Origin of the sequence: Enterobacter sp. R-1.6.2, from assembly GCF_035064085.1 — a bacterium.
Classification (GTDB): domain Bacteria; phylum Pseudomonadota; class Gammaproteobacteria; order Enterobacterales; family Enterobacteriaceae; genus Enterobacter; species Enterobacter asburiae_B.
In genome coordinates this window covers 1-103,954 of the sequence record NZ_JASEYI010000018.1, presented here as the reverse complement: position 1 = coordinate 103,954, position 103,954 = coordinate 1, and the positions used below count along the sequence as shown (strand labels likewise).

The 103,954-nt window shown below is 46.8% G+C and carries 129 protein-coding genes; 114 read left to right on the top strand and 15 right to left on the bottom strand.

Translation table 11 applies throughout. The features are described from left to right. The first annotated feature begins 106 nt into the window (after nucleotides 1-106). The 18 genes from QMN93_RS18650 to QMN93_RS18565 all read left to right on the top strand — a co-directional run bounded on the left by QMN93_RS18650 (nucleotide 107) and on the right by QMN93_RS18565 (nucleotide 17,625). The gene (locus QMN93_RS18650; protein WP_323630726.1) at nucleotides 107-913 is read left to right on the top strand and encodes a hypothetical protein; all 807 of its coding nucleotides are present in this window, start codon (nucleotides 107-109) and stop codon (nucleotides 911-913) included. Beyond that, on the top strand, nucleotides 906-2,882 hold the full coding sequence (traD, locus tag QMN93_RS18645; protein WP_007372220.1) for a conjugative transfer system coupling protein TraD: 1,977 nt from the start codon (nucleotides 906-908) through the stop codon (nucleotides 2,880-2,882). Before QMN93_RS18650 ends, traD begins: the two co-directional genes overlap by 8 nt. A gap of 2 nt (nucleotides 2,883-2,884) precedes the next feature. Continuing rightward, nucleotides 2,885-3,271, top strand: a complete 387-nt coding sequence (locus QMN93_RS18640) for a hypothetical protein (protein WP_009654243.1) — start codon at nucleotides 2,885-2,887, stop codon at nucleotides 3,269-3,271. Next, a complete protein-coding gene (locus QMN93_RS18635; protein WP_007372221.1) occupies nucleotides 3,256-3,906 on the top strand; it encodes a DUF4400 domain-containing protein in 651 nt (216 codons plus the stop codon). The genes QMN93_RS18640 and QMN93_RS18635 overlap by 16 nt, the downstream gene beginning before the upstream one ends. Before the next feature lie 84 nt (nucleotides 3,907-3,990). Further along, the gene (locus QMN93_RS18630) at nucleotides 3,991-4,284 is read left to right on the top strand and encodes a hypothetical protein (protein ID WP_007372222.1); all 294 of its coding nucleotides are present in this window, start codon (nucleotides 3,991-3,993) and stop codon (nucleotides 4,282-4,284) included. Next, nucleotides 4,281-5,099 carry a thioredoxin domain-containing protein gene (locus tag QMN93_RS18625; protein WP_007372223.1) on the top strand — a complete coding sequence of 273 codons (819 nt, stop codon included), beginning with the start codon at nucleotides 4,281-4,283 and terminating at the stop codon, nucleotides 5,097-5,099. Before QMN93_RS18630 ends, QMN93_RS18625 begins: the two co-directional genes overlap by 4 nt. A gap of 49 nt (nucleotides 5,100-5,148) precedes the next feature. Further along, complete coding sequence (gene traL, locus QMN93_RS18620; RefSeq protein WP_007372224.1) at nucleotides 5,149-5,433, top strand: type IV conjugative transfer system protein TraL; 285 nt, start codon at nucleotides 5,149-5,151, stop codon at nucleotides 5,431-5,433. Next, nucleotides 5,430-6,056: a TraE/TraK family type IV conjugative transfer system protein gene (locus QMN93_RS18615; RefSeq protein WP_007372225.1), complete on the top strand. Its 627-nt coding sequence runs from the start codon at nucleotides 5,430-5,432 to the stop codon at nucleotides 6,054-6,056. The genes traL and QMN93_RS18615 overlap by 4 nt, the downstream gene beginning before the upstream one ends. A 240-nt stretch (nucleotides 6,057-6,296) precedes the next feature. After that, nucleotides 6,297-7,334, top strand: coding sequence for a type-F conjugative transfer system secretin TraK (locus tag QMN93_RS18610; RefSeq protein ID WP_007372226.1), 1,038 nt, complete (start codon nucleotides 6,297-6,299; stop codon nucleotides 7,332-7,334). A gap of 4 nt (nucleotides 7,335-7,338) precedes the next feature. Then, the gene (locus tag QMN93_RS18605) at nucleotides 7,339-8,736 is read left to right on the top strand and encodes a TraB/VirB10 family protein (RefSeq protein ID WP_007372227.1); all 1,398 of its coding nucleotides are present in this window, start codon (nucleotides 7,339-7,341) and stop codon (nucleotides 8,734-8,736) included. Then, entirely contained in the window at nucleotides 8,733-9,299 is a 567-nt protein-coding gene (gene traV / locus QMN93_RS18600) for a type IV conjugative transfer system lipoprotein TraV (protein ID WP_016241587.1), read from the top strand. Before QMN93_RS18605 ends, traV begins: the two co-directional genes overlap by 4 nt. Before the next feature lie 93 nt (nucleotides 9,300-9,392). After that, the gene (locus QMN93_RS18595) at nucleotides 9,393-10,991 is read left to right on the top strand and encodes a YadA-like family protein (RefSeq protein ID WP_007372228.1); all 1,599 of its coding nucleotides are present in this window, start codon (nucleotides 9,393-9,395) and stop codon (nucleotides 10,989-10,991) included. A gap of 180 nt (nucleotides 10,992-11,171) precedes the next feature. Continuing rightward, on the top strand, nucleotides 11,172-11,936 hold the full coding sequence (locus QMN93_RS18590; protein WP_007372229.1) for a DsbC family protein: 765 nt from the start codon (nucleotides 11,172-11,174) through the stop codon (nucleotides 11,934-11,936). 27 nt (nucleotides 11,937-11,963) lie between these two features. Further along, entirely contained in the window at nucleotides 11,964-14,450 is a 2,487-nt protein-coding gene (traC, locus tag QMN93_RS18585) for a type IV secretion system protein TraC (protein WP_007372230.1), read from the top strand. Beyond that, nucleotides 14,447-14,719, top strand: coding sequence for a hypothetical protein (locus tag QMN93_RS18580; protein WP_007372231.1), 273 nt, complete (start codon nucleotides 14,447-14,449; stop codon nucleotides 14,717-14,719). Before traC ends, QMN93_RS18580 begins: the two co-directional genes overlap by 4 nt. Nucleotides 14,720-14,729: 10 nt before the next feature. Then, nucleotides 14,730-15,254 (top strand): signal peptidase I, encoded by a 525-nt coding sequence (lepB, locus tag QMN93_RS18575; RefSeq protein WP_007372232.1) that lies wholly within the window; start codon nucleotides 14,730-14,732, stop codon nucleotides 15,252-15,254. After that, a complete protein-coding gene (locus tag QMN93_RS18570; RefSeq protein ID WP_016241583.1) occupies nucleotides 15,248-16,561 on the top strand; it encodes a TrbC family F-type conjugative pilus assembly protein in 1,314 nt (437 codons plus the stop codon). Before lepB ends, QMN93_RS18570 begins: the two co-directional genes overlap by 7 nt. Beyond that, a complete protein-coding gene (locus tag QMN93_RS18565; protein ID WP_007372234.1) occupies nucleotides 16,558-17,625 on the top strand; it encodes a TraU family protein in 1,068 nt (355 codons plus the stop codon). The genes QMN93_RS18570 and QMN93_RS18565 overlap by 4 nt, the downstream gene beginning before the upstream one ends. A 48-nt stretch (nucleotides 17,626-17,673) precedes the next feature. On the opposite strand, the gene QMN93_RS18560 is transcribed toward QMN93_RS18565, so the two are convergent. Continuing rightward, nucleotides 17,674-18,420: an AcaB family transcriptional regulator gene (locus tag QMN93_RS18560; RefSeq protein WP_009653890.1), complete on the bottom strand. Its 747-nt coding sequence runs from the start codon at nucleotides 18,418-18,420 to the stop codon at nucleotides 17,674-17,676. Between the two features lie 437 nt (nucleotides 18,421-18,857). Between QMN93_RS18560 and QMN93_RS18555 the strand changes: the two genes are divergently transcribed. From QMN93_RS18555 to traN, 20 genes are all read left to right on the top strand, one after another. After that, on the top strand, nucleotides 18,858-19,469 hold the full coding sequence (locus QMN93_RS18555; RefSeq protein ID WP_009653893.1) for a hypothetical protein: 612 nt from the start codon (nucleotides 18,858-18,860) through the stop codon (nucleotides 19,467-19,469). Nucleotides 19,470-19,531: 62 nt separating this feature from the next. Continuing rightward, nucleotides 19,532-20,032: a hypothetical protein gene (locus QMN93_RS18550; RefSeq protein WP_016241582.1), complete on the top strand. Its 501-nt coding sequence runs from the start codon at nucleotides 19,532-19,534 to the stop codon at nucleotides 20,030-20,032. 366 nt (nucleotides 20,033-20,398) lie between these two features. Beyond that, nucleotides 20,399-21,163 carry a single-stranded DNA-binding protein gene (locus QMN93_RS18545; protein ID WP_016241581.1) on the top strand — a complete coding sequence of 255 codons (765 nt, stop codon included), beginning with the start codon at nucleotides 20,399-20,401 and terminating at the stop codon, nucleotides 21,161-21,163. 75 nt (nucleotides 21,164-21,238) lie between these two features. After that, a complete protein-coding gene (locus tag QMN93_RS18540; RefSeq protein WP_007372238.1) occupies nucleotides 21,239-22,795 on the top strand; it encodes a recombinase RecT in 1,557 nt (518 codons plus the stop codon). A 57-nt stretch (nucleotides 22,796-22,852) separates the two neighbouring features. Next, complete coding sequence (locus QMN93_RS18535) at nucleotides 22,853-23,962, top strand: lambda-exonuclease family protein (protein ID WP_007372239.1); 1,110 nt, start codon at nucleotides 22,853-22,855, stop codon at nucleotides 23,960-23,962. Nucleotides 23,963-24,333: 371 nt separating this feature from the next. Further along, nucleotides 24,334-24,711, top strand: coding sequence for a hypothetical protein (locus tag QMN93_RS18530; RefSeq protein ID WP_007372240.1), 378 nt, complete (start codon nucleotides 24,334-24,336; stop codon nucleotides 24,709-24,711). Between the two features lie 59 nt (nucleotides 24,712-24,770). Then, the gene (locus QMN93_RS18525) at nucleotides 24,771-25,850 is read left to right on the top strand and encodes an AAA family ATPase (RefSeq protein ID WP_007372241.1); all 1,080 of its coding nucleotides are present in this window, start codon (nucleotides 24,771-24,773) and stop codon (nucleotides 25,848-25,850) included. Between the two features lie 59 nt (nucleotides 25,851-25,909). Further along, entirely contained in the window at nucleotides 25,910-27,265 is a 1,356-nt protein-coding gene (locus tag QMN93_RS18520; RefSeq protein WP_009653892.1) for a DUF3150 domain-containing protein, read from the top strand. Between the two features lie 64 nt (nucleotides 27,266-27,329). Further along, nucleotides 27,330-29,243 (top strand): VWA domain-containing protein, encoded by a 1,914-nt coding sequence (locus QMN93_RS18515; RefSeq protein ID WP_007372243.1) that lies wholly within the window; start codon nucleotides 27,330-27,332, stop codon nucleotides 29,241-29,243. 63 nt (nucleotides 29,244-29,306) lie between these two features. After that, nucleotides 29,307-29,807: a hypothetical protein gene (locus tag QMN93_RS18510; RefSeq protein WP_016241579.1), complete on the top strand. Its 501-nt coding sequence runs from the start codon at nucleotides 29,307-29,309 to the stop codon at nucleotides 29,805-29,807. Nucleotides 29,808-29,862: 55 nt separating this feature from the next. Next, the gene (locus tag QMN93_RS18505) at nucleotides 29,863-30,171 is read left to right on the top strand and encodes a hypothetical protein (RefSeq protein WP_016241578.1); all 309 of its coding nucleotides are present in this window, start codon (nucleotides 29,863-29,865) and stop codon (nucleotides 30,169-30,171) included. Between the two features lie 10 nt (nucleotides 30,172-30,181). Beyond that, entirely contained in the window at nucleotides 30,182-30,409 is a 228-nt protein-coding gene (locus tag QMN93_RS18500; protein WP_016241577.1) for a hypothetical protein, read from the top strand. Between the two features lie 282 nt (nucleotides 30,410-30,691). Next, a complete protein-coding gene (locus QMN93_RS18495) occupies nucleotides 30,692-30,952 on the top strand; it encodes a hypothetical protein (protein WP_016241576.1) in 261 nt (86 codons plus the stop codon). 24 nt (nucleotides 30,953-30,976) lie between these two features. After that, entirely contained in the window at nucleotides 30,977-31,366 is a 390-nt protein-coding gene (locus QMN93_RS18490; protein ID WP_016241575.1) for a hypothetical protein, read from the top strand. Between the two features lie 21 nt (nucleotides 31,367-31,387). Then, nucleotides 31,388-31,909, top strand: coding sequence for a hypothetical protein (locus tag QMN93_RS18485; RefSeq protein ID WP_007372245.1), 522 nt, complete (start codon nucleotides 31,388-31,390; stop codon nucleotides 31,907-31,909). Nucleotides 31,910-32,125: 216 nt separating this feature from the next. After that, a complete protein-coding gene (locus tag QMN93_RS18480) occupies nucleotides 32,126-32,464 on the top strand; it encodes a hypothetical protein (protein WP_024196083.1) in 339 nt (112 codons plus the stop codon). Next, nucleotides 32,442-33,542 carry a conjugal transfer protein TraF gene (traF, locus tag QMN93_RS18475; RefSeq protein WP_007372246.1) on the top strand — a complete coding sequence of 367 codons (1,101 nt, stop codon included), beginning with the start codon at nucleotides 32,442-32,444 and terminating at the stop codon, nucleotides 33,540-33,542. The genes QMN93_RS18480 and traF overlap by 23 nt, the downstream gene beginning before the upstream one ends. Next, the gene (locus QMN93_RS18470) at nucleotides 33,539-34,981 is read left to right on the top strand and encodes a conjugal transfer protein TraH (RefSeq protein ID WP_009653894.1); all 1,443 of its coding nucleotides are present in this window, start codon (nucleotides 33,539-33,541) and stop codon (nucleotides 34,979-34,981) included. The genes traF and QMN93_RS18470 overlap by 4 nt, the downstream gene beginning before the upstream one ends. A gap of 14 nt (nucleotides 34,982-34,995) precedes the next feature. Further along, the gene (locus tag QMN93_RS18465; RefSeq protein ID WP_007372249.1) at nucleotides 34,996-38,514 is read left to right on the top strand and encodes a conjugal transfer protein TraG N-terminal domain-containing protein; all 3,519 of its coding nucleotides are present in this window, start codon (nucleotides 34,996-34,998) and stop codon (nucleotides 38,512-38,514) included. Between the two features lie 435 nt (nucleotides 38,515-38,949). Then, nucleotides 38,950-41,607: a conjugal transfer mating pair stabilization protein TraN gene (gene traN, locus QMN93_RS18460; RefSeq protein WP_007372250.1), complete on the top strand. Its 2,658-nt coding sequence runs from the start codon at nucleotides 38,950-38,952 to the stop codon at nucleotides 41,605-41,607. A gap of 44 nt (nucleotides 41,608-41,651) precedes the next feature. Here traN and QMN93_RS18455 read toward each other — a convergent pair whose 3' ends face one another. The 7 genes from QMN93_RS18455 to QMN93_RS18425 form a co-directional block, all read right to left on the bottom strand. Continuing rightward, nucleotides 41,652-42,422, bottom strand: coding sequence for a hypothetical protein (locus tag QMN93_RS18455; RefSeq protein ID WP_007372251.1), 771 nt, complete (start codon nucleotides 42,420-42,422; stop codon nucleotides 41,652-41,654). Between the two features lie 127 nt (nucleotides 42,423-42,549). Further along, complete coding sequence (locus QMN93_RS18450; RefSeq protein ID WP_007372252.1) at nucleotides 42,550-43,080, bottom strand: FlhC family transcriptional regulator; 531 nt, start codon at nucleotides 43,078-43,080, stop codon at nucleotides 42,550-42,552. 2 nt (nucleotides 43,081-43,082) lie between these two features. Further along, nucleotides 43,083-43,613 carry a hypothetical protein gene (locus QMN93_RS18445; protein ID WP_016241572.1) on the bottom strand — a complete coding sequence of 177 codons (531 nt, stop codon included), beginning with the start codon at nucleotides 43,611-43,613 and terminating at the stop codon, nucleotides 43,083-43,085. After that, nucleotides 43,606-44,166, bottom strand: coding sequence for a transglycosylase SLT domain-containing protein (locus tag QMN93_RS18440; protein ID WP_016241571.1), 561 nt, complete (start codon nucleotides 44,164-44,166; stop codon nucleotides 43,606-43,608). Before QMN93_RS18440 ends, QMN93_RS18445 begins: the two co-directional genes overlap by 8 nt. A gap of 29 nt (nucleotides 44,167-44,195) precedes the next feature. Further along, a complete protein-coding gene (locus QMN93_RS18435) occupies nucleotides 44,196-44,726 on the bottom strand; it encodes a hypothetical protein (protein ID WP_016241570.1) in 531 nt (176 codons plus the stop codon). 14 nt (nucleotides 44,727-44,740) lie between these two features. Then, nucleotides 44,741-45,763, bottom strand: coding sequence for a ParM/StbA family protein (locus tag QMN93_RS18430; protein WP_007372253.1), 1,023 nt, complete (start codon nucleotides 45,761-45,763; stop codon nucleotides 44,741-44,743). An 846-nt stretch (nucleotides 45,764-46,609) separates the two neighbouring features. Next, nucleotides 46,610-46,873, bottom strand: a complete 264-nt coding sequence (locus tag QMN93_RS18425) for a hypothetical protein (RefSeq protein WP_128297794.1) — start codon at nucleotides 46,871-46,873, stop codon at nucleotides 46,610-46,612. 73 nt (nucleotides 46,874-46,946) lie between these two features. On the opposite strand from QMN93_RS18425, the gene mobI reads away from it, so the two are divergent. The 40 genes from mobI (at nucleotide 46,947) to QMN93_RS18225 (ending at nucleotide 70,877) form a co-directional block, all read left to right on the top strand. Continuing rightward, nucleotides 46,947-47,378: a conjugative transfer protein MobI(A/C) gene (mobI, locus tag QMN93_RS18420; RefSeq protein ID WP_016241569.1), complete on the top strand. Its 432-nt coding sequence runs from the start codon at nucleotides 46,947-46,949 to the stop codon at nucleotides 47,376-47,378. An 876-nt stretch (nucleotides 47,379-48,254) separates the two neighbouring features. Continuing rightward, a complete protein-coding gene (locus tag QMN93_RS18415) occupies nucleotides 48,255-48,944 on the top strand; it encodes a hypothetical protein (RefSeq protein WP_009652897.1) in 690 nt (229 codons plus the stop codon). A gap of 594 nt (nucleotides 48,945-49,538) precedes the next feature. Next, nucleotides 49,539-50,102 (top strand): hypothetical protein, encoded by a 564-nt coding sequence (locus QMN93_RS18410; protein WP_007372259.1) that lies wholly within the window; start codon nucleotides 49,539-49,541, stop codon nucleotides 50,100-50,102. Between the two features lie 12 nt (nucleotides 50,103-50,114). Continuing rightward, nucleotides 50,115-50,531 (top strand): hypothetical protein, encoded by a 417-nt coding sequence (locus tag QMN93_RS18405; RefSeq protein ID WP_016241566.1) that lies wholly within the window; start codon nucleotides 50,115-50,117, stop codon nucleotides 50,529-50,531. 121 nt (nucleotides 50,532-50,652) lie between these two features. Continuing rightward, the gene (locus tag QMN93_RS18400) at nucleotides 50,653-50,904 is read left to right on the top strand and encodes a hypothetical protein (protein WP_007372261.1); all 252 of its coding nucleotides are present in this window, start codon (nucleotides 50,653-50,655) and stop codon (nucleotides 50,902-50,904) included. 15 nt (nucleotides 50,905-50,919) lie between these two features. Further along, a complete protein-coding gene (locus QMN93_RS18395; RefSeq protein WP_016241565.1) occupies nucleotides 50,920-51,192 on the top strand; it encodes a hypothetical protein in 273 nt (90 codons plus the stop codon). A 13-nt stretch (nucleotides 51,193-51,205) separates the two neighbouring features. Then, nucleotides 51,206-51,589 (top strand): hypothetical protein, encoded by a 384-nt coding sequence (locus QMN93_RS18390; protein WP_007372262.1) that lies wholly within the window; start codon nucleotides 51,206-51,208, stop codon nucleotides 51,587-51,589. Between the two features lie 62 nt (nucleotides 51,590-51,651). Next, complete coding sequence (locus QMN93_RS18385; RefSeq protein ID WP_007372263.1) at nucleotides 51,652-52,356, top strand: hypothetical protein; 705 nt, start codon at nucleotides 51,652-51,654, stop codon at nucleotides 52,354-52,356. A gap of 168 nt (nucleotides 52,357-52,524) precedes the next feature. Further along, entirely contained in the window at nucleotides 52,525-53,697 is a 1,173-nt protein-coding gene (locus tag QMN93_RS18380; protein ID WP_007372264.1) for a hypothetical protein, read from the top strand. 792 nt (nucleotides 53,698-54,489) lie between these two features. Continuing rightward, nucleotides 54,490-54,825 (top strand): hypothetical protein, encoded by a 336-nt coding sequence (locus QMN93_RS18375; RefSeq protein ID WP_007372266.1) that lies wholly within the window; start codon nucleotides 54,490-54,492, stop codon nucleotides 54,823-54,825. A gap of 147 nt (nucleotides 54,826-54,972) precedes the next feature. Next, the gene (locus tag QMN93_RS18370; RefSeq protein ID WP_007372267.1) at nucleotides 54,973-55,566 is read left to right on the top strand and encodes a hypothetical protein; all 594 of its coding nucleotides are present in this window, start codon (nucleotides 54,973-54,975) and stop codon (nucleotides 55,564-55,566) included. 92 nt (nucleotides 55,567-55,658) lie between these two features. Continuing rightward, a complete protein-coding gene (locus tag QMN93_RS18365) occupies nucleotides 55,659-55,925 on the top strand; it encodes a hypothetical protein (protein WP_007372268.1) in 267 nt (88 codons plus the stop codon). 108 nt (nucleotides 55,926-56,033) lie between these two features. Beyond that, on the top strand, nucleotides 56,034-56,492 hold the full coding sequence (locus QMN93_RS18360) for a hypothetical protein (RefSeq protein WP_007372269.1): 459 nt from the start codon (nucleotides 56,034-56,036) through the stop codon (nucleotides 56,490-56,492). Nucleotides 56,493-56,527: 35 nt separating this feature from the next. Beyond that, nucleotides 56,528-57,004 (top strand): hypothetical protein, encoded by a 477-nt coding sequence (locus QMN93_RS18355; RefSeq protein ID WP_007372270.1) that lies wholly within the window; start codon nucleotides 56,528-56,530, stop codon nucleotides 57,002-57,004. A gap of 74 nt (nucleotides 57,005-57,078) precedes the next feature. Then, nucleotides 57,079-57,354 carry a hypothetical protein gene (locus QMN93_RS18350; protein WP_007372271.1) on the top strand — a complete coding sequence of 92 codons (276 nt, stop codon included), beginning with the start codon at nucleotides 57,079-57,081 and terminating at the stop codon, nucleotides 57,352-57,354. A 114-nt stretch (nucleotides 57,355-57,468) separates the two neighbouring features. Then, nucleotides 57,469-57,741: a hypothetical protein gene (locus QMN93_RS18345; protein ID WP_007372272.1), complete on the top strand. Its 273-nt coding sequence runs from the start codon at nucleotides 57,469-57,471 to the stop codon at nucleotides 57,739-57,741. A 154-nt stretch (nucleotides 57,742-57,895) separates the two neighbouring features. Continuing rightward, entirely contained in the window at nucleotides 57,896-58,201 is a 306-nt protein-coding gene (locus QMN93_RS18340) for a hypothetical protein (RefSeq protein WP_016241563.1), read from the top strand. Between the two features lie 12 nt (nucleotides 58,202-58,213). Continuing rightward, nucleotides 58,214-58,507: a hypothetical protein gene (locus tag QMN93_RS18335; RefSeq protein WP_007372274.1), complete on the top strand. Its 294-nt coding sequence runs from the start codon at nucleotides 58,214-58,216 to the stop codon at nucleotides 58,505-58,507. 94 nt (nucleotides 58,508-58,601) lie between these two features. Beyond that, nucleotides 58,602-60,674, top strand: coding sequence for an ATP-dependent DNA helicase DinG (dinG, locus tag QMN93_RS18330; RefSeq protein ID WP_016241562.1), 2,073 nt, complete (start codon nucleotides 58,602-58,604; stop codon nucleotides 60,672-60,674). Between the two features lie 20 nt (nucleotides 60,675-60,694). Next, on the top strand, nucleotides 60,695-61,015 hold the full coding sequence (locus QMN93_RS18325) for a hypothetical protein (protein ID WP_016241561.1): 321 nt from the start codon (nucleotides 60,695-60,697) through the stop codon (nucleotides 61,013-61,015). Nucleotides 61,016-61,102: 87 nt separating this feature from the next. Next, nucleotides 61,103-61,525 (top strand): hypothetical protein, encoded by a 423-nt coding sequence (locus QMN93_RS18320; protein ID WP_323619851.1) that lies wholly within the window; start codon nucleotides 61,103-61,105, stop codon nucleotides 61,523-61,525. A gap of 81 nt (nucleotides 61,526-61,606) precedes the next feature. Continuing rightward, on the top strand, nucleotides 61,607-61,771 hold the full coding sequence (locus tag QMN93_RS18315) for a hypothetical protein (RefSeq protein WP_007372277.1): 165 nt from the start codon (nucleotides 61,607-61,609) through the stop codon (nucleotides 61,769-61,771). A gap of 26 nt (nucleotides 61,772-61,797) precedes the next feature. Then, nucleotides 61,798-62,193, top strand: a complete 396-nt coding sequence (locus QMN93_RS18310) for a hypothetical protein (RefSeq protein WP_024196081.1) — start codon at nucleotides 61,798-61,800, stop codon at nucleotides 62,191-62,193. A gap of 181 nt (nucleotides 62,194-62,374) precedes the next feature. After that, nucleotides 62,375-62,566 (top strand): hypothetical protein, encoded by a 192-nt coding sequence (locus QMN93_RS18305; protein ID WP_016241560.1) that lies wholly within the window; start codon nucleotides 62,375-62,377, stop codon nucleotides 62,564-62,566. A 130-nt stretch (nucleotides 62,567-62,696) separates the two neighbouring features. After that, the gene (locus QMN93_RS18300) at nucleotides 62,697-63,392 is read left to right on the top strand and encodes a hypothetical protein (protein WP_007372278.1); all 696 of its coding nucleotides are present in this window, start codon (nucleotides 62,697-62,699) and stop codon (nucleotides 63,390-63,392) included. Further along, nucleotides 63,355-63,612, top strand: a complete 258-nt coding sequence (locus tag QMN93_RS18295; protein ID WP_306083951.1) for a Lar family restriction alleviation protein — start codon at nucleotides 63,355-63,357, stop codon at nucleotides 63,610-63,612. The genes QMN93_RS18300 and QMN93_RS18295 overlap by 38 nt, the downstream gene beginning before the upstream one ends. Nucleotides 63,613-63,664: 52 nt before the next feature. Beyond that, on the top strand, nucleotides 63,665-64,123 hold the full coding sequence (locus tag QMN93_RS18290; protein WP_008786599.1) for a hypothetical protein: 459 nt from the start codon (nucleotides 63,665-63,667) through the stop codon (nucleotides 64,121-64,123). Between the two features lie 54 nt (nucleotides 64,124-64,177). After that, entirely contained in the window at nucleotides 64,178-64,411 is a 234-nt protein-coding gene (locus QMN93_RS18285; protein WP_008786598.1) for a hypothetical protein, read from the top strand. Nucleotides 64,412-64,426: 15 nt separating this feature from the next. After that, on the top strand, nucleotides 64,427-65,059 hold the full coding sequence (locus tag QMN93_RS18280) for a hypothetical protein (RefSeq protein ID WP_007372282.1): 633 nt from the start codon (nucleotides 64,427-64,429) through the stop codon (nucleotides 65,057-65,059). 457 nt (nucleotides 65,060-65,516) lie between these two features. Next, nucleotides 65,517-66,191, top strand: coding sequence for a hypothetical protein (locus QMN93_RS18275; RefSeq protein ID WP_008786597.1), 675 nt, complete (start codon nucleotides 65,517-65,519; stop codon nucleotides 66,189-66,191). Beyond that, on the top strand, nucleotides 66,188-66,652 hold the full coding sequence (locus tag QMN93_RS18270; RefSeq protein WP_008786596.1) for a hypothetical protein: 465 nt from the start codon (nucleotides 66,188-66,190) through the stop codon (nucleotides 66,650-66,652). The genes QMN93_RS18275 and QMN93_RS18270 overlap by 4 nt, the downstream gene beginning before the upstream one ends. Nucleotides 66,653-66,790: 138 nt before the next feature. Next, nucleotides 66,791-67,030: a type II toxin-antitoxin system CcdA family antitoxin gene (locus QMN93_RS18265; RefSeq protein WP_007372285.1), complete on the top strand. Its 240-nt coding sequence runs from the start codon at nucleotides 66,791-66,793 to the stop codon at nucleotides 67,028-67,030. 2 nt (nucleotides 67,031-67,032) lie between these two features. Continuing rightward, nucleotides 67,033-67,341 (top strand): CcdB family protein, encoded by a 309-nt coding sequence (locus QMN93_RS18260; protein WP_007372286.1) that lies wholly within the window; start codon nucleotides 67,033-67,035, stop codon nucleotides 67,339-67,341. A gap of 20 nt (nucleotides 67,342-67,361) precedes the next feature. Then, nucleotides 67,362-67,520 (top strand): hypothetical protein, encoded by a 159-nt coding sequence (locus QMN93_RS18255; RefSeq protein WP_016241558.1) that lies wholly within the window; start codon nucleotides 67,362-67,364, stop codon nucleotides 67,518-67,520. Nucleotides 67,521-67,674: 154 nt separating this feature from the next. Then, nucleotides 67,675-68,229 carry a hypothetical protein gene (locus tag QMN93_RS18250; RefSeq protein ID WP_007372288.1) on the top strand — a complete coding sequence of 185 codons (555 nt, stop codon included), beginning with the start codon at nucleotides 67,675-67,677 and terminating at the stop codon, nucleotides 68,227-68,229. Nucleotides 68,230-68,298: 69 nt separating this feature from the next. Further along, nucleotides 68,299-68,916: a hypothetical protein gene (locus QMN93_RS18245; protein ID WP_007372289.1), complete on the top strand. Its 618-nt coding sequence runs from the start codon at nucleotides 68,299-68,301 to the stop codon at nucleotides 68,914-68,916. 82 nt (nucleotides 68,917-68,998) lie between these two features. Next, nucleotides 68,999-69,469: an HAD domain-containing protein gene (locus QMN93_RS18240; RefSeq protein WP_007372290.1), complete on the top strand. Its 471-nt coding sequence runs from the start codon at nucleotides 68,999-69,001 to the stop codon at nucleotides 69,467-69,469. A gap of 346 nt (nucleotides 69,470-69,815) precedes the next feature. Continuing rightward, entirely contained in the window at nucleotides 69,816-70,058 is a 243-nt protein-coding gene (locus tag QMN93_RS18235; protein WP_007372291.1) for a hypothetical protein, read from the top strand. Between the two features lie 10 nt (nucleotides 70,059-70,068). Continuing rightward, the gene (locus QMN93_RS18230; RefSeq protein WP_007372292.1) at nucleotides 70,069-70,467 is read left to right on the top strand and encodes a hypothetical protein; all 399 of its coding nucleotides are present in this window, start codon (nucleotides 70,069-70,071) and stop codon (nucleotides 70,465-70,467) included. 83 nt (nucleotides 70,468-70,550) lie between these two features. After that, the gene (locus QMN93_RS18225; RefSeq protein ID WP_007372293.1) at nucleotides 70,551-70,877 is read left to right on the top strand and encodes a hypothetical protein; all 327 of its coding nucleotides are present in this window, start codon (nucleotides 70,551-70,553) and stop codon (nucleotides 70,875-70,877) included. A gap of 362 nt (nucleotides 70,878-71,239) precedes the next feature. On the opposite strand, the gene QMN93_RS18220 is transcribed toward QMN93_RS18225, so the two are convergent. Continuing rightward, complete coding sequence (locus tag QMN93_RS18220; protein ID WP_007372294.1) at nucleotides 71,240-71,578, bottom strand: hypothetical protein; 339 nt, start codon at nucleotides 71,576-71,578, stop codon at nucleotides 71,240-71,242. A gap of 237 nt (nucleotides 71,579-71,815) precedes the next feature. On the opposite strand from QMN93_RS18220, the gene QMN93_RS18215 reads away from it, so the two are divergent. From QMN93_RS18215 to QMN93_RS18200, 4 genes are all read left to right on the top strand, one after another. Beyond that, a complete protein-coding gene (locus tag QMN93_RS18215) occupies nucleotides 71,816-72,259 on the top strand; it encodes a hypothetical protein (protein ID WP_007372295.1) in 444 nt (147 codons plus the stop codon). A 118-nt stretch (nucleotides 72,260-72,377) separates the two neighbouring features. Then, a complete protein-coding gene (locus tag QMN93_RS18210; protein ID WP_007372296.1) occupies nucleotides 72,378-72,719 on the top strand; it encodes a hypothetical protein in 342 nt (113 codons plus the stop codon). 158 nt (nucleotides 72,720-72,877) lie between these two features. Then, nucleotides 72,878-73,432, top strand: coding sequence for a hypothetical protein (locus tag QMN93_RS18205; protein ID WP_007372297.1), 555 nt, complete (start codon nucleotides 72,878-72,880; stop codon nucleotides 73,430-73,432). 49 nt (nucleotides 73,433-73,481) lie between these two features. Next, nucleotides 73,482-73,748 (top strand): hypothetical protein, encoded by a 267-nt coding sequence (locus QMN93_RS18200; RefSeq protein ID WP_007372298.1) that lies wholly within the window; start codon nucleotides 73,482-73,484, stop codon nucleotides 73,746-73,748. 67 nt (nucleotides 73,749-73,815) lie between these two features. Here QMN93_RS18200 and QMN93_RS18195 read toward each other — a convergent pair whose 3' ends face one another. The 3 genes from QMN93_RS18195 to QMN93_RS18185 are packed head-to-tail and all read right to left on the bottom strand — an operon-like array spanning nucleotide 73,816 to nucleotide 74,991. Beyond that, complete coding sequence (locus tag QMN93_RS18195) at nucleotides 73,816-74,046, bottom strand: hypothetical protein (protein WP_007372299.1); 231 nt, start codon at nucleotides 74,044-74,046, stop codon at nucleotides 73,816-73,818. A gap of 43 nt (nucleotides 74,047-74,089) precedes the next feature. Beyond that, nucleotides 74,090-74,548: an RES family NAD+ phosphorylase gene (locus QMN93_RS18190; protein ID WP_007372300.1), complete on the bottom strand. Its 459-nt coding sequence runs from the start codon at nucleotides 74,546-74,548 to the stop codon at nucleotides 74,090-74,092. Next, nucleotides 74,545-74,991 (bottom strand): antitoxin Xre/MbcA/ParS toxin-binding domain-containing protein, encoded by a 447-nt coding sequence (locus QMN93_RS18185; protein WP_008786588.1) that lies wholly within the window; start codon nucleotides 74,989-74,991, stop codon nucleotides 74,545-74,547. The genes QMN93_RS18190 and QMN93_RS18185 overlap by 4 nt, the downstream gene beginning before the upstream one ends. Before the next feature lie 148 nt (nucleotides 74,992-75,139). Between QMN93_RS18185 and QMN93_RS18180 the strand changes: the two genes are divergently transcribed. The 32 genes from QMN93_RS18180 (at nucleotide 75,140) to QMN93_RS18025 (ending at nucleotide 102,667) form a co-directional block, all read left to right on the top strand. Further along, on the top strand, nucleotides 75,140-75,457 hold the full coding sequence (locus tag QMN93_RS18180; RefSeq protein ID WP_007372302.1) for a hypothetical protein: 318 nt from the start codon (nucleotides 75,140-75,142) through the stop codon (nucleotides 75,455-75,457). A 41-nt stretch (nucleotides 75,458-75,498) separates the two neighbouring features. After that, nucleotides 75,499-76,341 carry a hypothetical protein gene (locus tag QMN93_RS18175; RefSeq protein WP_007372303.1) on the top strand — a complete coding sequence of 281 codons (843 nt, stop codon included), beginning with the start codon at nucleotides 75,499-75,501 and terminating at the stop codon, nucleotides 76,339-76,341. Next, nucleotides 76,313-76,591, top strand: a complete 279-nt coding sequence (locus tag QMN93_RS18170; protein WP_007372304.1) for a hypothetical protein — start codon at nucleotides 76,313-76,315, stop codon at nucleotides 76,589-76,591. The genes QMN93_RS18175 and QMN93_RS18170 overlap by 29 nt, the downstream gene beginning before the upstream one ends. Nucleotides 76,592-76,650: 59 nt before the next feature. Continuing rightward, complete coding sequence (locus QMN93_RS18165) at nucleotides 76,651-77,094, top strand: hypothetical protein (protein ID WP_007372305.1); 444 nt, start codon at nucleotides 76,651-76,653, stop codon at nucleotides 77,092-77,094. Between the two features lie 286 nt (nucleotides 77,095-77,380). Next, on the top strand, nucleotides 77,381-77,545 hold the full coding sequence (locus QMN93_RS18160) for a hypothetical protein (RefSeq protein ID WP_007372306.1): 165 nt from the start codon (nucleotides 77,381-77,383) through the stop codon (nucleotides 77,543-77,545). 567 nt (nucleotides 77,546-78,112) lie between these two features. Further along, a complete protein-coding gene (locus QMN93_RS18155) occupies nucleotides 78,113-78,955 on the top strand; it encodes an HNH endonuclease signature motif containing protein (protein WP_007372307.1) in 843 nt (280 codons plus the stop codon). Nucleotides 78,956-79,376: 421 nt separating this feature from the next. Continuing rightward, nucleotides 79,377-79,628 carry a hypothetical protein gene (locus tag QMN93_RS18150; RefSeq protein ID WP_024196080.1) on the top strand — a complete coding sequence of 84 codons (252 nt, stop codon included), beginning with the start codon at nucleotides 79,377-79,379 and terminating at the stop codon, nucleotides 79,626-79,628. A 455-nt stretch (nucleotides 79,629-80,083) separates the two neighbouring features. Beyond that, on the top strand, nucleotides 80,084-80,605 hold the full coding sequence (locus QMN93_RS18145) for a hypothetical protein (RefSeq protein ID WP_007372310.1): 522 nt from the start codon (nucleotides 80,084-80,086) through the stop codon (nucleotides 80,603-80,605). 46 nt (nucleotides 80,606-80,651) lie between these two features. After that, the gene (locus tag QMN93_RS18140; protein WP_008786584.1) at nucleotides 80,652-80,921 is read left to right on the top strand and encodes a hypothetical protein; all 270 of its coding nucleotides are present in this window, start codon (nucleotides 80,652-80,654) and stop codon (nucleotides 80,919-80,921) included. 607 nt (nucleotides 80,922-81,528) lie between these two features. Then, nucleotides 81,529-82,782, top strand: a complete 1,254-nt coding sequence (locus tag QMN93_RS18135; protein ID WP_007372312.1) for a ParA family protein — start codon at nucleotides 81,529-81,531, stop codon at nucleotides 82,780-82,782. Beyond that, nucleotides 82,779-83,783, top strand: a complete 1,005-nt coding sequence (locus tag QMN93_RS18130) for a ParB family protein (RefSeq protein WP_007372313.1) — start codon at nucleotides 82,779-82,781, stop codon at nucleotides 83,781-83,783. The genes QMN93_RS18135 and QMN93_RS18130 overlap by 4 nt, the downstream gene beginning before the upstream one ends. A gap of 39 nt (nucleotides 83,784-83,822) precedes the next feature. After that, nucleotides 83,823-84,308: a hypothetical protein gene (locus QMN93_RS18125; protein WP_172745723.1), complete on the top strand. Its 486-nt coding sequence runs from the start codon at nucleotides 83,823-83,825 to the stop codon at nucleotides 84,306-84,308. Nucleotides 84,309-84,348: 40 nt separating this feature from the next. Continuing rightward, a complete protein-coding gene (locus QMN93_RS18120; protein WP_008786582.1) occupies nucleotides 84,349-85,980 on the top strand; it encodes an ATP-binding protein in 1,632 nt (543 codons plus the stop codon). Between the two features lie 426 nt (nucleotides 85,981-86,406). Then, entirely contained in the window at nucleotides 86,407-86,580 is a 174-nt protein-coding gene (locus tag QMN93_RS18115; protein WP_009653096.1) for a hypothetical protein, read from the top strand. A gap of 41 nt (nucleotides 86,581-86,621) precedes the next feature. Beyond that, nucleotides 86,622-86,939 carry a hypothetical protein gene (locus tag QMN93_RS18110; RefSeq protein WP_007372316.1) on the top strand — a complete coding sequence of 106 codons (318 nt, stop codon included), beginning with the start codon at nucleotides 86,622-86,624 and terminating at the stop codon, nucleotides 86,937-86,939. A 1-nt stretch (nucleotide 86,940) separates the two neighbouring features. Further along, nucleotides 86,941-87,690, top strand: a complete 750-nt coding sequence (locus QMN93_RS18105; RefSeq protein WP_007372317.1) for a hypothetical protein — start codon at nucleotides 86,941-86,943, stop codon at nucleotides 87,688-87,690. A 20-nt stretch (nucleotides 87,691-87,710) separates the two neighbouring features. Next, on the top strand, nucleotides 87,711-88,397 hold the full coding sequence (locus QMN93_RS18100; RefSeq protein ID WP_016241554.1) for a hypothetical protein: 687 nt from the start codon (nucleotides 87,711-87,713) through the stop codon (nucleotides 88,395-88,397). A 158-nt stretch (nucleotides 88,398-88,555) separates the two neighbouring features. After that, a complete protein-coding gene (locus tag QMN93_RS18095) occupies nucleotides 88,556-89,731 on the top strand; it encodes a ParB/RepB/Spo0J family partition protein (protein WP_007372318.1) in 1,176 nt (391 codons plus the stop codon). A gap of 185 nt (nucleotides 89,732-89,916) precedes the next feature. Further along, nucleotides 89,917-90,426: a hypothetical protein gene (locus QMN93_RS18090; protein ID WP_223307977.1), complete on the top strand. Its 510-nt coding sequence runs from the start codon at nucleotides 89,917-89,919 to the stop codon at nucleotides 90,424-90,426. Then, nucleotides 90,423-90,791 carry a hypothetical protein gene (locus QMN93_RS18085; RefSeq protein WP_007372320.1) on the top strand — a complete coding sequence of 123 codons (369 nt, stop codon included), beginning with the start codon at nucleotides 90,423-90,425 and terminating at the stop codon, nucleotides 90,789-90,791. The genes QMN93_RS18090 and QMN93_RS18085 overlap by 4 nt, the downstream gene beginning before the upstream one ends. A 14-nt stretch (nucleotides 90,792-90,805) precedes the next feature. Further along, nucleotides 90,806-92,218 (top strand): replicative DNA helicase, encoded by a 1,413-nt coding sequence (gene dnaB, locus QMN93_RS18080; protein WP_007372321.1) that lies wholly within the window; start codon nucleotides 90,806-90,808, stop codon nucleotides 92,216-92,218. A gap of 122 nt (nucleotides 92,219-92,340) precedes the next feature. Next, complete coding sequence (locus tag QMN93_RS18075) at nucleotides 92,341-92,541, top strand: hypothetical protein (RefSeq protein WP_007372322.1); 201 nt, start codon at nucleotides 92,341-92,343, stop codon at nucleotides 92,539-92,541. 126 nt (nucleotides 92,542-92,667) lie between these two features. Next, the gene (locus tag QMN93_RS18070; RefSeq protein ID WP_008786579.1) at nucleotides 92,668-93,033 is read left to right on the top strand and encodes a hypothetical protein; all 366 of its coding nucleotides are present in this window, start codon (nucleotides 92,668-92,670) and stop codon (nucleotides 93,031-93,033) included. An 89-nt stretch (nucleotides 93,034-93,122) separates the two neighbouring features. Further along, nucleotides 93,123-95,558 (top strand): phosphoadenosine phosphosulfate reductase family protein, encoded by a 2,436-nt coding sequence (locus tag QMN93_RS18065; RefSeq protein ID WP_007372324.1) that lies wholly within the window; start codon nucleotides 93,123-93,125, stop codon nucleotides 95,556-95,558. Between the two features lie 23 nt (nucleotides 95,559-95,581). After that, nucleotides 95,582-95,956 (top strand): hypothetical protein, encoded by a 375-nt coding sequence (locus tag QMN93_RS18060; RefSeq protein WP_008786576.1) that lies wholly within the window; start codon nucleotides 95,582-95,584, stop codon nucleotides 95,954-95,956. Nucleotides 95,957-95,966: 10 nt separating this feature from the next. After that, nucleotides 95,967-96,314: a hypothetical protein gene (locus QMN93_RS18055; protein WP_008786575.1), complete on the top strand. Its 348-nt coding sequence runs from the start codon at nucleotides 95,967-95,969 to the stop codon at nucleotides 96,312-96,314. Nucleotides 96,315-96,564: 250 nt separating this feature from the next. Continuing rightward, a complete protein-coding gene (locus tag QMN93_RS18050) occupies nucleotides 96,565-96,915 on the top strand; it encodes a hypothetical protein (RefSeq protein WP_007372327.1) in 351 nt (116 codons plus the stop codon). A 32-nt stretch (nucleotides 96,916-96,947) separates the two neighbouring features. Next, entirely contained in the window at nucleotides 96,948-97,247 is a 300-nt protein-coding gene (locus QMN93_RS18045; protein ID WP_016241553.1) for a hypothetical protein, read from the top strand. Next, nucleotides 97,247-98,071 carry a hypothetical protein gene (locus QMN93_RS18040; RefSeq protein WP_007372328.1) on the top strand — a complete coding sequence of 275 codons (825 nt, stop codon included), beginning with the start codon at nucleotides 97,247-97,249 and terminating at the stop codon, nucleotides 98,069-98,071. The genes QMN93_RS18045 and QMN93_RS18040 overlap by 1 nt, the downstream gene beginning before the upstream one ends. Before the next feature lie 61 nt (nucleotides 98,072-98,132). Then, nucleotides 98,133-98,792 (top strand): hypothetical protein, encoded by a 660-nt coding sequence (locus tag QMN93_RS18035; protein ID WP_008786574.1) that lies wholly within the window; start codon nucleotides 98,133-98,135, stop codon nucleotides 98,790-98,792. 48 nt (nucleotides 98,793-98,840) lie between these two features. Then, nucleotides 98,841-99,086, top strand: coding sequence for a hypothetical protein (locus QMN93_RS18030; RefSeq protein ID WP_007372330.1), 246 nt, complete (start codon nucleotides 98,841-98,843; stop codon nucleotides 99,084-99,086). 203 nt (nucleotides 99,087-99,289) lie between these two features. Beyond that, nucleotides 99,290-102,667 carry a hypothetical protein gene (locus QMN93_RS18025; protein ID WP_007372331.1) on the top strand — a complete coding sequence of 1,126 codons (3,378 nt, stop codon included), beginning with the start codon at nucleotides 99,290-99,292 and terminating at the stop codon, nucleotides 102,665-102,667. Nucleotides 102,668-102,888: 221 nt separating this feature from the next. Here QMN93_RS18025 and QMN93_RS18020 read toward each other — a convergent pair whose 3' ends face one another. The 3 genes from QMN93_RS18020 to QMN93_RS26280 all read right to left on the bottom strand — a co-directional run bounded on the left by QMN93_RS18020 (nucleotide 102,889) and on the right by QMN93_RS26280 (nucleotide 103,950). Continuing rightward, a complete protein-coding gene (locus QMN93_RS18020; RefSeq protein ID WP_007372332.1) occupies nucleotides 102,889-103,212 on the bottom strand; it encodes a hypothetical protein in 324 nt (107 codons plus the stop codon). Between the two features lie 91 nt (nucleotides 103,213-103,303). Beyond that, nucleotides 103,304-103,495, bottom strand: a complete 192-nt coding sequence (locus tag QMN93_RS18015; protein WP_007372333.1) for a hypothetical protein — start codon at nucleotides 103,493-103,495, stop codon at nucleotides 103,304-103,306. Between the two features lie 398 nt (nucleotides 103,496-103,893). Beyond that, on the bottom strand, nucleotides 103,894-103,950 hold the full coding sequence (locus QMN93_RS26280; RefSeq protein ID WP_003032489.1) for an IS1 family transposase: 57 nt from the start codon (nucleotides 103,948-103,950) through the stop codon (nucleotides 103,894-103,896). Nucleotides 103,951-103,954 lie beyond the last annotated feature (4 nt).

Here is a 103,954-nt window from a genome sequence, read left to right as displayed (position 1 = left end):
AGTGATAAAGATTTTCATGGGGACAGCATGATCTCCTGTTGCTGAAAAATCAAGCGTCTTCAATGATCACGGGTATAATAGCAACGAACCAACTTCAAGCGATGCATTGGATCAGACCCAGCCCTCACCTACCCGTCAGGCATTAAAGGAAATTCAGCTGTACCAGGATGCTGTCGATACCGGCATTCAGTCTGGTGAGGTAATTGATGATTATTCAATTTACGAAGATTATGATTCCATGTGGCAGGATGACGTGAAAGCTGATAACGATTTTGGTTACTCGGCTCATGCGGATACTTCGGCCAACATACCGGCTAACGTAAAATTTTACGATAAATTTAGTCAGCTATACGTATCTGGTCTTGAAGCGGCCAAAGAATTTCTCGTTAAATATGTTACCGACCACTCAGACGATCTTTTCATTGAATCAGGCCACTTAATCATTGCTATTGATAAAGATTTTGATGAGCGTAATTATGCTCTGCTTCAGGACTCCAACTGGTTATGGCAAAGGTTTATGGAAGCCCCAGCCCAGTATTATTTCCATCGTACTCAGAAGTGCTTATATCTCAGAAAAGAACTTAATAATGATATCGACTTGCTGATGGATGGGAAGTTTAACGATCTGCTTTACTCTGCTTTAACTGATGTTTCTGATAAAGATTACAACATTACAGATTTATGCAATGAAATGATTTCAAAAGGTATGCTGAAGCGAACCTATTCTGGAGAGCCTGTCATTGCCGTAAGCGTTGCCTTAAAGCGACGTATTGCGGATGAACTCGGCATTGATATTACTCAATTGCAGAAGATTATGCTGATGCACTTTGATTTCTATTCAAAGACCGGTGTTGACTACATTCTTCCTAATAGTGAACGAATGCATAATCAAATGGTGGATAAAGATGAGTGAGTGGAAATATAACTTACGTTGGCGCACAAATTTTGAAGGCCTTGAGACTCTTGGTTGGACAGCAGGTATAGCCGCAACTATCGGGGTTAATACACTGTTTAACATGCCATCTCTACCCTGTTACCTCTCAGTTGCAGTCCAGGCTGCTTATGGTATTCGTAGTCTCCCGGCAGCATGGGATATTTATACGCACAAACGCCGCCTGAAGCGAAAACCAAAACCACTCGTAATGGACATGAAATCATTTATCGAACAGATGATTCGTGAGCCTGACAGCTATCTTATTTGCAGAGGCTTTGAGTGGGGCCAGAATGAGGGTCAACTGGCATCTGAGTTGATAAAGCGTGACATAAAGAAATTTGTAGCCAAACCATCCAAAAATTTTATGGGCCTCGGCTGGATTCATGCGCTAGGTAAAAAAAACGAATGGATCGGAATTTCTGAAGAACTTTTATCGTTGCATACGCTTATAACTGGCACAACCGGCTCAGGCAAAACAACATATTTTAAACTACTTATTCTTCAAGCCGCACTAAAAAAACAACCACTAATCCTCATTGACCCCAAAAATGATGAAGAACTGGCTGAATGGATGAAGTTCTGTCTGGAATTGGTGGATCGCTCAACGAAATATAATTACGTTTCATTGGCGCATCCTGAAAAATCAGCTCGAATATCTCCAATTACTAACTACACTCAGGCTGGCGAGGTAGCTAACAGAATTACATCGGTTATTCAACGTGCTGATAGTACGAGCGATCCGTTTGTTTCATTTGGTATTATGTCATTAACTACGGTTGTTGAGCTGATGAAAATCTGTGAAATCAAACCGACTTTACGCAATATTAAATCACAACTGAGTGCTGACATCTCTTCATTAGCATCTCTATTGATTATGGCCATCACTAAATTCGGCCACAAGACTTTAGGAGAGTCCGATTTCGACATTATTTTACAGGCGAAAATTGACCGTTACTCGTCTAAAATTAAAGGCCCAAAAGAAATAGCAGAAATATGTGCAGACATTTACCGAAATGACATTAAAGGTAATAAAGGGAAAGGCGATACTTCAATTGAAGCCGGTATTGATATGTTCGGTCATCAGCGCGAACACTTCCAGAAAATGATTCTGAACGTGATGCCAATTCTTAGTCAACTAACTCAAGGGTTTATGTCAGAGTTGTTATCCCCTGACAGTGCTGATGAAGATGAACTGAATGATACTCGTCCAATTTCGAATATTCAGGATATCATCACTACCGGGGGAATGTTGTATTTGGGGTTAAATTCCCTTGCAGATGCTGAGACTGGATCTGCGGTCGGTTCTATTTTCCTGTCTGATATAACATCTGTTAGCTCGACTGTGTACAATTTTTTAAAACCTGGTGGTCAGGACTTGGCTTCTGTAATGGTGTTAATCGATGAAGCAGCTGAAGTTATTAATGACCAAGTTATTAAAATGTTGAATAAAACCCGTGGTGCTGGGTTCCGCTTATTTATTTCGTCGCAATCGACTTCCGACTTCGAAGCCCGTCTCGGTTCAGAAGCCAAAATGAAGCAGGTTATAACCAATACGAACCACTTTACGGCGCTACGCACACCAGATCCTGATGCCCAGGAAGCAGTCATGAAACGAGTACCACCGACAAAGTTCAAATATATTATGCGTGGTCATGGCTCCAGCGCAGGTGCAGATCCTGAACAAATCACCGGCAGTGTCGGGGAACGATTGATGGAGGAAGAAGGCGAGTTATTTCAATCTCAACTGCTAGGTTGGTTACCCAACCTCGAATGCATGGCCATAAATCAGGCTAATAAAATAGTAAAAGGTAAAGTCCCCGTCATATTAATGCCGAGGAATGAGTCCGAGTTAAGCGATGTCCGAACTATCGCTAAAAAGTACCTTTCAATCTACGAACGTCAACAAAAGGTTCGTGGTGAAAAATCACGTATCAGCGCCGAGGGGTAAATATGATTAAAACCAAAACTCTATTAAAGCGTAAAGATGATCAAGCCTCATATGACGGTTTGACCATGATCTGGCCATGTGTTGATGGCATCACTGGGCAAATGTTAGCTCTACTGAAAACCCTTACTCCTGATGAACGCGTTGGTGCAGCAGTGAGCTCCGCTATCAAAGCTTATCATCAGGACAACGAGCAGGAGCTGAATGACTGGGAGCGGCTTGCGATCTATATCATTGAGCTTGGCTTGTTCGTTTGCCGGGAACTTCAACACACGTTGAATTTCTGTGAAATTACTTCACGGATAAATCTCCCGAGAAAGCTAACCAACGAACTGATTATCCAGGCTGGGAGGAAGGCGAAGATTGGGGATATCGAATGTCTGATAAGTTGAATGAGGAAAAGTGGCCTAAGACGATAAAGACACTGATCATCTGGAGTTCGACGATTCTCCTTTTTATCTCTGTCTTCTTTCCGGTTGAGTATTTTAAGTCTAATGCTCTGAAAGAAATCGCATGGGGTCATAAAATGATAGGCGAAAAAGATTTCGTCATGGTATTGCAAAAGGCTCGCGACAATTATACTGAAGCATTTGTAAATACGGGGATTGATAAGGCGTTAAAGGATTTTTACCAGCTTCCTCCCAGCGACATGGCCAACCACGGCGGGCCACTGAAATACTTTGTTGGGCTTTTCCAGAACATTGCCGAGAACCTGAATTATTGGCTCTACATGATTATGTATCGTTTAACACTTGATATGTATTGGTTACCGTACATGGCCGTGGTCATCATCCCGTCTCTGTTTGCAGGGGTAATGCGGTGGATGGCAAAAAGATATAACTTTGGATATGCCAGTCCGTTTCTTAACCGTCGTAGCATGGTATTGATTGGCTGGGGTGTATATAGCGTTCTCCTGTCGCTTTTTATACCGTTACCTGTGCCTCCAATGATCGGGGCACTCATAATGATAGTAATGATTCCTATTGGTTCATCTCTACTTATTTCAAACCTACCAAAACGTATTTAACCTTAAGAAAAGCACCTCAATTTGCGGTGCTTTTCTTTTTCCTCAATATTTCATGTTTGTTAAATTAGCTGTGCGAGGTGATGCATGACTAATTCGAAACCATTTATTCTTTCTGCCCTGCTCTGCCTGACGTTTACCGTAGGGATGATTAGCTATTTGCTAATTTCTGATGTCCCAGAAAAAATCCGTATCCTCAATCAGAAGATCACGGCATCAACTTACCCTCAGTCACGGGATGTCCTGAACAAAGACATGGCTGAAATCATACTGCCCTATCTTAAAAAGCAAAAAGCTGCTGAGGCGTCTCAGGTCAAAGTCCAAAAGCCAAACGAAATCTATACGCCGGAACAATTGCAGCAATCAAGAGGCTACAAATGAAAAAGAACATTTTGAACTCTCTTATATTTGGAATTCCGCTCATGGTTATGGTAAGCACGGCTGCATTTTTTACTTACCAAATCGATAGACAGTCCCAACTTCTTAATGACCTAGCGATCGTTGCTGAGACTCACAAGCCCGTAGTAAACAACAAAAGCGAACTACTGGACGCATTTGCAAAATACATTAATGCAGCGGGCCTAAAACCTGAATCGCAGAAACAATCCAATGTCGGTTACCGGACTGGAAACAAACCCGATACCGCCTATGCGCCTTCTACGGACAACGAACGTATTTATGGGAACCCGGATGCTCAGTTCTATATCATTGAGTATTCCGATTTTGAATGTCAGTACTGCAAACAACATTTCCCAATCGTTATGGATCTCGTGGATTCATCACAAGGGAATATTGCGATGGTTTTCAAACATGTTCCTGTTCACGGGCAGGCTTCCCGTACTGAAGCTTTAGCAGCGGAGTGTGCTGTTGAGCAGGGAGGAAATCCATCTTTCTTCCAGTTATCTAAAGCGTTATTCCGCTACAGCCAATCTGACGGGCACGGTCTTAGCGCACCGCTAGACCAAATCGCCCGCGAAACTGGTTTAGACCCGAACCGCTTACTTGAATGTATCAATGCGGCCAGGCCGTCCAGCAAGATAGCCGACGACGTTCGTGAAGCAGGTCAGCTTGGTATCCAAAAGACCCCTACAAACATTGTTGTCTACGGTGATAAGTCAGCCATTGTTCAGGGCGCAGTAGATGGAGCAGGCCTTATGCAAATGATGGCTCAGCTTGCAGGCTCTGGTCAGAAATAGGCGCATTTTGTCGTCAATAAATCTGAAAAAATTCATATGAGAGGTCATCATGGAACCTGTTTATATTTCTCACTCGATTGACGAACCACCAAAGTTATTTTTTTGGTCGATTGATGAAGCCATGCCATTTTTCGTTGCTCTCGCGGTTGGGATTATCACTGGACGATTATTACCGATGATAATTCTGGGTGTTGTAGTTTCACGTGTTTATGGCGGTTTTCTGGCGCGAGCTTCTGAGAAATATTTTATGCACCTCTGTTACTGGAAATTCGGAGTCACATTCGGTGGTGGCACTTTTGTACCTGAATCCTTCGACCGGGAGTTTATTGTATGAATATCCATAATTTCAAAAAAGGGTTAGTTGGACTTCAGTTAGAAAACAAAAGTTTCAAGTTAATCTCTGCCTCAATGATTCTGGCAAACCTTGTACTTGGTTATGCTCTGTTAGCCAAAACACAACCCATCACTATTATTCCGCCAAACCTTACAGAAACAGCCTGGCTGGATGAAAAAGCCGCCAGCAGCTCTTATATGAAGGCATGGGCGTTATATATAGCCGACAGTTTTGGAAATGCTAACCCAGCCACTTTAGATCTACTCAAGAATTCTATCGGCCCGTTTCTTGACGCTTCAATTTACACAAAAGTTATGAAAGCAATGGACGACCAGATTGACCAAATTAAGCGCGACCGAATCTCGCTTTCTTTTAATCCGGTCGGGGTTATCACCGACCCGTTAGCAGTTGGTACTTTTTATGTCACCGGTAACCAAACTCTCGAAGGTATCACCGGCAAACCATCGACCACGCCAGTCTATTACGAGATTACTGTTAACGTAAAAGGCTACCGGCCCATTATTACGTTCATTGAGATAAAGAGTGGCAAACCGTTGCTGCCAAGTGAAGAAGATAAACACAAAGGTCAAAGGCAGAAATCTTCGGCAGCTCGAACTTCCTGACAGAATTTCGTTAGTTGATTTAACCGAGATATAAATCTTTAAGCGAGAGATTAATAAATCAGCAATCAGTAAACAAAACGGATGTGCCGAAATGAATTTTCTGATTGGTAATAGCCAATTTAAAAATGAACGTAGTGTTGCCACTTATCGGGGGGCTAAATGTTGAATAGTAAACGCATAATTATCCTGTTGCTTACCGCGTCGTCCACATTAGCGACCCATAGCGTAACGGCGGGCGAAATGTCTGTTGATCAAGGCATGGTATTTGAGCAGCCTGATGCGCAGTCGCAACCCAAAGTCACTGCAAAACTCGCCTCTCGACCAGCATCCTCAACTCAGGCAATGCTCAGCACAGAAACACGCCCATATCCTGACAACTATACACCACCAGCAAGTAACTCTATCAATGGCGGGAGTGAACCAGCTATTGATGGCCGTAATATTCAACCAGTACCTGCTGCAATTGCCAGTCCCGTTCCACTCACAAAAGAAGTCATTCCTTCTCGGCTGGAATATATCGTTGCGCCTGGCGTGAACACCCTCGTACCGATTTCGATTAACCAGATCAACCGGCTTGTTACACCGTTTGAACACCCTGTAGTGCAGAAAGTTAAACAGGAGGGTGTAACTGTAAATGTAAAAGATAACGCTCTCTACGTTTCCACCTCAGACAGTAACCCGGCAAGTCTCTATATCAGTGAGAAAGGTGACGAAAGTGTAGCGATCTCCGTGTCGTTAGTACCTCAGAAAATTGCACCGGTGCAAGCCACTCTCATGCTTTCACGAAAGCTGAACAACACGAGTACTTCTGGTGTTATGCCTGCGGCATATAACAACTATGGTGGAAGCGAAGTCAAAGCCAGGCGATGGGAACAGAAAGATAATTACATCGAGACGATTCGCAACATAATGCGAACCATCGCGCTTGGGGACATTCCACCCGGATACTCTCTGGGAAATCTCTCTTCAGGAGTTGGTATCCCGAACTGTAATTTCCGCACGGGTACTGACCAGGATCAGATTCGCTACTCCTTTGCAAATGGCCAGTATCTTCAGGGTAGTCAATTCAGTGTCATCATCGGCGTTGCACAAAACACTGGTTCATCAACAGTAATGGTTGATGAATCACTCTGCACCCATCCTCAGCTTGCAGCAAGAGCACTATGGAGTCGCAACACTCTCCAGCCTGGCCAGCGAACTGAAGCTTACTTCGTTATCCGCAACATCCAGCCAAACGAACAAGCTAACGATTCCATGCGCCCTAAACTCGCGGAGTAAAATCATGCTTATCCCCTTAAAAGAGAAATGGGCCTCAATTTCAGCAAAGCATAAAAAATGGGTTTTATGGGCTGGCGTATTTACTTTCGCCGTTCTTTTTTTGCTCTTGGTTATACCCGACTCAGCTGGCCCCCGAAATCGAGCGCCACAAGAAAAAGTGATTGCCAGCGTCCTTACCGATGGTGATACCAATGGAGTTAGCCAGAATGCTATTGCGGCGCGAATTCGCGCACTCGACAAGACCATTAAAGAGCAAGGTCAACTGATTAAAACGTTAACCGAGAAATATGGTGCTGATCAGACAGCTCAGCGTCTTAGCAATCTGGAGAACAACCAGAAAAAATCAGGCGCTGAGGTTGCAGCTATTAAGAAACGCGTTGATACCGTCTCTAACCCTGTGCCTTACTCACAACAGTCTCGCGGAGCGACACCACTGGCTGGAAACGGCCAACGTAACGTCCCTACTCTGTATAAACCTGAAGAGATATCTGCCCCTTCAGTTGCGCCAAGAAACTCAGGAAGTTTCAATAACGGGAAAACATTACAGCGCGTATACGAAGATGCGGCCCCCCCTGTCGTACCGGAACCCGCAGCAAACCAGCGTCAGCAGAAAGGGAAGGATGGCAAAGCAGTACCAAGCCAGGCAACTCCTGAAATCATCACTGTACAGGAAGATATTGAAGCCGCACCCGTTGCTGACGAAGATGATAACCCCGAGAACCAGACCTACCTTCCTGCAACGTCGATCATAAGTACTGTTTTGATTGCGGGGATGGATGCACCAACATCTCGTGATGCACGAAAAGACCCTTATCCGGCGCTGGCCAGGGTGAAAAAGGATGCAATTCTCCCAAACCGTTTCCGTGCAGATATACGTGAATGCGGAATGCTTGCAGCTGGGTTCGGTGATTTGTCCTCCGAAAGAGCTTATTTCAGATCGGAAGTCATAACGTGCATTCGGGATGACGGTGCAGTTTTTGAAGCCCCACTCGTAGCCTACGCTGTTGGTGAAGATGGTAAATCAGGTGTTCGTGGTCGACTGGTTACCAAACAAGGGCAATACCTGGCACGAGCCCTGACCGCTGGCTTCCTACAGGCTGCATCTCAGCTCTTTAACGTACAGAGTATTCCGACAATCAGTATTAAACGCGATGGAGATAGTAGTGACGCTACTCCTTACCAGCAGGTTATGAGCTCTGACGCACTCCAGGGCGCAGCAGTTTCTGGCGTAGGTGGCGCATTGAATCGTCTTGCCGATTTCTATATGCAAATGGCCGGTGACCTTTTCCCTGTAATTGAAATTGATCCAGGCCGTAGTGTTGATTTTATTGTGCAAAAAGGGGTCATGCTGAAATTCACACGTGTTACTTCAAAAACTCAAACCGTTGGGGGCAAGAAATGATGACGAAGAAAATTGTATCGGCATTGTTTTTAGTTAGTGCCGGTTTTGCGATGTCGGGTTGCTCACTACTGGGCCAGAACGATGAATATGGATGCAAGGGAATGCCCAATTCGGTCACATGTATGAATGTCCGAGATGTGTATGCCCTGACCGATGGAGATGATTACCAGGAGCAGATTGACACCGCATCTGAAAACCAACTTTCGGGAAAGCCTGTGGAGGTTAAGCGGCTGCGCACTACAGCCGGGAACGGTGGACGGAATACTGCCGATGGTGGTCGATACGTCCCTGTGCCTGCTACTGCTGCTGATCCTCAACCCATCCGAACGCAATCTATCGTCATGCGGGTGCTGGTTGACCCCTATGAGACCGCAGATGGAGACCTTAACGTCCCTGGCTACGTCTATACCGAGATTGAGCCGCGTCGTTGGGAAGTCGGTGCAAGAAATAGTGCCACATCAACTGCTGTTATCAGACCAATGTCTGCACCGGTTGCCGCTGCTCCAGCACAATCCCAGGGTGAGACATCACAACCTCCTCAGAAAGGGAGTTACATTAAATAATTGTCCAGTAGTACCGGTATACCGGTACTACTTTTTTCATGTGCTGTATTCCTTGGTCGTCTTTTTAATACCCATCACTGAAAAGGTAAGCACATGAAACAAAAGTCATTATATATTGCTATTGTTCTGGCACTTCATTGTGCTGTAGCCGTGGCAGATAACTCAATCGATAGCACCCAAATTGACGAAGTTACTGTAAATGGTGATGGCAATAACATTTCAGGGCTAACACCCTGTGCAACCCCATCAAACTGTAAATCACCACTCGGCAACTCAAGTGTTTCAGGGAATAACAACACAATTACTTCGTTAACAAACTATATTATTACCGGAAGCAATAATGACTTATCATTTAGTTACGACCCAAGCCAATTCTGGAATGACTACGCCAATAGTTTCAATGTTTACGGGAATAATAATACTGGCACTGGTCTTTTTGATTTGAATCTGGTTGGGAGTGACAATAAAGTTCTAGGACAAAACCTTGCCGTTATGGGTTATAGCAATAACGTTTCAGGAAGTGCATTGCAAGTAATAGGCTCTTATAACGAACTGGATATGGTAGGTATGGGAGCAATTCTTGGTTCCAGAAACACTGCTACTAATTACGCTGGTTCTATAATGGGTACATTCAATACGGTGAGTGGTGGTTCCTACGCTTTGACTATCGGTTCCTTAAACAATATTACAGCTGCACCGATTAATGACCCCTCTGCTGTTTTTAAATTTGGCAACATCACAATCGGCACAATTAATACCATTGATTCCGACGAATCGATCGTGCTTGGCAACTACAATACTGTATCCGATGATAACGCAATTGTTATTGGTAATTATGCTTCTGCTTCAAATGGAGGTATTTCCATTGGGAACGGTTCATTCTCCAATAGTGCTGATACCGTATCGTTTGGTTCAGCTACGGTACAAAGAACACTGACTAATGTTGCTGATGGTTCCAGCCGGTATGATGCGGTGAACTATGGTCAGCTCATGAATTCCGTTAGTTCACTTCAGGCGTACACTGATAGTGCCATCAGTTCGTACCTTTCATCCATTGGCTCTGGCTCTAACACAACGCCACCTACTACAGGCGGAAATAACAATAACGGTACGGACGGCAGCGGGACAGGAAGTGGTACAGGGTCTGGTAGCAGTAACGACAATAGCCAGACTGCCACGGATACTAATACTTATACCGACGAGCGTGAAGTGTCGATCAACGCTCGTACCGACAGTCTAATTGCAACTGAAAGCGCATCCCGAGTTGCTGGCGATGCTCAAACTCTTGTAAGTGCAAACAGTCATACGGATGCCCGTGAATCTGTCATCAACTCAAGGACTGATTTCCTTGTCGATACTGAGCGCCAGTCACGGATTGATGGTGACCGACAGACCTTGGCTTCAGCTAATAGCTACACAAACCAGAAGTTCTCTGACCTTAAAAAGACGGTTGACCGTAATGATAAAAGAGCAAAAGCAGGCTCAGCAAGCGCAATTGCTATCGCTTCAATTCCCTTCCTCAATAACGTGTCGGGTTTTGGCATGGCGATGGGCGCGTACCGAGACCAGGGGGCAATTTCGGGAGGAGCGAATTACGCTATCAATGAAAAAGTAAACGTCCGCTTTAGCATGTCGGCTGATACAGCCGGTGGTGTTGGAGCTGGTGCAGGATTTGCGGTTGGCTTCCAGTAATAATAAAGCATAAATAAAAAGCCACTTTTTTGTGGCTTTTTATTTGGACTAATTGAGTAATTAAAACCGATATTAACATTTCATCACTTCCTTTTTTTGGGGACAGTTTGCAGCCCTTTTCCCTGCGGCAAAATAAATCAATATGTGAAAATGAAACCTCTCTCATTTGGAGCGGTTACTATGAACTTTATCAAACATGTCGCGACTGCGGCACTTTTGGTGGCACTTTCTGCATCAGCTTCTGTATTCGCCGATACAGTAAAAACAAACACCGGGAATATCGATACGATTTTCAATGAAAAAGCGTTCAAGAACATTCCTCAGAATTCGCAGGAAGTAAAACGTTTTGTCGTCCCTACTAACGGCATCATCGCACTAGAGATTGATGGGAAAGTTAATTTGCTGTCTTCTAATGGCCGCTTCGTTATACAGGGAACGCTCTATGACACATGGGCTAAAAAGCCTCTGACCACCATGAGCGAAATAACCAAGAACGCCAGCATCATTCCGATGAAAGAGCTGAACCTAAATATCGCGGACTTGCGCCCAGCCGTATGGGGCGATGGGCCTAAAAAGGTCATGATATTTACCGCACCTGGTTGTGAAGCCTGTGCAGCCCCACTTTCAGCACTTGCTGACCTCGACCCGAAAGAATTCACCGTTAGCGTTCTGTCGCTCGGAGCTCTGGGCCCGGCAAGCCAGCAGCGAAATATTGAATTGTATTGTGCATCCGACCGCTACCGCGCAGACCGCGCAATTATCAGCGGAAATTCCACTCAGAAATTCGACCAGGTAAAGAACTGCGATATGCAGGCTCTGGCTCGACGTGAAGTTACGGCTCAGATACTAGGTGTCAGCATGATCCCTTTCATTGTGCGTGATGACGGCTCCTACGTACTCGGCTCACCAAAACAAGGCCTCAAAAACTTTATCGAGAACAAGTAACACTTTCTTGGGAATCCTGGAGGCATTATGAGTGAATCTTTAATTTTTCAGCGACTCAAAAACCTGAAGCGTTTTTCTGACTTGTGTCCTGTACGTGCATATGACGAATCCAATCATTTGTTTATGTGCGACAACAAATATGTTGGTTTCGGATTTGTTTGTCGTCCCTTAAGCGGGACAACCGGCAAGGAGATGACTAACCTTCAAACGTTGCTGTCTTCCAACTTCCCCGCCAAAACTATCGTTCAGTTTGACCTGGTTGCAAGCCCAAACATCGTACAGAAAATTAACCGGATGGACGTATTGCGTATGGATTGCCGGGACGCAATCCTGCGTAACGCAATTTATAACCGCTCTAAATTCCTTTTGAAAAGCACCGAAACGCCGATGAAGCGAACCGGGACTCGCGTCCGAAATTGTGTGCTTCTCATTACAGTAAAAATTCCGATCAAATATAACTATGAAATGCGTGAAGAAGAATTCAATCACGTTAACGAGCTGCGGAATGTGTTCGAAACGACGCTGAGCATCACTGGTTTGTGTCCCGGTGCATTGACGCGTGAAAGTTACATCGATGTTCTGAGCTCCATTTGCAACCAGGGTGAAAGCGCCTCCTGGAGAGACCGGACGCCGGTACAGCCACAAGAAGACAAGTACATTTCAGAACAGTTAGTCGACCACGATCGCATGTTTTTCATTAAGAAAGACTATTGCGGTTTTGGTGATCCGACAGATTCCGAGCTTCGTGGAGAAGCACCTACACCGACAACGTTTGTGAAAACATTGAGTGCGCGAAAATTCCCGAAAAGATTCTTTCCCGGGCAAGCGCAATACTTTCTCGGCGATATGATGAGTGGTGTTACTGGAATTAAATCATCCTGCATCATCTCAATGAGCCTGATTTTCTTTGATCAGCAAAGTGAAAAAACTAAATTCACCTCGAAACGTAACTGGGTTGTTCAGCAAACCAGTGGCCCATTAATTAAGTGGGTTCCATCACTCATAAACTTGCGTGAGGGCTTCGATCTTCTTAGCGAAAAAGTTGATAACAACGACCCAATTTGCAAAGCCAAATTTACGGTATCAATCTTCTCTAACTCAAAAGATGGCGTGTTACGCGCTGCTCAGGAAGCTGCAAGTTATCTGAACACCTATCAGTTTAAGATGATCCCAGATACCTACTATGTTGCGCCAATTTTCCTGTCAGCTCTGCCAATGTTTAACGAAGCATCAGCAGAAAAGTCCATTGGCCGATATCGAACAATGGCACTCAGTGAAGCGATGGTACTTTCACCTCTCTATGCAGATTGGCAAGGTACAGACAAACCCGCCTTAATGCTGACATCGCGCTCTGGCCAGATCCAATCACTGGACTTGTTTGATTCTGATACTAACTATAACGCCTGTATCGCAGCTGAGTCGGGGTCGGGTAAGTCATTCCTGACAAACTACATTATCACCGCCTACAGAAGCCTCGGGGCTAAAGTCTGGTGTATTGATGTAGGTGACTCGTACAAAAATATCTGTGAGACCTACCAGGGCGATTATCTCGACTTCAATCCCAAAACCAGGCCATGTCTTAACTTCTTCGAACTGATCGAAGACTATTTCGGTGAGTCTGAAGATGATGACTCCAGTGGCGGTGAAGAAGATCTGATCATCGGATTGTTATCGGTGATGGCAGCTCCTAAAGAAGGTCTGAATTCATTCGAAGAGTCTCGACTTAAACAACATGTAGCTGATCTTGTCCGTGTACACAAGAAGCTGACCACCGTTGATATGGTTGCTGATTCACTGCTGAAAGATGAAGATAAAGACATTAAACGTATTGGCCATCAGCTCTATCCGTTCACGAGTGCGGGCCAGTACGGGAAGTACTTTGTTGGTAAGAACAATATCGACTTCAAAAATCCGTTCACTGTACTTGAACTTTCCCGACTGGAAAGTTCAGAACACCTTAAACAGGTTGTCCTCCTTCAGCTGATTTATCAAATCCAGCAGGACATGTTCATGGGCGACCGTAGCCAGATGAAGCTGGTCATTATCGATGAGGCCTGGGCATTGTTATCAGGAAATATCGGGGCGTTCATCGAGAAAGGTTATCGCCGGTTCCGTAAATATAACGGAGCTGCAATTACCATCACCCAGTCTATCAACGATATTTACAAAGATAGTATCGGGAAATCGATCGCAGATAACTCAGCCTTTATGCTCTTGCTGGGGCAAAGTGAATCCGCAGTGAACGAAGCTGAAGCAAATAAACGTCTGGCGCTGGACGAGGCTGGTTACCGGTTCCTTAAAACCGTTCGTTCCACGAAAGGTGTCTACTCAGAAATCTTTGTCATTTCTAAAGCGGGCCAGGGTATTTGCAGACTTGTGGTTGACCCATTCAGCTTACTTCTCTATTCGACTGACCCGAAAGACGTTGCCGCGATCAAAGACAGAAAGTCCCGGGGGATCAATACCGAAGAGGCTATCAACGAAATTCTGGTTGAGCGGGGGTTAGCCGCATGATTAAAACCGCTGCAATTGCGCTGCTTTTTGGTTTCATCGGAGCCGCCCTTTTTGGGCGGTTATTCCCACCAGCCTCGCCCTATGACTATGTTGCAGTCATCAACTTTATGGACGATAAAGGTCAACCGTTAGGTGAAGCCCAGTCAAGGCTGGTATTAGCCCGCGCTGAGAAACTGTCAGAGGCGGGGTATCTTGTGCTCAATGCCTCAGCCCTTTATAGCTACCCTACGGGGCTCAAGATCCCCCAGACCATCAACACTCAGCAATAGCGGTGGGCGAATGAATACACCCAAATCAGTATGGAGCTTAATATTTCGTAAAAAGCGAAGCTGGAGGCAACATATTGTTTTCAGCATCGTTGTTATTTTCTTAACCGCACCGCTGACGCTATACGTGCTTAACCGGTATGAGATTGGTATCGATCCACAAAATAACCAATGTCTTCCTCCGTACCGAATATATCTCGTCGATAAAATGGACAAATCAATCGTCAAAGGGAAAATTTACGCCTTTCATTCTGAGCTAATGCAACCATATGGCAAAGGGCTGAAAATTGTTGATGGCATTGCGGGAGACACAGTCTCCGTTGATCCCGAAGAGACTGCAATTAACGGCTCTATGGTCGGTGAGGGACTGGCATTAGCAGCAGAATCTGGCCATACCGAACAGGAGCTAACGCGTAGTGGTGTCGTACCGAATGGTCGCCTGTGGATGATGGGGCGCACCAGATACAGTTTTGATTCCAGGTACTGGGGATCATTAGACGAGTCACAAATTATAGGCCGAGCGTATCCATTATGGTAAAAAAAACACCTTTTCGACTTTCGATATTGGCATTTGTAACCGCTGTTGTTTTCACTCCAGTCTGGGCCGAAAACACTGGTATCTATTTAAGTGATCTGCCGTCAAGACCGGTATCCAACTTAGATAATATTCCGACAAGACCGGCTAATAACTACTCAGTCACTGACATTCAAAAAGCTAAGCGTCAATTATCTGCAACTGAAATGAAAGATATTGACAGTCTCATAAAAGCGGCTCGTGATAATCAAAATGCCACTGCCGACCGCGCTACTGACACGGTTAAAGATAATCGAAAAATGATGGGTGAAATGCCCGAGTATAAAAATACAGATGAACTAGTCGATGATGCGGTAAGAGGAGCGTTAGCAAAGTCTGATATGACTAACGAGAAACAAAATAAGCCAGCCGGTGATTTTATTTATATTCTCGTCTCCGCGTCTCTCAGCGATGCTGAAATCACCGACATTCTCAAGTTATACGATGGACGCACGGATATCGCTCTGGTTGTCCAGGGGGCAAAAGATAAAAAGAACCTGCTTGATGAACTTACCCACTGGCAGAAACTTTCCTTCGACTCCAAGTCTTCTCTGGCCGTAAACCTCGATCCAACTGTATTCAAAAACTACAACGTTAGTTCTGTACCGACCATTATCCATGAAAAAGATGGTGAGCTGGTGGCCAGGGTGACAGGCATCTATGACATCGCGTACCTGAAAGACAAGACCGGCGACCTTGGTGTGGCCGGGCCCGCTGTTGGGGTCGTAGAGAAGAACCTTATTGATGAACTACAGGAGAGTGTCGCTAAACTCGATTTTGATGGCATGAAGAAAAAGGCCATTGATAACTACTGGCCCCGCCAGGTTTTCCAGGAATTCCCGGAAGCGACAAAGCGAGCTACCAGAACCATCGATCCGACGGTCATTATCCCTCAAAACATTACTTCACCTAACGGCGATATCGTTGCAAAACGGGGGCGATTTAACCCGCTAACTGTGATGCCATTTACCATCAAGCTAATCTTTTTCGATGCACGTGAAGAATGGCAACGCCAGTTCGCCAGGTATCAGTTTGAACATACACCAGCCTCCCTCACGCCAATACTGGTCACGACAAACGTGTATGGTGATGGCTGGCAGACCTTCCGTGACACCAAGAAAGAATACGGTGACTTCGCAAGGCTATACATGATTCAGCCAGGCATGGCCGAACATTATGGTTTGATAAACGTGCCCAGCGTTGTGACAGCCGACAGTAAGCGATTCATTAATGATGAATATTCACGCAAAGATTTTGAGGAGCTGAAATGAAAAAAATTCTCTCAGTTCTGAAATCACCCAAGACCCTGGTGCTCGCATGTCTGGCTTTTACTATGCCGGTTTTTGCGGCTGACGTTTCATCACCCGTACAGAACAAGGTCTGTCATGATAACCAAGTCTTATCAGCGAAACTCATTACGGATGTTTGCTGGAACTGTATTTTCCCGATAAAGCTTGCCGGTATTAATCTGTCGATGACAGGTACTGCACCTGACAATGCAGCATCAGGGACAGTATGTGCCTGTAAGGATGGATTGAACGTCTATCACCCGGGTGTATTGACCGCGATGTGGGAACCGAGAAAGCTCATCGAGTTAACGAGAACACCCGGGTGCATGTCATCCCTAGGAGGGGTAACACTCGACCTTGGTAATGATTTGCAGTTTGGCCCGCAGACCGATGGAGCAGCCGAGGAACAGCGGGAGCGTTTCTCAATAAGTTTCTACAACGCACATATGTATGCTATGCCGTTATTAAGAATGTTGGATATGTATCTACCCGGTCAATGTAATGCCGACCCATACAGCGATTTTGATATCATTAATTTCACGGAGATTGACCCGACCTGGAATAATACGATGCTGGCATTCTTCCAGAACCCGGAATCAGCAGCTGTGGCTAACGTGATAGCAATGCAGGCTTGCGCCGGTGAAGCAGCGGCACAATTTGCAGGTAAACAGCCAATAGACTCACTTTGGTGGTGTGCCGGTTCCTGGGGTGGGCAGTATCCTTTAACTGGATCGGTACGGAGTATGGATGCCCCCAGAACAACCAGCCTGGTCGGGATCCGTATGCTGGCCGCAGAACATCGTCGTGGACTGGCCTACCGTTCGATGGGAAACGATACTGTTTGTCGCTCCAAGATTTACCCAACGTTGCCAAAGCAACAGTACAAATTGAATATGTTCTACCCTACCCCGGAGACAAAAAACAGTCATGAGGTCGGTGAGTCCCCATACCAATGGCAAGGTGGGCCTTTCCGTTATCCAACCGGTAAAGGCCAGGACAGCACCTACATGATTTTCCAGTGGGTAGATTGTTGCCGCACAATGTAATAAAAAAACCCTGCAATGCAGGGTTTTTAATTTCTGTTTTTCGTTGAATTAAGCCTGCCGTTTAATGGCCTCATTCTGATCATCATTCGCTTCATTACTGGCATCCTGCAACACCTTTGTTTCCTGGTCTACCTGGGTAGGTTCTGTCTCAGTGCTTCCAGCCAATTCTTTTTCAGCGGCCCGGCCATTGGCCTGATTAAGCTCATCAGCAGATGCCTGCGCGTGACGTTTGAGTGATGCTGCCAGATCACGAATGAGATTATGAAGACGAGACTTAAACTCCTCGACCTCATCCTGATTAAAACAGTTATTTAACCAGAGGGTATCGATGATCTGGTGCAATTTATCAAAGTTCTGAATAATGCGGATAACCCGCAGCGCTTGCGGCGTTCTGATGCGAACCTCATGTTCTTTTGGATGGGTATACCCGACTTCATTGAGGCTGCTGCGTTCTTCTTCTTCTTTTACCGCACGGTTCAGAATAGCAATGTTATTTTCCAGTTCTTTCTCAGGCATGTCGATTACTTCGTTAACCGCCTTCAGTGTACGTTCAATCGCACCACTGTATTTAGTGCCAAGCCGTTCAAGGGCTCGGCTGTTATTGGTCAGATTGAAGAGAGCCTGGGAGATAATGTTAAAATTACGGGACTGTACCCGAATACCTTCCTGGGTGTGAAGAGTAAATTTCACGACAGCTTCAGGATTGGAATATTCGACACGAGAGTTAGGGGTTCGGTTATCCTGAGCCCCACTCTTTTTAGCTTGTTTTACGGTTTGTACCGGTGCTTTAGCCATAACAGAACCTCGGAGTTAATTTGTATGCCAATTGATTAGGCCAAAACTCAGGATAGTTGTCATTGAAAAATGGCTGCAATATGACCATGAAAAACCGACTTGAAAAATTAAACCAATATGCTTAAATGAATAAGAACCGAGCTGACGGACATCAGCACAACTTCCTAGTTAATTTCGCGCTCAACCAGCGCCCACCGGATGACCTCCTCCCGGGTTAACTACGCCTTCTACAGGCCCGAGCATCTCTGATGTGTTTAGGTTAAACCTGACATGTCTCTTTGCTTACCCAAACGGGTATTTTGGTTCTCAATCCCAAACAAAAAAAATTGTTAATCCTTTTAACTCCAGCGAATCAACAGATGTGCAGTTTTGTGTACATCCGTTTAGTTTACCTTTTAGGTAGCTAAATTTTCGCATTCTAAATTTATAGGTGATCTATGTCTGACCCAATCTCATTAATGGCAGGTATCGTATTTTTTGGTGCTGTGTATTACCGTGCCGAATATATCAGATTCCTTGGCCCAATCTGGCTGGCAATTTTTATAACGGAACGCGGTTTACTGTTCACTGGTCTCGGTTTTGTTACCGCGACTGTATGTGTAGTTGTTGCTTTACTCGTTATTTATAATTCATTCTTTACCAAGTCTGGGAAAAAATCTAATGAAGCAACTAATGGAAACATGGTTGAAGGTGTTTCTCGGGCTGGGTCAAATAATGACAAAGCCAAATATGCAAACCATCGTTTTGAAGGAAAGCTTGTTTACCACGGTCTCGAAAACTGGAAACACGATCCTAATAACGATAAATCGTATTTAGTCACAATACGTAGTGGTGGGAAAGACCATGAAATTTGGGCTGTTGGGCTCAAAAATGCTGTTGAGACTTGTGGAGCACAAGTTGGTGATATTGTTTCAGTCTGGAAAGAGTCTGAAGTAAGAACCGACAAAGCACAAGTGTTTGACGAAAGCGGTAAGGTTACAGGGTATCGTACTCTCCTTAACGAAAAACGTCGCGGCATTTGGGTTATGCAAGTACTCGCCGAAAGCTAAAATATTCTTAATTCAGGCTATAAGCCTTAACTTTTTAATCTTTTAAATATATGAGGTATATTATGACAATTGTCTATGGTAGTAGCATTGAGCCGGGTGGTATGGAACTGGATGATTACACAATGATTGCAGAGTGTGAAAATTGTGGGAAAGACTGCCGACATCGGATTTATGAAGACTGTGTTGCAGGGGCAATAAACCAGAGATTCTCTTATACGTGTAATCACTGCGGTTATCATTCCTGTAACGCTGAAGTATGTGACGTATGCGATAGCATCGAATGCGAAGAACATGCTGGTCGTTATCAGTCTAATATTTTCTTCGAAATGCATGAGCTCATTGAGCTCATGAAAATAGAGGGAGATATACTGGCAATCAGAGCAAAAATCAATGTAGGCGCTCACGACTTTGGAGATCTTTCAAAGTTAGATGATTGCCTGCATAGGCTCACCTTTCCAGGTTACTATGAACGGCGAAATACTGATCTCTATAAAGAGATATCAGATGCTTCAACCGACATGGCAATCCAAACATGGAAGCGTCTGGAACGCTTGTTATGCTAAACCTCCCTATAAAAACCCAGCGAAAGCTGGGTTTTTTTCTTTTCTGGATTGACCAACCAAACGTCGTATCATAATCTTATATCGCGGGCATCCCGCTTAACTTCTTTTAACACTCTTTATTTCGGCAACGCGCCATCCCTGAATGAATAAGTTCATTCGCACGGCTTCCCTACGCCCATAGAATTCGACACACGGTGCATCATGCATCGTGTTTTCTGCGCCGTCGAAAAAGGTGTTTTTCCTCTTGTTGAGGATACAGTGAGTCCAGCACTCTAACTGGATGCTTCACAAATCTTTCTAATTTTTGTGCCTATAGCACTAAATCATTTTAACTTTTTTAATTTAAAAATTTATGAGGTATAAACTATGCAATCCAGAGCAAAGGGTATTGTTGCGATAGAACCTAAATATGTGCCTGCATCTAACAATGCAGATTCATATATTTATTTCCGTTTGCGCTGTGACATGTCCATTAGCGGCAAGTCTCAGACCGAGTTCTATTCGATAAAAGCATTTGGTAAAGTCGCGGATTTTCTACGCGATAATATTCAAATGAATACCGAACTGTATATCGAAGCATTAGCTCGATCATTCCGTTATACAAAACATGGTATTGACCAAATGAGGACTGAGTTTCATGTTTTCATGGCTCGAATCATTCAGACTGGTCAATCAATAGATACCCGTGCAAATGAAACTGTAAAGCCACCATCTACATCAACCGTCACTTCGCTATCCCCTCAAGTAGCGCAAAAACTTAAGGACGATATGAAGTGGCAGAAAATGTCTGATGAAGAGGTAAGAACTGCTTCTGAAAAATGGAGAACAGTATATGCCGAGCAAAAGCAGCTGCACCCTGGAAAAGAGTCTGTATCACCAGACAACAATAAAAATTCAGTAGAGAAGATACCAGAAGCTTCGCCGAAGCTGGATGCTAAGAATAGAGCCGTGCAGACATCACGTCCGCAAGCCGCAACCTCTAAGCACCCTGTCAACATGCAAGCCTGGACAAATCTGCCAGCCGATAATTCGACAGCAGCCGTTATTGTAGCTCGTATGAAACTTAATGAAAAATTAAGCTCCTCCGGGCAAGTAACTTTAACTAACGCATATTCATCAGTTCGCGGTTGATATGACTGGTTGCTGATTCCTCAGCAACCTTCTTCTTTTTTAATCTTATAATTTATTTAATTTAATGAGGTATATATGTACTCAAATAAATCACGTAGTTCTGGTTCATTCTCAAACAACAATAAAGGGAACACCGATATTGTCGTTAAGATAGACAGCATTGCTCGACATATGTTGTCGCTCGAAAAGATGTTTGCATCCGCAGGTTCCAGTTCACCTCACATCTCATTCGAACGTGAATGCGTTTTTGCAAAACATATTGTCAACAATAATAACTACTTGGCTGACATAGCAGTTAATAATCCAAAGTCCTTCGAAACAGCATTCCTTCAGCTTGCAAGTAGCGGCCTTACTCTTGACCCGGCGCAGAAGCAGGCTTACCTGGTTCCACGCGATGGTCGTGTCATTCTTGACGTGTCCTATATTGGGCTCAGCAGGATGGCCACCGATGAAGGTTTATGCGAAGACATTGTGGCTGAATTAGTTTTTGAAAAGGACTCATTTAAAACCAATGGTCGTCGTTCCAGCCCAGACCACGAATTTGACCCCTTTGCTTATAAAGGGGGACTCGTTCTCACAAACACCGATCAGGGTGCTTTAGGAGATCGAGGCATGTTCAGGGGGGCTTATGTCGACTATTTAATGAAGGATGGACGTCATCTGGTATTTTTCATTGACCTTCAGGATTTAGCTCAATCTCGGGCGAAATCCGAATCTTGGGCAAAAGTGGAGAAACGGCAGTATTCACCGTGGACTCAGTTCCCTTGGAAGATGGTGCTCAAGTCAGCTATTAAGCAGACCATACACTTAATTCCTGGTAACCGTACTCGCCTGAGTTCAATGATTGAATATCTGAACACTGCTGGTGGTGAAGGTTTCCGTACAGCAACAATACCCGTCGCAGCTGCTGAAGCTGAAATGGAGGTTAGACAAGAAGCCAGGACGGCTGGTAATACGGATACTACAATCCGAACTGCAAAGTCTGATGATAAAGTTATTGAAGGTGAGTTTAATAAGCTCCCTGAAGAACCTGATTCAACCGAGCAGCAGGACATCAAGAGCAATACACCAACCGATGTTTACGATACGGCTGAGGGAAATACACCTCCAGCTGACGTAAATGGTTCGGCTGATGATATTCTCCCTCCACCCGGAGAAACCAATGGGCAGTCCAATGAAGAAATGTCTGAGCATCCCGGGGTCAGAAAATGGGCTGAACGCAGAATTAAAAAGTTAGTAAGCCGGGCAGAAAAGACGCTTGGATACGAAACTATTTTAAACGATGCAAAAAGCAGTTTCGATCTGAATGAAAGTGAGCTGGCATTCGCTCGCTTATCTTTAGAAAAATCCCGTCGGTCACTTCTCAAAAATCATTTAACTAACGCAGTAGGTAGCTTCGATTTTACTCAAGTACTTAACTTCATCGAAAAAATGGGTAAGGGTGAGTTTAAAACCGACGCGGCCAAATGGGTCGGTGAAGTCCAAGCCGAATCAATGGAAATACACAAGTTATATCTTGAGGCTGTTAATACATCTGATTTTGTGAGGCTCAATGCCGCTCTCAACAATGTGACATTTCCCCCTCTAAAAGAAATGGTAGAAGGTCTTATTGAAGATCTTCTGGCCGCTTAACTTATCCGGCAGGAAACTGCCGGTTTAACTTTCTAAATTTATCTTAAGGTGATCATTATGTCTGACATTTATGAAGTCGTTGATGTTGTGCAGGGCTCAAAGGAATGGCTCGAATGGCGTAAAACTGGTGTGACAGCAACATGCTCCCCTATTCTGTTAGAGGAGGCTGGTGCAACTAAAACGCCCTACGAACTCTATTTGCAATACGCTGGCCTGATTAAGGCAGAAGACCTTTCTGTCATTAAACAGGTTGATGCTGGTAAAAAGCTTGAAGCACTTGCCAGAAGTTACTGCGAAAAAGAGATTGGACAAATCGCCCTGCCTTTCTGTGTAAGGAACAAAAAGTATCCTTACATGATTGCTTCGCTGGATGGGCAGTTCGACGATGGTTCAATCCTTGAGATAAAGAATCTTTGCGAGAGCAAACATCTTTCTATTCTTCAGCTTGAAACCAAATCGCCAGAATTCCGTTATTACTACTGGCAAGTTCAGCACCAGCTGCTGACAACAGGCGCACCCCAGGCGTATCTTGTGTTTTGGTCGGCCACTGACCAGACCAAGGTCTTTAAAATTATGCCTTCGAAGAAAGCGTTTTATCGAGTCCAGGTTGCCTGCGAATACTTCTGGAATAAGGTTCAGACAAAAACAGCTCTACCGTTTGATAAGGAAAAAGATATTTTGCTTATCTCTGACCCTGAAATCATGTCTCAGACACAAGGCTTTAAGCTTCCAGACGACCTCGAAGCTCGTGTGGTAGACATAGCCAGACAAGTTGGAACATTGCAGCAGATGGAGAAAGAGTTGGCTTTAAAGAAAAAGCAGTTCGAAGAATACCAGAACGCGGTCAATTTATTGATCCAGGGTCTAGGTGCTTCTATTGGCTTTTCCTATAACGAGCTGGTTAGAATCGATGGCTTTGGCTTTCGTTTTCTTCAGTCTCGCGTACCGGAAAAACCGAGCTACAAACGAATCTGCGATAAATTATCTATTGACCCCAAACATCATCCAGAATGTTACGGTCAGTCATCGGTACGAAATTCGTTAAGTACCTATGAATATAAATCAACTCTGACTGATACTGTCTACATTCCTTTGGATGACACTTCCGTACTGGTATCTCCTGGTGCAGAAGAGACAGACTCAGCCCAACAATACGTTGTTTTTTAATTATTGAGCCCAGTTTAAAACTGGGCTTTTTTTTTGCTTGACCAATTACACATCCTTTATTATCTTTAAATAGCGGCTTAGTCCGCTTAACTTCAGGCAACTGCCTTTAAACACCTTCTAAATTCGGCGCTCAAGCCACTCCTGAATACCTCCTGGTATTCACAAGGATTTCTTTCGCCTAAACAAATTCGATAGCCTGCGGCTCTCATAAGCGGCAGGCTTTTTTGTCCGTCGAAAAAGGTGTTTTGTTGTCACGTAGACAACAACAAGTGCCTCAGTCACTCCCAAACTGAAACTAGTACCTAACTTCAGCCTTCATGCAAGGCCTAATTCATCTAATTCACTAATCTTTTTAAATGAGGAGTCTGATCATGTTTCTTGTAAATATGACTGCATATCTTGCATCCCCAGAACAACGGGAAATGGGCGTTATTGATGTCGATCAGCAAGTATCACACGCATTACGTGAACTGTTGACCTTTAATACCTGTCCTTCAGAAGATGTTATGACCGATAAAGCTAAAGAATTTGCTGAAATCGCTACATCACTCTGTAATAAATATAAGGCTGATGGTGTACTTGTTTATGCCAAAACCTATTTTATGCCTGTTCTGGTCTCTGCATTGAGAGCCAGAGGCATCGTTTCTTATGTAACGTATGCACCAAAGGTTACCAGTGTTGATAACAGTGGCAGTGTTAGCCGCAATTATAAGCATGTCGATTTAGTACGTGCTGATATTGCTGCATAACATCATTCTTCTTAATTAATTTTTAATTTTTAAATCTATCTAATTTAATGAGGTATATCATGACTACTAATTTCGCAAACCTGTCTGTTGAAATCATGGCGCGCTCTACACCTGTCCACCCTTCTGTATTTGGTATTGTTGTTCCAGATCATCAGATGGATAAAGTTAAACCGTTCCAGGGATTTGACTCAGCCAATCCATTTAGTGCATTCGTGCCTAAACAGAATGACGACTATGTTTTTGAAGCGTATTTGCGTTCATCTGTACTGATGTGGATTAACTATCCACAAAATCAGTCTCTGTGGATCTCTGGCCCAACAGGTTGTGGCAAAACCAGTGTTGTCGAACAAGTAGCAGCAAGACTTAACTGGCCTGTCATGAAAACTACAGCTTCACAAGACCTGGATATTAACAATCTCATTGGCGGTCTCCGGCTTCAGTGTAATGAACTGACCGGTGATACCAAGACTGTTTTTGTTCATGGCCCACTGACGCTGGCGTACAAGTATGGACTGATTTTCCTACTCGATGAGTACGATCAATTAGACCCATCCTGTGCCAATGCCTTTAACGCCATCCTCGAAGGAGGGAATTTAGTTATTCCTGAAACCAACGAGGTAATTAAACAGCACCCGAACTTCAGATTTGTTGCAACGGCTAACTCAATTGGTCAGGGCGATTTTACTGGCGTTTATGGCGGTGTGAAAACATTAAATGTGGCCAACCTTGACCGCTATATGTTTATCACTGCTGACTATATGCCAAAAGAAACCGAGACTAAATTGATTACCAAATATATCCCCGACACCAAAGTCGCGGAGAAATTTGTTGACGTTGCGAATATGATTCGCGGTCTTTTTGTAGGCAAGAATATCACCGGTGAAATTGACACTAGTGTCAATACTAACAGTGCAAAACTCCCGGACGGTGTTCTTCCCGACACTCGTTTATCAGTAACGTGTTCAACTCGTTCGCTGGTGGCCTGGCTTGACCGCTACTCAATGATGAAAGCTGCAAAGATGCCACGTGCATTATTAACAGCTTTCGATTATCAGATTGGTAATCGTGCATCAGCAGATGATAAAAAATCTTTGCATCTCATCGTTGAAGCTGTATTCGGTTCTGAAGCACTTAAATAAAACCCCGCTTGGGGTTTTTTAATTCTTTTTAAATCAATTTTAAATTAATGAGGTATGTCATGACTATCAAATCCAATGCCACTCAGGTTCTGGAACAACTTATTCTCGTTTCTCTTTCTGATATCACCAGTATTAGTGGTCGTCGTAAGCTGAAAAGAGAAGATCTTGGTAACAGTGCTGATTTGCCACCTGATGTACTTGTTTCATTAGGTAGCAAGAAAATCATTGACCCACAACTCATCAATCCATTTACCCGCAAGAAGAATTCAGCTCACGCTTTATGTCTTGAAGCGGGTATTAAATTTATGGGAGGCTATGCAATTCCAGCCGACAAGGTTAATGATTTAATTGGTAAACTGAATGTACTTAAGGGCGAGTTTTACGATTACAAAAAGGAATTTATGAAAGCTGATTTTAATAGCTGGATTAATTCTTTTGAAGAAAAGTATCGCTCTATACTTTTGCGTGATGCTGCGATCGATTTGTCTTATATGGATAGCCAGATACAATTTGGCTTTACTGCGATTCATATCACACCTTATGGTAACAGTGTCATTCAGGATGGTTTAACTGGGCAAGTTAAAAGTTTAGCGGATGAAGTTTATGAGGATGTGGCTGATGTTGTTGAAGGTTTCCTTAAAAACAGGAACCCCGATGCGTTTTCTCAGCACACACTAAATCCTTTACGCCGCTGCGGCGATAAACTCGCTTCCCTAGCTTTCATCGCACCAAGCGTCCAGTCTCTTAGCGACTATGTTAATCAGGTAATGAAAGACATTCCGCTAACCGGCAAAGTGACGGGCAAACCTTATAACGACATTCTCTCTCTCCTCAATAACCTACGCGACCCAATTCATGCAAAACAGTTTGTAGAACTGCTGTCATCAGCCAGTACTACAGATGGTAACGATGCGATTGACCCATCACTTTCAATGAACCTTATTGGAGATGATGATGCCATGACTTTAGCGGCCATTTCGGCAACTCAGGTTCAGGTAGAAACGCTTCCTCCTCCGCATACAGATGCGTTTGCATCTGCTGTGGTAGTAGAAGATCCGATCGGATTGCAAAGCGTTGATTCACTCGCTGAAGCCCCATCTGTTCTGGTAGAAATCAATGGTTCAGCTGATACGTCTTTGGCAATCGAACCGGTTAATACGTCGGCTGATACTGACGTTAACGACTTGTCCGATACCCAGGAGCATGGAATTGTTAATGACGCTGTAATACCGGCGTTTAGTGCGGTTATGGTCGATGATGATTCATTTTTGGGCGGTGATTCGATTGTACCCCGCTCTCTGCCAGACTCAGCTCTTATTTCGGGTTTGGATTCTGAAAAAGTCATTGATGGAAAAGAGCCTGAAATTGTAATTTCGTCTTCACTCGATGATGACGAAACAATAATGGTGTTTTAAAAATAAAAGGCCCACTCCGGGCCTTTTTTCTAATTAATCTATTTAAATTTATTGTGAGGTATATATGGGTATTTATAATTCCCTTCCTATTGTCGCACGTGCATTAAGCTCTCAGATTGGTCTTAATGTTTCTGTTGGCGGCAATGAAGCATATGCTACGGAGACTGGTGCTGGTTTTCTTATTAACCTTCCATTCTTCAAGGACGCTGAAATGTTGGCAAATCCGTTATTAGGGTATGCCGTACATGAAGCAGCACATATCCGTTTCACTGATTTTGGTGATCTTAAGATATTCATTCAAGAGCATATGGAGTCGGATAAATACAACGTTGAGGTACTTAGACACCTGGTCAATCTTTGCGAAGATTTGCGCATTGAACGTGCGATGAGTTGTCGCTATCCAGGTACATTGAAGTATCTCAATTCACTGAATCATTTTTTGTTCAGTGAAGAAGCGGAATCCTGTGATAAAGCTTCATCGGTATTTCTGGATACCCTGCTTACTTGTGGTTTGAACCGCTTCAACGGTTTAACTATCCCAACAAAGCAAGTGCGTGAAGACTTTGAACGCATCTTCGGGCTGGAGCTGTACGACAAAGCTATGACGGTTATGGCTGAAGCAGTACAAGCAACCTCGATTAAAAAGGTGTTTGAAGTTGCATGTCGGTTATATGACCTCGCAGTAGATGCATTTAACGAAACTAATGAGCAAGAAGAACCTCCGCAGGATGATAATCAGGGCGCTGATTATGGTGACAGCAAAGGCGATGACAGTTCGTCAGAGCCGGGCCAGTCATCCGACAGTTCTGACAAAAATGGGGATGGCCAGACTGTAAGTTCAGGCGGTAATGGCGGCTCGCCGTCATCGTCAGCCGGTCAGAATGGGCCTTCTTCAGATCCTGATGGTAATACCGGTGGCGCACCAGATAAAGAACATGGGCAAAACGATAGCGATGATGAAAACGATAACTCATCGTCAACGTCAGCTAATCGTAATACTCCTGCTTCCGACTCTGGTGACAACAAAGCCGGAGCTTCCCAACCGGGCTCAAATGCTTCGGGTGAAGCTTCTGTCGTTAACATGTCCCAGGGCGGTAAAGACCCTTTCGAAGGAACCACATCGAATGACCTTGGCCGTACTGGACAGAACACTTCAGATAAGCTCAATCAGTTAATCAAAGACAAAGTACCCCCGCATCAACGTATCGTTTCACCTACTCCATATTCAGTAGCACCTGCGAAGCGGCACGATACCGGTAATGCATCCGTAAGTTTAGGGGTGCAGATGGCTACCGGGTTACGCCAATCACTTCATGGGTTGTTACAGGGTGTAAGAGCGGTGAGAAGAACACATCGTGAAACTGGTCGTAAGCTTGATTCTCGACTGGTTACCAGTGCCATGCTGGGCAATACGCGTCTTTTTAAACATAAGTCCAAGGCAGTAGATGTCAGTTCTGCTTTTACTATCCTGCTGGACTCTAGCGGGTCAATGAGCCGGTCGGTTAAAGAGGCTGAAGCCGCTGTTGTATCAATGTTGTATGCGCTCGATGGTATTCAGGGGGTAACTACCTCGGCATACCATTTCCCACACGCCGCACATAATAGCGTAGGTCTGTTAAAAGGACGGGAGCAAACTTTACGGACAGCTATAGGAACTCATCAGTTTGGTATTGGTACGCAAGGCTGTACTCCTCTTTGCGAATCGTTATGGCCTGCACTTGCAGACCTGACGTCAGCTAAAGCGGATCGCCATGTATTGGTTATAGCAACTGATGGCCAGCCTGATGATATGGCTTCTGCGCGAGCGATGATACAAAGCGCTAAAGATGATGACATCATCGTTATTGGCATCGGTTTCGGTGATGCCAGTGACCGCATGATGAAAAGTCTTTTTGGTGATACCGGTGTTTCTGTCGGTTCTGTTTCTGCCTTACGTAGCAAACTCTTTGAAGTAACCCGTAAAGCTCTCATGTCTTAATCTGTATTTTAATTTCCGTTTTAGCTTTCTAAATTAATTTAATTTATTTTAAAGGTGATCATTATGTCTGCAACCGCAAAATCTAAAGTGGTTCACGAAAATCAACTCTCATTCATGAGTATTTTCGATGCCACTGAAAGTGAATATGATCTGATATCAGCCGATTCAGAACATAATTATGAACTTCGTTTTTCATCAAAGATGGCTTACGAAATAATTCGGGATAGTATATATATCATGACTGCATACCGTAGTACTGGTGAGCAGCGTGTGGATGAAATCCTCTGGATTTGTTCGGAAGAAAATCAGGAAGACTTATGTTCATTTACGAGTTGCTGCAAAATAGCGGGTCTTGATCCATTCGAAACCCGGATGGAAATCCTGCACGAGTGGTCAAGTGAATTGGCAAAACAAGCAAGACTGATTGCGTGTCATCACTTTACTGCTCCCACTAATATGGAACATGTTGCATCCCAACGTATTGGATACGAAAAATACAGAAAAGCGTTTTATCACACTTATCCTAAAGAGGCTGCGAAGCCGCTTAAGAATAAACCTCTGTAATAATACAAACGCTGACTTCGGTCAGCGTTTTTTTCGTGCCACGCTGGAGACTAACATGAATATTTTAAAACATGACTTCGATAGTTCCTCTGAACTGCTACAAGCGGGTTTATTGCTTAATCAATTGGAGGATCTAATAGGGTTTATTTCCACGAATGAGTTCAGGAAAACCTCAATCAATCAGTTCATTGAGGTTGAGGCATCTGAACTTATGGTTTTTAACCTATGGCATCCGATGTGTCCCGATATCACTGAGGTTCATTTCTTCCGTGATATGGATTCAAATTGGTGGCCATACAAGATTTATGAACTCATGTCTGATATAACCACCCAAACCCAATTCATTCCTCGGGTAAATCAATAAAGGTGACATCATGATTCATTATTGGGTTAAAGTGAGACCCGGTGAAACAGATATCCTCGCACCTCTTCGTCATGGGGTTCTCGCCATAAAATATTTGGATGGAGCGCCATTGCTTTTCCAATGGCCTCCTGAAGAAGGATGGACGTTCGAAACCCTGGATAAAGTACAGCCTTGTGGTGTTGAGTTTGGGGCCGATGCATATATTAATGATGTATGGATTGGTACTACAGAATTTTAATCTTTAAAGACTGAATGTCTGGAGTCTCATTTAATGGATATCCCATGCATTTTGTTTATATCAAATAGTCGGCATTATGTAATTACTGAAGACTCTGTTATCGCTTCATGGCCATCACGTTCTGATAAAGAAAGTGAGATCATTCAGCTTAATGACGGTCGGATTATTACTGCAAACAATGTACGACGATTTAACTTCATCGACATTTCAAAGATCGAAAGCCTGACGGCGATTGATGATGGAATTGTCTTTTAACTATATAGATTAATAACTGGAGTCTGTATGAGTGGCTGCGCGTTGATAGAGTATAACAACCGCACCGCCAGAATACGCGGTGAAGTTGCACAAGGCGATAAGCATTATATTCAGTATGCTCTCGCTCACTGGGCTGTCATTGCAATCAGGATTCGCAATACAGACCATCATTTTACCCGATTGCCGGTTGATGAGTGGATTGAAGGAATTGCAAAACAAGTAAATCCTTCTGAGGCTCGTGAGCAGATATTTAATGCTCTATTGCGGTGTAAGCCGGGTATCTTCTAATTCATTTAATTTATCGAGGTATATATGTTTCATTCTGAAACCGAGGATATCTATGGTTTTGTGTCTGGCGATATGTCATTGCGACCTCATTCAATCGATAGAGATTTGCAGGACTTAAGGTTACTACTCGCCGATATGGATACCATTAATATTCTGAACGAACGAGGGATAGGAACTCAGAAAACCATCTTTCATGTAACACAAAATGAGTCGAAGGCATTAATGCTGGTTACTCGTTTAACTTACTGCCAAGGTGGTGGACGATTTACTCACCCTGAATGTGCTCTTCTTGTTGAACAGATAACTGATCTAGGACGTAAGTTGGGTAATAAACATTTCGATGCGGCGATGAATGAAGCAAAACGCTTTATAGCGAATGAGGCTGACTTCATGAAAGAACAAACTGTCTGGTAGAAAATTTCTAAGGAGTCACTCATGTATACTTCAACTACTGCTAAATCAGATCATATTGATAGCTTTAATAACGCACAAAACCGTATGTTGATGAATTACGAACGTGATGAGTTTGAACAAGCTCCCGCTGCCGTACTTTATGATGCTGTCGGTGCTGTCGTAAACGATGAATCTGATATTGATATAATTTTTCGCCTTATGGATATGGAAGGAGAAATGTTGTTTCTCCGCGCAATGAAAAACCTCGGTTGCCAAGAGAATGTTTTTTATTACGCATCTGAATCTGGTGCGGTGCTGACTGCTAACGATGCAACGTTGCTTGAATTTGCTTATAACCTGGGCAAACATATCAGCAATGAGTTCTTTACGCGTTTCTTGCGTAATTCTCAGTTAGCCCGTGAACTCATCGGTAACATCATTCGTATAGGCAACGATGCCCTTAAATTTCCAGATGACGGCCTGAATACAGTATTTGAATGCTGTGTGATGGAGAATTCATCCTGGAAGAACCAAGGCCATTTTAAAGATAACTTTGGTCTTTAAAGCATCTAATTCTTTTAATTAGCTAACACAGAAAAACCCAGTCTTCGGACTGGGTTTTTTTGTATTTGCTGATTTCAAATCATGTAAACAAAACGGATGCACATGAAAATTACTTTTGATTTTTACAGTCAAAACGTTGCCATTTTTGAACTTGTTATTTTAACCCATATGGCAAACTAATCGTAATGCCGTCCGTATTTCTGATAAGGGAGTTTTATGAAGACACTTAAATGTTCTCATAACAGGGCAATGCTTATGCCAGCACACAAAATCCCTGCGGTATTAGTTAACGACGACCCTAAGAACATAGTTACTGATGAGCTGTTGCGTAAATATGGAACACGCATGACTCTCGATGAGGCTTGCTCCGAAATTGGTGTTAAGTCGGATAGTGTAGCCAAACGTATAGGACAGGTCAGATATAGGCATTATGCATTAACTCGCCAACTTGAAAGTGCAAGGGTCTTTAGTGGAAAAAATAGCTTTTTCTGGACGGAGTCTATCGCAAGAATAATTTCCGAGGGTAATTCCGATGAAATATCAATTTTTAACTAAAATCATTATTCCCCTGCTAGTGGGATTTGCTTTTTCTACCTCAGTTCTTGCGGATGAGGGTAACACCCCAACGTCTCAATCCCCTCAGACCACCAGTGACGACCTCGCTGGTGGTCAGGCATTTCTGAATGGAAAAGAGGAAGGTTGGTTCTGGCGTAAATCGCCACCTGAGCCAGTGAAGAAAAAGCCAGTGAAGTTACCTCCTCCGCCGACTTTACCGCCTCAAGAAACGCCTAAACAGGTTGCTCAAACACCTATGGAGTCGACTCCAGAACCTGCCGCAACTGAAAAGCCCGGCCCGGCTCCGTTCACCGTAGCCTGGTTTAATGAAAACATTCAGAAACTACGCAACCAGGCCATCGACAATCCTACCCAAGAAAACGTTAGGGCATATTTTCTGGCCCAACGCATTATGCTGGATAAAGCCAGCCGCTTTACTGATATGGCTAGGTTGGTTACTTCTACCGACCCCCTCATAGATGAGAATAGCCGCCGCTCAACCTCAACATTTGGGGCAATGGATCAATCGAATGAAGCTGAAAACAATTCGAGAACGGTCATAAAAGACGTAGCGACAAAAGCAGGATTGTTTTTCTTCTTCCGTGGGGAAAACTGCTCCATATGCGTAAAGCAAGCTTCTGTTATGAATACGTTTAGTTTCATGACAGACATGAAGGTCATCCCAATTTCACTTGATGGTAAACCTCTTCCAGGGAATATTTACCCGGACTGGAGGCCTGATTCTGGCCAGGCATCAAAGCTCCAAATATCAAACGCACCTGCGATAGCTCTGGCAATCCCGCCATCTACAACACGCATTGTCTCATTTGGGCCTATCAGTGCAGACCAGTTAATTTCAAGAACAGTCCTTATTGCCCACGATGCAGGGATCATTTCTGACCAGCAATATAAGAGCACCTTGCCATATAACGATACCGGCTATATCGACTCAAACATTCTGAATGACATGCCTAAAGACCTAACTCAACAACCTGATGAGTTTATCAAATATATACAAGCTAAAGCTGGCTACGGTTCGACACCTAACCCAAATGCTAATAACCCGGGGGAAAAATGAAGATTTCGCGCAACTATAATATAAAGAATGTATTCCGTAGAAACATTCTTGCAATTTCTATCTGCCTCTCCGGGTTGACAGCTTTTCAATGCGAGGCCACCAGCATTAGTACTCAGCTAGACAGTATGTTCGGCTCTATGTCGAATGTTACAGCTCCCGGTGATTATCAGAGCGTTACACGTGATGGATATACCGGTGGCGGATTTGTTCTACGTAATAAGCTCCGTACATTGACACCTATTAGTATTAGTCTCCCTTCTGCGTCGGGAGGATGTGGAGGGATAGACCTTTTCGGCGGGTCATTCTCGTTCATCAACGCTGATCAGTTCGTCCAGATGCTACGTAATATTGCTTCTAATGCTGCCGGTCTAGCTTTCCAGTTGGCCCTGAACGCTATGGATGCCGTTCTGGATAATGCTATTTCGAAAATGCAGGCAATCATCCAGCAGATGAACGATCTGACCGCAAATTCGTGTCAGTTAGCGAAGGGGTTGTTAGTCGACACTGCCTCTGCATTTGGTGACAGTGCAAAGGCTGCTGTATCTTCTCAGCTGTCCTCTGATGGCCTCTCAGACCAATTTAAAGCCATGTGGGGCAATATGGGTGGTGGTAAAGCACCCGACGTACAAAAACAAGAGGCAGGGAAAAGAAAGGCATGTGACGATTACGGTAACATTGTGTGGTGTTTGCTCCAGAATGGTAGCTTTAGTAATCAATTCATCGGCTCCGAAGATGAGCAAAAAGAACTTATTATGTCTATGACCGGCACCATCATCGTCGGTAGCCAGTTGGGTACAGATAAAGATGGGTCAGCTAAAAAGAGTGTGGTTAGGATTGCTCCACTCGCAACTTCAAATGTCCTGGATTCTTTTATAAATGGTGATGATAGTTTCGATTTCTGGTCTTGTTCAGGTCAGACTAGTACTTGTGAGAATCCCAAAAAACAGACCAAAATAATTAAAGGTCTCGCTGCCAATATCACACTCTTCTTTATCGATAACGGATATTTGAGCTCGGCCAGAACTGGTTCAAACCCTGGGGATGCTAAATTACGGCAAGCAAACTACTACAACGTAGCTGGTGCTACCAGTAAAGCGACTCAAATTGCACGTCATGATTTAGCCGCATCTTATTCCTATATACGTGAACTATCTCCTGTCATAGCCTATTCAGCTGCTTATAACTACCTCAGCGAAATGCTTACGGCTGCTGCGACCGGCGCACGGCTCCAGCAGGAAAATGATAAATCGGCGTCAGTTTATTATAAGGATGCTGGAGAGCTAATCGAAAAGGCAAGGCAAAATCTGTATGTCTCCTATAACGCCATGATATCCCGTTATGGTGGCGAGGCCCGTATACCTGAATCATTCAGCAACTATATGACAACGCTTCCGCAGGTTCATTATGAATCTGAAGGTTCTCTTGATGGCTCGCTCTAACAAGGTAACTTAATATGAGTGAATGGAACGTATATACTGTTGGCAACATTGAATTTATTTATAATATATTCAATTCCGTTGCCATGTTATTGAATGATGGCACTTACGGATCCTTGTTTAGGATTTCAGCACTCATTGGTGTAATTTGTGTCGTGCTTGCTGCTGCTATATCAGCCGGGAAATCATTATCCCTTTCTCATATGTGTGTGGCCGTCGTGATGTATTACCTGTTTTTCAGTGTATCGATGCGCACCAACATTGAAGATGTTACAACGGGTAAGTTTCGTGCTGTTGATAATGTACCAGCGGGATTAGCCGTTGCCGCATCTGTACTGTCTACTGTTGGGTATGCAACTACCGAGAAGATGGAGCAGGCATTTTCTGTCCCAAGCATGACTGAGTATGGGTCTCTGGATCCCCTTTTCACTCTGGCCACTTTATACGACACATTGAAAACGCCAATGCGCTGGACGGGTCAAACTGGTGCTTACGGTGATCTGGACGCAAGCGTTTCAAACTATGTGAAGAACTGCGTAGGCAACGATATTATTCGTGGGTCTAAAACCTTTGCTTCAATGTATCGCTCTAATCAAGGTGTATCAGGGCTAGCCTCGAACGATTCCTTCCAGCGGGTTGTTATTTACGACAATGTACGTAGCGGCTGGTCTACCAGTACTGAAGAATCTTCAAATGGGGGCTCACTTTATACCTGTTCTGACGCGTACACGAAACTTAAAGGACTCGCTACCCAGAACGCTTCTAGCCTGGACTCAGCTTTTGCCAGCTCTTATACCGCATCCGGGCGCACTTGCGGTGGTGCGCCATGCTCAGGTTCAGGAAAAGCCCAGGAAGTACTGAATTTCTTCAACATAAGTGGCACTGATATTCGTGATTTCCAATTGATGTTGGTCATGTACCCTCATTTCAGGGAACTGCCAATGTACGGACTCGAAAGCTCATTTCGTGGTACTGCTGCTGTAACTCGCGCCCAAACCATGACTCAACAGGCATTCCAATGGTCTTCTTCTGGTTCATCATTCTTGAGCTGGATGGGTTCATTTATGCCGATTTTCCAGGGAATAATATACGCACTCGCACCATTTATGGCCTTCCTTTTCGGTCTGGGTATTATGGGTTTGCGACTGGTGATGAAGTACTTCCTCGTTATCATCTGGACATGGACTTGGCTTCCCCTCGCAGCGGTCGTCAACATGTATGTGTTAAACAGTATCCGTGATACGTCAAGCCAAATTCTTGTCAGTTCGGGTTCTGGCGGACTTAGCTTTGCTCAGCTTTATCAGCTCCTGTTTGAGACTCAAAAAAGTATAGGTCTTGCTGGTAATTTATACGCGATGATCCCGGCCCTGGGTGGATTCATTGTCTGGGGCAGTTCTGTTGCCTTTAACTCTCTTGCAAGCTCAGCAGCAGCACCTTCAGCTGCCGATACTAAAACTCTCGCACCTGATGTCACCAACGCTCCTGCGATAAACAGTCGTGGTTCCGATGTTGAATTTAACCCAACACAAGGAACTATCATGGGTGGGTCTTCTGGCACTCTCCCTGCCATTGACATGAAAAAGGTCGCTACTCACAACCTGTCCAGCGCTAAGCAAGAACTAGATTCAGCATCCAGTTCCTTGACTGCCCAATCTGGAGCAATGATTAGCCAGGTGGCCAGTAACATGAATTCTGGTGGACATTCGCAAGTTTATAGTGACGCTTCCAATGCAGCATTTGCCAGCCTGAGCAGCTCAGATCGTGCCCTTGTCAGTTCTGTGGCTAAAGAACAAGGTATTTCTGATATGCAGGCGCTTGTCTCTATCGCCAAAGGTGATGTGAGTGTCGGTGGCGGTGCGGGAAGTTCAAGTGCTGGTGTTGGTGTTAAAGGTGGAATGTCACGTTCAGAGGCAGAAAGCAGTGGCCTGAGTAATGACAACAGTGCTAAGTACGGTTCTACAGACAGCGCCTCGTCGCACAAAATAGACAGTGCGACCCAGTCACGCATCGTCAATACCGCAGCAAGTGCGATGTACCAGTCCTTATCGCAAGAAGGTGAGAGTTCTCAATCGACTCGTTCTTTTGCTGAGGCAAATCAAAGAATGCAGTCCGCACAAAAGAACTTCCAGGAAGCAAACTCCTTCGTTTCAAGTACCTCAATGGGCCAGACAATGAATGCTGCGCAACTTGCTACAGCCATTGGTCGTAATCATGATGCACAAGCAACATTGACTCAAACCCTCGCGGCGCACCCGGAACTGTCCAGCAAAATCGCCGGTGATGCAGCGAGCCTGACCTCTTTAGGTATGACTCACGAAGACGCGCATACCTTTGCTCAATTCAAAGCAGCCAGTGAACTTGGTGTTGCCGGTGCAGTAGCTGCCAAAGCCGGGTTCATTAACGCTGATTCCAGCCCAGTACTGACGACAACTGCATCTGAGCAATACCGTGGCGTGAGTGGTGGAGCTGAAAGCGCTGGTGGCCGCGCAGTTGCTGGTGCAGCGGACGTTGGCAACTCCGTTAATGCAGTAACAGGCCGATCTTACGGAGCGCTTGGTGAAGCACATGCGTCATCGTCTGATGGTTATGGGCAAGGCCAGGTTAATACTGTCGGGGGACAGAATAGCGGTGCAGTTGAGCAAATTCACAAGGGAAATGAGGGTGAAGTCATGACGAAAGCGGGTAACACCGCCGCAAATGATTTCGAAAACAACCACTATAATCTTGGCGGTATTACTGGCGATTTTAATAAACTCGTTTCTCATGTCAGTAATGCGTTCAAAGAAAGCCCGGTATATGAACAGGTACATGATCAGGCCAGAACCATCGCTGGGGAAATTCCGCTTGGTGGAGATGCAAACCGCGAAGCGGCGCGAGATTCTATTGTGAACTACTACGCCATGACTAAAGCTGGAGCGTCTGAGCAACAACTTTCCCAGGCCCGCAGTGACATGATGGCACGTATTCAACTCGCGACGGGTGGTGAAAATGACAATGGAACGGTTATGGGCGGAAATACTGCTCTTGCCCGTGGTATTGCAGCCCGTATTGATAATGCCGGTTTAGACCGTTCAGCCAATGATGGCTCCATTATTCAACAGGCTACTACTGCACTGAATACCGATCGCCAAACCCACGAATACAACACCGGTGGCATGGCCAACAACCTTGGAGGGATGCATCAGGCATCAAATGGAGGTTCTGCTGTGGGTGATGGCGTCCCTTACGCGATGGGAACCCACAACCAGGGATACGGCGAGGCTGAGACAATGACCGTTAATGCCCAAGGTGCTGAAGGTCATAATGGTTTAAACCAGAACTCAAACTATGGTGGGTCTGAGACAACAAACATTAATACCCAAGGCGCTGGTGGTCATAGTGATTCAAATAACGGAGGTACAATGTTCAGTGATCCGCCACCTGCACGTGCAACCCAGTCGCATCAGGAGTATGTACCTGTGCATCCACGTAATAAAGAGAACAATGGAGGTCATAGTGGTGGAAATGACGACATGATAATTTCATCGAGTAAGTGATTCGCAATAAAGCCCTGCAATCTTGCAGGGCTCTTATGTGGTCACGAACATGTATACGACAGGAAGGCTCAGTAAAGAATAGAGCAGAATATAAAACTCCCACATACGCTCACATTTGCTCTTGAACGTTCTGCCATTTTTTCCACGTCCCCTCTTACCATTTCCACCACCATAATCTGAATCGCTTGGCCCCGATAATGGGATAAGGCCAGTAATACCAAACATGTCCATAAGTACCTCCAGTCGGTAATATTCAAGACGCTGAAAACACCCTCGTTTTGCCGTCCTTCTTTATTGTCTGAAACCAGTCTGTTTAATACGCTGCCTGCTTAATCCTTCATTTTAGTAGCTTCGCATAGAAATGCTGGCTGACGAAATTTAGTTACCGAGATCTCTGATTTCATAATCAGTAACCACGACAAAGGTGATCATAGAATGAAAAACCTTTTCCGCAAAAAATGGTTTTACAGACCACTCTGCACAATAACGATGTTATGTCACCTTGGTGTTGTATCCTACGTGCCGTATGCCTTTTCAGCAACGACCCAGGAAAACGTTACATCTGCCACTAATTTCTATAAAACACTGCCGCAAGTTTCAGCTACGTCAAATGGTACGGTTCAGTATGGAAAAGGCCAGGCCGTTGATTTGAACTCTGCTTATCCAAATCAAGGTTCATCAACTTCACTGGATAGCCTGAAAGGAACCTACGGAGATGACAGCAACACGCTAAAACTGGGCAATACAACCAACGCCAATCTGAAAACCGAAAATTCACTGCGCGGCGAAGCTTACCGAACGCTGGTGGGCTCAACGAAAACTACAGCAAACATTAAACCTGATGATTCCATCTTTGATGGCCATAAAGACTTCCTGGAGAATCAGGATAAGTACATGCAAGATCTTGGTGATTGTTCTATGACCAAGACCATGACGAATAAGGACACCGTCAACCATATCCCTGATTATCGCGAATGTACCCGTACCACAAGTGTCAGCGGCACATTCACCCTCTACCATCCTTACGTTGCCGGTATGCTCTCGCATTATAGTGGCGCGGCGAACATCGGTTCTTGCGGCACTAACTGCATCGAACTCTGGCTCGGGACTGTCGGTGATAACTACTGGGACGGCAACTGCACAATATTTGAACAGGCAATGGCCGTCACTGTCTACAATCCCCAGGCAGTTACCAGCGCCAAGATCATCAGGGCTAAATGGGATGATTACATGCAGATTTATGTCGGTGGTACAGATAGGGGTAGTTTGGTTTGGGCAGGGCCAAAAGGTTTAAACGTCTTCCCGCCAGAGACATCAGGAGCCTGTGAATTAAAAACAAGCTGGGATCAGTCGATTAATGTAGATGTAACAGCACAAATCCGAAATACCCCCCAAAATGGCGTTCTTAATTTCAAAAACCGTGTGTCAGTGACTGGCAGCGGCGAAGGTTATGCTCTCATTTATATTTACTTTGACCCAAACAAAATTATCTCGGATAACGCCTGGACTGTTGATAAACCTGAACAATTCGATACGTTGCTGAAGGCCATCAACGCCGGGTATTGCCAGAATTACACGGTAACCTGCCGCGAGACAGTCATTCCTGATGCAAATGGGTGCGCAACCATAAATGGCGCACGTATCTGCGAAAACCAGCTTGCTAAGCCGCCGATCGGAGGTCTCTCACCTTTCTGTAAGTCTGCAACGGTAGTTTCCAACTGCGGAACCGACGGTGGCGTTAACAATACTTGCAAGCAGTACGATGCAAACACTGCATGTAAATTCATTAAGTCCACTTGCATAACAGGTGCGGAGGGTGACAAAAATGGGTGCTGGCAGGCAACCGAGGTATGGGATTGCGGAACGGATGTCGTTGTACCCAATACCTCCTCCACCGATACCTATACTTGTCCTGGCGCTGTGCAATGCCTTAATGGGTCTTGCCTACAGCCTTCTGCTGAACCAAGCGGCGATTTCAACAAAGCAGTTGCAACTCTTCAGGCCGCAACTTACGCATTGAATGAAATGAAGTGTGGCGATGATACTGACGAAACCAACCGTTCCTGCACTCTTTTTAAAGGTGAGTCTGCACAATGTAAATCGGCGATGGGGGGATGGGTGGATTGTTGTGATCAGCCCGTAGATGTCAGCTGGATTCAGTATTTGCAGTTGTCCTACTACACTCTAAAAATTGCTGATGCTGTCTCTGTAAAAGCCGGTATGTTCGAACAGGGAAAAGGTATTTTTGACATGGGTTCCGAACTTATGACTAATGCCATCGATACAATAACTCGACCAGCTATTTCCGCTTTCAACAGTCTGGTTGGGTCGGCAGGTACTGAAGCGGCTCAGCAAGCTACAGAAGCAGGTTTGTCCGGTTTGATGAATCAGGCTATAGGAGCGCTGACGAAACAAGTTGCTCAATGGACTCTTGATACCTTCGGCCCTGCTGCGACGAATCTGATATTTGAAAGTGCGGCCTCTGGCGGTGGCGCAGCCGTAACATCGTCTGGCCTGGCTACATCTGTTCAATTGTCGTCAACTATTGTTTCGGCAATATCCGTGGTTGGATATGCTTACATGGCGTACCAGATTGCTAATATACTGGTCAACATCATCTGGGCTTGTACTCCTGATGAATTTAAGCTTGCCGTTAAGAAAGAAACAAAATTGGCCGTGCATATATCCAGCTGGTGTGAAACAAAGTTTCTGGGTGTCTGTATCGAGAAACGGTCAAGTTATTGCACGTTTGATTCTCAGATTGGTCGCATCATTCAGGAACAAGGGAGACCAATGTTAGGTATCGGCTGGGGGGATAAAAAGAACCCGGATTGTCGACCACTGACGTTAGAAGAATTTGGACGGATTGATTTTAACAAACTCGATTTGTCAGAGTGGATTGGTTCACTTTACGAGGCGAAACTTTTACCTAAAGCGTCGGAAATAAATCTGGATAAGATAACCGGTAAAGGAAACGTATTGAATATAGATGGATCTCGCCAGAACTCCCTGGAGCGATTCCAGAGCGGTGTTGACAGTATCGATGTTGATGCGGCGAAATCTAGCACAGAGGCTGTTTTGAAAACTCAATAGCTTTGCAGGATAAGAAGCCCCGACTTTATGTCGGGGCTTTTTTTTTACTTTCTGAACAGGTATTGCTTACCGTCACTGAATACCATTGGTTCATGTTCAGGAGAGCCTGGTAAGAACAGAGCCCGCTGAGCACCCAGTTCTTTACTCATTTCTTTAACCAGACCTACGTTAGAGGCTCGTGTTGCATAGAGGTTGAAGCAGTCATTACCGATAATGAATGTCACCTGACCGCTGGTGCTGATAGGTGGTTTCGGCAACGTTGGAGCTATATCAGCATACGATACCCAATCACCGTTCGTCGCTTTCCGACGAACTGCATTTTCAACAGCACCGCCTTTCCCCTCACACATCCCACCAACTTTGTATCCATCCATCCGGGTTAGTGTTTTCCAGAAAATCGCATTGACCTCACGCTCATTATCTTCCTGAGATTTACCGTTCCATGACGCGACACGCACCACGCCATCAACAATAGCAGTAGGCTGTTGGGCCGTTAAAACAGACAGCACAGGGATGAAAGATGTGTGTGTCGCGAAGCCCGCAGCCACATCGGCCACTCCATTACCTCCCAGGTTGGTTACACCTTTTTCACCAGCCTTAACCGGGGTTTTGAGAGGGACAAGCTGCCCATTGGACGCGAAACCGTTATAGATAAGGTATTGATCGCCAGCATCGGTGATCTGACGTAAATCCATCGCTCGGGCAAATTTCAAAGCATCAGATGGATTGCTGTCAACCGGCATAGCTGGTGGTTGAGAAGCCGCGCAACCAACTAACATCAGCGATACCAAAGCAAGACCAGAGATTTTCTTCATTTTATTTTCCTTGGGACACCAGTAGGTTTGTTATTCAATACTAACCCGACTCATTCACGTGACGAAGTATCCAGGCAATAAAAAAGCCCGTTAAAACGGGCTTTTTTATGAAATTTAACTTAGTCACTTACGAGCTTTCATTTTCAGCTTCTGTATCAGAGCAGAACGGACAAATATGTTTTTTCCGTGGACGGTCACAACTCTGCGGTGAAATAAATGAAAGATCACAACGGTAACACCTTACCATACGTATTTCTTCAGCTCGAAAATCACGAGCAAGAGTCCAGGCCTCGTTGGCATCAATCATCATTTTCGAGGCTTCTTCCGGGCGGAATTTAAGGTTTAGTTCCCGGTAGATTTCGAACGCACTCACCACATCAACGATGTTGTCACTGTTGTTTGGGTCTTTCGAACGACGCAGATAGATGCTCATAAAATTGGTTGCCTCAACCTTTTTATGTGTCGTATTGAGCAGCGTCTCTGAATGTTTAAGTCGTCCGATTGATACATCACTCAGATGGAACTCTTTTCGCAAAAAATCAATAACACGGTCACTTGCATTAAGCGAATGCACAATGATCTTTCTACGAAATCCTAATTTTACCATTTTCTGTGTTAAAGCAAATTTATCTTCATCCCGGACAAGAGCAGCCTTCATAATCAATTACTCCAATGAGAATAGCGCGACTGTAAGTAACCTGTTAATTCTAAGGTTGGGTTGGGGGCTCCAATAACTGTACTGAAGTCACAATCTACTAAATCGGCAAATGGACGAATAGGTTTAAAATATATTTTGCCGGTTATGATTGCATCGATTGTTTGTGCATCATCCATACGTTCGACAAGCTGTACGGTTTTTTCATTATCAAACCAGTAGAACGTTTGGGCAACAGTCCCCGTATTAATGAAAACACGAACACTGAATACCAGCAGGGCAAGCCGTAGGATGTATGAGTCATGACGAACGAATTTTTCTACCTCAGTAGATATCTTGCGCTCGGGATCATGACAGATATTAAAGATGGGCAAGTCATACTTCTCCATCGATAAAGCGAGCTTGGCCTGATTAGATTTCTCTATCAAAAATTCCCGGTCTCCTTCTGCTAACTCAAAAGGGCTTTTATACAACGATTGCGCACGGGTAATAATTGAGATGGCAGTCTGTAGAAAATACAAATTTTGATTAATCATTTTCGATAAGCCTCTTCCATACGCGTAATACGCGCTGACCATATTCACGAGCCTTGCCTTCCAACTTAGGGTTTTGAGTGTTGTATCCACCTATCGCCAGTTCTATATCGCCAGGGTTAGCTTTGATGGCTGCACACAAAGTCTTTGCCCCGATTCGGATGTTTGTATCGACATCCAGGAGTTCTTCAGGATGGTTAACATACTGTCCGTTCCAACGAAAATTAATTTGAACGATTCCAATATCTGTTACCGGAGTGGCTGAGAGATAGCGGGCTAGCGCTCTCTTTGCATCTTCATAACTTGTCGGGTAATACGACCCATAAACATAGTTGTTCAATGCCCAGGGGCTGGGAACAACATACCCCTTGGTTCCTGCATTATTTTTACTCTCGGTGAGTGCCACCGCGTAGAGAAGGTACGGATCGAGGCCACACTCTTTCTGGGAATGCTTTTCCCAAGAAGTGCCACGAAGATCTACAAGCCTGGCGTTCGTACTCGTGCAGTAAGCAGCACATAGTAAAGCGAGCACCAAACTCTTCGTTGCTATCTGCATTTCCCCTCCCCACAAACCCTACAACGGCATCAACTTATGCGAACACGCCTTGGTGTAACCTTTTCATTAACGCCGCTATCTTGATTGTCGCCTGTCTCCCCAACGCCCGATTTATCTCCAGGATTGGGATCCGGTATTTTTCCAGCAATCTCAGGCTTACTGGTAAGGTTCGCCGTCGATAACTGGTCATCTTTAACTTCGAACTCTTGAATATCACTGCCCACACAAAATGGCGGGCCTGTATTGACTATATCGTTGCTAACCACGTGACGAAATTTTGGTTCAGTGTCCTCATTTACTTTGGGTAAGTGGCCGTCTCTCTGACTAGTCATCAGACCAGTCTCATTTTCTGTATTCGGCCCACGGACTGATTTCTTCTGTTCTGATTTACGTTTTTTTGAAGTCTCACGGACGATACCGGGTATAAAACTGTCACCTGCTAGCAATGCTCGGTTTGCCAGCGCCAATAGTGAACTGCTGCGCTGGCCAGACTGTTTTGATTCCAGATAATTAATCAGCTCTGGAAACAGTATTGGATTAATCGTCACTCGAACTTGCATGAAACCCCCTTTGCTCAATCATCGCCGTAAAGCATCAAGTCAACGCCATAGTTCCAGAAACCAATGGCATTACTGGCAACAGGCAACGGGCTCGATACGATCCTGGCTCGGGGGAATTCTTCTCGTATGGTCTGTTCGTAGAACCTTGTCCCACCACCGGCAGCTGCAATGATATGGACTGGCCCGAGAACCCTTGTCGATTTTCGCAACTCTTTGACTACATCACTGGCGATGGAGGGAATAGCTTCTTCAAGCAGAGGACGTAGGGAAATGTGGCGGAACCCATTAAAGAAAGACTGCTCATTGTTACGGAGAGCGATTTCAATAATTTCTGGTAGATCATCAATTCGCTCTTCCGGGTTATCGGCATTAAGGCGGTTCACAATGCTTTCGATAATTGCACTGGTTGCTTTTAATGATGAACCTGAAGAGCCTGATACCCTGCTTCCGCTCTTAAAGGCGATGTAGTCCATCGAGAAGAAGCCAGGGTCAACCACGAGAATGGTCGACTTCTCTAATTCTTCCTGACTGATAAGGCCCGGTCTGTTAACGATGTCATTGATGACACCAACGCCCTGCTGAAGAACGAGGCATTTTTTAACAGTCACTGTTTTTCCTGGCGCAATAGTAAACGTACCGGTGAGCCTCGCAGTCAGTTTCGCGCGTTCACTTTCATTAGCAAGACGGACAGGTAAACCAGTTACTACCAGGTCGATTTCATTGCCTGCTTTAGCAGTGATTTTATCCAGTGAGGCCAGATATAGTGCCAGGTACATTTCTGTCATGTGGTAACGGTCATGCAGCTCACGCGCATCGGGGCGTTCGGTAAAAGCCCGCCATTCTTTACCTCCTGGGTACACCAACACTTCATGTTCGCAGCTACGCTTTACCAGCCGCACATCATCTACTGGCTCATTCGTAGCGTAGGCCGGATAAATACTGACTGTGGGTTTGTCATCCGCTGAATCCCCTACAGCAATTTTTACATTGCTGTATCCAATATCAATTCCGCAGACAACCAATTTGTCATTGCTCATTCGTTAACCCTGCAAGTTAAAAATGAATTACTGCCACTCCGATAACATTTGAGCGCCAAAAAGGGGTTCGCACTAACGTAAAGAAAGGTGGCCTCCCTCTGTCAACGTCGGGAATTAACCGTTAACAAGTTGTAACATGGTATTCAAACGATCATCGATTACCATTTTTTTTATCGGCAAAACGTCCCCATTTTTGACATTAATAATGGCTAGATACGGACGTTTAAAATGTCAGATATGTACATAAATGCTGCATGAAACTGGACGTCATATATGGCTAAATCCGGCCCTAAAAACCTTAACCCCTAACCTAAATCAGACTGAGGAAATTAGGTGGTAATGTATGAGGGCAACACATTTAGATTGGCTTTCCGCCTGGGGATTTCGCGGAGTATATATACTAAAAACACATGCTTCGGTGAGGTGAATTAAGGTATGTTGTGGCGATTACTCAAGGGTACACTTCGTGAAAATTTTACTTAAGCACAAGTTATAATTTCACTTAAATATGCATATCTCCCCTTCACTTCCCCCCCAAAAAAACTCTCTCAAACTAGTATATATACCTACAAAATGTGACATAAATCACTATGAAGTTACTGTGATTTAGGATTGATCCTGAAGACGGAGGGAGGTGATGGAAGTTTCAGCTGCGTTTGCCATTGTATTCTCCAGAAAGGTAACAAAAAGTGGAAAAGCCAGAAACATAAGTTTCTGCCATATCATATAGCGACTCTACATAATCGTTTACTAAGAGGTTTGTGCAGCGGTGGGCGTCATCCCGTTAATCGCCTCTACATTAGGGGAAGTAAGTTTCCATTATATTCCCCAGAAACCTATTAAAAATCAGAAATGCCCAGAAACGTAGTTTTCTGCCATATCATATAGAGATTGGCAAACTGCTTGATTAAAATAAAATGGCTTGATAAAAGTACCCGTACAGATAGATATTAATAGCTCAATCACCAGATTGCCATTGTATTCTCCAGAAACATGCAAAAAATGAGAACACCCAGAAAGATACTTAACTGGAGAATCAATCTTTCCTGTTTTGGAACTGAAAACTAAAAATCGAACCTGAAAAGGAGTTTTCTCTTTCTCCAGAAACATAGAGTTCTGGCGTAATAATAGAGATTCTCTTTTTTGGGGTTAAGTCCTAATCAAAAAACATCGAGGTGGTTTTATGCAACTCGTCGGGTACATCAATGATCTGGAAAAGGCTCGTGATGCGGTTGATTCAGCCGCAGAACTTCTGTTTAACGAGGCCAATAGTCTTCGGGAGGAATACTGGGACAAAGCTATTGCTGATGACGAGAAGGCACGGTACAGCTTTAACGTAACCAGGCAAGGAACAACTATCAGGATCCGCTGGGCCAGATTGACACCTTTGCGCAAAGCTGGTGGAGGCATTGATCGTGTCGTTCCCAAATACCTACCTCTCAACAAAGGCGAATCATATCCACCAGCGAAATTTAAGGATGCAAGCCAGCGAGAACTTGCGCTTATCGAACTGTATGAAGGTCAGCTTATTTGGTTGCGTGATGAGTTACGAAAAAACCGTGCAATTCGGCAGGCACTTTCACTTCGAATAACTCACCTAAGAAAACAGCTTTAGAAATACAAACCGCTCTGGAGTAAACATAACGGATATACATGAATACCAGGCGATGACCTGGTATTTTTGTTAGTGAGCCTTCAGGCGATCTGTTAGTGAGCCTTCAGGCGATAGCGGACTTATCGCGGCGGAAATGAATCAGGATGATCGCAATATGATCGCGAGTGTTTTCGCCCGGGTATGATCGGGTGGGAATGCAGCGGACTATTTCGCGGGCGCGAATATGGAAGGTAAACAAAGCGGAAGCGATAGCGTCGGTTTTCTCTATTTTTACATCGGGAGGTTGAGCATGGTAATAATCAAACCGCACGATGTCGGAGGAAAGATGAATTTCCTCCGGGGGTTTTTATGGGCAACCGGAGGTTGCCCTGGTTTTAATCGCCGGGGAAAACCAAAAGTGAATAACCAACATGGTTTTCCTCCGGGGGTTTTTGTCGCGGCGAGTACCGCTTAGAAATTGTGATCGGCTATCGAAACGGACAATATGAAGTCGATACCCTCGTTCGGAATAACTTCCCTCCCGATACACGCGTAAACAAAACGAAACCATTAACAAATTATCGCTCAGATTATCAAAGTGGATCATCTCCGTCTCATACCAGCCAAATTCCCTTGTAAACCGATCTGTATTCGCAAAAGGATCCGTTATTGGGATAAAACCACGCCAGAATCGCCTCAGAACGATTCTGAGCTTATCCCCCTGGTATTTTCACGATCGGATTGATTAAAACGCGCCTGAGCGTTTTGAGCGCGTTTTGTAGATCGACATATCTGTAAATTTCCTGAGTATGGTTTGGCTATGCCCTGATTTTGTTCCGAACGGGGAAGCCGTTATGATTAGGTCTGAATGTAAAGCACTTGTAGAGGTGATGCGGTATGAGTCACGAGCGCATTGAGGTTTTTGGTGATGGAGGCAGCTGGATAGCCGAAAGGCTTAAGTCATTCAGGTTAACGATCTTGGGTCAAAGTGAGTCGTTGTCTATCGTCAGGAACCCGACTGACAATTCTGCCTGGGTGACTCACGATGATACCGGCCTTGTTTTATGTCCCCTCCATGTTGATGGTTCGTTGGCCCCGGATATCGCTGAAGCTACTGAGACGGTGGAGAAATACATCTCCCGAGTGAGCCCTGCGGGAATATCAGCACGGATAAAGCAAGCCCGTAACCACCTGGATAGAATTGCCGCACCGGTAGACTCACGTTCTGCGGCAGCACTGTTAAGACGTGGCGGAATCCCGATTCTCTCACTGCGAACCACGGAATATCTGAAGTGGTACGAGTTGTTAGCGAGACTGGCGAAAGGTCAGGCTCTGTCACCATCCATCTGGGTGGATAACTACCTTGCCGGTGATACACCAGAAAGTGCATGGGCTAATGGACGCGGACTCTATGAGTTAATCAACAATGGGAATATGACATCAGCCAATACGATTTTCCCGGTCTGGTATTCTGTAGCTCTCGCACTGGGAAGATTCACAACAGAAGAACTACCTGTGATGAACGCCTGGCCGAGCTATTGTGATGGAACCCGTGTGGAGAGTTTTATCCAGTTGTATCGTGATTAATTCTTATTCATATGTCATATGATTAACGCTAAAGAAGATCTGCGGTAAGTCTGGCCGTTACCCGGAACCCCGGGACAGACCGAAACTTGCTTTCGGGTTGTCTCGGGGTTGGCCGAGCGAAGCGCTGGCAAGCACCACACCTATTTTGAGGAGAAGCCAATGTTAATTTCGTATAAGAGCAAATTGAAATTAGGATCTATCGCACTATGTTCATTTGGTGTAGGTATGGGCGTTATGCTATCAAAAACCGTTCCACTATCTTTAAGCGCTGTAGTAGTACTCGCCTTTTTCTGGTTACTCTCAATCATTTGTTTAGGGGTTGCTGCTTTCTTTTGTTCCGATTGAAATTGTGTAGTTCATACAGTACCCCGAATAATCCCCGCCTTTGTCAGTAGATAACCGTGAGGCAGACCGAAACTTGTTTTCGGGCTGTCGAGGGGTTGGCCGAGCGAAGCGCTGGCAAGTACAGACCATATTGTTCCCCCTGCATTTCTCATCGCTAAATTCTTTCTTGAAATATCGTCAGATTCCCTGTTTGTCACCCACCAGCCTCATGTTGTTATTGACCTAACTGCCATTCAATGGGAAGCAACAATGTTTAATTTAATCGCGAAGGCTAAAGAAGCAGGTTATCAATTCTGGATCAGTGCCTCCAAGGTACTGACAGTTACTACCGGAACCGAGATGGGGCTGACGATTATTAAAACTGTAACTGATATTAACCCTTGCTTGCTGGTGGCGGAGTTAATGAACCTTGGGATCACGTTATCCCCAGATAATAATTATTTCTGCTGGTTGGATAGCGAAGGTGTCCTTTGGGCCGTTGACCGCCACCATCTCTATCGAGGAAATACAGGGGAGCATGGGGTAAACTGGGATGTCGTCTATCATCACGGCATGGTAATTAATACCCCTGAGCAGGCATCCATCCTTTTCAAAATTCCCCACATTGGGCGCTTTACTGCCACTGTAATGTATAGCGCTGGCTATACACCCGACTGGGCTCTTCCAGCCTTTGTTGATTTTTCTGGTGAACCGGATCATGAAACAATACTGTCGTGGTTATCCGAGGTAGGCATTCGTAATGCAGGAATGCATCTCGAAGATATTGAGTTTCTTTCTGTTGAAGAAAATCCCGACGCTTATATCTCTCTTTAATGAGGTCTCTGTATGTCAAACGTTAAACCTTATTCCTGGGTAGTTCGCTTCGATGTTGCTCCTCAGTGGGTAGCTGACGGCTTTATCATGACAGATACCACAGCTCTCGAAATGCTATCTGATGTTATCAACTATGCAAACGATCACGAACTTGCCGCATTGGTTATTTCAGCACCCGATGCAGAAAGAATTTCCGAGGAGCAAGGCTATTTGGCTTCTAACAATGCGGAGCTAATGCGTCAGGTGCTAATCGGCTCACCGCAGGCATATGCTAAAGCATCTGTGGCAAATACCCTGCTAAAGGCTATAACCGCACTTGAGCAAACGCAGGATAATAAGCAGGTCGTTAAAGAACTGCATTCCAGCCTCGCTTTACTGACGGGCAATAAGCCTATTTCGGACATTATCTGGTTTCCAACCCCAGAATAATTCTTTCATAAAGAGCTTAAATCTTTAGCTCATTTATTTATGGATTTTCTATTCGTCAGCCACCCAGCGTGTGTTTAACTGAAGTTAGTAAACAAAACGAAAAACATACGCGGGGTGATTTATGAATACTGCAATTCATCAAGTACGAAATAACGTTCGTCGCACTACATCTGCACGTCCTGTTTGTTATCCAGTTCGCCCGCAGACAGAGAAAGAACTTTTTTCTGTAGGCCGCAGCCTCTGGTATCGCTACACCACTTCATTTGGCCCGTGCCGTGAAGTTCACCATCATCATGTGCAGCAGCTTGCACACCTGGTGGGTAAATCTGTTGGCTATGTTGAACATGCCATTAATCATTACCTCACGCATTGAACGAGGCGGCTTAATATGTCTACTCAAATCTATTGTGCGGTGCTTCGCCATTTCATGATGATGGCTGCATCCTCCCAGCACTCATTGATTGTGCTGAAGCAATTATATAACGCAGAGATTTCATCGAAAGCTCACCTGGCCGGTCTCTCCGTGTCCGAAGCTGAAGCGCTCCTGGCTCTACCATCCACCAGCTGGCGCAAACGCGATGATGTAATTCATGAGCTGAACATTCGCCTTAAGCAACTCACTAGCGTAGCCACACCGCCAGCTCAACAAGTCGCAAACTGAAGGAGTCTATAACATGCTGCCATTTCTCATTTTGCTGTTCTGCTCATCGCCTGAGACGGCGCGAATGATCCTAATCTACGCTACCGATGAATCTGCGGCCCGCCTCCAGGCGCTTGAAGATTTCGCACGTCTGAATGATTCGGGTTTTGCTGCTTCCGCCCAAACCCCATATGAGTGGGAGAATCCTCACGGTGACCAGCTCTTTATTGAGTCGGTATACCCGGTTCCATCCGGCGATTTATCTGCTATCCGCCGTATGCTCGGGGATGACGATGCCCCATATACCGACAAGCACCTTATTGCCGGTTTACTGGAGGACAGCCGACGTATCCAGATGATTGAACCGAATGCCGGTACTCTTTCTCGTATTGCTCAGGCAGAGCAGTACCTTCAGTAGACTTGTGTTCCGACCGCCCACCAGCAGGTGGGCTTCGGGCTAATTTCCTGTACGAGGTATGTATGCAAGGTACACCACGCTGGTGGCAGAACGGTCGTCGGGTGCAGGCCGTTCTCGCAGAGAATCAGACCGCAGATGTAAGGCTCAATATCGGCCCAGAAAATGACTTCTGGTTTACTGATGATGGTAATAATCCTGTTGCTGTGCTTAGGGTTATCGGCCCGGTCTGTCCACTGGATCCGCTAAAATTCACCTCCAGTATCACTGATGTCCTTCCTGAAGATGTCCATAGCTATAAAAAAGCCCTTCAGGAACACCAGATGATAAACCGGCCTGTCTCGTTCTATCTTGCACTTGCCGATGCCTGGTTGCTTGTTAACGAACAGCAGCCGGTTTACCAGTTCCGCATCCGAAACCAGTACAACGGCATGACTACTGAATGGAATTCCGTTGCCCGGGACAAAGTCATTGAAGTGATTAAGATGCAGCCGGAAACCGCTGAATTCCGGGTTCTCGTCCCATCGGCTCCTGAGCCTGCTGCGAATGCCCGGCAGTTGATCTCAGAAATTGAAGGTCTGCGTGAAGCTATTGGGAAACTCTACCCGGCAAATACTGATGTACGTCGTATTGCCAGAAACAGCGGCTGGATGCATGTATACGACGACACCAATGCCAAAATGAACTTTGCAGACAATGCCAGAAATACCCCTTATCTCGATGCCTTTGTGACTCAACTGCATCTCTTCCTCACAGATGATCGAGAGTAGATGTAAAACCTCCCTGAATCTTTCTGCTCTAACCAGCGCTGTCATATAGCATTTTTTTGACGGCGCTGCCGGTTGCGCTTTTATCAAACATGGTAAATACATTGTTTCATGCTGTCTGGCTCCCGGGCGCGGAGTTATCGTTGATGGAACCAAGTTGAGATATTCGAAATGAAAAGACCAACGGCACATAAAAATGACCGTCTGCCGGTGCGAAGATCTAACCCTACAACGCCTCAAGCAAGAGAGCGCGTTATTGCCGGGCTGGTGGCCTCAGCTACATCTGACTTCGTCTACCTCGTTCAGTGGCTGAAATCAGGAAAGCAGAACGGTGACCCTCTACAGCTATCCAGATGGGATAGCCTGAGAAATGCAATAAGCCACCTTGAGACGCTTGATGCTGGTGTACAACCTGACTGGCGCAAAGTCCTCACCCTGGTGTCGCGGGAAATTCATACCAGCCATAATGTCCAGGCGGTTGTTACTCCTCCGTCTAAAATCGCCGGTGGTATACTCAGCAACCTTAACGACATCAGCCAGAAGATAGCGACCGGGCTTGCTTCCCCTGACATGCTCGGCAGGCTCGATTATATGCTTCAGTTGACCGCAGGCCTGGCAGGTGGTGATGATCTGGCGCAAAGCATCCGTAAGGTTTCAGACAGTGCAGAAAAAGCCCTACGTGGTTATGACAAGCCGCAGGCAAAGGCCAAAACGCCTAAACCGGCCCCACCAGCTCCTGCATTCCGGGATGATCAGACGTTCAGGCAAGAGTGTGCGCCACTGATTGGGGTTGATGACCTCTTTGTTCTGGCTAATTGCCTTATTGCGATGTCCGCCCGCCTGGGCCGTTCTCCTGTCAGCCTAGCGAAACGCGCAGCGGGTTTAAAAGGTGTGATTAAACCCGATATGCTGGCTGACCTGCTGGAGCTCTTACAGCAGGACGTGGATCTGACCGCCCTGGCCCCGCCACCCAGGGTTAAAGACGATAATAGCCGCAGTGATGGAGGTAAGCTCGTCGGTTTAACCGGGGTCGTCGAAGGTGGCGCGTCAATCGGTGCTGAAGCGCAGCGTATCATCACCGCAGAACTGAAGAAGCACTCGCCGCTCACTTCGGCGCAGCGCGTATCTTTCGATACCGCCCGTGCGGGTCTGGCGCTGGAGAGCGATACATTCCGGGTTATTGAAGAGATCAGACGTATTGCAGCATCACTCAACTGGAGACCGCTGGCTGTCGCGGCCCATGCCGCGCATAAATCGCCTGGTATCCGCCCGGAGATTGCCGGGGATGTGATCACGTTGCTGGCGCAGGATGAGGCCTTAACCACCAGCAAGCCTAGCCGTTAAGTACCTGCCGCGCTGACTACAGCTTACCTCGCGATATTGCACCAGCAGCTCAGAAATAATACCGGTATAAACGTCCGCGTTTTGCCGGTATTTTAATTCGCCCTATTTTTAGAATTAGCGATAATAGCGTTGCTTATTACGTATTTTTACACTCAGAAACCTTCGTCACATGAATAGGGTATGGTTCACTGAATAGACAAAGACGTTAAATCTGGTCAGCTACAGAAAGGAGGATTTATGTAAATGCTCTCGTTACGTTCAAACTCTTAAAAAACTGCCGCGCCTGCCTATATAAGCCAGGCTGTAGACCTGAAGTCTACAAATTTAGCGTTACTGACAATTCACAATCCAGTGAACCGGCCCACACTAAGGAGGTTATATGCGAACGCGTAACTTTAAATCTGAGTCTATGTAATCTGATCAGCTGGCGCTGCCGAGAATGGCGGACTCCGCTACCCCGGTGATAGACCGGGGTAGCAGGAAGAAAGAGTAACGATTTACCGGTTTTAAAACCAAATTTTCGTCAAATGGGATACAAGCGCCCAAGGCCGGTTCCCGTCTGACAGACCGAAGTTGTGATGTGTGCATCGCCCCCCTGGAAGTTGTTTTATTGAATTGCTGTGTGTAGTTTTGCGGGGATAATACCCCGCTTTTTTTTTGCTTATTCTTCTTCGTCACCCCACCTTCCTGTGCCATCATACGTATAGAAAATAACTTTTCACTTCTGACCCTTTTTCAGTTGAAGTCTTATGATTTGATATTCCGCTAATACACACACATTAAGGAATGAAAATGAGCAACGATATTCATAACAAAATTGCTGATGCTTTAGCTTCTGTTGGTTTAAAACTTTCCGATGGATATACCCGGGCCGCACTCTTACTGAAGATGAAAGGTTCAGTTAGTCTCAATTTTGCTGTTGATGGCAAACCTGTCACTGTCACTCTCCATATGACTGAATCGGGTGATGTTACTGCTACCACTGATTATGACGATTCAACCGCTACTGCCGCAGCAGCAGCCGCAGCCACTACAACGCCAACACAAGAGTCGGTGGAAAAACCAGCAGAAGAGTCGGTGGAAGAGCCAGAAAAAAGTAATACACGAAAAGGCCCAAGGCCTAAGTAATAACTGCGCTGGAACTACATGTTGGCATAATTATAAATATCAAAACTGGCGGGGTTAAATCCCCGCTTTTTTATGCCCGATTTCCTTCGTCACCTGAATACCCCGTGAGACTATAAGTAAACAAAACGAACAACACGGGGCAACGCCATGACCACCAGCAAAGAGAAAAATGTATTCTACGTTCACTACTATGAATCCGACTCCAGTGGTGGCGAACTGCCACTGATGCGCATTGAAGCGGAGAACGAAGATGAAGCCAACCTGATCTGTCTTCGCAACCTCGCGGATGTTTATGACGTTGATCATGACGACATCAGTCTTGAAGACGGCTTCGAAGTGAACGGCAATAGCGTTTATCTGCAAGGTATCTACCCGGCGACCTCAGAGCAGGCACTGGTAGTTGATGCGGTATTTAATATGACTTCTGTAGAACCAGTCGCTGAGGCTGTGACCGGCACGGCGGAATCCGCCTGCGGTATCAGCCTGGTCTCTGATAAGGTCTGGCTGGAAAGCTGGTTCGACCTCGAAGACAAATTTGCTGATCAGATGGCCCACGTCGCTGAAGATGACAAGTCTGATACACGCTTCTTGCTCTACCGTGACCAGGTCATCGATGTGCGTGAATGCGAGACATCTTCTGTCCCAGGCTGGGATCTCCAGTTCGGCTTGAGCGGCGGTACGCAGATGCTATTCATTCGCCTTTCTGATGATGGCGATCACGTTGCACTGGGTCTCGAATAACTGCTGCCTGCGCCCGGGCTTGTTTGCCCGGGTTGCTCCCCTCCCCTGAATCAAACCGAGTATCATGACATCATTCTGAGGAGTACCAGACGATGAGCGAAGTAAAGCACTTCAGCATCACGAAAACCGTTGATTTTTACATCAATGAAGCATCCCCGGAAATTATTGCGGGCCGCAGGATCTATCTGGAAACCGTATTGATTCCTCGCCTTCGTACCGGCCTTGCCGTGCTCAATAAGATGGGCCTGACCGAGCGTGAAGATATGGAGCTGCGCGATGTGTACCAGCGTGGCGTGGAATTTTTTGACAAATTGTTCGATGGCCCTGTCCCGCAGGCCAATACCACCACCAGCCACTAATCCGCAAATTTTGTCCTTTTTTTACCCGGCTCTGACTTCGTCACCCGGGTAACCAGTGATTTAATAAGTAAACAAAACGAACATACCAATAATCACTGGGGATGCACCATGTTTAAAAGTCTGTCTGAATTGATGACCAGCGTTGGCAAGACTGATGCGCATAAAGTCTCGATAGTCCAGGTTAAAACCGGTGTCACCTCGTGGGGCCGCAAAAACCAGTCATCCCGGCCTACGGCTGAATACCAGATCTGGATGGATACTCCTGACAACGACAGTCGTATCGTCCTGAAGCTGAATTTCGTGCTGAGTTCCCGCCGTAACCAGCCTGAGAAGAATGCGCCCCTGAATATTGAAATCAGCCAGTACGCTAACTGGGATACGGTGAAACGCGCCTGGGCGGAATGCGCTCCTGAACGCTATATGCGGCTGGAGAATGAAACGACAGATGAGTTTATGTCCACCAGCGGGGTCTGGGAAGAAGCATCCGTCATCACCAATGACATGCAGCCGGATTACCGCTACTTCTATCCAGGCACGTCCTATTACGTGGCAAACGACAGCTACTGAAGCCAGAAAACACACCATATAACCGAGGATCTACCATGACCGACGCTATCCAGACTGCCCCTGAAAGCTTCAGCCTTTCTTCCCTGACCGACCTGTATCGCACAGTGCAGGCAACCGAGTCCCACGCTCTTTCAATGATGCGTGTCCAGAGGGGGATCACCTCCTGGGGGAGCCGTCGTATAACTGACCGCCGAACTGAGGGGTTCACCGTCTTTCTGGATGCGCCGGATAACGCCAGCCGTATTACTGTTAAAACGGAGTTCGTGCTGAATGCAGCAAAGACCGGCCCTGATACGTCTAATGATCTGGTGGTGGAAGCGCGTGAACATTCAGGCTGGGATGAGAGCCGGAATTGTTTCACTGTTACCCGCGAGATCGGCGAACTGCGGGTTAATGCTGGTGGTGAAAATCATGCTGCTACACTTCGTCAGCTGTGGAAGCTGCTTCACGCGCAGGCAAAAGCCTACCAGTCCAGAAATACTGCCGGTAACGCCACCTGGCTTATGTTCTGATAAGCCCCGGGCATGGTAATGTGCGTCACGACATTACGCCGTGGCGCACTACGTTCGTTTAGAAGGAAATGAAGATGAAAATAAGCCAGCTGGAAGTCGGGATGAGTGTCTGGTCGGTTAGCCGGGTAAATATGGGCAACACCACACTTAAAACAGTTGTCGTCCACCCGGTCGTGATTGTCGAAGTCCATGATAACCACGTCATAGCCACCTGGAATGGTAACGCCCCGCGTCGTTTCGGTGAGTCCGTCGTTAAGGGCTGGAAGAAAGAAAAGCCGTTGCTGATCCGTGAAGGTTTCGGGCAAATGCGCCTGGCTACCAGGGAAGAGAAAGCGCTGGCTGGTAAGTAACCCCCTTCGTGACCTGTATGACCCGTGGTGTAATGGCTCCGACAACCTGGCAGTTTTCGCAACGCAACACTCTGCCGCAAATCACCCTCCACGGGGCCAGACAGGGAATACACGATGACCGATGCCATTCTCTCTGAAGAGCTGTACTTCAAATACCTCAACACCTACGAACGCGAAAGCAGGTTTCGCATTGACTCTTTTCGCTTTGATGGCGAGCCTCAGTGGACAACCAAATTCGGTCAAGCTCGCATCCGCCCTTCTCAGGTACGTGTACTGCTCTGCCGCTGCGGGGCAAACAACTGGAAAGACGATGGCAGGTTCGCCAATGAGTACTGCTGCGACAGCTGCGGACAGTTCGTGGAGGTGCTACAGCATAACGACCGTTGATTCGCGTCCCGGGGCCGGAGCTGATGGCTCACTGATAAACCATTTCAGACCGACATATTCATTCTGATAATACCCGACGTATCGCCTTCGTCACCTGCCGGGCCCGTGTTGTACTGGTATCAGTACAACATAAAACGAGATCACGGGGCGCATCATGCAGACACTGACCGACGTATTCAGCGATAAGGCGAATAAAGCCTTTCATTCGATTTTCGCCGATTTCCTGCCCACCAGCGCGGATGGGGTAATCACCTTTACGGTTCGCGGCTATGGCGGAAAAACTGCCTGCATGACCGTCCCCTCTGGAACCCCGGTTTTCGTCTTTGGCACTGAAGAGCTCGCCGACTTCCATCGCTCCGCCGTGGCGGGTGAATTCTACATCGTTGATCACGGTGGTTTCCGCACCCTGAATCAACAGGTAGAACGTGGCCGCGTCCCAGTCATCTACGACATCCTCTGAAGGGATCCGATTATGGCAATCGACACAGTTTACCGCCTGCGGCTCGATTTCGACGTGTATAACGGCGATGTCATCGACACCAAAGAGCAGGAAGACAAAGACCAGATCTCCATTGCGAAAATCACCCAATTTATCTTCGATGCCTCCGTTCGGCTCAAGCTTGATGCCTGCGAAACCAGCGATGGCGGGCCAGCACATGGGCCTTACTGTGTTCTTGAGCACTGCAACCGAGCTGTACTGGAACAGGCCGAAACTGAAATTAAACGCTATGTGAGACGCTTTAAAGGCCATTCACTGGAAGACTGATGAACCCGGTACATCCACCAGCATGAGGATGTCCCTGACTTCGATAGCCGCTGCCGGGCTGTGCCTCCTGAGCAGCAGAGGACAAGGTACGGATATGCCAGACAATAAACCCCGGATGACTGCCGCTGAAATGACTGAGCGAGCCTATCACTTCTTCCTGGACGCAAAGGGTCTGTCCCCTCGTGCCGGGCAGGTAGACATGATGGCGTTTTGCAGCGCAGTCGTTAACGCTACCCCCGCTGAGGAGCAGTATCGCGTCGGGGTTATTGAGGCCGGTACGGGGACAGGGAAAACACTCGGGTATTGTCTGCCGCTGATCCCCCTGGCGATGGAAAAGCATAAGACGCTGATCATCTCCACGGCAACCGTTGCGCTTCAGGAACAAATCATCTCCAAGGATCTGCCAGAAATACAGGCGAGAGCGGGCCTGAGCTTCTCCTATGCGATGGCGAAGGGCCGTAGCCGTTACTTCTGCCAGATGCGCTGTGACGTTCATATGGAAAGCGAGATGAATGCCTATGGCTACATCCGCGATGATGTGGAGGATATCAGCAAGGCCTTTGCTGGTGGTCACTGGACAGGAGAGCGTGATTCCTATCCTGATGAGATCAATGAGGCGGTATGGGGTCGGGTCAATGCTATTGGCAGTCAGTGCCCTAAAAAGCGTTGCCCACATTATCACCGTTGTCCGTTCTTCCTCGCCCGCGCCCTGCTGGAGTCGGTGGATGTGGTTATCGCCAACCATGACATCGTATTGTCTGACCTGTCACTGGGAGGCGGTATTATCCTTCCCCCGCAGGAAGAGTCCATTTATGTGTTCGACGAAGGTCACCACGTTCCGCAGAAAGCAATTAACCACTTTGCGACCTCCGCCTCTCTCGATGCCAGCAGGCATTTCATGAGCGAAATCTTCGACATGGTAATGACCATGCCAGAGTCCTACGGCGGGACTATGGAAAAGCACGTGCAGCAGCTGGTGGAGCTTGCGGGCCATGCCGGTGATGAGCTCGGTGAGCTGCGGGGGACACTTTTACGCTCCCTGAACTGGCGAAACGATCACGAAATGCCAAATGGCACGGAATCGGACATCTATCGCTTCCCGGAAGGTTTCGTTCCTGAAGATATTGCGGCCCTGTTTAAGCCTGGGTTAAAGACAGTAAACGAGATGCAGAATATCGTTGTGAAAATGACGGCGATTGTAGATGAGGCCGGGCGGGATATCAGCGAGGAAGAACTGGCCCTTCAAAAGATGGCTGTCGGCGAGCTGGCAAATCGCCTGGCGGGTATGCATCAGGCTCTGGCCTCATACTGCGGGAATAAAACCGTCTCTGGTATGCCTATGGCCCGGTGGATTAACGTCCGTCGTACTAAACGCAGCACCGAAGTGGTGATTAATTGCAGTCCGGTCTATGCGGGCGAACACCTGAAATCCGAGCTCTGGTCGAAGGCTTATGCCACCATTGTGACCTCGGCAACAATCCGCTCCCTTAGCAAGTTTGACGCATTCCTGGAGCAGGCCGGTCTTCCAGTCGATACACCTACCCTGCTGGCCCGCAGCCCGTTTGATTACCAGAACAACGGCGTGTTGTTCATCCCCCGTATGCGCTCGGTTCCGACCAATCATGAAGAACATACGGCGGAGATCATCGAACTCCTTCCCAAACTGGTGCTTCGGCTTCAGGGTTGCCTCGTGCTGTTCGCCTCCCGCAGGCAGATGGAAGAAGTCAGCAAGGCGATGCCTCAACACATTTCACCGCTTCTGCTGATACAGGGGGCACTTCCAAAACGGGAAATACTGCTGCGCCATAAGCTCAGAATCGACCGTGGTGAGCCGAGCATTATCTTTGGTATGGCTTCTTTCAGTGAAGGGGTGGATCTGCCTGGCGTGTACTGCAACAACGTCATCATTGCCAAGCTGCCTTTTAGCGTTCCGACCGACCCGGTGGGCCAGACCCTGACGGAGTGGCTGGAGAAAAACGGGCGTGATGCTTTCCGGGAAATCTCGATACCGGAGGCCTGCCTCAAACTGACCCAGTCCGTTGGTCGGCTTATCCGCACAGAGAGCGATACCGGCGCGGTGACTATCCTGGATAAACGCCTGAAGACAAAAGCCTACGGGAAAGACATCCTCGCATCCCTGCCCCCTTTCAGGCGCGAAATTCGTTAATCAACAGTCGAGAGGTTGCTATGCATAAAATTGAATGCCCACGCTGTCTGGGTGGTAAGGGTGAGATCCGAGCGTTCCGGCACGTTCAAGGCGGTGTGTGTTTTCGCTGCAAGGGCCGGGGGTATGTCGAGGTGAAAACCATCCCGAAGCCTTCTATCCGGTTTGTTGCTATGCAGAAATGGGCAAATCCAGAGGACGTTAACTACAACAATGGGGATTTTATCAGGACGTTCTATTTCAAGGCCCGAAGTCAGGCTGAAGCAACAAAGAAGCTTCAGAAAAAACTCGGCGCGTCAGGTCGTGAGTTTTATGCCACTCCTGCGGATGATGTCCAGCAATAAATGGGGGCGTTTTGTAGTGGTTTATTCACTCTGAAATCTATCACTCTGGTTATGATTGGTTTCGAAACAAATGACAGGTGGTAACACATGAAAAACCAGGCTAAAACACAACATTCTGTTTTTAGGTTCATTCGAGCTGCGATTCCGGTAACAGTTCTATCGGCTATACAGTACGCTGTCATTTCTACATTGCTGGTGGTTGGAAAAATTGACCTTCAATGGTCGGAACTCGCTACATCACTTCCGTTATGTATTATTGCAATATTCTCAACAGCATTTGTATTTTACGACCCAAATGAATATGAGTACTTTCTTTCAGTGCTGGGAATGCTTACCGTTTGGGTTTTAGTGTTTATTGCATCAATACTCCTACTTGTAATCGCGCGAGGTTTTTCCTTCATCACAAGCAATTATGTAACATATGCTGAATTGGCTTCCTATTCCATACAGATAGGAATGATGATTGTATTTTACTTCAAGAGGGATAGTCTTAATCAACAGACCCTATAGATACAGTATTTCGCGATTAATATTATCATTGAACATTAACGCACAAAATTTACCCCCACGTCATACAAGGTTACCGATGCAATGAAAAATAAAATTATCGATGCAAAACTTGCATTTTTTAAAGTAGAGGGAACTCCAAGTACTGGTCACGTTGTGGTTATCGGGAAACCATCATCTGGGAAAAGTTTCTGCCTTACTGATGAAATAACGCGTTTGTTAAAAGCAGGTAAAAACCACGAAAATTAATTTGAATATTGCAAGCGGGGTTTGCTATGACATCAATTATTACCACTTTATATGAAAAACTTTCATTTCGTGTGCTCGCAGTTCCGCTGATTATTTTCAGCATTGAATTTTTGATATGGGCAGTGCTTATTCGAGAAAATGTTATATCCGGGGACTGGCCTTTGTATAGAACTTGTTTGTTCGCTTGTTTTTCCTCGCTGATTATAACTGGATTCACATTCCAGAATCCTGAAGGCAGTGATTTCCTAAAGGCAGCAGCAGGTCTCCTTGGATGTCTGGCCTTGGGGGGATTGATAATTATTATTTATTATATTGGCACTCTCGAATTTCCGATTATCACTGCCAAGATGGTTTGGATTTTCATGATGGCAAGCTTTACGTCTCAGCTTTTCACTTGCCTGATGAAATCGATGACTGATTAATTTGAAGTTCAGCAAAAACAATTGCAGAGCAAAGTTATTTATTCACTCATTTTGCGATCTAAGTATGCTTACGCTGAAGTAACCGAAAAGTACCTTTCTTGAAAAGTTTTTTCGGGATTTTAGGAGAAATGGATAATGGCATTCTCACTTACTTTCCATCAATACATTCTGGAGTAATAACATGTTTACTTTAGTTCTCGTGATTGGGCTTTATTCAAGTGGTCTTAATCCAAGTGGTGTCACCTCTCAGAAAATACCTGACTACAAAACCTATGATGAATGCCAGAGTGCCGCGCCTAAAGCAAAGCGTGGGGAAACTATCACCATCTTAAGTTATTGCATTCCCCAGCCTGCGGATAAGACAAAGGCGTAAAGGCTTCGCTATATGTGAATTATCGAAGGGGTGTCCATTTCATACCCGATTACTTCGTCAATTGTCGACCGGTGGGATAATAGGATTAAAACAGTTTTTAGCTTCACGATATTATGGAGAAACCGCCGTCATGCACCCATTCGATTCGGTCAGAGTAAAACTGAGTTTTGCCGGAAAGCCACCAGCGGCTTTACTGCAAAGCGCCCTATTTCTTGAAAATCAGCGTCCCGAATCCTCCAGTTGGAGCGACCCGGGCACGGCGGGTAATACACTGCTTCGCGACATCCTCCGGTCACAACCGGTTGAACTGAGCACTCTACAAGGCGTGGTTAATCTGACTACTGGCAACCTCGGTAAAGCCGAATGTAGTGAGTTGCTTGCACTGATGGGCCTTCGTAGCTTCGGTGAAGAAGCTGCTGAGTTAATGGTTCGCAATGCGTCAATGGTTTTTGCGAGTGGACAGGCTAATGCAAAGAACCTGATTCGCATGGAAGTCACTAAATCACACCTTACTTCTGATAAGCAGGTCATTGTCAGTACTGAAACCCTTGAGCGGCGTATGTACGTCATGAACAGCAACGGTATCTGCTTCGTCGTTGAGCCTGAGATCTGCCTTGATGCCGAGAAACTGCCGGGCGCGGATTTCTTTATCACTGAAGACGAAATGGATGCTGCGGGCGTGAGCCGCTGGGGTGAAAACGGCAGTCAGCACTGGCGATGCATGGTTACCTGGTTCAATGGCAGTAGCACCATCATGAACGAAATGGGACACATGTACGAGCTCGGTGATGAACCTGAAATTCGGCTCAATAGCTTCGGTGGATAAAGCCCACCAGCGAGGAAATACGATGAGACACGATAACGTCAAGCCCTGCCCTTTCTGCGGTTGTTCATCTATCCGGGTTCGGGAGATTTCGAATAATTTTCGCGCCTGCTGCAATTCCTGTGAGGCCACGGTGGCGTTTCAGGACTCCGAACAAGCCGCTGTGACGCGCTGGAATACCCGCGCTGAAGAGAAACAATCTGGCGGACTCCAGTCAGCATAAATTAAGCCCCGGGCTGCTCTGGGCCTGAATACCGATAAGAGGAAACACCGACATGAAATTTTACATCAGCGACGTTTTATGGAAATCCGGGCAGGCATTCATTTTCTCGTTTGTCACTGCTCCGGCAGTTGCGTTACTGCTCATTCTGTTCTGCACAGTTCTTACCAGTTCACCATCCAAGGTCTTCCTCGATCAGGCCCGTAGTCTGGTTGGAAATGCCACCAGCACCTCGGTCATGGTTTGCCCTGAAGAGAAAGCAGTGTTTGCCGCGTTCCGCTCCTCAGAATGCCAGCGACACGTGGTGAATGCCGATGATGCCATTAAACAATGGGACTCGCTGTTGCTCAAAGGCTACCTGATAGTGGCGGGTATCGCTCTTATCTGCTGGATGGTAAGCGAGGCAGTTAACTACCGCAGAAAGCCGTGGCGCTATGGGATCCGTCCCTCTGATATGACATTTAGCTATACAAAACTCGTGCCGAAAGAATCCGATGATGACGCGGATAAATAACCACTCATTTAGCACGGCAGACAGCCGGTCAATGCCAGCAGCACAGGGGGCAGTATGGGTAGACCTACAGGCAATATCGTCAGACTCACAAAATCAACAGGCCGCAGCAGCGACTTTTTCGGGCCATGTGAGTTGTGTGGAAAACATATGTCAGAAGCATTCCGTACCCGAAAAGCGCGTGAGTGGCAGCGTGAAAATGGCGAACTCTATTACGGCCATGATTCCGCCGTCATGTATGCACATGAAAAATGCATTCTGAATCTGGAAAGCAAATTTACCTCAAATTAACGACTGGTGAGATTTATGAAAATACCTCTGGGTAAGACGTTCCCAATTTTTTTTATCTTATTGGTGGTGGTGCTGGGGGGCGCTATCGCCGAGAAACTGCTATGGGAGGGACACCTCTATCCCGATTTTCTTATCAGTGATGCCTATGTGGCGAAAGATACTCAATTGCAGGCCAGTAACGACACAACACTGTTGAAGCAGTGCTACGCTCAGCACTTAACTGGATGTGAAAAGTATTATAGAAGCTTCAGCCAACTGGAGGTCAGGGGTAACGATCTCAAGTCGCTGTGTAAAGTCCTGACAAATAACACTGATCTGGACGTCTTTCAGAGTGATGCTCAATTGCTGGTTCGTTGCTCACGATGGAATGTTTTCCGTGTAATTCCATTTAAACCTACAGATAACGCAACTGATAAATTTAAGCCAATGGTCGATATGGTTGGGAGCTGGATGGCCTACAACCGGCTCTCAAAAGAGCTACTTCATGAAGATCCGGTCGATATCTTTTTTGTTGGACTGGATGAGGGAAAAAAGCAACTATCCCTGAAATATTGCTTTACCGGGGTTGATCAAATTCCTCCTCAAGTAGCTTTCCAGCGATGTGACACCGAGTCGGATACGACTAAAACCCAGAGTGACAAATCATGATGACATTTCTCGCTAATTTGCATCGCCATACTACGGCCTGCCGCAGCTTCGCATTCTTCACTCTGGTCTCCGGCCCGGCGATTGCTTTATTTATCACGTTCATCTGCATGAACTATTCAGGTTCACCTTCAGCGCATCTGGTTAGTGCAGCCAGGGCTGTCATTGATGGTGCTCCGGTCGGCAAACTAATGGTATGTACCGAAGAGCCACAATCCACGACTCCCCCGACACTTATCGAATCTCCCTGCGTTCGCGAGGCGGTCGATGAATCAATAGTAACCGCGAAGTGGGATTCAAACTTCCGAATGGTTTACGCAATGCTTGCTCTGCTTTCTTCTGTTATCTGGTGTCTAGTGAGCGCCACACGAGCGAACATATTCAAGGACGCTAAACCCCCTACTCGATAAGCCTGTCAATTCTCAAATAAAATGATGAAAAGTTGTGAAATTAAGGAGTGATGATGAACATAAATTACAGTATTAATAACAGTGTGCTCATGATGATGAGTGAGTTTATGATTACAGCTTTTGTAATCGTAATACTTTTTGTGATTGTATTAGTATATAACAAAGCGTTTAAGTCTGAATTAAGCATAAAAATATTTTGTTTTAGTCAGTTAACAGCCATTTTCATTTCCGTATTAGAAATAACAACAAAAAGAACAAATGCTGGAAGTATCAGTATTACATGGAGTGACGGCATCCATCAGTTTTATACTCACGTTTTTCTGGGGTTTGCTTTTTCTTTCTTACTTTTTTTGCTTGGTCTTTATGACTACAAAATGAAAGGCAACAAAGATGGTTTAAAGGATTGCAAAAAACATGTTTTACCGTGTTTCATAGGGAGTTGGTTCGTATTAATAATATTCTTTTTCTCCGCTTCGCCTTTGCGCTATGAGGAGAATTTGATTACGGATGCTCGCGTCGTAGCTTCGGATCCCAATCGAACCACAATTATCTATGCTGATGGGTTCTACTGGCTATTTGATATGGATAGAAATGAATTTGATAAGTCTATATCCAGAGAGATAGTCAGAGGCAACTACAAGATGTTATGTACTTCAGATACACCAGCTACCTGCTGGGCGGGCAGAAAATTCCCCAAAAACACATCACTGGATAAAGTTTTATGAAAGATTGTAACGCTGAGAAATATAGCTATTCATGTCTTTTCGCAGCGGTATTTAGACCAGGTGAAATGCCTGTCATTTCCGCGTTCCGGGCGCGGTATTGGGCTCTAATCATTCGATGGGCATTGCGTTTCGGTTACACCGTTTGCCTGATTGGCAGCACTGGAACCGGAAAAAGTTACCTCATCGAAAGAACGCTACCAGGACGGATCATTGATGCCCGACTGTTACTGGTAAAGAATGATTGGCATGGCCCTGTGCCATTCAGTTTGCGCGGTGCAAAGCCCGGCCCAGTTGGCATTGATGAGTCGTCCAGCTTTTCAGAGGAAACGCTGCGTCAGAACGCGGAGAACCTGAAAGAAAGAGGGGTAGTGTATACAGCACAAAGCATTGATAAAGCAGCTAAAGTTGCAGCCAACCTGCCAAACAGGCGTGTGTTGCTTATCATGATTGGAAAAACGTAGCCTCTGCGGTCTAGGCCATCTGACCTGCTGAACTGACGCAGTAGACTCTCTCGGAGGCAAACAAATTTGCTGGTGGGATAAAATGGGCGCATACTTAAAGCACGTGTAATCGACACGTGCTTTTTTATTGGAGGACACATGCAGGCTACAGCTGCTCGCCAGAAAAAAACCGTCAGTGTCACCCTTGAGCCAATGCTCGTACAGCAGGCAAAAGACGCTGGGATTAACTTGTCCGCCACGCTGGCAGAAGCGCTTCAGAGCAAACTGAAGGCCAGTGCAGCGGAAGAATGGAAACGACAGAATCGTGCTGGTATTCAGGAGTTGAACCGCATCACTGAAGAGCATGGGTTACTGTCTGACGAATACAGGACGTTCTGATAATGCAATATACCGTTTACCGCAATCCCGGCAACAGCCAGGCATACCCTTACCTGCTGGATATACAGAGCGACATCATTGGCGAGTTAAATACCCGCCTGGTGATCCCCCTTCATCGGCTTAAAAAAGGAGCCTCGGCCCCGGTTGCGCGATTAACTCCGGTCATACAGGTGGAAGGGAATGACGTTATCCTGATGACGCATGAAATGGCTTCAGTCCGCGTGAAGCAGCTCGGTCAGGCGGTCATGGACGCATCTCCGTTCCGGCACACTATCAAAAGTGCGGTGGACTTCCTGCTGGATGGTTTCTGACAGAGATAATGAGCGAGAAAATGATGAAGCAAAATGAACTGCTGGAAGTGGCAAAAGCCATGCGCGATTATATTGATGCCCTCCCTACCGATGTCGTTGCAGCATTACCGGTGATGCCGGGATTTGATCGAGACTGGGCCGACGAAGTCATTTACGAAGCCGAATCCGCCAGCAAATAACCCCCCGTCTGCGCCCGTTTCATCTGAATTCGGGCCGTCACAATCTTTCTGATTTTATTGAGAAAACAGCCTCTTTTTGTCCCCTTTTTTCCTTCGTCAGCAGACTCAGTCGTTCGATAATAAAAACAGACCAACACAACCACTGAGGTGTTTCATGTTAGCGATTATCCCGGCAGCAGGCACTGACAAGGTTTTTAAAACCTCCCTCAAACACGTGCTCGATGAGGACTTCCTGTTTGCAATGGCTTCAAAAGCAAGCGCGACGTACATTTCATCCCATATCAGCGATGACGGTGAGGGCACAGTGTTTTTCAGTCTGAGCGACTGGGATAACCTCAAGCCTTCCTTATCGGCTGATGGCTGGGATGGCGATACGATGCCCGGCTTCATTGATTTGCTGGATGCAATCGCAGCGCAGGGCTATAACACCGTCGAATTCCACATTTCTCACCCACTGGTGGTTGGCGCGGTCTGGTTCACCGATGAGTATTACTTCACGGTTACCCCGCTGGCGTATGACCTTGCCACGCTGGATGGTCAGTTTGTTCTGCCGGATGGCTCTTCCTACCGGCTGGATGACCTTGATGAAGTCAGCTATGACGAAATGACCGACTACTTTGACGGCATTATCGAAGTCGATGGCGATACCATGCTGGGTGTAAAGCGTAACGACGATGACACCGTAAACGTCAGCAAAATCGAAAGCTAACCCCTCCTCCCCGGTGTCGGTATCCGCCGCGCCGGGCTATTTTCCTGCCATCATCCTCTGGAGTGTTTCATGAAAGACCGTTTTTATCTGGTCAGCTTGCGTGACACCGTTGGTAGCAATACCGCTTTTCATAGCCATCACGGCAGAGGTTACAGCACCGATCAGCGTAATGCCCGGGTTTACACCCGCGAGGAAGCACAACGCGCATGGAATACGGGACGGGAGTTTGACCTGCCGGTTGATGCCGATGCAGTCGACCGCCATCTCGTGTTTCATGTTGATCATCAGTTTGTACCGGGAAAAACCATTCTCTCCGAAAGCGCCACCAAATATGTCGGCTTCGTTAATGGCCAATGGGACGGAAACGATCTGTTCTGGCTGGCTGATGCGGGTACTACCACGGATTTTTCCCTTGCCAGAGTTTTTGACTCACCACAGGCAGATAGACCTGATGTCGTCTGGTTACCCCATCACATCCCTGACGCTGCAAAGCGCCCTACCTTCAGTGTTGAGCGGATAGACCGCCGTAAAATGACGCAGGGGGCCGGTCTGCTGATGCCTGCCTGGCTGAAACGCCAAAATCGCCGACAGTCAAAGGGGCTGACTCGCTGGAATTGCCCCGGGTGTGGCCGTATTTCATGGCAACAGAATCCGTATGATTTTGATGGTTGCCGGTTCTGCATATAGTCAACTACCGCGAGAGGCCTCTATGTTCCGATTATTACAGAAGTGGTTAGTCAGGTTTACCTGTCAGGACGATATAGATTGTATGTCGACCCGGCGCTCTGCGGGCGAGTTCTGGCTGGAAATAGATGCCCGTCGTCACTGGATTTTCCTGGACATCGACGGTGTACTCCACCGGGCGGAAAACGGGTCACTGGAGTTTATGCCTGTGCTGGATCACGTGCTGACGCAATGCCCGCAGACGGGAATTATCCTTTCCACAAACTGGCGTACCGGCGTACCCCGGGAGATGGTGCTGAGTCATTTCCCTGCGGGTATACGCGATCGGATTGCTGGACTCAATCCCGATCTGGATGGGCTGGTGAATAACCACGTGCGTTATCACGAATGCATGGCGGTCGTTAAACGGTTCGGCCTACAGCATTACACCTTCGTGGACGATACCGCTCGACTCTTTCCAACTGACTGCCCTGCCCTGTTCCTGACTCACCGGCACGAGGGGCTGAATGCAACGCAGGGTAGCGCTTTGATAGACCGGATTCGGTTAATGAAATGACCGGTTTAAGGCTGAATACAAATTATTAATGAGGATGCGTTATGAATGAAATCCCACAATACGTCTATGACCTGATCGGTATTTGCCTCTTTGTTGGAATGTGGGTCGGAGGCGTTCTGCTTATTTGGTTTATTTTCTCTAATGGAGAGAGCGACGAATAGCCAGGCAACTGGCGCAACTGATGTTGCAGGATGGCCCCAACAATATCTTACCTGCTTACGCTCTGATTACCCGCGCAACGCTTCGTCAGAAGCGGAAAGCTGGGATAATGAATATATCCCGTATACACCAGGCTATCCCAATGAAAATTACTGTGTTTACTGCCCCTGATTGTCCGAAATGTCGCATGACGCTTACCCGCTTTTCTCTGGCTGGGGTGGACGTGAATGAGATCCCGCTGGTGGACAACGCAGATCTCGTTCGCCTGACACAAAATACCGGTGCGCCGCTGGTGGTGGTGGTCAACGATTCGGGCCGTGTGACGGGTTGGGGTGGGTTCCGGCCAGATCTTATTGCGACAACTGCCAATGGCTGGAGTGTCGGGTCACTCGATATCCCCCCGTCGCTGGTTAATCACGTCCTTCACTGAGGTAAACGCCATGCACAATATCTCTGTCGAAATCCCTGCGGCCCTCGGCGTACATCCTCCTTCAGGAGCGGATGTCGTGCTTATAGACGATCTGAATAACGCCCTCGCCGGTGCTGGCTTACCGCAACTGAAGATAGAGCCGATAACGTGGACACCGCCATCAGGCCGACCGGTGATCTACCGGTCTGAGGTTCCCGATATCCTGCGCATTGCAGGTATAAACCCTGACACCTCTGACATGGTGAAAACCTTCTGTTCCGGGCCACTGCCGATTGACGATAACGAGCTGGATGCCCTTCTGGAGATGCGCGAACGGGACGGTCATAGCGAAAGCTTCAGGATCGCGCTCTGTGGGGCGCTGGACGCGATTCTCATTCGACTCTACTCAGCAGAGCGTCAGCTTCGTTGAAACGCCAGTAAAGACGCTGGTGGCCTCATATGAGGTATCAATCGGCTCGGTTCCGTCTCAATAATTTAAAGAGAGCACGGTATATGAGTCCTGAAGAAGAAAAAGTGCTGCATCAGCGGCTGATACAGCTTGGCGATATGATGGGGGATGGCCTGCACTATGAGCGCGACGGTCAATGGATCACCCGGGAGTACAAAGCCACGTTGCGGGCGCTGGGGCTTTTGAAGGCTCCCAAGCGTAAGCATAACCCGACCAAAACACTCGCTGTGGATGAGCGAATGGCACAACGTGTGAAGGACGTAGCCTGTACCCAGTGCGCCGGGAAACTGAAACAGGTGCGCTCCGGGTCTCTGAAAGCGCAATGCACCCGGTGCAAAACCAAGTTCACCCTCCTGAAAACCATTAAGTAACTATACCCGCAGCTGGTGGTCACCCCACCAGCATAAAATATACCCGAAACTGTGACACCTGCGCTTGCCTGCCTCAATGTCGTGATAGCTGACAACCCCCACGAAGAAAACAAACCTCACACCTGCGATCGTCGTGATGCAACGATTTTGTCGAGCCAATTATATGAAGAGACTGTTATGAAAGACTTCCATTTCCTGTATGTCGAACTCCTGGTCGAATTGCTTCGACTGGTCAATTTTCTTCTGCCGTTGTGGTTTGGTAGTTGAAAATAGCAGGTAATACCCGGGCAAGACCTTCCCGTTTTTTTAAAATAAAAGGGCGCACATAGCGCCCTGTCAGAAAGGTATTTTGAAGCAGCAGACTACTTACGAAACTCCCATTGTTTAATCAGCTTTTTGACAAACGTCTCGCCATAGATCTCATGTGACTCCATGTATGCACAAAGCTGTATCAGGGTCATCATGCCATCGCGAAGGGTATCGCATGACTCGTTACGGCAATAGGCCGTGAGTTTGTACATATTCGCCCCGCAAACGTCCGGGTTGTAGAGATTAACAATCAGGCTTGCCGCGAATTTCTTTCTCTCTGCGATAGCGCCCAGATAAGCCAGCTCCCTTTTCAGGTCTTCCGGGATAGGTGTGACAGCACACGCTCGCGGGTTCAGGTTTATCTGGATATGGTCAAAGTCGAGTTCCTGCATTGTCCTGGTTCCTTCTGCTGATATTCGGTATCCGTCTGCCGGGCCACACGATTCTGCATGTAATGCCCTTCATATCACCATTGTACCGGATACCTGCAATTTGCCCCGTAACTACCGGTGCTGATGATAAAAAATATCTTTATTTTGCGAACGATATACACCAGTCCGTCCTGATTTCGTCAGCTGAATTGTGCCGGGTAAGCTGGTTGCCATGTGAGTGACCTAATGGAGAACACCATGCAGCACACTGCAACCACACACCCGCAACCGGCTAACACCGTGAGTATCGTCAGTACGACCTACGGTCAGACGCTGGTGGTACTGAACGGGAAATGTCTCTACTGCGCACCACCAGAGCGAGGAGACGAAGCCCGGCAGCTGGCATCAACCACTGCCGGGGCACTCAACGTGCCGGTCGATGTCGTCCACCTCGATACATTTGCTACCGATACAACCGAAAGCCAGCTGATGGCCCGCTTTGAAAACCAGAATGCCGGGCCGTGGTATAGCCATGCGTTTACCATCGCGTTCAGTGTTGAATACCCGGCGAAGAGTAGCGATGACATTCCACCAGCGGAATTACACCGTGCATTGATGAAGCGGGCCAGAGAGTTTACCGGTGATCTGGATGCGCTGGTGGAAGCCTGCGGGGCATCTTATGACAGTTATCAGATGGGGTAACTCCTGCTGGAAATGACCGCATTCTGCTGGCGTTTTCAATGAGATATCGCCAGCCGCTTTGGTAGAGTTTTCCAGATAGCAAGCGAACATCATAGCCAGTGGCAAGAGGTAAACCTATATGAATTCTGTCTGTCTTGATTACGAGAAAGTGGATTTTCTGGCGAATCTCCTGATCCCCACCCTCGCCAGACACCCCATCAGTAACAGTTTCCCGGAGCGCGGCCTCGCACTTAAGGAAAAGCACCCTGAGCTGGTGGGCTGGCCCGAGCGCAAACTGGGTGAAGTGGAAAATTACCAGAATGCACTGTCCAGACAGCTACCGAGCCTGAACAGCATGTCCTTGCCGGAGTTTATCGACTTCATTCTCACCCCGCATGTCGCGGAGTATGTTCTTGAGCAGGTTGGCACTCCGCTTGCTGAAGAAACCATGCAGCTGTTTATGGCGAAAGTGAAGGCATAACGCGGTTTTCAGCCCCATATACTCCAGATCATAACCGGCCTTAATGGTCGGTTTTTTTTGTGAATTTTCTGCCCCGAAAGCCTTCGTCACCTGCGGGGAGCGTGGTTAACTGGTTATGTAAACAAAACGAACAACACACATAACTACAGGGGTCTACCATGTTAAATCCAGCTATCTGCGCCATGTTCATGTTTCAGGGCTTCCAGCATGAAGTCTCCCGTCTGACCGCATTATCAGTGGCTAATCCTATCCCCCTCACCTTCAACTGTGACAGCGTACAGACAATGATCTGTGAAACGCTGGCTGGTGGCGAAATTGAATGTGCTCACTGGATGTTGGATGCCGCAGAGCAGATCTGTAAAGCCTGCGAACCTGCGTATCAGGCATCTGAAGAACCGGGAGTCTGGTACTACGACATTGCTGAACGTCTGGGCGCTGAAGTGGCCTGCCGTTGCGTAAAAGGTGATATCAGCACTGACCAATTGGTCGCTGTTGCAGTTAACCTCACTGAGTCATGGAACACGCTGAGCGAAGACAGCAATCAGGAGCCTGATTGCGGATCATATGAAAATACCGTCAGGACGTTGGTAGAACGTGCTGATACAGCAGAAGCGGCTTGCGTAGAAGCAGTCAGAATCCTTGATGGTGGTGAGCGGCAGGCGTTATCAAAGGCGATAGCAATTCTTCGCCCTGTGGCCGCAACGTTGCAGTAGATAGTGGCAGAACACCAATACACACAACACTCACTACAGGAAAATGACCATGAAACTCACCGTATCGACTCGCCCGGTAAGAATTGAAGGGAATTATGTCTCTGTCGTCTTTAATCGTTCCCATAACTCCATGCCGGAAACAGCAGAGGTTAAAAATGCCGATCAGGCGCGGGCATTCATCAACGATTACATCGCCCGTAATATCAACGAAACGCCGATGCATCTGGTGCTGACAAAAGAGGGCCGGGCATTTGGCGGGTTCGACGCGCTGAATAGTAGCCTTCCGCCCGCGATTGAATCATCAACCCGTTTGTAATGACTGACTGGTGGCGCTCAGTGAGGAGCGTCACCCGGCATCACGGAGGGAGTTGCAAGAGTTCTGATTAGCCTTTCCTGACCCACGCCCAAAGCATCGCACCCGCCAACACCGTCAGCATCAGAGCAAACACGGAACCAACCAGACTCGCATCGCCATTCTTGCCGGAGTAACCGCAGGTTTGAGATGCGTCACCAACTGCCTGACAAATTGAATCGGGATCAAGTCCCCAGTAGACAAAGGCGAACAAGGCAATTACAGAGATAAACGCTTTAGCGACTTTCGCTTTCTGAATCATCAGAGACACCTCAGTTCGTCAATGCCGGGGAGTTGCCTGTGTGTTATTTCAGGCGGGAATCAAACCGGAACGGAATTTTCTTAACCGTAGCCATCAGGTCAAAGAGTTCAGGGTGTGCCGGATTCAGCAAGTAGTTAAATTCAACCGGAGACAACGCACTTGGAATACGCAGCGCGATAGAAGAACCGCTTTCAGCCCAGTTATCACCGTAGAGCGCCAGCTCAGCAGGAGCATCCTCACTCGCCCAGTTATCAGGGAGACGGCTCATGTCGAAGGTCTGGATCTGATCATCCGGTACATCAAGACTCAGCAGTGTAAAGTCGTCCAGTAACTGCGGCGCGTGAATGTGTACCAGCGTTTCAAGCATGGTAAGGCTGGCCGTTTCAGACAGGTAGACCATTGCAGTGCCTACGCTGTTCCAGCGGCCCCCCGCTTCTTTCGCACCCAGACCAGACCACGCAGTCATCAGATAACGGGTCTTGGTCAGTCGGTAAAGGATCACGAGTATACCCCGTGCTCAATACGCGTAATCAGGCGCATCACTTCAAGCGCACCTGTCTCAGAAGAAACAAGCTCTGCCGGTGATTTCCAGCTCAGACCACGGTTCGCTTCGTTCAGCCATTTGTGCGCCGCTTCTTTGTCACCTTCAAACAGCTCTACAGCGCGTTCAATTACGCGGATAATGCGCACCAGACGTTCGCTCTGATCGGCAGTGAAACGGTCTTTGATGCTACGATTAAACGTCGTATTAGGTATACCCGACATTTTGCGCAGCTCAGACGGCGTGATGTTAGCCCATTCAGAAATGTGCTTAGCTACTGTGCCATCGAGACCGTGATTGATTTTATCCATCAGCGCGATACCGTCATTATCCAGCCCAGCAACCTGCCATAAGCAGTGCTGATTCGTTTTGGTAACGTCTGGAGAAAAAACTTTCATCGTCATAACTAGCCCTCCCATTTGGTAATTCAATTATACCATATGGAACACTAACGGCAATCTTTTAACCATCAGACAACCTCAGCGCCCTTCGTCACCAGCCCCACCTGCCAGATAATAGGTCAATAACGACAAAACTATGACAGGGGGCATCATGCCGAATCTCTTACGTTATGACCAACTGGACTCCTCACGTCAGCCAGCAGCGCGGGCATCAGCCGCTAGTGGCGAATTATGGTGTGCCCGCAACAACGTAAAAAAGCAGGCGGCAGCGTCAAAGGCCGCAATTCACCAGGCAATCAATGATCAGCACCGCATTACCCGGCTGCGAAACACCTTTTCGCTCGCGAAGGATATGCGTGAAAAGCCGGTCGTCTGGATTGAAAAGCGCATCCTCGAAAATCTGTGCATGTTCAATGAGCAGGGCGATATGTACCTGTTCACGCAGCAGAACTTTGTCAGCAAACTCTGAACCTCCGGCCCGGCTCGTCGGGCCATTAAAAGGAAACCGATATGACAGACTTCATTGATAAACTGGCAGCGAATGGTGTGGCCTTTACCCTTCAGGACGGACGAATCATCGTTGAAGGCGATCTTCGTGTCGGGTTTACGCTTGAGCCAGAAGATCCGGCAATTCCCTGCGACTATATTCCCGCGAATCTGACCGTGACGAACACCCTGACCATTCTGTCGGGCATTCATAGCATCCCTGCCGGGCTGGTGGCCCGCAATCTGTTTATCAGCTACTCTGAGCTGGAATCTCTCCCTGACAACCTGACCATTACCGGTACGCTCATGGCGAATTCTTCACGTCTTAAGTATCTGCCGGAAAATCTGACGGTGGGCCGCGTTCTGGACATCATGTGTACTGATATCGCCTATCTGCCGGATACGCTGAAAGTAGCTGGCAGTATGATGCTGTCAAACACCCGTATTACCACTTTGCCGGATAACCTGCATCTTGAAGAAAATCTGGCCCTCGAAGCCATGCCGTTGCAAGCGTTGCCAAAAAACCTGAAAGTGGGCCACAGCCTGTATCTGGATGCTGTGGCTCTGAAGCGGATCCCTGAGTGTATATCGTGCCCCGTGATTAACCTGGTTAACCCTGGTAATTTTGAAAATGTCGCGTCAGTCACCGGTATCGGCGGAAAGCCTAACCGCCATGTCTATGCGCTACGTACAGCGCTTGGCGTTCGCGTATGCATGTACGATTTGTCTGTAGACCCGGAAATATTTGGTCTGCTGGTACGTGGCATCTATGATGAACCCACGGCTGAACTACTTGATAAGGCCGCACAACAATGTATTCAGCGTCTGGAGGATATGTATGCTTCTGAAAACGCAGTTCGGCACTGACTCGGGTATGATTTATACCCGGAAGGTGTATCTGCATTACACCGACACTGACGGGCATTCACGCAGCAAGCTGATAAAAGGTTACTACTACCCGGGCGAAGTCCCGGTTGAGTCGTTTTCAGAGCGGGCACTTGCTCCTGGTATGCGCCAGCTGTTGAGTTGCCGCTGCGGCGCAATAAACTGGGTCGCAACTGGTGGTATCAACGAATACCAATGCGACTGCTGCGCAAAGGAAATAACCGTTTACTGACGGTCTGCACGGGGATACCGTTCGACCGGCATACCCATGACAATAAGAGCAGGTGCTAAATGACAAAAGAAGAATCACAATTTTATGCTGGTGCAATCTGGGCCGCATCGACCATTTACCGGATGCATTCTGACTCGGTGGTAGCGAAAGATTTTCTCCGTGAAATTAACGATCTGGATGTGGCAGCAAAATGTGGTGCTGAGTACGACGTTCTCCCATTACGCCTGTTTGTTTTGCGCGATTTACCATTGGGCCACGATGCGGATTATGAAGCCATCAGCTTCGGGCCGGTAGACCGTCACGGCAATATCATCTGCGATCACTCTCAGACTTCGGTCACCGATATCTCCGGCCAGCGAGCGTATGGGGTTTATGCCCGCCGTGCGGGTGAGTCGAATCTGACGCTCATCGACAATCTTGATGATGAAGAAGAAGCCGAACCACTGGCGAAGGTGCTGGCTGAACAGCTCCAGCAAATCAAAGAAGGTCGCTACGATATTTAAGCGTTAGACCACGTACTGCTGGTGGCAATACACTGGCGATTAAGGGGGTTAAGTGACTTAAATGATCCACTGACCTGTCTGTGTAAAGCCTGTTTATCCCAAAGCCGTCTGGTTCACCAGGCGGTTTTTTTATGCCCGGAATAGCAAGCACAACACAAAACGAAACCGATATTATCTTTCTGAAAATACAGGGCTTTTTATGCCCTGGTTTTCTTCGTCACCTGAGTCACTCACCAGATACTGGATACAGAAGCCACAACATGTAACCCGTTATCAGGAGCGACCCATGAAAGCACAAGCTGTTCGTAATCACTCTTTTGGCTCACTGAAGCTCAGCGCAAGCAATGCGGCAGCAGCCGCGCTGGCGCACCCGGTAACCCATTTCTTCATGCTGTTCGCCATCGTGATGTACCTGGTCTATGGCGGTGTAGTACTCGGCATTAAGCCGTAGCATTCCCTGTGGCCGGTCGCCCAACCGGCTTTGCCTCCAACCCTTCTGGAGGTAGTTGTTAACTTCCCCGGTAAACCGGGGATTTTTTTACCCGTAGTTCCAGCGTTCGCCACTGGAGCTAAAACCCACCAGAGCGAATTCCGTAACATAAGCGCTTCTTCTACGTCCGATCAGTACCTTACCCTATGAGCAACCCGTCACACTCTGCTAGCCTTCCTCCCGGAATGAACGACACTCTGATGTCCCTATATATCGAACCGGATATGCCTGGTATCGATGATCTCGTTATAACAATTATTCGGCTTCGGCGTGAGGGCTGGACAGCATCTGAACTGACTTTCCGTATACTTTCGTCAGTTGCATATCAGGTGATTCCTCCAGAGGCGTTTACCGACCCTAAGCATCACCTCCTGAAAGAGTATGTCAGTTTGTCCCGTGAGTTCGGCCTAGTAAGCGGGGCAAGACATAATGCTCACCTCCGTGGTGTCATTCGCAGAGGGATAATGTCGGGAATAGATAGAGCAGAGGTAATACGCCGCGTTCTTTTCTCCCCGCACTATTCAGAACATGAGGAAGATAACCAATCTGATTCGTTCCCTCGTTCGTCGTAACAACCGGGTGGCATTAACGCTTTTTCCCCGAATGTTCCGGTACAAAGCCTTTGGCGTGGTTGAAACAGGATCTGGTTATCCGCGACGGCCTGAACATCAGGAATCCAAAGTTTGTCTACTGGCAGGATATCTCAGAGTCCAGGAAGAAATTCGTGCTTCTCAGGCCCGTCTGGCTTTACTAAATACTGAAATCGAAAAGGAGAATGCTCAGGAGTACGCACGTAACAAAATTCCGGCATCACGGTTGGCTCACTTCAGGCTCTGGTTCACTCGCCGATTTGGTAATGACACATCCCGTTTGATTGAGTCCGTGGACACCTACTGCGAGGAGCAGAATCCAGTAATGGATGAGCAACCGGCTGTATTGCCATTACCACGCGGTCACCTCCCCCATGCAGATATCCGTATGCGCTCCCCGAGCTTCCGCCGAGAGGTTAGCGTTCGCGATGTGCATGTCCAGTCTCAGTTCCGTGAGTTGGTGGATAAGAATTTCGGAAGCCTGTGCGCGGTATCGGGCAAACACCTCAACGGTGTGCTGGAGGCAGCACATATTGAACCAACATCCGTAGCAGGCTGCTATAACGCCAGTAACGGCATTTTGCTATCACCAACATTCCACAGGCTGTTTGACACAAACATGATGGGTATTGATCCTGATACACTACAGATTCACTTCGCCAGCGGTATAGAGTTCCCTGAGTATGAAGGGGTCTGTATAAAACCGTTGTTCTACAATCTGGATAAAAACAGGCTCGGGGCAAGATGGCTTGAATTTAAAGTGAAATCACCTGCGGAGTAAGCCCTCTCCCCTCTTCCATCTCCCTGCCCTATCCAATCTATTTATTGGAAAGGCATAGCAGCATGGAGATAAGTAGCACACAAGTAACTCACCGATAATTCACATAAAAACCATATCAAAACAAATCAATCAGTTTATCGCATTTCCTAGCGCACTTTTAATTCACATTTTATGGACTTTTAATCCAATCCTCTCCTGTTCACTTTGAATTTAAGTGATATCAGTGAATGATAAGGTACGAATAATTCACTAAATAACAACTATGTAAATTCAACAGCATAAAAACCAGAGCGCTATCTTCGGACTGGTTCCAGTAATTGATGGTTTGAGTCCGGCCCGCATGTCATACTGATTTATATCTTTCGTGTAGCCCTGCGGTAGGCACGATTTCATCCCAATACATCCAGTGGCATGTGACTATATGATCGACCAAGCAGAGTTAATGAAGAGTGTTTTAGCGGTTCTGCAAGCCAGAAACGTGTCATTATCAGAGAGCCCTACGCGAATTCTGATGATGCTTCCAACACGGTTACGCGTGAATGTCACTGTAATCGATGCTCAAAATGAACCGTTAACCGCGACACTGATGCTGGATCAGGAAGGTCAAGTGACCTGTAAGCTGGCAACAGACCCCGCTGATACCGTCGTTGATATCAGTCGATATAGAGTATGATTTAAATCTTCGCGTTCCAGCCAGCCGTTCCCAGCTTCGTTGTAGAATATTGCAATAAGCCAATCCCCAGCCAGCCCTGTAATGTAACCGAAGAAAATCGTGCGCAATGCGCACGTAAAAATGTCTGCCCGCCACGCGGGCAATCGCCGTCCAAAAGCTTCGCTCTCAAGCGAAGCAGGCACGACATGTAAATTCGAATAGAGCCCTCACGGGGCGATTAGGCGAATTCGCGGCCCGCTAGGGCAAAGTCTCAAAGCGTATGGGGGTTAACACCCCCAAAACGCTGTGGAGACTGTTGTGGCTTTTCGGAACTACGATCCCGAAGTACTGACTAAGGGTTGCGGCTGCCACCAGCCCGGCTATCAGGCGACCCAACAATTATTTCTCCGTATCACTTCGTCACCTGCTCAAGGTGATTGAAAATAGAATCACAATTAGAAAGCGGGGAACACACAATGAACACTCAGACAAGAATCAAATTGAAAGGCCTCAAAATCTATACTGGCATGAGCCAGGAAACAGTCTGCTTTAACGCTACTGTCCTCTTCGACGGGCTGAGCATAGGTACAGCTGATAATGATGGGCATGGTGGCGAAACTCGCGTACTGTTCGAACCAGGAAAAAAAGAGCTGTTCCGCCAGGCCGAATCATATGCGAAGGGTCTTCTGCCAATCTGCCTTGGCGAACACAATGGCAAGCCATTTCTCATAGACTCAAACCTGATTGAAGTAATCGACCAGCTTGTCAGTGACGAGGAGCGTAACCGGAAAACTAAATCAAGTTTCAAGAAGGTTTACCGCAAGAAAATCTGCGTCTTACGCGAAGGTAGACTTTGGACAGTGGGCTACAAAAGCCAGGCTCAATACGCTTCATACATCGCACAAATCAAAAAAGAACATGGCCCTGATATCGTTATCCTGGACGATTTGGAACATGATGAAGCTTTCGAGCTGTACAGTAAGCACTTATACGCCTGACCATCAAGCGTGGTAGAATTGGATAATTCTAGCGCAGAGGATCACTATGAAAGTTAAAGAGCTTATCGCCCAGCTTCAGCTACACGACCCTGATGCTGTTGTCGTAATTGCCGGATTTGAAACCCAGAGTACTGGACTGGTTGCCGAGGCCGATACTATTAAAGAATGCGTGACAGTTCCTGTCCAAGCGGACAGCATGACGGGTGACCGTTCGTTGGCAAAGGAGGGTTCACCTTCTGTCTGGTTGGGATGGGGGAATGATTACCGCACGGAGTTCTTCGTTAGTGCCATCAACGACCCGGACGAATTAGCCTAACTATATCGAATACCCAAGAGCCTCTACTTCAGAGGCTTTTTTATTTGATGGGTCTTACGGGAAACCTTGTCATTCATTTACCAATAGTTGCAGGGCGTATCCTCCAGCGCTAAGTCACTTAACCCCCTTAATCGCCAGCCAGCATCTCCGGGTTCTGCCCGACCCGTGGATTACTTAACACCCTTAATCGCCAGTCAGCCTCTCCGGGTTCTGCCCGTACCGTGGGTCACTTAACCCCCTTAATCGCCAGCCAGCCTCTCCGGTTTCTGCCCGTACAGTGGGTCACTTAACCCCCTTAATCGCCAGCCAGCATCTCCGGGTTCTGCCCGACCCGTGGGTTACTTAACCCCCTTAATCGCCAGTCAGTCTCTCCGGGTTCTGCCCGCCCCGTGGATTACTTAACCCCCTTAATCGCCAGAAGAGAAAGATGATGTGTCATTGAACTGCATTTCGAGATCGCAAAATGAAGAAAAAACAAAATAGAATGTTAGCGTCTCAATCTTATTGCCGTTACAATTATACGCATAGAGCGTCATTTTACGCATTATACGTAAAGTATACGCATATGCGTTTAAATTCATAATTCAGGTTTGAGGGTATGACGAGAATGAATCTAATAGATAAAATTGCCCTTGTCGGGCAACGCATGAAGTCCGAACAAATTTCATTGAAAGAATCGTTACTGGCTTCTTCCCGGGTATCTGTATCAGATGACAGTGTGGAGGGGGTAGATCGCCTTATCTATAACCACTGCCTGAATAAAAAAAATCTCTCCGACTTCTTTGGAAAATCTCGAGTTACCTTCAATAAAATTCTCGCTGATCTCGAAGAAAAAAGGCTGGTGGGTCAACCTATTTATCAGAACAAAAACCACCTTTATACCCGCTGGGATGTCCAGAATATTATGGATGCCCTGGGTTATCCGCGCTATAGAGATTACTACCAGAGCCGAACAATCATTGTTCAGAATCATAAAGGTGGGACAGGAAAAAGCACGACCTCAGTGGCTCTGGCTGTAGCAGCAGCACTTGATCTCCAGTTGAATGCCAGAGTTTTAGTAATTGAATGGGATCCGCAAGGCTCTATTGGTAGCGGTATGATTCAAAGCGTATCTGAAGACGACGTATTCCTGACTGCAATCGACGCAATCCTGGGCGTGTATGAAGAAGGTTCTGAATATAAAAAATACCTCGACATGGGTTACTCTGAGGCTGAAATCATTGAGAATATGCCGTTCTCAACCCATCTGCCAAATCTTGATGTAATTACTGCGTTCCCAACCGATGCGAGATTCAAAGATAAATACTGGCAGTGCAGTAAAGAAGAGCGCACTCAGTTGTTGCTACGATTCAAAGAAGTGATAATGCCAGTCCTGAAAGCTAAGTATGACCTTATTATCTTCGATACCCCTCCAGAAGACTCGCCAATTATCTGGGCCGCTGATGAGGCCGCTGACGGTATTCTTGTCGCAGTTTCTCCGCGAGAATACGACTATGCATCCACAACTGATTTTATGCTGACGATCAGTGAGCGATTCCGTCAGTCTCCCAATAAAGGTGAAAATATTAAATGGTTTAAAGTACTGGCCGTTAACGTCGATGATAAAAGCCCATACGAAAAAATAGTCCTCGATAAGTTAATTCGAACCGTTCAAGACCTGTTTATGGCAACCAATATCAAAAACTCTGAAGCATTCAAAGCAGCTGCGTCACGGGGTAGGTCGGTTCTCGATATTAAGAAATCTGAAGAGTTATGTTCACCAAAGCAGCTGGATATTGCCGAAGAATCCGTAATGTCCGTATATCAACAGTTTATTAATGAGATAAAGAGTTTTTCAGCGAAGGAAGGAGTTAACGCATGAGTGATGAACAGCATATCGGAAACGATAAATCGCGTTATCTAAATACGCCAAAGCGAACCGATGTAGGCCACCGTTCCGGGTTAGCTAACCTTAAGAGTCCCCCTCGCATTAAGAAACTCTTTACCCTTCATAACGGGCGAAAACTTGAAGCTGAGCACGTCACTGTAGCAGCTGAAAATGTCGCTACTGAGACCGCCGTTCACCCAATGAACCCGCGAAATCAGGAAGCGCTTACCACAAACGCAGTACGAGATATCCTGCAACAAATTGAGTCAAGGGGTGTTGATACTGAAGGTGTTGCCGTTAAACGTGATGGCGTGTACCTGCTTATTGAAGGTAGCCGCAGACGTTTTTGCTGTATTGCGGCTCAAAAAGATCTGCCTTTATGGGTGCTACCAGATGATCTATCAGCTGAGGACATCAAGGCGATTATTACCGCTGCACAAACATCACGCCGATTCTCATACCGAGAGGTTGGGCTTCAGTATCTGGAACTAATGCAGGAAAAAGGATTCACCAAAAATGAAGAGCTTGCCCTCTTTCTTGGCATAAGCCATGTGTCAGTCTTTAAACGTATTCAGGCGGCGCGTATTGACGGTTCGTTGATAGCTCTGTTCCCGGATTATGAAGGTATACCAAACTCCTTCTACAGCCGGTTGTCCAAACTTCAGAAATACGTAGAGAGCAACCTTTTCATTCTTGCAGATGTAGTTGATAGGGTGAAAGAAGAAATTGCTAATCTGGACATCAGTGACATCCCGGAAGCGCAGAAAATTGTCATGGCGCAGATCACAAAGGCGGTTGAATTACTCGATCAAAAGCCACCTGCAAAAAGTTGGGAAACCCGTGATCTGGCTAATTTTGCTAATAAGGACAAATACGCCCGTATCAGCAAAAATGCATCAGGCCGTAAAGTTCGCTTTGAATTTAACCGAATGAGTACCGAGCTCATGGCAGAAATTGAAGCATTTATTACGGATAAACTGAGTAGCGAAAAATAACAATTCGCCATTGCTTGATTATCGAAACTGCACCTCCTGGTGCAGTTTTTTTTTGGCCGCAAACCTATTCGTCAGGAGGAGACACCGGTTGATAATAGGAAAAAAACAGCTCATGAGGTGGCTATGCTTTCGGAAAAAATTGTAACCCTGTTTTCAAATGACGCATTAAAGCGTTTCACGATTCTTGAGGCTTACGCCGAGCTAAAACGTCAGGGTACTTTTAGCGTTTTCCTTTCGTTCATCGATCCTCGTACTGATTGTCTCGTAGAGGGTAACTTTCAATTCTACCCGAACCCCGTTAAGACCTACTCAAACATGGGAGTATGCTATCTCACTGAACATCTTGGGCTAACGTTAAAAATCCCAAGCTCTATGGAATGGTGGGCTACACATGAAAAGTCAACATTTCATAACCAAGACATCACCTATCTGAAGGAGGGTGAATACGTAAAGGCAACCATTAAACTGGAAATAGGCTCGCGGATCAGAGTTCCTAATGCGTTCGAAGTTGCCCCTTCCATGTGAACTTAAGGCATATCAAAGTAAATTACTGACGAGGACGGCTATGGCACTCACGATAAAAACAGAAACACTAAAAGCTACCACAAGCCCAACATTTGAGGCTTTACGTAATCGTTATAGCCACCGTAGTTCTGACGATGAGATTGCCGTCGATCCGCTATGTTTATCTCGGGATGATCTGAATGAACTTTTACAGGCATGTCGTGGTGATGGAGAGTCAAAAAATCGACGAGCTCTTGAATCGATCATCACTGCACTGGAAGGTGATTTCGATAAGCCTGTGAGCAGTTTTCCGGCATTCGGTCGTGTGTTACTACAGTATCTGAAGTCAAATCGAATTGATGGCTGGATATACCGACGCGGTCATGACGGCAACCTGTACCCCGGTCTTGTTACAGCAATAAAAGAAGTAAAATCAGAAAAAAACTCTGACCGTCCCCCATCACTATTGTTACAAATCAGCTGGTATGGGTTCGGCGAATATTCGCACTCCAAAAAGGTTTACGGAACCCAGCTTACCGCCCTGAATTTCGAGCCTAATGAGGTGGCGCGGCGCAGTGTCGCTAAGACACTGGCCGACCGTGATATCTACCATGAAACGCATGAGCTGAAACAAGAGTACCTGGAACAACTAACGCGGTTTAAGGAAGTGGTCGACGGGCAATTTGGCAATCAGTTTAAAGCAACCGGCAGGGCTGTCAGAATGGAATCGTATAGCTACAGCGACCGGAATCTGGAAATAGCAGGGCATAAACTGATACACGATTTGCCTGATAGTGAGTGCGATGCCTACGGTGCAGAAGTGGAGTCGCCTCTTTTTGAAGATGACCAGTTTGGCCTTTTACCCGAAATTCCTGTGCAGCGTTATTTTGATCTCTCGCTGCAAGACTTTATCTGGATACATGCCAATAACGTAGAACCATACAAGTATGATAAAGAACTGCCAAAAAAGATGGTTTTGCCGGAAGACCACCGTGATTTACTCGATATACTGACCACGGATATCAGCGCTTTCACCAGCGATATTGTTGAAGGGAAAAGCGCGGGTAACATCATCATGTGCGTGGGCTCACCCGGACTTGGGAAGACATTAACTGCTGAAGTGTATGCAGAGGTCATTGAACGGCCCCTGTACTCAATTCATGCTGGCGCACTGGGAACCAACGCCGATGACATTGAGAAAAATCTGCGGACGATTCTGACCCGGGCTAAACGCTGGAACTGTGTCCTGCTTCTGGACGAAGCCGATGTGTTTGTCATGCAGCGTGGAGCATCACTGACTCAAAATGCCATCGTTGCGGAGTTCCTCCGTACACTGGAGTATTTCGATGGGTTGATGTTCATGACAAGCAACCGGGGTAGTGACATCGATGAGGCTATCATACCAAGATGCGCTGCAATCATTCACTATGATGTGCCGGAGAAATCAGATGCCCAAAAGATCTGGAAGATTATGGGTGAGAACTTTGGCGTGAACATTCCTGATGAACTGGTCAGATCACTTGTAAACACTTACCCAGAACTTCCACCACGTGACATCAAGATGTTGCTACGGCTCACGTTGCGAATGAGCGTGAAAGAGCAGGGGAGTGGTAGCATCCCGACACTGGATATTGTGCGGAAATGCGCGATGTTTCGTGGGATAGAACGAAAGGGAAAAGAAAAAGCCCTGTGATAACGATGCCGGGTTCGCCCGGCATACAACCTGCTGGCCCAGCCCAAAGCAATCCGAGTTCTTCAGCAAAAGCAGCAGCGTGTCGGAAATAACTGTGTTATAACAATTCAGGTGATCATGATGAGAAGTTGATAACAATGTTTAAGCTAAGTCCCATAAGAAAAAAAACAAACAAGCTGCATAAACTCCTTAATAACGGCTATCGTTTCGTAATCATGCATGAAGATGAAATTATTGAACCCTTCCGCTACGAAATAGAAGCCAGACGAAAACTATTCTTTGGCAGAAAACTCCTTTCTATTTCCGACCTCATCGACTCAATAAACGATAGTGTAAAAACCCAAGCAAAACGCGCCCCTTAACTATTCGTCACCTGAATAACTCCAGCTATGATAAACATTATTATCAAGCTTAAAGGTGATACTTATGAAACCGTTTGGGATTTTCTATTCAGTAGAAGGCTGCACTTGTTCACTGTGCCGCTCGCGTGGCTATCGTAAAAACAATGCATACGATAGATCTCTTCGTGTAAGCAAACACCGCGCCCGTCAGCAGGCCAAGCGTGAAATCCGCTCCGCCGTATTCAGCATCGACAATTAAGAAAGGTTGATGATAAATAAGAAGAATAACGAGGATAACAAATGACTGATGAAAACCAAATAAAGGTGCTGTTTTGCATTCTGCGTCGTCGATTCGTGGATTATGTCCCTGAGTTTGAAAACTGTGTAGAAGAACGGGAAGTCATCAATGAAACGCCGAAGGGTTACCGTATGTCCGTCTCCTACGGCACATCAGTTTACCTGCACGCGGATTATGAGTTTTTCGAATCACGTCAGGCAGCGTATCAATGGTGCGCCCGCCGTGTGACCGCTAGCATTGAGAAGATGAAACAAAAAATGCAGGCGGCAGAAGCAACAAAAATAAAACTGATAGAAGCATCCGGGAACTGTGGCGAATAAGATGACACCACGTCAAATTATCCTCTCACATATTACAGCTGAGAAAGCACTCCCACGAGGAACGCTGATCTGGTTATTCTACGAGAATGCCGATGATTTAATCAGCCTGAATGAAGTGGGCGATAATCTTGAAAGGTGGCATCAACGAGTTGGGTCGCCTGAAGAAATTCAGGTGATACTGGATATGCCTGATGACGATTCAGAAGTCTGGCTATTCAGCCCAACAAAATTATTCTCCCCACGGGTAAAAACCCCCGTTCTGACAGCCAGAGATAGGGCAGTTGCTCGCTATGGCGTTTCTCGCGTTATGACGGCGGAGAAAGTTGTTTTTCTGTATTCAGGGTATCTTCTGCACCTCTATAGACAGGCATATGGTTTCACCGGCCCTGCGCCTGAAGTTCGGGTCAACTGGAGTGCCAAACATTCATGGGGCGGCAGGAGCTCAATCACTATTTCACCATCGTCCATTTATCCTGACAGTGATACACCGCGCTATCGCTACCATGAGTACGCACATATAGAGCAGCGTAAGGACATCGGAGCATTTTATTCAATCAATCAACTGGATCATATCAAAGGCGTAGTGGCACATGAGCTTGCGCACTTTTGCCAGCGCCACACTGGAAAAGATAATTTTAAATTTGGTTTTCCGGTACTCCCTGAAAAAGATTTCAGAACGGCTCATGGTGATGGGTGGCAGTTCTTGTATGCATTTTTCAGAACAGAATTAAATAAAAGAATTCAGCGATAACCCAAAAAAAGGCATAACCAATGTACCTTCTTTCCATTTTATTATTTACATTTGTTTATCTGTTATCCTTTAATTCTGTTATAGAGGAAAATAGAGACCGCTATTCCATACAGACTTTTGCAATAGTGATGATCACGATATTCCTGATATCAATGCCAGTAACAACAACTTTTGTGTCGTTGATGCTTGAAGAAAACCAGAGAGAGCATCGTGATTTGATTTCCTTCCTGCAAATCAATTCCGTTTGGTTCGCAGGAGCCGGGGGGCTGGTGGCTATCTTCTTGTCAGCCCTGACAATGGTTCGCCTGAAGCAAAAACGTATCCGTCACAAAACATCGAACCTTAACCTCATCGTTGTGGGCCTTTTCGCGGGCGTAGTCTCTTTTGCCAGCGCGTATAAGCATCTAGCTTTCTTCAGTGGGGATGATGCGGGAGTGTTTTTATATGAGGCTATACCAGCCATCGATGACATCGACTGTAACGCGCCAATACTCCTGGTGAAATGGGAACCTGACTCAAAGAAGCCAACTGCATGGCGATGCCCTACGGGCGTTGCATTCAATATCAATAGTCCTACTCCATTCCTACCTTGGGGTTCATATGAGGAAGGGGAGAGTTCAAAACTAAATGAAGTGATGACAATTTTGATGAAAAATGCGGTCAAAATCGAAAAACGTCGCCATCTTGATGTCATCATTACGAGCTAAGGCCTTGTAATCACTGGATTACAGGGCTTTTTTATGTACCCGAAAAAAAAGAGACATTTTGTCCCCAAATACGCTTCGTCACCTGTTTGGTGTGTGTTTAACTGGATTTACAGCAAGCAACGAACCTCGCGACACAATAACTAAAGCGGAGAAACACCATGAACACCGACGTTAAAGCTATCTTCGAACAAAGCCGTACCCTGGAAAATCTGGAAGGCGCTGCGGTACTGATGCGCAGCTTAGACAAAGCGCCATCATCACTCCGAGCACTGAGCGATTTCGTAACCAAAGCGCGTAAAAGCGGCAATACGGAACAGTTCGAAGAAGCCGATATCGGGCGTAACAACGTCTTTGCGGTGAGCCCGTACTGGTTGTTTGTGGAAGAGGGACTGAACCTCCGCGACGTAAATTATGACCGTGCGGTAATGTTCAAACACGCTTATCTGGAACGTCCTCAGTCAGTGCCTGTCATCCGCGTTAAACCAGTAGTAGTGGAAGGCGTAACCCGCCTGAAAATCATTGATGGCCACCACCGTTTTGCTGGCCTGATGATGGCGATTGCTGAGGGCGCGAGCTTCCAGAAAATCACCGTCGAGGAATTTGAAGGCGGCAAGGACGAAGAAGTCTACAACATGATCGAGAGCGCCAACTCCCTTCAGTTGAAGATGGTGGAACGCGCTGAAGGCTTCAAGCGCCTGATTGGCTGGGGTCACACCATTGAGTCGATTGCTCAGCGTCTGGGTGTCTCTCTGGTCACCGTTCGCCGCAGTATCGTGCTGGCAAACGCTGACTTCAGCATCAAGATGCTGGTGAAAGAAGATAAGGTATCTGGTGACGTTGCCGTTGACGTTATTAACGAATGTCAGGGTACTGACCGCGACCCGTATGAAGTCCTGATGGAATCCCTGAAAAAGGCAGAAGGAGCTGGGAAAACCCGCGTCACTGCCAAATTCGTGAGTTCCAAGAAAAAGACTGGCCTGAAACCGAAAGTTATCCGTAAAACCTTCGACAGCCTGTTGCCAACCCTGAGCCAGCTGCGCGACCAGATCCCGCCGCAGCCGGAAGGTGAGCATGAAAATCAGATCGAAATTACGGAAACCGTGCCGGAAGAAGTCGTCTTACGCCTGACTCCTGAAATGGCCCGTACTCTGATGGCTACCCTGGCTGAACTGGAATCAGCAAAACAGGCAGAAGATGCTGAAGCTAATGGTGACAACGACGGTGATAGTGCTGAAAACAACGGCGGTGCTGACGATGCGACTGATGCCGATACCGATGGCGCTAACCAGCAGAATGGTGAAACTGAAGAGACTCAGCTGCACCCGGTGTACTAACCTCCCAGCAGGTCTTTAACAGACCTGCATAAAATTCCTTTTCATTCTGATGGGCCGGATAAACCGGCTCATATTTTTGCACATATAAATGGCCGCATTTTGCTGTCTTAAATTTTTCGATGATAGACAGGAGCGCATTAAAATATCAGGGTTATAGACTTTTTTGGATAGCAATGGGGGTCGCGTTGAATATTCAGACTAATTATATCGAGCTGCAAAATTGGCTCGAAAAGGCAAAAAGTATTTATTCCTCCGCAGGATGCCCGCACGAAAGAGTTGATGATGGCATTTTAAAAATTGCAATGCAGGTAGCGGCTATTAGAAAAACAAAACCAGATATGCTGCATGTATTCCTTCAGGAGTTAATTACTGAGTTCAAGGGTTATAAACTCATTCAGTGCCGATTCAATAAATCCAATTATGAGCATTTTGTTATGACCCCGGAAATTCAGATTCTGATCGGTGGTCTTATGGATAAAGCGTCAGAGGGAATAATGCTGGCTTCTATCTGCCACATGCTACAGGTAGATACGTTATCCGAACTTCTAAGCCTAATCCCAACGGGAATGCCAGACACCGATGTACTGGATGCGCTATGGCGTGATCAGAAGACGCCCGCAGGACTGAACCTGCTTGATGACTTCGTACTTCTGGATACCGTTGCGCTGGCTAATAAGCGGGGGATTGCTGCATGAATGTATCGGCGTTGATTAGTAGCCTCTATGTGACCGTTATCGCCGGGCAGGAGCTGGAAGCAAAAGCTCTGGAGCATCACGAACGCCGTACAGCTGGTCGATTTTGCCGAAAAACACTTTCTGTCCACGCGGTGAAGCGCAAGCCCGGGGTGGAATTTCTGGCGCGGCTGAAAGTCAATTACGCCCGCGCCAACCTGACAAACTGCGACCCCGGTACAGTAGCCGAGCTGAGGCTGGTGGGCCGCTCTGATGAAGCGAATGAGCTCTCTGAAGCAATTCTAAAGGCAATAGCATCCAGTTACCCGGAGTTGGTATCGGAATGCGCACGACAATTACAAAAACAAAAGCTATTCCAGAACCTCTGAGGCCACTTATGACTATGGCGGACATCTCGTTTACCGAAACAGGTGAGACAAAGCAAACAGCTGAATACAGCTTAAAAACCCCTCCGCAATCGATAGAAGCGGAACAGTCCGTGCTGGGCGGGTTAATGCTTGAAAACCAGAGATGGGATGATGTGGCAGAAATCGTTAGTGAGCAGGATTTTAGTTCTCGACCGCATCGCTCAATTTTCTCTGCAATGAGATCGCTCGTTGCGAATCAATTCCCGATTGATTTGATAACCCTCGCTGAGCACATCGAAAACGAGGGAGAAGGTAAGCTGGATAGTCTCGGCGGTTTCGCCTATCTGGCAGAACTGTCAAAAAATACGCCCAGTGCGGCAAATATAATTGCCTACGCGCAGATCGTCAGGGAACGTGCCGTAATCAGGGAAATGATAAAAGTTGCCAACGAAATAACCGAGGCCGGTTACAACCCGGAAGGTAGGACAAGTGACGAATTGCTTGATCTTGCAGAAAGCCGGATTTTCCAGATTGCAGAGCAAAGGGGAAATAAAAGCGGTGGGCCGGAAAATATCAGCAGCATTCTGGACAGAACCGTTACCAAGATTGAAGCCTTGTTCCAGCGTCCCCATGACGGGGTCACTGGAGTTGATACCGGCTACGTGGACGTGAACAAGAAGACAGCCGGTCTACAGCCCTCGGATTTGATTATTATCGCTGCCAGACCCTCAATGGGGAAAACTACGTTTGCAATGAACATCTGCGAGAATGTATCGCTGACAAACGATAAGCCCGTCATGATTTTCAGCCTGGAAATGCCTACGGAACAGCTCATGATGCGCTCACTGGCATCGCTATCACGCGTCAACCAGACCAGCATCCGAACCGGACAGCTCGATGACGAGGACTGGGCCCGGTTATCCGGCACAATGGGACTGCTGCTGGAAAAAAAGAACATTTACATTGATGACAGCTCTGGCCTAACACCTATGGACGTTCGCTCCCGGGCGCGTCGATTGTCCCGCGAACACGGTGGGCTTAGCCTCATTATGATCGACTACCTTCAGTTGATGCGTGTACCGTCGTTATCTGACAACAGAACTCTGGAAATTGCTGAAATCTCCCGATCTCTGAAAGCACTGGCAAAAGAGCTGAATGTACCGGTAATCGCTTTATCGCAACTAAACCGCTCGCTTGAACAACGTGCCGATAAACGTCCGGTAAACTCAGATTTGCGAGAGTCAGGCTCCATTGAGCAGGATGCTGACCTGATCATGTTTATTTACCGTGATGAGGTCTATCACGAAAATAGCGATATGAAAGGTATAGCCGAAATTATCATAGGTAAACAGCGCAACGGGCCTATAGGGACAGTACGTCTCACATTTAATGGTCAATGGTCTCGATTTGATAATTATGGTGGCCCTGAGTATCATGATGACGACTGACCATAAAAGCTACTGACCTTATCCTGATATTTAATTAAAGGTTTTCGACTGTTTAATTTCGCCAGCTGATTGGCCCGATAGATAATGGTTCTACGGACAGCAATCTTTTATATAGGTGTAAAATGAAAACGATACTCTCAGCTTTATTATTCGTTGTTTCATGGAATGCACTGGCACAGGATGAGGGAAATAGTGGTGATAAAAAGCAACAGGCAACGGCAACTATTCAAATTTCGATTACAATTTTACCCGAACCGGTAAAACCAAAGATCACCAAAGAACAGGTGAGTGATACGCTAACCGTCATTTCTTATGAATGGTAGCATCCAGACAACCAACGGTTAAGCCTGCTCCAGCAAAGAAAAGTATCTTTCTGAACATCACTTCGTCACCCGAATGCCTCGTGATTTAATAAGTAAACAAACCGGACAATATTCACGAGGTGTTTTATGACAAATGAAACTCAGAACAACGCATCCGCACCTGAAGAGTTAATCACGCGTATATCGCAGGTCATTAAACGCAAGGATGGATCTGAAGTGAAAATTACTGCTCAGGCTGCGTTCGGTGCAGGGTTAACTCGCTCTATCGATGTATATGTTCTTCGTCGGGATAATGCTGATTCAAACTGGCAAGGTTGCAGTAATCGACCAAAAGCAGGATGGCGGAATATGTCTGTAGATGAATATATCCGTGAAGGGCGCTCTGAAATGCTTAAGGCAGTTACGCCGGGAGAAATTCTAAAGCTCACAAATGCCATTGGCAAACCAATGAGTTGTCTTGATCAATTATTTCCATCCCCGATTACTAAATAAATCATTAAATAATACCGCTGGCCTTATTCGTCAGCTGGTACGCCCGTGTTTAAATAAATATACAAAACGAATAAATAAACAGGTGAACCATGCAACAGGTAATCGACTTTGGCACATCAGAACCGACCCTTGCCCCAATCCTTACCGGGGATAAATGGGATACGGTTTGGCAAACACTGGCTAATGACGAAGACCTGAATTATGTCGATGCCAGCACTGGCACGAGCATGGCCAATCTTATCACCACCGGCACAAACGCCATTTATAAAGCGCTTACTGACGGCTGGACTATGAGCCTGGCGTATTCATCAGGAAAGGACTCTGAGTGCGTTCTGCACCTCTTCCTGATGGCGCTGGTAAGGGCTACCCGCAATGGCACAAACATCAGCCAGCATCACTATGTGATCCACACCGACACGGGCATCGAGAATCCAGCCGTCCGCTGGCTGGCAGACACAAAACTCGCCGAACTTGAGGCATTCGTTGAAAAGCACCAGTTACCGCTGAGCATTGTAATTGGTAAGCCTGGACTGACATCTGGGTGGACTGGCCGCATCCTTTCAGGGCGAGGATTGCCAACATTTTCAAATAGTTCCGCCAGACAGTGCTCGATCGACTTGAAGGTCGATCCTGCACGTCGGGCCCGTGCCGAGTACATGCGAGGACTGCCTAAAGCCGTTCGTCAGCGCGTTTGTCTGCTGCTGGGTTCCCGTGATGCAGAGAGCACAACCCGTGCCATGAACATCGAAAAAAAAGGCGGGAGCGCTGAAGACGTTAAACAGACAAAAGAGGGCGGTGAGCTCTATCCGATCCGTCACTGGCATCAGGGGAACGTATGGGAATTCCTGCTATCGTCCGGGGATGAGGCTCGTTTTGCGTTACCCAGTTACCTGCCTAACAATAATGAAACTGCTGAGCTCTACAAAGAGGCTACGGGCGAATGTGTCTGGACGGGTTCTGAAAAAGCAAAAAGCGCCTGTGGTTCACGATTTGGCTGTTACCTTTGCCAGGCTGTAGGGCTCGACCGCTCTATGGAAAACCTGCTGAATGCCGACCCGGAGAAATATGGCTATATGGCTATCCTGAACCGGCTTCAGCGTTTCATTGCCAAACGCCGTTATGCCTGGGAAGACCGCCATCCAGTGGGCCGCACGGTATACGAAGGTGGGTATATTAAGATCCAGCCAGATGTATACTCGCCGAAATTCCTGGAACGTCTGTTACACATCTGCTGTAGCGCCGACTACGTAGAGCAGCAACGCGCCGATGACGTTGCCGAGAAACTCGCTTACGGCTTGCTGGAAGACAATGCGCATAACCGTCGCATGTCCCGGCCTCAGTTCCGCATCGTCAGCGAAGAAGCCGTTGTGCATGTCGATTTCATGTGGGCTTTCCATCATTTCAATGACAAGCCTTTTAGGGCACTGGAGATCTACCACCGCGTCTGGGCCCACGGCGAGCTGGATCTGTTGACTGATGAACCGACGATGCCTGTAGTCCCTCAGTCCCCAATCCCTAAAGCAGTCTGGCTGAAGGTGGGGAAATTTGGCGATGACTCACTATTTGATGGGCTGGCTGATCCTGTTGCGGAAATGACCTATTTCGACGGCGGAGATGACGAACGCGCCGCACGTGTCATCAAGACAAGAGACGGCCACCGTCGTGTTGTCAGTTTCAGCGAAGATAACGAAGTTACCGTAGATGAAGAGTCTGCAAGCTTTGTGTTATGGGTGGAATACCCACGCCTTAAATCTGCTATTGAGAGCGGGGCGTACACCGCTGGGAGCGCGGCGCAGTTCTACCTGCGTTTCGGCACGGTATCTCTGTGCAAAGGTAAGTCAGCCTTGTATCACAAAATGATGCAGCGTGGTCAAACCTACCATCGACTCGGCCTGACCGGATTCCAGTCGATGGAAGGGATCACAGCTCGAAAAGACCTTCGCATCCTCTCGACCGAGAAATACCAGCATGTTCTGAAAAGAACGCTGGAGGCCCGGATCATTCGTTTTAAATGGTGGGCTAACCTCGCTTTCACCATCCAGTACCACATGACCCGCATGACAGAATTTGGGTTCTGGCTGCATCGCGTCTTACGCCAGGAAAGCCATAACGAGCTTATGGACGAGAAAACGCTGTGCAAAAACAGCCTGGAAACTGTCCTGATCAACCAGACCAATGCCTGGTGTCTTGTGATGAGTGACGTGGGCAACAAACCTGATACATCAAATGCGCTGCGCCGCTACTGGAGACAGGAGCGGGCCCGAGCTTTCGCGCACTGTGCTTCAGTACCGGAAGTCCTTAAATCGCTGGTGGCTCGTGAGATGTTCAATATTTATCGACGTGCGCTTTATGAACTCAATAGCCATAAAGAGTTGAGCCTTGGCCTGATACACATACAGGAACTGGCAACTCAGAACGCGGACGCGTTACGGATCCATATCAAAATAATGATGCGGTTAATCAGGCTGTGGCAATTGTCAGGTTTAACAAGCATTGGTCAGAGTGAATTTTGTGAGGCGGCTTAACTGCCTGGAATAAAGGGAAAATAATGAAAATCATGCTTTCACTAGGCTCTGTTGCTATTACGACAGTAGCATCTATGTTGTTGCTGTGCAGCCAGGCTAATGGCAGCAACGGGAACAGGCCTTTACGGATCAACGAACCTGTTCAGATTACTATCGAACAAGTGATGTATCGCATTGCAAATGGTAACCAGAATATCGGCATGAAAATGCGTGAAAACCCAGTGCTGTTTTCGGGTCATGCCGGAATCAGTGTAGAGCTAAGTGATTTTCCGCCCGGGTCAAAATCCGCGCCCGTACCCGGAACTACCGTAATGCTGCGTACCGCTTTGTCTGGTCAGACAGAGGCCTGTTATCAGCAGCACTGCTACTCAGCCGAAGTGACCACGTACAACGAATAGAGGTCTTGCTATGGCAGACAGAACTGATGGAATGAAAGGAAGAGCACTGATTAGGCAGTTGTCCGGTATGCCACCCGGCGTTAACCCATTAAACGTTCCTCAGCCGCTTAAGCGAACCGTGTGCCTGGCAAAAGGCATAGTGGATACATGGGATAGTTTTCCATCCGAAAACAACCTTGCAATCGCCCTGGAAAACGCCGCTGCAATATCACGGCTGGCGATAAGCCTCCTGCAAGAACGGGAAGTACTGTACCGGCAGCTGGCATCTCTTGGAGTAGAACCAGAGAAAATGAAACAATCCGTCGAAGCCATCCCGATGGAAACGCTTTTAAAAAGCCTTCCAATGAGGAAAAAGTAACTTTCTAGCGTTTTTTGTTTCCGCTGTAAGAAGACACCTTTTTTGGTGCTCAATAGCAGTATTTTTTTAACAGATAAACTAAACGAATTCAATATTTCTTAAATTCAAGCACATTTTGTCTTCTTTTAAATTTCGTCGTAGGTTTAATGCAGTTAATAATGTTACTCACGGATTAATTTTTAAAAAATACAGAGCCTAATCAGGCTATACGGGTTTTGTAATTGCTATCATTAAAGTCACGAGGAAAACCATGAGTGCATACGTCGAGCAGGTATTTAATGATGTTGAAAAAATGCGTGGCAAAGTTCTGGCCGACCGATTCCGCATGGTATTCAAAAAAATCCAGCTTGTGAAGAACGACGACTCAGACGAGGCCTACAACCTGAAGCAACAGGAAAACCTAGCCGCTGTCACTGAACTTCAGAATGCTGGTGGTTTCATTGATTGGGACATCAAGGTCACTAAGTATAGCAACACATCCACTCAGGTTGAGTTGCGGCATAAGGTAGATGGTGTGCTGGTATGGCGCGATTTTACCTTCGTAAGCGATTTTGTATTCGAACTCGCTAAAAACGTTGTCTATTCAAAAGAGACGGTCTGAATTCAATTATTGCATTAATAACCGGTGGAAAAATGGAGCAACTGACACCTGCAAAACTCGACTCGATGATTACTGAGACTACAACTGAACTGCTATATGCGCAGAGGGCACTTATCAGCCCAAGCCGAGCTGATGCGATGGAAAAGAAAGCGTCTCAATTACTCAGCATATTATTGGAGTTAAAGGAACTAAGAAATAAAAGCCCACAAAAAATCATACTGCCACCCCCTGCATGTTGCTTTGCAGATCATAGTTATCCTGCATATTCCAGAGACCAAGTTATTGCAATACTTGATTCTCTTGGACATAAAATTATTGAAAAGGAAAATTAATGCGCCAGACAAAAATCGTAAATATATTCTATGCCAGTGCTGAAGAGCTTCAGCTAGGCATTAACGAGATAGATACTGAGATTACGACCGCTTTGCAGAACGGCAATATGGAAGCCGTCAAAAAAGCAACGTTACTTAAAAACACCATGATTAGTCTGCTGGACAACAAACAGAAGGGCGAGCTGGTTCAAGAAACGTGTACGTCAGGCGAAAAGGCTGATTCATCGGTAGAAATAACGGACGCAATGGCCTACGCGTTCCACGCGGCATCTGGTGAGGGTGCAATTGGTTCCGATGATGTTGAAGAGATAAAGCGTGGTCTGCGGGTAGTTATCAATGAGTGTGGCCTCACAAATCACCTCGTAAAGATCCCTGCTGGTTTACACGATGCAACAGCTCAGCTTGTAGTTAACTTCGCCTCTGAGATGGCGGGTAAGCTTTACCGGGCCCAGGAGAAGTATGGTCGTGGGGCTGAATGGGCAAAATCTGACTGGAAGGATGAATGCCTCAAAGAGCTCCACCGACACCTTTCAAAAGGTGATCCACGTGATGTAGCAGCCTACTGCATGTTTTCGTGGCATCACGGTTGGCTGACCCACAGCGAACAACCTGCTATAGCGGGGCTCAGCGAAAGAGTTCTGTTCGATAGCTTTATGAAAGATGATTACTCACCTGATTCAAGTGGTTCAGTATCAGAGGAAGAAGAAAGGGTCTTTCTTGAGGTGCTCTTTCACATATGGCAAGGCCGGGCCGCAGTTCAGAATGGATTAACTCAACAGGAAATGGATATCGTAATGAAGTACCGGGAACAAAATCAGAAATAACATTACTGCGTTCTGACAACCAGTAAATTAACTCGATGCGGTATTTCAGAAAGGAAAAATTATGATCGTTCTCAAATACCCTCCTTACCCATCGCCCTTCTGGTTCCGGGGGGAAAAAGATAAAACGGGTGTGGTTACCGAGGTTGGAACAGTTTATGTGGAAGCAACAAAGGATAACCTGCTGCTGGTGGAGGGCACACTCCCTCCGGTAGGTGCGACTTTGTTTCTTACACCTGACCGGTTCGATATTAAAGCTGAAACTGAGATTGATAGCCGGGCCCGACGAGAGGAACAGGCCAGACAACGTCTGACACGGCAAGAAGAAGAACGACAGCAAAAGGCCGCTCTCGATATGAAGCTGATGCAACAGGCGCAAGAGCGAAACGCTCGTTTGTATCTTCCGGTACGATGGACAAGCGGATTCAAATCGGTGATTTCCGGGCTGACGGAAAACAGTAGCGGTAACGGTATAAACCGGCGAACTGTGATTCACGTGCTTTTACTTGAGGACATACGTGATGGGCGCCTGGTCAGAAATGAAGGGGATTTTCTTTGCACCGCCGCAGGTGGAAGTAACGGCAAGCTTTGGGTTAACCCAGCCACCCATAGTGATGGTGAGTACGGGCCTTACGTATGTGAAATAACGTGTAAGCAGTGTATTAAGGCTGCTCTACGTTGGCAGGATAAAAATAAGGCCGTCCCACCGGAATGTGTTCCGTAGGTATCAGGCGAACCGATCACCACGCTATAGAGAGAGGGGACAGTGAACATGCAAGTTGCTAAAAACAAGTACGCCGTTCTGGACAGTGCGATCATGAAAATACTCGGCAAAGAGCCGGTTCCATTTTCACTGATTATGCTTCCAGACGTAGCTGGTGAGTGTTCCCGACTCGCTGATGAGGAGAGGAATAAGCCGATGCCATTCCGCATTCTTGACCGGCGGTTACAGGCGCTAAGAAAGGCTGGCAAAATTCAGTTCGTGACCGGAAAAGGCTGGGTAAACCCTCTTTCCTGACCACCCGCAATTCGTACTGCATCTTCCTTTTCGTAAAAGGCAACTCTTCGTTGCCTTTCATCCCCCAGAGCTATTCGTCACCTGCCCCCCCAACGATAAAATCAAAGTATCACAAACAATATGTCCCCCATTTAAGCCATTAGAAACACCATGTCCTAGTACAATAGCGGCAACATGGCTAAAGCCGGGGGAAGGAGATCATAATGACGGGTATCGTGCGCATTGAACAACCGGTAGAGCGAATTGAACGTTTCCATTCTCTTCAAGGCGGTCAGTACTGGCGGGCAAATGAAGCCATTGCTGAAGAGAACATTGCCGCTTCCGAAGTACTGCTGATTGAATCGCTGCGTTGGGTCGACAACAAACTGCATACGGTCATTCTGCGCACCCACCCATCAAAACATGGCCAACACATTCGGTTTGAATATACCGATGAATCTGGCCGCACTTGTGGCACTACCCGTAGCTTCACTCAGCACCGCTTTTTGTTTGATGACTTCGTTAACAAATTCACCTTTGCTGCTGACTCGAAAGAAGTCCGCGAAAGTGAAGTGCAGGCCTGCCAGCAGTTGGCTCAGAAGCTGACCGTTGAACTTTCCGAGGCGATGACAAACCCTGAACGCATGAAAGAGATCATTGCGGAACGCCTTGAAAAAGAGCAGACAGAAAAAAGCGAGAACAAACTCAATACTCTACCCGCGACGATTGACCAGTACACAAACCTCGCCACCGGCCCGTTAGAAAATGCGCTGACATCCGGTGTCAATGAGGAAAGCATTAAGGGAATGATGGAAGCGGCTCGGCATGGACATAAACTGGCCGTCATACAATCTGAATGGCTACAAGGTAAGAATAACGAAATTACCAGGGCCGTTCAGGCCGTCGTACCCTATTACCAGGAAATGGCTGCGGCGCAGCTGGCCGCATTCGAAGAGAGCAGGGAGAACGTTGAATCGCTGATGAAAGGGATTGCGTCTCTGGATCTTTTCATCGGCAAAGATGTTGTCGTCAACACGATAATCAAAGGCAATTCAGCCCCGAGCGACATTCCTCTGACATTTGTCCAGAAAAAGCTACTGATGGATGAGGAGCTCGCTGTCTATCTGGATCTGGGAGACTGGTTCGATTTCACCAAAGCAGATTTATTCGACCAGGCACTGCAAAAACACCCGGGCCTAATCGAGCAGATTTTCCCGACCCAACGTTGCGTACTGGTTATGGCCGTCACCAGACGGCACGTCAATTATCAGGATCCGTGGGAGGCTGCGGCCAAAGACTTTCAAAACAGATGTGTCTTCCTGCTGGTACGAGACGGCGAAAATATTTACCAGGTATGCAGCCCGGTTGAATCTCATCTGGGCGCTCATACGCTGTTCCCTGAACGTGACGAGCAGGACGCGCTTTTTCGCGGTTTTGACGGTTCTCGCATCACCTTCCGCGATGTAGCTTACACTGACCGGCTGCGGGCGCATGAAAAGATGGCGCTGCACTATAAACGTTTCCTGATCCTTTGCTGCGGGCTCGACCAGCGTGAGCGCCTGTTTGGCGAATTCTATGATCGCAGTAGTAACATTAATTTCATCTCGATGGACTTCCAGGAGAAATATTGCCGCTTTATTCATGACGCAGATGGAACCGGTCTGTTGAGTGACCCGGAGGCCGATACCAGACCATCGCTGGAGTCCTACATTAAGCAGGCGAACCAGCACCTGCGTTCTGGTTCACGCGTCTTTTGTGAGTGGAGACAGGTCGTTAATCCGGTTACCGCACCCGGGGCAGCTAAGGATGATTCAGGTAACGGCTACCGGGGACATTCATTCACGGTTGATTTCGTTAAAAGCCGTAGTACCAGCGTGGCATACCAGAAGAATGAAGAGATCTACGTTGATGTGCCAGTCGTTCAGCACACCTACAGCCGTAATGCGAAGTCAGACAAACGAGAATTCAATGCCAAGGTATGCCTCTCAAAATTCAGAACCTCTGATAGCCTTGGCTATCTTTGCCTGGACACGGTGAAATCCGCCGATCTCGAATATTACATTCACAACCGGCGTATCCGGGCTAACCATCTTTATTACATCCGGCTCTTCAAAGAACTTGCGGCACTGCTGAAGCTGGAAGAAACGCATGAAGAACAATACCGAAGCAAAATGCTGGCGGCTTTAAACGCCGGGAACATCGGTGACGAAAATGACCGGGTTGCGGCTGTAGATAAAACGATTCAGACGTGGCGCTGCGCAAACCGAGGTGCATCCCTCCAAAGTGGTCTGGAAGATGAGAAGCAATGGAAAGCGCTCCTTGCCATGATGGATTTAATTGCATGGCGAGGTCATGCAAGCATCCCGCAAATTGAATGCTACTGTGAGCAACTTGGAAACTCTCCTCTACGGCTTGTGGTAATGCCAAACGGCAAACTGGGCCTGTATGTAGCCCCACGAGCTGAAGAACGAAACGATGCAGCTGAGAAACACAAATGGGCTATACGTGTGGTATTGAGTCTGACGCGTACCGGTGTGAAAGAGGTATCTCGCTCATGGGCTCTGGTTAACGAACTGAGCGTATCTGAATGCACCCTCAAAGAATGGCCGCTGGTGGATGAGTGGAAAGGGTTAAAGTCTGTATTTGAAAGCTACGACCGGAAACTTAAAGCTCTGGCAGACATTGAACTGGGCCGTGAGACTCTCAAGCGTCTGAATCCCAGCAACCAGGAAGGTCTGAGCGAGCTGGCAGAATTGTGGATTAATGCTTTTGAAGAAATGAACTTCTACCGACCGACTGGCGGGATCGTTCAAAAGCCAGTAATGATGATCCCGATTGGTCTTATTGTCGACCGTGAGGAGTGGTCATACTTATATCTTGGTACACGCGGCTCTGCGGTCGAGTATATCTATCAGAATCTGAATGATAAGGCACTCAAGGCCCGGGTAGCCCACCGTCTGATTTCAAATTACGAGGTCAAAGAGGGTAAGCTCGATAATCTTGCCAATAAGAAAACAAGTCTGGGTCTCTTTTGCACAAAACAGCGCCCGGACATGGCCCCTTTTAGCGCAGACCGAAACATAGAGACATATGGGCCTGATTTCGGCGTTAACCATGCTGTGCTTACGCATATGGTATCGTTTAAATCGCAGATAGCGCTGATTCAGCAAGAGGCAGATCGCGGCTTACACCGTCGCTTCACGATAGCCAGCAACCTGGTCAGTTCAGCCGGGGAGTTGCTTATCGATCAACTGCTCGGCGATGCGGCGCGAGATGCAGATGAGCCGGTAGATATTCTTGAGGTGGTTATTAACCCAGCGCCAACCGGTGAACCAGGGGCGAAGCTGAAGAAGAATGGTGAGACATTCTGGCATAAGCACTGGTGTGATTTGTGTAAGCCAGGAACCGAAGAAAGCCTGGCACTCTCCCACATTCACGCGCCGGATCACGTCATTACGCGGACTTCGTTCAGTTCCAAGGAGGATGCCATCCTCTTCGTACTCAAGACGATGCCGCAGGCCAGAAAATACGAAAAGGATTTCTTCCGCGACAATGATTTCGATGTACCTGATGGGATTATTGAACGGTGGATAGACCGTTAATCATATGCAGTATGAATAAAAAAAAGCCCGCTTTAGTCGTTGCAAGCGGGCTTTTTATTTCTTCGCGTTACAGCTGTGGCATCAATTACAAAACGGAACGGCTTGGTGCCGGGGCGAAGAACGGAGAAAGGGATAGGCACGAGGTGGTGATAATGTTGCTATTCATATGGGGTATGAATAAGAAACAGCCCACTTGCGAGTACTAAGTGGGCCATTGAGGGTCAGGCATAAGACTCAGACAGAGCAGTAGCGGCTTCAAGCGCCGGTTCAAGCGACAGGCTGTTATCGCTGATAACATTCCATCCCTCATTGCCGTAAACAAAATGGACGTAACCTGCACGTTCAGTTTCTTCAGGGCGATAAGCATAGAAGTAGTCTTCATCAGTAGAGAACATGGCTTCAACAATACGTTCTACGTTCGTAGAGCGCTTCAGCACAATCTCTTCTGAGTCGAATACCGAGATGCTATATCCTGCTTCAATCAACCCGGTTGCTGCTGCCCGGGCAATTTCCTGCTCAATACGTTGCCGCTGATCTACGTTCATGCCTGCTGCTCCTCGATGGGAAGTGAAGTCGAACACACGAGAAAGCATGAACTATAGTTCACATTTAATCAATAAAAAAGGGAACTATACTTCACTTATTCTTGGTTTTTTTTAATACTGGTAGTCCTGCAAGCGCATCGTTCCAATGCTGCTCGCGTTCCTCATTACCTGAAATATTACTTATCCATCTTTCGGACTTGCCCCAGCGCTGTGCCAGCGCCTGCCGCGTCCAGCCTTTGCGTTTCATCTCTGCTTTAAATTCATCGCTGGTGGGTTTGTACATAGGTTAATCCACGTGAACTATAATTCACCTGATAGTACGGTAAGGCTGGTTAAGTAACAACGGGATATCGACGGTCATCTTCCGTTCCCGCACACGGGCCAGTGCTCCTGGCTATACTGAGTCAAAAATGCGGAGGACACATTATGTTTGAACGTATAAGCAGGTTTTTCGCTGGCGCAACAAAACAGGAGAGGGCGGAACCGTCAGTCTCTATACCTGAACCTGTTACTCTTGAGGGTGATAACGCGCCATCAGCTATCGAACATGACAGAAAAATAGTCCATGACAGCAGGGTATTTATACATAGGTCTTTAGGCTTTATACTTATGGTATATTCTCCCGAATTATTCAGAAAAGCCATTAATCATGACATATGTCTTGGCGGTAATGACTCCAACTTACTGATAGTGTTTTATGTTCAGATAATGCCCGATGACTTTGTCATGCAGCTCCACCGAT

Bases quoted from the DNA above. Each gene is read 5' to 3' on its own strand.
- traN (WP_007372250.1), top strand. From the start codon at position 38,950: ATGAAAAACCTTTTCCGCAAAAAATGGTTTTACAGACCACTCTGCACA.
- QMN93_RS18565 (WP_007372234.1), top strand. From the start codon at position 16,558: ATGAAAAAAATTCTCTCAGTTCTGAAATCACCCAAGACCCTGGTGCTC.
- QMN93_RS18295 (WP_306083951.1), top strand. From the start codon at position 63,355: ATGAACCTGAAATTCGGCTCAATAGCTTCGGTGGATAAAGCCCACCAG.
- QMN93_RS18165 (WP_007372305.1), top strand. From the start codon at position 76,651: ATGACAAAAGAAGAATCACAATTTTATGCTGGTGCAATCTGGGCCGCA.
- QMN93_RS18350 (WP_007372271.1), top strand. From the start codon at position 57,079: ATGAAAATAAGCCAGCTGGAAGTCGGGATGAGTGTCTGGTCGGTTAGC.
- QMN93_RS18595 (WP_007372228.1), top strand. From the start codon at position 9,393: ATGAAACAAAAGTCATTATATATTGCTATTGTTCTGGCACTTCATTGT.
- QMN93_RS18435 (WP_016241570.1), bottom strand. From the start codon at position 44,726: ATGCAAGTTCGAGTGACGATTAATCCAATACTGTTTCCAGAGCTGATT.
- QMN93_RS18200 (WP_007372298.1), top strand. From the start codon at position 73,482: ATGAAACTCACCGTATCGACTCGCCCGGTAAGAATTGAAGGGAATTAT.
- QMN93_RS18480 (WP_024196083.1), top strand. From the start codon at position 32,126: ATGAAGACACTTAAATGTTCTCATAACAGGGCAATGCTTATGCCAGCA.
- QMN93_RS18150 (WP_024196080.1), top strand. From the start codon at position 79,377: ATGATCGACCAAGCAGAGTTAATGAAGAGTGTTTTAGCGGTTCTGCAA.
- QMN93_RS18185 (WP_008786588.1), bottom strand. From the start codon at position 74,991: ATGACGATGAAAGTTTTTTCTCCAGACGTTACCAAAACGAATCAGCAC.
- QMN93_RS18210 (WP_007372296.1), top strand. From the start codon at position 72,378: ATGAATTCTGTCTGTCTTGATTACGAGAAAGTGGATTTTCTGGCGAAT.
- QMN93_RS18045 (WP_016241553.1), top strand. From the start codon at position 96,948: ATGGAGCAACTGACACCTGCAAAACTCGACTCGATGATTACTGAGACT.
- QMN93_RS18065 (WP_007372324.1), top strand. From the start codon at position 93,123: ATGCAACAGGTAATCGACTTTGGCACATCAGAACCGACCCTTGCCCCA.
- QMN93_RS18285 (WP_008786598.1), top strand. From the start codon at position 64,178: ATGGGTAGACCTACAGGCAATATCGTCAGACTCACAAAATCAACAGGC.
- QMN93_RS18135 (WP_007372312.1), top strand. From the start codon at position 81,529: ATGAATCTAATAGATAAAATTGCCCTTGTCGGGCAACGCATGAAGTCC.
- QMN93_RS18100 (WP_016241554.1), top strand. From the start codon at position 87,711: ATGTACCTTCTTTCCATTTTATTATTTACATTTGTTTATCTGTTATCC.
- QMN93_RS18535 (WP_007372239.1), top strand. From the start codon at position 22,853: ATGTCTGACATTTATGAAGTCGTTGATGTTGTGCAGGGCTCAAAGGAA.
- QMN93_RS18400 (WP_007372261.1), top strand. From the start codon at position 50,653: ATGAATACTGCAATTCATCAAGTACGAAATAACGTTCGTCGCACTACA.
- QMN93_RS18105 (WP_007372317.1), top strand. From the start codon at position 86,941: ATGACACCACGTCAAATTATCCTCTCACATATTACAGCTGAGAAAGCA.
- QMN93_RS18050 (WP_007372327.1), top strand. From the start codon at position 96,565: ATGAGTGCATACGTCGAGCAGGTATTTAATGATGTTGAAAAAATGCGT.
- QMN93_RS18220 (WP_007372294.1), bottom strand. From the start codon at position 71,578: ATGCAGGAACTCGACTTTGACCATATCCAGATAAACCTGAACCCGCGA.
- QMN93_RS18605 (WP_007372227.1), top strand. From the start codon at position 7,339: ATGCTTATCCCCTTAAAAGAGAAATGGGCCTCAATTTCAGCAAAGCAT.
- traD (WP_007372220.1), top strand. From the start codon at position 906: ATGAGTGAGTGGAAATATAACTTACGTTGGCGCACAAATTTTGAAGGC.
- QMN93_RS18240 (WP_007372290.1), top strand. From the start codon at position 68,999: ATGTCGACCCGGCGCTCTGCGGGCGAGTTCTGGCTGGAAATAGATGCC.
- QMN93_RS18410 (WP_007372259.1), top strand. From the start codon at position 49,539: ATGTTTAATTTAATCGCGAAGGCTAAAGAAGCAGGTTATCAATTCTGG.
- QMN93_RS18380 (WP_007372264.1), top strand. From the start codon at position 52,525: ATGAAAAGACCAACGGCACATAAAAATGACCGTCTGCCGGTGCGAAGA.
- QMN93_RS18305 (WP_016241560.1), top strand. From the start codon at position 62,375: ATGTTTACTTTAGTTCTCGTGATTGGGCTTTATTCAAGTGGTCTTAAT.
- QMN93_RS18415 (WP_009652897.1), top strand. From the start codon at position 48,255: ATGAGTCACGAGCGCATTGAGGTTTTTGGTGATGGAGGCAGCTGGATA.
- QMN93_RS18145 (WP_007372310.1), top strand. From the start codon at position 80,084: ATGAACACTCAGACAAGAATCAAATTGAAAGGCCTCAAAATCTATACT.
- QMN93_RS18560 (WP_009653890.1), bottom strand. From the start codon at position 18,420: ATGGCTAAAGCACCGGTACAAACCGTAAAACAAGCTAAAAAGAGTGGG.
- QMN93_RS18215 (WP_007372295.1), top strand. From the start codon at position 71,816: ATGCAGCACACTGCAACCACACACCCGCAACCGGCTAACACCGTGAGT.
- QMN93_RS18170 (WP_007372304.1), top strand. From the start codon at position 76,313: ATGCTTCTGAAAACGCAGTTCGGCACTGACTCGGGTATGATTTATACC.
- QMN93_RS18455 (WP_007372251.1), bottom strand. From the start codon at position 42,422: ATGAAGAAAATCTCTGGTCTTGCTTTGGTATCGCTGATGTTAGTTGGT.
- QMN93_RS18255 (WP_016241558.1), top strand. From the start codon at position 67,362: ATGATGAAGCAAAATGAACTGCTGGAAGTGGCAAAAGCCATGCGCGAT.
- QMN93_RS18375 (WP_007372266.1), top strand. From the start codon at position 54,490: ATGAGCAACGATATTCATAACAAAATTGCTGATGCTTTAGCTTCTGTT.
- QMN93_RS18550 (WP_016241582.1), top strand. From the start codon at position 19,532: ATGACAATTGTCTATGGTAGTAGCATTGAGCCGGGTGGTATGGAACTG.
- QMN93_RS18335 (WP_007372274.1), top strand. From the start codon at position 58,214: ATGGCAATCGACACAGTTTACCGCCTGCGGCTCGATTTCGACGTGTAT.
- QMN93_RS18095 (WP_007372318.1), top strand. From the start codon at position 88,556: ATGAACACCGACGTTAAAGCTATCTTCGAACAAAGCCGTACCCTGGAA.
- lepB (WP_007372232.1), top strand. From the start codon at position 14,730: ATGAATACACCCAAATCAGTATGGAGCTTAATATTTCGTAAAAAGCGA.
- QMN93_RS18025 (WP_007372331.1), top strand. From the start codon at position 99,290: ATGACGGGTATCGTGCGCATTGAACAACCGGTAGAGCGAATTGAACGT.
- QMN93_RS18445 (WP_016241572.1), bottom strand. From the start codon at position 43,613: ATGATTAATCAAAATTTGTATTTTCTACAGACTGCCATCTCAATTATT.
- QMN93_RS18505 (WP_016241578.1), top strand. From the start codon at position 29,863: ATGAATATTTTAAAACATGACTTCGATAGTTCCTCTGAACTGCTACAA.
- QMN93_RS18075 (WP_007372322.1), top strand. From the start codon at position 92,341: ATGAAAACGATACTCTCAGCTTTATTATTCGTTGTTTCATGGAATGCA.
- QMN93_RS18110 (WP_007372316.1), top strand. From the start codon at position 86,622: ATGACTGATGAAAACCAAATAAAGGTGCTGTTTTGCATTCTGCGTCGT.
- QMN93_RS18570 (WP_016241583.1), top strand. From the start codon at position 15,248: ATGGTAAAAAAAACACCTTTTCGACTTTCGATATTGGCATTTGTAACC.
- QMN93_RS18270 (WP_008786596.1), top strand. From the start codon at position 66,188: ATGAAAGATTGTAACGCTGAGAAATATAGCTATTCATGTCTTTTCGCA.
- QMN93_RS18195 (WP_007372299.1), bottom strand. From the start codon at position 74,046: ATGATTCAGAAAGCGAAAGTCGCTAAAGCGTTTATCTCTGTAATTGCC.
- QMN93_RS18450 (WP_007372252.1), bottom strand. From the start codon at position 43,080: ATGAAGGCTGCTCTTGTCCGGGATGAAGATAAATTTGCTTTAACACAG.
- QMN93_RS18495 (WP_016241576.1), top strand. From the start codon at position 30,692: ATGAGTGGCTGCGCGTTGATAGAGTATAACAACCGCACCGCCAGAATA.
- QMN93_RS18205 (WP_007372297.1), top strand. From the start codon at position 72,878: ATGTTAAATCCAGCTATCTGCGCCATGTTCATGTTTCAGGGCTTCCAG.
- QMN93_RS18315 (WP_007372277.1), top strand. From the start codon at position 61,607: ATGAAAAATAAAATTATCGATGCAAAACTTGCATTTTTTAAAGTAGAG.
- QMN93_RS18180 (WP_007372302.1), top strand. From the start codon at position 75,140: ATGCCGAATCTCTTACGTTATGACCAACTGGACTCCTCACGTCAGCCA.
- QMN93_RS18155 (WP_007372307.1), top strand. From the start codon at position 78,113: ATGAGGAAGATAACCAATCTGATTCGTTCCCTCGTTCGTCGTAACAAC.
- QMN93_RS18060 (WP_008786576.1), top strand. From the start codon at position 95,582: ATGAAAATCATGCTTTCACTAGGCTCTGTTGCTATTACGACAGTAGCA.
- QMN93_RS18055 (WP_008786575.1), top strand. From the start codon at position 95,967: ATGGCAGACAGAACTGATGGAATGAAAGGAAGAGCACTGATTAGGCAG.
- QMN93_RS18580 (WP_007372231.1), top strand. From the start codon at position 14,447: ATGATTAAAACCGCTGCAATTGCGCTGCTTTTTGGTTTCATCGGAGCC.
- QMN93_RS18470 (WP_009653894.1), top strand. From the start codon at position 33,539: ATGAAGATTTCGCGCAACTATAATATAAAGAATGTATTCCGTAGAAAC.
- QMN93_RS18365 (WP_007372268.1), top strand. From the start codon at position 55,659: ATGAGCGAAGTAAAGCACTTCAGCATCACGAAAACCGTTGATTTTTAC.
- QMN93_RS18510 (WP_016241579.1), top strand. From the start codon at position 29,307: ATGTCTGCAACCGCAAAATCTAAAGTGGTTCACGAAAATCAACTCTCA.
- QMN93_RS18225 (WP_007372293.1), top strand. From the start codon at position 70,551: ATGAGTCCTGAAGAAGAAAAAGTGCTGCATCAGCGGCTGATACAGCTT.
- QMN93_RS18640 (WP_009654243.1), top strand. From the start codon at position 2,885: ATGATTAAAACCAAAACTCTATTAAAGCGTAAAGATGATCAAGCCTCA.
- QMN93_RS18340 (WP_016241563.1), top strand. From the start codon at position 57,896: ATGCAGACACTGACCGACGTATTCAGCGATAAGGCGAATAAAGCCTTT.
- QMN93_RS18590 (WP_007372229.1), top strand. From the start codon at position 11,172: ATGAACTTTATCAAACATGTCGCGACTGCGGCACTTTTGGTGGCACTT.
- QMN93_RS18635 (WP_007372221.1), top strand. From the start codon at position 3,256: ATGTCTGATAAGTTGAATGAGGAAAAGTGGCCTAAGACGATAAAGACA.
- QMN93_RS18290 (WP_008786599.1), top strand. From the start codon at position 63,665: ATGAAATTTTACATCAGCGACGTTTTATGGAAATCCGGGCAGGCATTC.
- QMN93_RS18545 (WP_016241581.1), top strand. From the start codon at position 20,399: ATGCAATCCAGAGCAAAGGGTATTGTTGCGATAGAACCTAAATATGTG.
- QMN93_RS18015 (WP_007372333.1), bottom strand. From the start codon at position 103,495: ATGTACAAACCCACCAGCGATGAATTTAAAGCAGAGATGAAACGCAAA.
- QMN93_RS18245 (WP_007372289.1), top strand. From the start codon at position 68,299: ATGAAAGACCGTTTTTATCTGGTCAGCTTGCGTGACACCGTTGGTAGC.
- mobI (WP_016241569.1), top strand. From the start codon at position 46,947: ATGCAACTCGTCGGGTACATCAATGATCTGGAAAAGGCTCGTGATGCG.
- QMN93_RS18130 (WP_007372313.1), top strand. From the start codon at position 82,779: ATGAGTGATGAACAGCATATCGGAAACGATAAATCGCGTTATCTAAAT.
- QMN93_RS18345 (WP_007372272.1), top strand. From the start codon at position 57,469: ATGACCGATGCCATTCTCTCTGAAGAGCTGTACTTCAAATACCTCAAC.
- QMN93_RS18370 (WP_007372267.1), top strand. From the start codon at position 54,973: ATGACCACCAGCAAAGAGAAAAATGTATTCTACGTTCACTACTATGAA.
- QMN93_RS18615 (WP_007372225.1), top strand. From the start codon at position 5,430: ATGAATATCCATAATTTCAAAAAAGGGTTAGTTGGACTTCAGTTAGAA.
- QMN93_RS18275 (WP_008786597.1), top strand. From the start codon at position 65,517: ATGATGAACATAAATTACAGTATTAATAACAGTGTGCTCATGATGATG.
- QMN93_RS18540 (WP_007372238.1), top strand. From the start codon at position 21,239: ATGTACTCAAATAAATCACGTAGTTCTGGTTCATTCTCAAACAACAAT.
- QMN93_RS18115 (WP_009653096.1), top strand. From the start codon at position 86,407: ATGAAACCGTTTGGGATTTTCTATTCAGTAGAAGGCTGCACTTGTTCA.
- QMN93_RS18555 (WP_009653893.1), top strand. From the start codon at position 18,858: ATGTCTGACCCAATCTCATTAATGGCAGGTATCGTATTTTTTGGTGCT.
- QMN93_RS18035 (WP_008786574.1), top strand. From the start codon at position 98,133: ATGATCGTTCTCAAATACCCTCCTTACCCATCGCCCTTCTGGTTCCGG.
- QMN93_RS18230 (WP_007372292.1), top strand. From the start codon at position 70,069: ATGCACAATATCTCTGTCGAAATCCCTGCGGCCCTCGGCGTACATCCT.
- QMN93_RS18405 (WP_016241566.1), top strand. From the start codon at position 50,115: ATGTCAAACGTTAAACCTTATTCCTGGGTAGTTCGCTTCGATGTTGCT.
- QMN93_RS18360 (WP_007372269.1), top strand. From the start codon at position 56,034: ATGTTTAAAAGTCTGTCTGAATTGATGACCAGCGTTGGCAAGACTGAT.
- QMN93_RS18040 (WP_007372328.1), top strand. From the start codon at position 97,247: ATGCGCCAGACAAAAATCGTAAATATATTCTATGCCAGTGCTGAAGAG.
- QMN93_RS18425 (WP_128297794.1), bottom strand. From the start codon at position 46,873: ATGTTTCTGGAGAAAGAGAAAACTCCTTTTCAGGTTCGATTTTTAGTT.
- QMN93_RS18020 (WP_007372332.1), bottom strand. From the start codon at position 103,212: ATGAACGTAGATCAGCGGCAACGTATTGAGCAGGAAATTGCCCGGGCA.
- traF (WP_007372246.1), top strand. From the start codon at position 32,442: ATGAAATATCAATTTTTAACTAAAATCATTATTCCCCTGCTAGTGGGA.
- QMN93_RS18355 (WP_007372270.1), top strand. From the start codon at position 56,528: ATGACCGACGCTATCCAGACTGCCCCTGAAAGCTTCAGCCTTTCTTCC.
- QMN93_RS18280 (WP_007372282.1), top strand. From the start codon at position 64,427: ATGAAAATACCTCTGGGTAAGACGTTCCCAATTTTTTTTATCTTATTG.
- QMN93_RS18625 (WP_007372223.1), top strand. From the start codon at position 4,281: ATGAAAAAGAACATTTTGAACTCTCTTATATTTGGAATTCCGCTCATG.
- QMN93_RS18160 (WP_007372306.1), top strand. From the start codon at position 77,381: ATGAAAGCACAAGCTGTTCGTAATCACTCTTTTGGCTCACTGAAGCTC.
- traC (WP_007372230.1), top strand. From the start codon at position 11,964: ATGAGTGAATCTTTAATTTTTCAGCGACTCAAAAACCTGAAGCGTTTT.
- QMN93_RS18515 (WP_007372243.1), top strand. From the start codon at position 27,330: ATGGGTATTTATAATTCCCTTCCTATTGTCGCACGTGCATTAAGCTCT.
- traL (WP_007372224.1), top strand. From the start codon at position 5,149: ATGGAACCTGTTTATATTTCTCACTCGATTGACGAACCACCAAAGTTA.
- QMN93_RS18500 (WP_016241577.1), top strand. From the start codon at position 30,182: ATGATTCATTATTGGGTTAAAGTGAGACCCGGTGAAACAGATATCCTC.
- QMN93_RS18310 (WP_024196081.1), top strand. From the start codon at position 61,798: ATGACATCAATTATTACCACTTTATATGAAAAACTTTCATTTCGTGTG.
- QMN93_RS18140 (WP_008786584.1), top strand. From the start codon at position 80,652: ATGAAAGTTAAAGAGCTTATCGCCCAGCTTCAGCTACACGACCCTGAT.
- QMN93_RS18390 (WP_007372262.1), top strand. From the start codon at position 51,206: ATGCTGCCATTTCTCATTTTGCTGTTCTGCTCATCGCCTGAGACGGCG.
- QMN93_RS18385 (WP_007372263.1), top strand. From the start codon at position 51,652: ATGCAAGGTACACCACGCTGGTGGCAGAACGGTCGTCGGGTGCAGGCC.
- QMN93_RS18085 (WP_007372320.1), top strand. From the start codon at position 90,423: ATGAATGTATCGGCGTTGATTAGTAGCCTCTATGTGACCGTTATCGCC.
- QMN93_RS18530 (WP_007372240.1), top strand. From the start codon at position 24,334: ATGTTTCTTGTAAATATGACTGCATATCTTGCATCCCCAGAACAACGG.
- QMN93_RS18070 (WP_008786579.1), top strand. From the start codon at position 92,668: ATGACAAATGAAACTCAGAACAACGCATCCGCACCTGAAGAGTTAATC.
- QMN93_RS18610 (WP_007372226.1), top strand. From the start codon at position 6,297: ATGTCTGTTGATCAAGGCATGGTATTTGAGCAGCCTGATGCGCAGTCG.
- QMN93_RS18030 (WP_007372330.1), top strand. From the start codon at position 98,841: ATGCAAGTTGCTAAAAACAAGTACGCCGTTCTGGACAGTGCGATCATG.
- QMN93_RS18485 (WP_007372245.1), top strand. From the start codon at position 31,388: ATGTATACTTCAACTACTGCTAAATCAGATCATATTGATAGCTTTAAT.
- QMN93_RS18520 (WP_009653892.1), top strand. From the start codon at position 25,910: ATGACTATCAAATCCAATGCCACTCAGGTTCTGGAACAACTTATTCTC.
- QMN93_RS18235 (WP_007372291.1), top strand. From the start codon at position 69,816: ATGACGCTTACCCGCTTTTCTCTGGCTGGGGTGGACGTGAATGAGATC.
- QMN93_RS18490 (WP_016241575.1), top strand. From the start codon at position 30,977: ATGTTTCATTCTGAAACCGAGGATATCTATGGTTTTGTGTCTGGCGAT.
- QMN93_RS18175 (WP_007372303.1), top strand. From the start codon at position 75,499: ATGACAGACTTCATTGATAAACTGGCAGCGAATGGTGTGGCCTTTACC.
- dinG (WP_016241562.1), top strand. From the start codon at position 58,602: ATGCCAGACAATAAACCCCGGATGACTGCCGCTGAAATGACTGAGCGA.
- QMN93_RS18525 (WP_007372241.1), top strand. From the start codon at position 24,771: ATGACTACTAATTTCGCAAACCTGTCTGTTGAAATCATGGCGCGCTCT.
- QMN93_RS18320 (WP_323619851.1), top strand. From the start codon at position 61,103: ATGAAAAACCAGGCTAAAACACAACATTCTGTTTTTAGGTTCATTCGA.
- QMN93_RS18265 (WP_007372285.1), top strand. From the start codon at position 66,791: ATGCAGGCTACAGCTGCTCGCCAGAAAAAAACCGTCAGTGTCACCCTT.
- QMN93_RS18250 (WP_007372288.1), top strand. From the start codon at position 67,675: ATGTTAGCGATTATCCCGGCAGCAGGCACTGACAAGGTTTTTAAAACC.
- QMN93_RS18630 (WP_007372222.1), top strand. From the start codon at position 3,991: ATGACTAATTCGAAACCATTTATTCTTTCTGCCCTGCTCTGCCTGACG.
- QMN93_RS18465 (WP_007372249.1), top strand. From the start codon at position 34,996: ATGAGTGAATGGAACGTATATACTGTTGGCAACATTGAATTTATTTAT.
- QMN93_RS18430 (WP_007372253.1), bottom strand. From the start codon at position 45,763: ATGAGCAATGACAAATTGGTTGTCTGCGGAATTGATATTGGATACAGC.
- QMN93_RS18395 (WP_016241565.1), top strand. From the start codon at position 50,920: ATGTCTACTCAAATCTATTGTGCGGTGCTTCGCCATTTCATGATGATG.
- QMN93_RS18120 (WP_008786582.1), top strand. From the start codon at position 84,349: ATGGCACTCACGATAAAAACAGAAACACTAAAAGCTACCACAAGCCCA.
- QMN93_RS18260 (WP_007372286.1), top strand. From the start codon at position 67,033: ATGCAATATACCGTTTACCGCAATCCCGGCAACAGCCAGGCATACCCT.
- traV (WP_016241587.1), top strand. From the start codon at position 8,733: ATGATGACGAAGAAAATTGTATCGGCATTGTTTTTAGTTAGTGCCGGT.
- QMN93_RS18300 (WP_007372278.1), top strand. From the start codon at position 62,697: ATGCACCCATTCGATTCGGTCAGAGTAAAACTGAGTTTTGCCGGAAAG.
- dnaB (WP_007372321.1), top strand. From the start codon at position 90,806: ATGGCGGACATCTCGTTTACCGAAACAGGTGAGACAAAGCAAACAGCT.
- QMN93_RS18440 (WP_016241571.1), bottom strand. From the start codon at position 44,166: ATGCAGATAGCAACGAAGAGTTTGGTGCTCGCTTTACTATGTGCTGCT.
- QMN93_RS18325 (WP_016241561.1), top strand. From the start codon at position 60,695: ATGCATAAAATTGAATGCCCACGCTGTCTGGGTGGTAAGGGTGAGATC.